Genomic DNA, 109032 nt, shown 5'->3' on the forward strand with positions numbered 1-109032 from the left:
TGGATGTTTCAACACAGGACGTAAATGAAGTTGAAGAAACAGTTGAAGTGAAAAAGAAACCTAGAAAATTAAGTGAAGCGGACTTTGATGATGATGGTTTAATTTCGATTGAAGATTTTGAAGAAATTGAAGCTCAAAAAATGGGCGCTAAATTTAAAGCAGGGCTTGAAAAATCACGTCAAAACTTCCAAGAGCAATTAAATAACTTAATTGCTAGATACCGTAAAGTAGATGAAGACTTTTTTGAAGCATTGGAAGAAATGTTAATCACTGCAGACGTTGGCTTTAATACAGTAATGACATTAACTGAAGAGTTACGTATGGAAGCACAACGTCGAAATATTCAAGATACTGAAGATTTGCGAGAAGTCATTGTTGAAAAAATAGTTGAGATTTACCATCAAGAAGATGATAATTCAGAAGCTATGAACTTAGAAGATGGTCGTTTAAATGTCATTTTAATGGTAGGTGTAAATGGTGTTGGTAAAACAACAACTATCGGAAAATTAGCTTATCGATATAAAATGGAAGGTAAAAAAGTAATGTTAGCTGCTGGTGATACATTTAGAGCAGGTGCTATTGATCAGTTGAAAGTATGGGGCGAACGCGTGGGTGTGGACGTCATTAGTCAAAGTGAAGGTTCAGATCCAGCGGCCGTTATGTACGATGCAATTAATGCAGCTAAAAATAAAAATATTGATATCTTAATATGTGATACAGCTGGTCGTTTGCAAAACAAAACGAATTTAATGCAAGAGTTAGAAAAAGTTAAACGCGTAATCAATCGAGCTGTACCTGATGCACCACATGAAGCATTATTATGTTTAGATGCAACAACAGGTCAAAATGCATTATCTCAAGCTAGAAACTTTAAAGAAGTTACCGATGTAACGGGTATCGTATTAACAAAGTTAGATGGTACTGCAAAAGGTGGTATTGTTTTAGCTATTCGAAATGAATTGCATATTCCTGTGAAATACGTAGGTTTAGGTGAGCAATTAGATGATTTACAACCATTTAACCCAGAAAGCTATGTTTATGGTCTATTTGCGGATATGATTGAGCAAAATGAAGACATTACCACAGTTGAAGACAATAAAGGTGAAACAGACGAAAAGGATGTTCAACATGAGTCGAAATGATTTAGTTAAAACATTGCGCATGAACTATCTGTTTGATTTTTACCAATCATTATTGACGAATAAACAACGCAATTATTTGGAATTATTTTACTTAGAAGATTATTCATTAAGTGAAATTGCCGATACTTTTAATGTGAGTAGACAAGCAGTTTATGATAATATAAGAAGAACTGGCGATTTAGTTGAAGATTATGAAAAGAAACTAGAATTATATCAAAAATTTGAGCAACGCCGTGATATTTATGACCAAATGAAACAACATTTAAATGATCCTGAGCAAATAAAACGTTATATTCAACAATTAGAAGACTTAGAATAATTTAAATATAGGGAGGACAACGATATGGCATTTGAAGGCTTATCAGAACGCCTACAAGCAACGATGCAAAAAATGCGTGGTAAAGGTAAACTTACTGAAACTGACATAAAGACTATGATGCGTGAAGTAAGATTAGCGTTACTTGAGGCTGACGTTAACTTTAAAGTTGTAAAAGAATTTATTAAAACAGTTTCAGAGCGTGCTTTAGGTTCAGACGTCATGCATTCATTAACACCGGGTCAGCAAGTGATAAAGATTGTACAAGACGAATTAACGAAGCTAATGGGTGGAGAAAACACGTCGATTAATATGTCTAATAAACCACCAACCGTTGTTATGATGGTAGGTTTACAAGGTGCAGGTAAAACAACAACTGCTGGTAAATTAGCATTATTAATGCGTAAGAAATACAACAAAAAACCAATGTTAGTAGCAGCAGATATCTACCGTCCAGCAGCTATTAATCAATTACAAACAGTTGGTAAACAAATTGATATCCCTGTTTATAGTGAAGGAGATCAAGTCAAACCACAACAAATTGTAACGAATGCATTACAACATGCTAAAGATGAACATTTAGATTTTGTCATTATTGATACAGCAGGTCGATTACACATTGATGAAGCGTTGATGAATGAATTAAAAGAAGTTAAAGAAATTGCTAAGCCAAATGAAATAATGCTTGTTGTAGATTCAATGACTGGTCAAGATGCTGTCAATGTTGCAGAATCATTTGACAATCAATTGGATGTAACTGGTGTGACTTTGACAAAATTAGACGGAGACACTCGTGGTGGTGCAGCTTTATCTATTCGATCAGTAACTCAAAAACCAATTAAATTTGTAGGTATGAGTGAGAAATTAGATGGTTTAGAACTATTCCATCCTGAACGTATGGCATCTCGAATTTTAGGTATGGGTGATGTATTAAGTTTAATTGAAAAAGCGCAACAAGATGTGGATCAAGAAAAAGCTAAAGATTTAGAGAAAAAAATGAGAGAATCATCATTTACGTTAGATGATTTCTTAGAACAACTGGATCAAGTGAAAAATTTAGGTCCACTAGATGACATTATGAAAATGATTCCAGGTATGAATAAAATGAAAGGACTAGATAAGCTTAATATGAGCGAAAAACAAATTGATCATATTAAGGCTATTATCCAGTCTATGACACCAGCTGAAAGAAACAATCCAGATACGCTGAATGTATCACGTAAAAAACGTATTGCTAAAGGTTCTGGACGTTCATTACAAGAAGTAAATCGTTTAATGAAACAATTTAACGATATGAAGAAAATGATGAAACAATTTACTGGTGGCGGTAAAGGTAAAAAAGGTAAACGAAATCAAATGCAAAATATGTTAAAAGGTATGAACTTACCATTTTAATTTATAATAAAAACACCAATCTTTATTTCAACTTAAGGTTGGTGTTTTTGCATTCATAGTATTGAAATTAAAATTTATAAGTGGTACATGCACGGTTGTAGTAGTACCGTTCATGTGAATATAATGTTTAATTAATATCATTATGTATAACTTGGTAGTAAATGTATTCAGGAAAAGTATTAATCGTTTCATCGAGCTAATTTAGTTTTCAACTAGTTTTTAGGAAGAAATCTTTAATAATTTTCCAGGTAAAGAAAAAACTCTTTACAAACATTCGTACACCTGTTAATATTATTTCTTGTAGAAAATAAAAATTAAAACATGACTTAAAGGAGATTTTATAAATGGCAGTTAAAATTCGTTTAACACGTTTAGGTTCAAAAAGAAATCCATTCTATCGTATCGTAGTAGCAGATGCACGTTCTCCACGTGACGGACGTATCATCGAACAAATCGGTACTTACAACCCAACGAGCGTTAATGCTCCAGAAATTAAAGTTGACGAAGCGTTAGCTTTAAAATGGTTGAATGATGGTGCGAAACCAACTGACACAGTTCACAATATCTTATCAAAAGAAGGTATTATGAAAAAATTCGACGAACAAAAGAAAGCTAAGTAATTTAGCGATTTTGTGTTCTGATATTAAGAATGACTCATTTGAATTAACAGCATCATTTGATGATAAACTGAGTGATGTTAGTTAGTTTTAAAATAAGTTTTGGGGTACCATTATGGTACCCTTTTTCTTTGAATAAATTTCAATTACAATAGAAGAGTTCAAAGTATAGAGTTGGAGGTAATAGTATGAGAGTTGAAGTTGGTCAAATTGTTAATACACATGGCATTAAAGGTGAAATAAAAGTGAAATCCAATTCAGACTTTACAGATATTCGTTTTCAACCAGGGCAAGTGTTGACAGTTGTACACAATAATAAAGATATTGAATACACAGTTAAATCACATAGAGTGCACAAAGGTCTACATATGCTAACATTTGAGGGAATCAATAACATCAATGATATTGAACATTTAAAAGGGAGTTCAATTTATCAAGAACGGGATCATGAAGATATTGAACTTGAAGAGAACGAATTTTATTATTCAGATATAATCGGTTGCACAGTCTTTGATGATGAAGGAACACCAATCGGGCGAGTTATCAACATCTTTGAGACAGGTGCAAATGATGTCTGGGTGATTAAAGGATCGAAAGAATATTTGATACCATACATTGCTGACGTTGTAAAAGAAGTTGATGTTGAAAATAAAAAAATCATCATTACACCGATGGAAGGATTATTAGAATAATGAAAATTGATTATTTAACTTTATTTCCTGAAATGTTTGATGGTGTCTTAAATCACTCTATTATGAAGCGTGCTCAAGAAAATGATAAATTGAAAGTTAATACGGTTAATTTTAGAGATTACGCAGTTAATAAACATAATCAAGTAGATGATTATCCTTATGGTGGTGGACAGGGTATGGTGTTAAAACCGGAACCTGTTTTTAATGCAATGGAAGACTTAGATGTCACAGAAGCAACACGCGTTATTTTAATGTGTCCACAAGGTGAACCATTTTCACATCAAAAAGCACTTGAATTGAGTAAAGCTGATCACATTATATTTATATGTGGACATTATGAAGGTTATGATGAACGTATTCGAACACATCTTGTTACCGATGAAATATCAATGGGCGACTATGTTTTAACAGGCGGCGAGTTACCAGCAATGACCATGACCGATGCTATTGTTAGACTTATTCCAGGCGTTTTAGGAAATGAACAATCACATCAAGACGATTCATTTTCGGATGGGTTATTAGAGTTCCCACAATATACACGTCCACGTGAATTTAAAGGCCTAGCTGTACCAGATGTCTTATTATCTGGAAATCATGCCAATATAGATGCATGGCGACATGAACAAAAGTTAATACGCACGTATAACAAACGACCGGATTTAATTGAAAAATATCCATTGTCTGATGAGGATAAGCAAATTTTAGAAAGATATAAATTAGGATTGAAAAAAAACTAGCATTATGCTAACATAATCTGAGTGTGGAAACACAAAAATCACTATGATCCGCTGCTATATATTTGTCGAGGCAAGAACATAGGTTGAAGAGGAGAATTTATAATGACAAATCACAAATTAATCGAAGCAGTAACTAAATCACAATTACGTACAGACTTACCAAGTTTCCGTCCAGGTGATACTTTACGTGTACACGTACGTATCATTGAGGGTACTCGTGAACGTATCCAAGTATTCGAAGGCGTTGTAATTAAACGTCGTGGCGGTGGCGTTTCTGAAACGTTTACAGTTCGTAAAATTTCATCAGGTGTTGGCGTGGAACGTACATTCCCATTACACACTCCTAAAATTGAAAAAATCGAAGTTAAACGTCGTGGTAAAGTACGTCGTGCTAAATTATATTACTTACGTAGTTTACGTGGTAAAGCTGCTAGAATCCAAGAAATTCGTTAATCAGCATTTAAACAAAGCTATGTATGAGTCAATTAGGACTCAATCGATAAAACCATCTAGGTCACTTTTATGTAGTGATGTAGGTGGTTTTTTATGTTGTTTAGCTAAGGTGTAGCTGATAATGTAATGGTTTTTTTCGAGATTCGTATGATGTCTTGTCAAAATGCTTATAAAAACAAGGGAGTGGGAGAGAAATGATATATTTACAAAATTTATTTCGATTTCCCACCCCAACTTCCACATTATTGTAAGCTGACTTTTCGCCAGCTTCTATGTTGGGGCCCCGCCAACTCGCATTGCCTGTAGAATTTCATTTCGAAATTCTCTGTATTGGGGCCCCTGACTAGAATCGAAAAAAGCTTGTTACAAGCGCATTTTCGTTCAGTCAAATACTGCCAATATAACATTATAGAGCATAGAATTTGATTTATGTCCCAGGCTGTTTGAATTTAATCGTAGCAACATTACTTTCGCCTTATCCATCTTGTAAAAATAATACTACTTAAAATACCGAATAAAGTAATTATTATTAGTAAATTAAAGTGTTGAGGGGTATAACTCAATTGAATCTTTGTTAGATTTTTAGGTGCTTTAATGCCTGTCATAACACCATTTACTTGTTCTACTTTAAGTTTTTGATTTTCTGATTTAGCATACATGCCTTTAGTGTATGCCATTGGTAAAACGATGTAGCCAGATGAATTTTTATTTTTAGTAATAGAGTAACCGTGTTTATTTTTACTAACTTTTACAGCCTCTAATGAACTAGAAGCGTGCTGCAACGTGCTGTAATCTTCGCCATATAATCCTTTTAAGTTCACACGATATGTACCTTTAGGTAAGGATAACCTGATAGAATCAGAAGATTTAATGCGCATCGTAACAGGTGTGACGAAACGACGATATTTATAAGTGAGTTTATTTCTTTCCTGTGTATATTCATTCACTTTAACATCATGAGCTTTATTAGGTGAAAGCAACTCTAAATCCATTTCCAAATACAAATCTTTGTATTGATTTGAAACTGACTTTGGTAACTGTATAGTTAACCCGCCATTTTTTTGTTTTACCTTTAATAAATGTTTCGTTGAGGACTGCCATGTTGCATCATTTAATTTAATTGTTGATTTCGATAATAGATTTTTATTGGCTATAAAATGTGTGTTTGCATCTTTAGCGTTATTTGAAATGATTCCTTGCAACATTGCATGCTCTTTATCTAATGGAGATTTTAATTCTTTATTGGAAAAGACTTTATTTGTGATATGTGCACTCGGATAATGGATGGAATTTTTAGAGTGAATCCAACGAACTTTATTGTCTTTATGTTCAGAGTTAATTTTAAATCCATATGGTAAGTTGTCATCATGATTCACTCTAATTCGATCATTAACATTCCAAAGTGACAGTAAATTTTGACGATTGCCAAGTAGTCTATAAGTGCTATTTTTATCGATTGGCATATTTATTTGAAGTGTCTTGTCATAATATTTTAAAATGTCTCCATTAAAAATACTAGAATATAATGAAATGCCATTATAATGATAAATAAATGGCGAGTTTAATGCATAATCAGACATATAATCGATGCGATTTAGCGTGCCTTTTGCATTTTGATTTATCTTATTAATAAGCTGGTTTACATAGTTACTATGGTAATCATGTTGTTTCAATGTTGATAGTGATTGTTGATAAGGTTTGATTGCCATGTTTTTGTTGTTATCTAAAATGACGATTTGTTGAATCATAACGATTAATACTAATGTTGCAACGGTTAATTTTTTATAATGCCATAAATTAAATTTTAAAATAATGGCAAGCACAATTAGAAGGATAACACCTACTATAAGTGCGAGTGGGTGCGTCGGTGATAGTAATACATAAAGTAATGCGATGGTGCTTACTGGTATTGTTCTGATTAAATAATATTTCATATTTAATGTTGAAACATGTTGAATGAACAATCCACACAGTGCACTTGATGATAGAGCTAAAATATATACCCAACGTCTTTCTGGAAATGAAAACCCATTAAAAGCACTGTCGAAATACTGTGATAATGAACCAATAAATAGTATCCAAGTTAAGATTGCAAAAAGTCTATAAAAGTAATAATGATATAGTTTGAATGACAATAATGCAACGATGGTAAGGATTGAAATCGTAATGAAAAATCCATCGCTAAAGAAAAAATAATGATAATCAAGTGGTGTTAAAAATGGAATATCAACATTGGGGTTTTGCTTTCTGTCATTTTCCAAAAATGCAGAAATGCCAGTGAATAAACCAAATACACTTGATAACACACTCAAAGCTGTAGCAGATATGACACAAATTAATTTTTGTTTTCTAGAGACAATGTCATAATTGTAAGTAAAAATCAGTCGATATAAATAGTAGCAAACTATAATAATAGCTTGATAATAACTGAAATAAAAATTGCTAAATAGTGTTAAAGCTATCGCAATAATAAAAAGGCCGATTTTACGTTGTTGAAAATATCTTTCCAAACCTAAAATCGATAATGGCAATAAATATAGTAAATTTCCATAAAACGACCAAGTAAAATTAAAATAAATAACGACTGTAGACATACCATATAAAATTGTGGCAATCACATTTGTTGAACGTTTAAAGTGTAATATTTTAAATAGGTAGAAGGTCACGACAAATGTAATGATAGCTCGTACCATTGCCATAATAAGTTGATTTGTCGGCCAAAAATGTATTGTTGTCGGATTAAATATACCAAATGTTTCACCTATTTTAATGAATAGGAAATTTAGCCACATTAAAGGTGACAGTGAGTAATAATATGATAGTCCTTTCATATAATCGCCACCTAATCCAAACGATGCATCATATAAACTTGAAAAACTACTTAGATGTTCATATAAATACATTTGAAATGGCATCATTTGTCGGAATCCATCTCCAGATCCACTAAAAACAGTACCATTCTCAATATAATCATAGATATGAGTAGAAAATAAAATAAGCGTCAATATTACGCTCATGAAAGTTATAACCAAGAATTGTTTGACGTTTGAATTTAGCAACTTTTTTAACACAACATTATCCTCAACTTTCAAATTTAAAATTAAGTTTACCTGAGACTAAAGTTAATGTAGTTCATAATATGTGCTGACAATGATGACTTAGAAAGAAATAACTTATCATCGTTCTTTAAACTTCTCAATATTTTTAGTTTATCATTAAACAAATATATTGAATAATAAAAATGTCATACAGTATTAAATGAATATCAACTAATAAGCGGCTTAGATTTAACAAATGATGATTTTTAATTGTAGAAAACTTGGAAGAATAACTTATACCTTAATCTAAAGCATTGTTAAGAAGTGTGACAATGTTAAAATAAATATAGTTGAATTTCAAGAATTGCTTTATAATTAACAGGTTAAAGATTTTAATAATGAGAAAAGAATTGACGAAAGTAAGGTGAATTGAATGGTTATTCAATGGTATCCAGGACACATGGCGAAAGCCAAAAGAGAAGTAAGTGAACAATTAAAAAAAGTAGATGTAGTGTTTGAACTAGTAGATGCAAGAATTCCATATAGTTCAAGAAACCCTATGATAGATGAAGTTATTAACCAAAAACCACGTGTTGTTATATTAAATAAAAAGGATATGTCTAATTTAAATGAGATGTCAAAATGGGAACAATTTTTCATTGATAAAGGATACTATCCTGTAGCAGTAGATGCTAAGCACGGTAAAAATTTAAAAAAAGTGGAAGCTGCGGCAATAAAGGCGACTGCTGAAAGATTTGAACGCGAAAAAGCGAAAGGACTTAAACCTAGAGCGATAAGAGCTATGATTGTTGGAATTCCAAATGTTGGTAAATCCACATTAATAAATAAACTGGCAAAACGTAGTATCGCGCAAACTGGTAATAAACCAGGTGTGACCAAACAACAACAATGGATAAAAGTAGGGAATGCCTTACAATTATTAGACACACCAGGGATTCTTTGGCCTAAATTTGAAGATGAAGAAGTAGGTAAGAAGTTGAGTTTAACTGGTGCGATAAAAGATAGTATTGTGCACTTAGATGAAGTTGCCATCTATGGTTTAAACTTTTTAATTCAAAATGATTTAGCACGATTAAAAGCACATTATAATATTGAAGTTCCTGAAGATGCTGAAATCTTAGCATGGTTTGATGCGATAGGTAAAAAGCGTGGCTTAATTCGTCGCGGTAATGAAATTGATTACGAAGCAGTCATTGAATTGATTATTTATGATATTCGAAATGCTAAAATAGGAAATTACTGTTTTGATATATTTAAAGAAATGACCGAGGAATTAGCAAATGACGCTAACAATTAAAGAAATAACGCAAGTAATTAATACAATCAATACAATAGAAGAATTAGAAAACCATGAATGCTTTTTAGATGAGCGCAAAGGTGTTCAAACGGCAATTACTAGACGTAGAAAAGTACTAGAAAAAGAACGAGCGTTAAGAGAGAAGTATGTTGAAATGTCTCATTTTGAAAATGAAATTTTATCAAAAAATCCTAATGCTATTATTTGTGGTATTGATGAAGTTGGAAGAGGGCCACTAGCAGGTCCAGTTGTTGCATGCGCAACAATTTTAAATTCTAATCACAATTATCTAGGTCTTGATGACTCGAAAAAAGTACCTGTTACGAAACGTCTAGAATTAAATGAAGCACTAAAAAATGAAGTTACTGCTTTTGCATATGGTATCGCGACAGCTGAAGAGATAGATGAATTTAATATTTATAAAGCTACTCAAATCGCTATGCAGCGAGCTATTGATGGATTATCAGTACAGCCAACGCATTTATTAATAGACGCGATGACGCTAGATAATGCACTGCCTCAAATATCTTTAATCAAGGGTGATGCAAGAAGTGTATCCATTGCAGCTGCAAGCATCATGGCAAAGGTATTTCGTGATGATTATATGACACAGTTATCTAAAGATTATCCTGAATATGGTTTTGAAAAAAACGCGGGTTACGGTACCAAACAACATTTACTAGCAATCGATGAAATTGGCATTATGAAAGAGCATAGAAAAAGTTTTGAACCTATAAAATCGTTACTGTAAGGCGTAATATTCAATTAAATTATAAAAAAGTAGCATTTAAGTTTACAATAGCGCTTACATTTTTTATAATTGTAAGGGAACTTAACCTAAGTAACAGGAGGATGGAAGATGAATATCCACGAGTATCAAGGTAAAGAAATATTTCGTTCAATGGGCGTTGCAGTTCCAGAAGGACGAGTAGCATTTACTGCTGAAGAAGCGGTGGAGAAAGCAAAAGAATTGAATTCGGATGTATATGTTGTAAAAGCACAAATACATGCTGGGGGTAGAGGTAAAGCAGGCGGAGTAAAAATTGCTAAATCTTTATCTGAGGTAGAAACATATGCAAATGAATTATTAGGGAAAACTTTGGTGACACATCAAACTGGTCCAGAAGGTAAAGAAATTAAACGTTTATATATCGAAGAAGGTTGTGCTATTCAAAAAGAATATTACGTTGGCTTCGTTATTGATCGTGCGACTGACCAAGTAACATTAATGGCGTCTGAAGAAGGGGGCACTGAGATTGAAGAAGTTGCTGCGAAGACTCCTGAAAAAATCTTCAAAGAAACTATCGATCCAGTAATCGGACTTTCACCATTCCAAGCGAGACGAATTGCTTTTAATATTAATATTCCTAAAGAATCTGTTAACAAAGCTGCTAAATTCTTATTAGCACTTTATAATGTATTCATTGAAAAAGATTGTTCAATCGTAGAAATCAACCCATTAGTTACAACAGCAGATGGTGATGTTTTGGCATTAGATGCTAAAATTAATTTTGATGATAATGCATTATTCAGACACAAAGATGTTGTAGAATTACGTGATTTAGAAGAAGAAGATCCGAAAGAGATTGAGGCGTCTAAGCATGATTTATCATACATTGCATTAGATGGTGACATCGGATGTATGGTTAATGGTGCAGGTTTAGCCATGGCAACAATGGATACGATTAATCATTTTGGTGGGAACCCAGCCAATTTCCTAGATGCAGGCGGAAGCGCTACTAGAGAAAAAGTAACTGAAGCATTTAAAATCATTTTAGGTGATGAAAATGTTAAAGGTATTTTTGTAAACATTTTTGGTGGCATTATGAAATGTGATGTTATCGCAGAAGGTATCGTTGAAGCTGTAAAAGAAGTAGATTTAACTTTACCACTAGTTGTACGCTTAGAAGGTACAAATGTTGAGTTAGGTAAAAAAATCTTAAAAGACTCAGGATTAGCAATTGAACCAGCAGCAACAATGGCTGAAGGTGCACAAAAAATTGTTAAACTAGTTAAAGAAGCATAAGGAAAGGATGGGAGCACTAAGATGAGTGTATTTATAGATAAGAATACTAAAGTAATGGTACAAGGTATTACAGGGTCTACTGCCCTTTTCCATACAAAACAAATGCTTGATTATGGTACGAAAATAGTAGCAGGTGTGACACCTGGTAAAGGTGGTCAAGTTGTTGAAGGCGTTCCTGTTTTCAACACTGTTGAAGAAGCTAAAAATGAAACTGGTGCAACTGTATCAGTCATTTACGTTCCAGCGCCATTTGCTGCAGACTCAATTTTAGAAGCAGCAGATGCAGACTTAGATATGGTTATTTGTATTACAGAACATATTCCTGTATTAGACATGGTTAAAGTTAAACGCTACTTGCAAGGTAGAAAAACGCGTTTAGTAGGTCCAAATTGCCCAGGTGTGATTACAGCAGATGAATGTAAAATTGGTATTATGCCTGGCTATATTCACAAAAAAGGTCATGTAGGTGTAGTATCACGTTCAGGTACATTAACATATGAAGCAGTACACCAATTGACTGAAGAAGGTATTGGCCAAACTACGGCTGTTGGGATTGGTGGAGACCCAGTGAATGGCACAAACTTTATTGATGTTTTAAAAGCATTCAATGAAGATGACGAAACGAAAGCAGTTGTTATGATTGGTGAAATCGGTGGTACAGCAGAAGAAGAAGCAGCTGAATGGATTAAAGCAAATATGACGAAACCAGTTGTAGGCTTTATCGGTGGACAAACAGCACCTCCTGGAAAACGTATGGGACATGCTGGTGCAATCATTTCAGGTGGTAAAGGAACTGCTGAAGAGAAAATTAAAACATTAAATAGTTGTGGTGTGAAAACAGCAGCAACACCTTCAGAAATTGGTTCAACATTAATTGAAGCTGCTAAAGAAGCAGGTATTTATGAATCGTTATTAACTGTTAATAAATAAAGTTAAAAGATGATATAAATGGCTATAGCCCATTCCATACTTTATTAAAGTATTGGAAATGGGCTATTTGTCGTGCGATGAATGTAGAGATACGCTTTGCATATTTTGGAAAGGCAAGTTAATTATTTTACCTTCTTCAATAGCGTTCTAAAACAAAGTAAATTTTTTATTAAAATATATGGTGCACTATGTTATAATATTAATATATTATTGCAAGGGATGTTTCATCATGAATCAACAACAAAGTAAAGTACGCTATTCAATTAGAAAAGCTAGTATTGGAATTTTGTCAATTTCAATAGGTATGTTTTTGGCATTGGGTATTTCGAACAAAGCATATGCAGATGAAATTGATAAATCTAAAGATTTTGCAAGAGGGTATGAGCAAAATGTATTCGAGAAATCAGAGGTAAATGTTAATAATAATACGACAAAAGACAAAATAAAAATTGAAGGTATTGTTAAAACATCGGATACAAGTTTAAAGTTAAACAACAATTCAGCAATTTCAAATGGAAATAAAATTAATCAAGATTTAAAGATTTCAAATACTTCGAAAAACTCAACCCAAGGTAAAAATCTAGTTGTTAAAAACAATGAACCTACCAAAGAAATTAAAACTGCAAACTTGGAAGCTCAAAATTCTAATCAAAAGAAAATAACAAAAGTTACTAATGATTACTTTGGTTACTACAGTTTTAGAGAAGCGCCAAAAACACAAATCTATACTGTAAAAAAAGGAGACACACTTAGTGGTATAGCGTTAAAATATAAAACTACAGTTTCTAATATTCAACATACAAATAATATAGCAAATCCTAATTTAATATTTATTGGTCAAAAATTAAGAGTGCCAATGACGCCATTAGTAGTACCAAAACCAAATACAGTGTCTTCAAGTAATAAAAGTAATAGTAATAGCAGTACATTAAATTATTTGAAAACATTAGAGAATAGAGGATGGGATTTCGACGGTAGTTATGGATGGCAATGTTTCGATTTAGTCAATGTATATTGGAATCATCTTTATGGTCATGGATTAAAAGGATATGGAGCTAAAGATATACCATATGCAAATAATTTTAATAGTGAAGCTAAAATTTATCACAACACACCAACTTTCAAAGCTGAACCTGGGGACTTAGTGGTTTTTAGTGGAAGATTTGGTGGAGGATATGGTCATACAGCTATTGTCTTAAATGGTGATTATGATGGAAAATTAATGAAATTCCAAAGTTTAGACCAAAACTGGAATAATGGTGGATGGCGTAAAGCAGAGGTTGCACATAAAGTTGTTCATAATTATGAAAATGACATGATCTTTATTAGACCATATAAAAAAGCATAATTTAAGTCAAAGGTAGGACATTTAAATATGAAATTTTCAACTTTAAGTGAAGAAGAATTTACCAACTACACCAAAAAGCACTTCAAACATTATACACAGTCTATAGAATTATATAATTATAGAAATAAAATAAATCATGAAGCACATATTGTGGGAGTGAAGAATGATAAAAATGAAGTTATAGCTGCATGTTTATTAACAGAGGCACGTATTTTTAAATTCTACAAATATTTCTACTCTCATAGAGGTCCTTTACTTGATTATTTCGATACTAAATTAGTTTGTTACTTTTTTAAAGAATTATCTAAATACATTTATAAAAATAGAGGAGTATTTATTCTTGTTGATCCATATTTAATAGAAAATTTAAGAGATGCAAATGGTAGGATAATAAAGAATTATAATAATTCAGTGATAGTAAAGATGCTAGGAAAAATTGGGTATATCCATCAAGGTTATACAACAGGATATTCAAATAAAAGTCAAATTAGATGGATTTCTGTATTAGATTTAAAAGATAAAGATGAGAACCAACTTTTAAAAGAGATGGAATACCAAACTAGAAGAAATATAAAAAAGACTATTGAGATAGGTGTTAAGGTTGAAAATTTATCTATTGAAGAAACAAATCGATTTTATAAATTGTTTCAAATGGCAGAAGAAAAACATGGTTTTCATTTCATGAATGAAGGTTATTTTAAACGAATGCAAGAAATATATAAAGATAAGGCAATGTTAAAGATAGCTTGTATAGATCTTAATGAATATCAAGATAAATTAAAAATACAATTATTGAAAATCGAAAATGAAATTATCGCAGTGAACAAAGCATTAAATGAAACTCCTAATTCTAAAAAGAATAAATCTAAATTAAATCAGCTGAATATACAATTATCTAGTATTAATAATAGAATTAGTAAAACCGAAGAATTAATATTAGAGGATGGACCTGTTTTGGATTTAGCTGCTGCTTTATTTATATGTACTGATGATGAAGTTTATTATCTATCAAGTGGATCAAATCCTGAGTATAATCAGTATATGGGAGCATATCATCTACAATGGCATATGATAAAATATGCAAAATCACATAATATTAATAGGTATAATTTTTATGGAATAACAGGCGTCTTTAGTGATGAGGCAGATGATTTTGGTGTACAACAATTTAAAAAAGGTTTTAATACACATGTTGAAGAATTAATTGGCGATTTCATCAAACCAGTAAGACCAATTCTATATAAATTTGCAAAACGTATTTATAAGGTTTGATTATAAAGTATGTTGGAAATTGAAATTTTAAATTCTTTCCAACATACTTTTCATTTTTTACAAGTCGGTATTTTTACTCCTTAAAATAACATTACATCGAGAATGTTTTTGTATTAGAAATGTAAAGCAAAAATAGAATATGATTTTGTATGATTAAAAAAAGGAGTTGATTTATTGATTAGACAATTTTTGCTTAGATTATACTGGGCGCAATTTTCGACTAAACAAATTTATCAATTTTTAATGGCGTATCCTAATGTAATTAAAGAGGATTGCGGAAAAAAAGATAGATATTTATGTGAGTGGGTGAAAAGGGAAGAAAATGTTCATTTATTACGTAAATACTATGCTTTTATAAAACTTGATCATAACGTAATTATTAAAGAACTACAAAAATTAAAAGTGAGTTATATGACCTATATGGATACTGAATACCCAGTGCTATTAAAAGAAATATATCAATTTCCACTTCTTCTTTTCTATAAAGGGAACATAAAATTAATAAATAATAGGTTTCATTTGGCAGTAGTAGGTGCAAGAGATTCTACAAGTTATACTCTACAGGCTTTAGATTTTTTATTATCACATGATAGAAGTAAATGTTTAACAATTGTTTCCGGCCTTGCTCAAGGAGCTGATGCAATGGCACATCAAATAGCTTTAAAATACAATCTCCCTACAATAGCAGTTTTAGCCTTTGGCCATCAAACACATTATCCCAAAAGCACATTAGCATTAAGAAATAAAATAGAAGAAAAAGGTTTAGTTATATCCGAATATCCACCCCATACACCAATTGCTAAATATAGATTTCCTGAACGCAATAGAATTATCAGTGGTTTGTCAAAAGGGGTTTTAATTACTGAGGCTAAGGAACAAAGCGGTAGTCACATCACGATAGATTTTGCATTAGAGCAAAATAGAAATGTATATGTTTTACCAGGGTCAATGTTTAATCCAATGACAAAAGGTAATTTATTACGTATCCAAGAAGGTGCTAAGGTAGTTTTAAACGCAAACGATATATTAGAGGACTACTACATTTAAAAGTAAACATAATGAGTTGCTTCATATTTCATTTGTTGACTTTTACAATTTATTTTTTAATAAAATCTATAAAAATTAGACAGGGAAAATTCATAGTTTAGATATAAAACGTTGACAAAAGCAAAATTAAGCGTTTATCATTTATCTTTAGTAATTAGATTAGCGAGGGGGAAATGACATTGGCAGATAATTTAGTCATTGTTGAATCGCCTGCAAAAGCTAAAACCATTGAAAAGTATTTAGGTAAGAAATATAAAGTTATAGCTTCAATGGGACATGTTAGAGACTTACCAAGAAGTCAAATGGGTGTCGACACTGAAGATAACTACGAACCAAAATATATAACAATACGCGGAAAAGGTCCTGTTGTAAAAGAATTGAAAAAACATGCAAAAAAAGCGAAAAACGTCTTTCTCGCAAGTGACCCCGACCGTGAAGGTGAAGCAATTGCTTGGCATTTATCAAAAATTTTAGAGCTTGAAGATTCTAAAGAAAATCGCGTTGTTTTCAACGAAATAACTAAAGACGCTGTTAAAGAAAGTTTTAAAAATCCTAGAGAAATTGAAATGAACTTAGTCGATGCACAACAAGCGCGTCGAATTTTAGATAGATTAGTTGGCTATAACATTTCACCTGTTCTATGGAAAAAGGTTAAAAAAGGATTGTCAGCGGGTCGAGTTCAATCTGTTGCACTTCGTTTAGTCATTGACCGTGAAAATGAAATTCGAAATTTTAAACCAGAAGAATACTGGACTATCGAAGGTGAATTTAGATACAAAAAATCAAAGTTTAATGCTAAATTTCTTCATTATAAAAACAAACCTTTTAAATTAAAAACAAAAAAAGATGTTGAGAAAATTACAACTGCATTAGATGGAGATCAATTTGAAATTACAAATGTGACTAAAAAAGAAAAAACGCGTAATCCAGCAAACCCATTTACAACTTCTACTTTACAACAAGAGGCGGCACGTAAATTAAACTTTAAAGCAAGAAAAACAATGATGGTTGCACAACAATTATATGAAGGTATCGATTTGAAAAAGCAAGGTACAGTTGGTTTAATCACATATATGCGTACTGACTCAACACGTATATCAGATACTGCCAAAGCAGAAGCAAAACAGTATATAACTGATAAATATGGTGAATCTTACACTTCTAAGCGTAAAGCATCAGGGAAACAAGGTGACCAAGATGCCCATGAGGCTATTAGACCTTCAAGTACTATGCGAACGCCAGATGATATGAAGTCATTTTTGACAAAAGATCAATACAGATTATACAAATTAATTTGGGAACGATTTGTTGCCAGTCAAATGGCTCCAGCAATACTTGATACAGTTTCATTAGACATCACACAAGGCGACATTAAATTTAGAGCTAATGGTCAAACAATCAAGTTTAAAGGATTCATGACGCTTTATGTAGAAACTAAAGATGATACTGAAAGCGAAAAAGAAAATAAACTACCTAAATTAGAGCAAGGTGATAATGTCACAGCAACTCAAATTGAACCAGCTCAACACTATACACAACCACCTCCAAGATATACTGAGGCGAGATTAGTAAAAACACTTGAAGAACTTAAAATTGGGCGCCCATCAACTTATGCACCGACAATAGATACGATTCAAAAGCGTAACTATGTCAAATTAGAAAGTAAGCGTTTTGTTCCTACTGAGTTGGGAGAAATAGTTCATGAACAAGTGAAAGAATACTTCCCAGAGATTATTGATGTGGAATTCACAGTAAATATGGAAACGTTACTTGATAAGATTGCAGAAGGCGATATTACATGGAGAAAAGTAATCGGCGGTTTCTATAGTAGTTTTAAACAAGATGTAGAACGTGCTGAAGAAGAAATGGAAAAGATTGAAATCAAAGACGAGCCAGCTGGTGAAGACTGTGAGGTTTGTGGTTCCCCTATGGTTATTAAAATGGGACGCTATGGTAAGTTTATGGCTTGTTCAAACTTCCCGGATTGTCGTAATACAAAAGCAATCGTTAAGTCTATTGGTGTTAAATGTCCAAAATGTAATGATGGTGACGTCGTAGAAAGAAAATCTAAAAAGAATCGTGTATTTTACGGATGTTCGAAATACCCTGAATGTGATTTTATTTCTTGGGATAAACCAATTGGTAGAGATTGTCCAAAATGCAATCATTATCTTGTTGAAAATAAAAAAGGTAAGACAACACAAGTTGTATGTTCAAACTGTGATTATAAAGAGGCGGCGCAGAAGTAACATATTGATAATCAAAATAAATTTTGCAGTTATAATATTTAAGTTTTAGATTGATATTTAAAAGTTTGAAGTACATTTTCCGAATGTATATTTCTTATTTGAGCAATCATAACAACGAAATTGATAGACATAAATGATAATAAAAGGAGTATAGAAATGACTCAAACTGTAAATGTAATTGGTGCAGGCTTAGCTGGTTCAGAAGCGGCATACCAATTAGCTGAAAGAGGAATTAAAGTAAACTTAATAGAAATGAGACCAGTAAAGCAAACGCCAGCTCACCATACAGATAAATTTGCTGAACTAGTATGTTCAAACTCTTTACGAGGCAATGCATTAACAAATGGCGTTGGTGTTTTAAAAGAAGAAATGAGACGTTTGAATTCATTAATTATTGAAGCTGCTGATAAAGCGCGTGTTCCAGCCGGAGGTGCATTAGCAGTTGATAGACATGACTTTTCTGGATATATTACTGATACCCTTAAAAATCACGAAAATATTACTGTTATTAATGAAGAAATTAATGCTATACCTGATGGTTATACTATTATTGCAACAGGTCCACTTACTACTGAAAACTTAGCACAAGAAATTGTAGATATCACTGGTAAAAATCAGCTTTATTTTTATGATGCAGCTGCTCCAATTATTGAAAAAGATTCAATTGATATGGATAAAGTATATTTGAAATCTCGATATGATAAAGGTGAAGCAGCATATTTAAATTGTCCTATGACTGAAACGGAGTTTAACAAATTCTATGAAGCAGTATTAGAAGCGGAAGTTGCACCTGTGAATTCGTTTGAAAAAGAAAAATATTTCGAAGGTTGTATGCCTTTTGAAGTAATGGCAGAGCGTGGGCGCAAAACTTTACTGTTTGGTCCTATGAAACCAGTTGGTTTAGAAGATCCTAAAACTGGAAAACGTCCATTTGCTGTTGTGCAATTAAGACAAGATGATGCTGCTGGTACACTTTATAATATTGTTGGATTTCAAACACATTTGAAATGGGGCGCACAAAAGGAAGTAATTAAATTAATACCAGGTTTAGAAAATGTTGATATTGTTCGATATGGTGTAATGCATAGAAATACATTCATTAATTCGCCCGATGTATTAAATGAAAAATATGAATTAATTTCACAACCTAACATTCAATTTGCAGGACAAATGACTGGTGTTGAAGGATATGTGGAAAGTGCGGCTAGTGGCTTAGTTGCTGGAATCAATCTTGCGCACAAAGTACTAGGTAAGGGAGAAGTAGTATTCCCGAGAGAAACGATGATTGGTAGTATGGCTTATTATATTTCACATGCAAAAAATAATAAAAACTTCCAACCTATGAATGCTAATTTCGGGTTACTACCTTCTTTAGAAACTAGAATTAAAGATAAGAAAGAACGCTATGAAGCACAAGCTAATAGAGCATTAGATTACTTAGAAGGCTTCAAAAAAACTTTATAAATAGTTAGAAAGACTAGAAAAGCTATTCATTATTAAGTCATGATTGTTTAATTTGTGGCTATAAAATGAAAAATAATTATTCTAGTCTTTTTAATTTTGGAATTGTTACGTATTTCTGACAATTTGGAATTCGCTTCCGGAAAATATATAAATAAATAACACACAATAAGTTGATTGATGTAACATGTAAGAAGAAGTTTTAATTAATCATTATTTAAAAGACACTTAAAGAATAAATCGCGAAGCTATTAATAAAGATAATTAGTAATTAAATTTAAAAAGAAGTATTCTGGTTTATAGGATAACAAGTTACTTATAATTATTTAATTCTCAAAAGATTTAGAATTGATTATCAAATTACTGTAAGCCCTTTGCTGTATGTGCTACAATTCTTATTGATGGAGGGTAAATGTATTGAATCATATTCAAGAAGCATTTTTAAATACATTAAAAGTTGAACGTAATTTTTCGAAACATACATTAAAATCATATCAAGATGATTTAATTCAATTTAATCAATTTTTAGAACAAGAGCATCTACAGTTGAATACTTTTGAATATAGAGATGCTAGAAATTATTTGAGTTACTTATATTCAAATCATTTGAAAAGAACATCGGTTTCTCGTAAAATCTCAACGTTACGTACTTTTTATGAATATTGGATGACGTTAGACGATAATATTGTTAATCCATTTGTTCAATTGGTACATCCAAAGAAGGAAAAATATCTTCCTCAATTCTTTTACGAAGAAGAGATGGAGGCATTATTTAAAACGGTAGAAGAGGATGCTACAAAAGGATTGCGTGATAGATTAATTCTTGAGTTATTATATGCTACTGGTATTCGTGTTTCAGAATTAGTTAATATAAAAAAACAAGATATAGATTTCTATGCTAATGGTGTAACAGTATTAGGAAAAGGTAGCAAAGAGAGATTTGTACCTTTTGGTGCTTATTGTAGGCATAGTATTGAAATTTATTTAGAACAATTTAAACCGATTCAGTCATGTAATCATGATTTTCTAATTGTAAATATGAAAGGTGAAGCTATTACAGAACGTGGTGTACGATATGTTCTGAATGATATTGTTAAAAGGACTGCGGGTGTAAGTGATATACATCCTCATAAACTTAGACATACTTTTGCCACACATTTGTTGAATCAAGGTGCTGACTTGCGTACAGTGCAATCATTATTAGGTCATGTAAATCTATCAACAACTGGTAAATACACTCATGTATCAAACCAACAGTTAAGAAAAGTATATCTAAATGCCCATCCTCGAGCGAAAAAGGAGAATGAATCATGAGTAATACAACATTACATGCAACAACAATTTATGCCGTAAGACATAATGGGAAAGCAGCTATGGCAGGCGATGGCCAAGTTACACTTGGTCAACAAGTCATCATGAAACAAACAGCAAGGAAAGTAAGACGTTTATATGAAGGTAAAGTATTGGCAGGTTTCGCTGGTAGTGTAGCTGATGCATTTACATTATTCGAGAAATTTGAAACTAAATTACAGCAATTCAGCGGTAATTTGGAAAGAGCTGCTGTTGAACTAGCTCAAGAATGGCGTGGAGATAAACAATTACGCCAATTAGAAGCAATGCTAATTGTCATGGACAAAGATGCTATTTTAGTCGTCAGCGGCACTGGTGAGGTTATTGCTCCGGACGACGATTTAATCGCTATTGGATCAGGTGGTAACTATGCATTAAGTGCTGGACGTGCACTGAAACGTCATGCGTCTCAAATGTCTGCAGAAGAAATGGCATATGAAAGCTTAAAAGTAGCCGCGGATATTTGTGTCTTTACAAATGATAATATTGTTGTAGAAACGCTATAATACTTTGGCGACGATACATTGTTACGAGTAATTAATTTTAGTTAAAGACGGAGGAATGAAATTAATGGATACAACTGGAATCAAATTAACTCCAAAAGAAATCGTATCTAAATTAAACGAATACATCGTTGGGCAAAATGATGCTAAACGAAAAGTGGCCATTGCCCTACGTAATCGATATAGAAGAAGTATGTTAGATGAAGAATCAAAACAAGAAATATCACCTAAAAATATTTTGATGATTGGACCAACAGGAGTTGGTAAAACTGAAATTGCGAGAAGGATGGCTAAAGTTGTTGGTGCGCCATTTATAAAAGTTGAAGCAACTAAGTTTACTGAAGTAGGTTATGTTGGTAGAGATGTCGAAAGTATGGTTAGAGATTTAGTTGATGTCTCAGTAAGATTAGTAAAAGCGCAAAAAAAATCATTAGTTCAAGATGAAGCGACTGCTAAAGCGAATGAAAAACTTGTTAAGTTGCTTGTTCCAAGTATGAAAAAGAAAGCTTCACAAAGTAGTAACCCTTTAGAATCATTATTTGGAGGTACAATTCCAAATTTCGGACAAAATAATGAAGATGAAGAAGAACCGCCTACTGATGAGATTAAAACGAAACGTTCTGAAATTAAACGACAACTTGAAGAAGGAAAACTTGAAAAAGAAAAAGTTAGAATTAAAGTTGAACAAGATCCAGGTGCTTTAGGCATGTTAGGAACAAATCAAAATCAGCAAATGCAAGAGATGATGAATCAGTTAATGCCTAAGAAAAAAGTTGAAAGAGAAGTTGCTGTTGAGACAGCAAGAAAAATCTTAGCTGATGGTTTTGCAGATGAATTAATTGATCAAGAGAGTGCGAACCAAGAAGCGCTAGAATTAGCTGAGCAAATGGGTATTATATTTATCGATGAGATTGATAAAGTGGCTACGAATAACCATAATAGTGGTCAAGATGTGTCTAGACAAGGAGTACAGCGAGATATTTTACCTATCCTTGAAGGTAGCGTAATTCAAACTAAATATGGTACTGTGAATACTGAACATATGCTGTTTATCGGAGCTGGTGCGTTCCATGTATCTAAACCAAGTGATTTAATCCCAGAATTACAAGGGCGTTTCCCAATTAGAGTTGAACTTGATAGTTTATCGGTAGAGGATTTTGTAAGAATTTTGACCGAACCGAAATTATCATTAATTAAACAATATGAGGCGTTGCTTCAAACCGAGGAAGTTACCGTTAACTTTACTGATGAAGCAATTACAAGATTAGCTGAGATAGCATACCAAGTGAACCAAGATACTGATAATATTGGAGCACGTAGACTTCATACAATATTAGAAAAAATGTTAGAAGATTTATCATTTGAAGCACCAAGTATGCCAAATGCAGTTGTAGATATTACCCCACAATATGTTGATGATAAATTAAAATCAATTTCAACTAATAAAGATTTAAGTGCATTTATTCTATAAAAATACAAAAAAGGAGAAAAATTCATGAGCTTATTATCTAAAACGAGAGAGTTAAACACGTTACTTCAAAAACATAAAGGTATTGCGGTTGATTTTAAAGATGTGGCGCAAACAATTAGTAGCGTAACTGTAACAAATGTATTTATTGTGTCGCGTAGAGGTAAAATTTTAGGTTCAAGTCTTAACGAATTATTGAAAAGCCAACGAATTATTCAAATGTTGGAAGAAAGACATATTCCAAGTGAATACACTGAACAATTAATGGAAGTTAAACAAACAGAATCAAATATTGATATCGACAATGTATTAACAGTGTTTCCGCCTGAAAATAGAGAATTATTTATTGATAGTCGTACGACAATTTTCCCGATTTTAGGTGGAGGAGAAAGATTGGGTACTTTAGTGCTTGGTCGAGTACACGATGATTTTAATGAAAATGACTTAGTATTAGGTGAATATGCAGCTACAGTTATTGGTATGGAAATCTTACGTGAAAAGCATAGCGAAGTTGAAAAAGAAGCTCGTGATAAAGCTGCAATCACTATGGCAATTAATTCGTTATCGTATTCTGAAAAAGAAGCAATTGAGCATATTTTTGATGAGCTAGGTGGTACTGAAGGACTATTGATTGCTTCAAAAGTTGCTGATAGAGTAGGTATTACAAGATCAGTTATCGTGAATGCGCTACGAAAATTAGAAAGTGCTGGAGTTATTGAATCCCGCTCATTAGGCATGAAAGGTACTTTCATTAAAGTTAAAAAAGAAAAATTCTTAGATGAGTTAGAAAAAAGTAAATAATTTGATGAAATGACTTCGATGATAATATTGAAGTCATTTAATTTTGGTTAATGTTTATTATAATTATAATTTGAAATGGTAATTAGAATATTACAATGAAAAATACGAAAAACACTTGAAAAACATTTGCTTTAGGTACGGCATTATGTTATATTTATTTTCGGCTATAAAGCCAATACACACATATCAAACGTGATTGTGTAAAGGGTGCAATATATTTATATTGTCTTTACAATAGTTTGCTATGGAGGTAACTAACCAATAGGAGGAATTTAAAATGGCAGTAATTTCAATGAAACAATTACTAGAAGCGGGTGTACACTTCGGTCACCAAACACGTCGTTGGAACCCAAAAATGAAAAAATATATCTTCACTGAGAGAAATGGTATTTATATCATCGACTTACAAAAAACAGTGAAAAAAGTAGACGAAGCTTATAACTTCTTAAAACAAGTTTCAGAAGATGGCGGACAAGTCTTATTCGTAGGTACAAAAAAGCAAGCACAAGAATCAGTTAAATCTGAAGCAGAACGTGCTGGTCAATTCTACATTAACCAAAGATGGTTAGGTGGATTATTAACTAACTATAAAACAATCTCTAAACGAATTAAACGTATTTCTGAAATTGAAAAAATGGAAGAAGATGGTTTATTCGAAGTATTACCTAAAAAAGAAGTTGTAGAACTTAAAAAAGAATACGACCGTTTAATCAAATTCTTAGGCGGAATTCGTGATATGAAATCAATGCCTCAAGCATTATTCGTAGTTGATCCACGTAAAGAGCGTAACGCAATTGCTGAAGCTCGTAAATTAAATATTCCTATCGTAGGTATCGTTGACACTAACTGTGATCCAGACGAAATTGACTACGTAATCCCAGCAAACGATGATGCTATCCGTGCAGTTAAATTATTAACTGCTAAAATGGCAGATGCAATCTTAGAAGGTCAACAAGGCGTTTCTAATGAAGAAGTAGCTGCAGAACAAAACATCGATTTAGATGAAAAAGAAAAATCAGAAGAAACAGAAGCAACTGAAGAATAATCAACTGTTGAATCTGACTTAGATATAGTTTAAATGGGTGATAAGATATAAATGCTTATCACCTTTTTTAAAAAGAAATTAAGGCAAATTACAAATATTCAATTAGAGTATTGGCAATATTGCCTATAATAATGCTAAAATCATAATATATAAAATGATAACTTATTGGAGGAATAATGAATGGCAACTATTTCAGCAAAACTTGTTAAAGAATTACGTGAAAAAACTGGCGCAGGTATGATGGATTGTAAAAAAGCGCTAACTGAAACTGAAGGCGATATCGATAAAGCGATTGATTACTTACGTGAAAAAGGTATTGCAAAAGCAGCTAAAAAAGCAGACCGTATTGCGGCTGAAGGTTTAGTACACGTTGAAACTAAAGGTAACGAAGCAGTTATCGTTGAAATCAACTCTGAAACTGACTTTGTTGCTCGTAATGAAGGATTCCAAGAGTTAGTAAAAGAAATTGCTAACCAAGTATTAGATACAAAAGCTGAAACTGTAGAAGCTTTAATGGAAACAACTTTACCAAACGGTAAATCAGTTGATGAAAGAATTAAAGAAGCAATTTCAACAATCGGTGAAAAATTAAGTGTTCGTCGTTTTGCAATCAGAACTAAAACAGATAATGATTCATTCGGTGCATACTTACACATGGGCGGTCGTATTGGTGTATTAACTGTTGTTGAAGGTTCTACTGATGAAGAAGCAGCGAGAGACGTTGCAATGCATATTGCTGCAATCAATCCTAAGTATGTTTCTTCTGAACAAGTAAGCGAAGAAGAAATCAACCATGAAAGAGAAGTATTAAAACAACAAGCATTAAATGAAGGTAAACCAGAAAACATCGTTGAAAAAATGGTGGAAGGACGTTTACGTAAATATTTACAAGAAATTTGTGCTGTAGACCAAGACTTCGTTAAAAACCCAGATGTAACAGTTGAAGCTTTCTTGAAAACAAAAGGTGGAAAACTTGTTGACTTCGTACGTTATGAAGTAGGCGAAGGTATGGAAAAACGTGAAGAAAACTTTGCGGATGAAGTAAAAGGACAAATGAAATAATCTGTCATAAAGTAAAACAAGGAAGAAGACACCTTTAATGTTTCTTTATTAAAATGTAAATCATTCTAATAAAGAAACAACTGTGTCTTCTTTACTTGTATATGTTACATATATTCACGATAGAGAGGATAAGAAAATGGCTCAAATTTCTAAATATAAACGTGTAGTTTTGAAACTAAGTGGTGAAGCATTAGCAGGAGAAAAAGGATTTGGCATAAATCCAGTCATTATTAAAAGTGTTGCTGAACAAGTTGCAGAAGTTGCTAAAATGGATTGTGAAATCGCAGTTATTGTTGGTGGCGGAAACATTTGGAGAGGTAAAACAGGTAGTGACTTAGGTATGGACCGTGGTACTGCAGATTACATGGGTATGCTTGCGACAGTTATGAATGCATTAGCATTACAAGATAGTTTAGAACAATTAGATTGTGATACAAGAGTATTAACATCTATAGAAATGAAACAAGTTGCAGAACCTTACATTCGTCGTCGTGCAATTAGACACTTAGAAAAGAAACGTGTAGTTATTTTTGCTGCAGGTATTGGTAATCCATACTTCTCTACAGATACAACAGCAGCTTTACGTGCTGCAGAAGTTGAAGCTGATGTTATTTTAATGGGTAAAAACAATGTGGATGGCGTTTACTCAGCAGATCCTAAAGTGAACAAAGATGCCGTTAAGTATGAACATTTAACTCATATTCAAATGCTTCAAGAAGGTTTACAAGTTATGGATTCAACAGCATCATCATTCTGTATGGACAATAACATCCCATTAACTGTTTTCTCTATTATGGAAGAAGGAAATATCAAACGTGCTGTGATGGGTGAAAAAATAGGTACGTTAATTACAAAATAAATTTAGAGGTGTAATATAATGAGCGACATTATTAGTGAAACTAAATCAAGAATGCAAAAATCAATCGAAAGTTTATCTCGTGAATTAGCAAATATTAGTGCTGGACGTGCTAATTCTAACTTATTAAATGGCGTAACAGTTGATTACTATGGCGCACCAACGCCTGTTCAACAATTGGCAAGCATAAATGTTCCAGAAGCACGTTTGCTTGTAATTTCTCCATATGATAAAACATCTGTTGCCGATATCGAGAAAGCGATTATTGCAGCAAACTTAGGTGTAAATCCTACAAGTGATGGGGAAGTAATTCGTATCGCAGTCCCTGCTTTAACTGAAGAGCGTAGAAAAGAACGTGTTAAAGATGTTAAGAAAATTGGTGAAGAAGCAAAAGTATCTGTTCGAAACATTCGTCGTGATATGAATGATCAATTGAAAAAAGATGAGAAGAACGGTGACATTACTGAAGATGAACTAAGAACTGGTACTGAAGATGTCCAAAAAGCAACAGACAACTCAATAAAAGAAATTGATAAAATGATTGCTGATAAAGAAAAAGATATTATGTCAGTATAAATCAATATACAGTGACATATTAAAATGCCAATTAGTGATAATGATGTAAAAGTATAATTCTGCAATCACATTGAATGATTGGAATGCTGTGAATGATTATTATTATTTTTCATTAGTTATGATGGTATTTAAACAAGTTAACTTAACATTTTACTTTTGTATGTGGTAAAGTATCACATTAAAGTTATGTATTTTTTATCCTCAGTATGTATGTCACATTCATGGTGTAAACTGTACCGAGTCGGACTTTGGTACAGTTTTTTTATTTGCTTATTCAATGCGTTAAATGAGTATGATAAAATGATAATGATTGTTTAGTAACTAATACTATATAACAGAGATGATCAGGCTCGGAGGAAAGACCATGTTTAAAAAGCTAATAAATAAAAAGAACACTATAAATAATTATAATGAAGAACTGGACACTGCAAATATACCCGAACATATCGCGATTATCATGGATGGTAATGGACGATGGGCTAAGAAACGTAAAATGCCGCGAATTAAAGGCCATTATGAAGGTATGCAAACGATAAAGAAAATAACTAGAGCTGCTAGTGATATCGGTGTTAAGTACTTAACTTTATATGCCTTTTCCACTGAAAATTGGTCAAGACCTGAAAATGAAGTTAATTATATTATGAATTTGCCTGTCAATTTCTTGAAAACATTTTTACCTGAGTTAATAGAAAAAAATGTCAAAGTTGAAACAATAGGTTTTACTGAAAAATTACCTAATTCAACAATTGAAGCGATCAATAACGCAAAGGAAAAGACGGCGAATAATACTGGTTTGAAATTGATTTTCGCAATCAATTATGGTGGTAGAGCAGAAATTGTTCATGGTATTAAAAATATGTTTGAAGAGCTTCAACAACAAGGTGTATCTAGTGACGTTATAGATGAAGCATTTATAGACAATCATTTAATGACAAAGAATTATCCTGATCCTGAATTATTAATTCGTACATCAGGTGAACAAAGAATAAGTAATTTCTTGATTTGGCAAGTTTCTTATAGTGAATTTATCTTTAATCAAAAATTATGGCCTGACTTTGACGAAGATGAATTAATTGAATGTATTAAAATTTATCAGTCGCGTCAAAGACGTTTTGGCGGATTGAGTGAGGAGTAGTATAGTATGAAAGTAAGAACGCTGACAGCTATTATTGCCTTAATCGTATTTTTGCCTATTCTGTTAAAAGGTGGCCTTGTATTAATGGTTTTTGCTAATTTATTAGCATTAATAGCATTAAAAGAATTATTGAACATGAATATGATTAAATTTGTGTCAATTCCTGGTTTAATTAGTGCAGTCGCACTTATCATAATTATGTTGCCACAGCATGCAGGGCCATGGGTACAAGTTATTCAATTAAAAAGCTTAATTGCGATGAGTTTTATTGTATTAAGTTATACTGTCTTATCTAAGAACCGTTTTAGTTTCATGGATGCAGCATTTTGTTTAATGTCTGTTGCGTATGTTGGCATTGGATTTATGTTCTTTTATGAAACAAGATCTGAAGGGTTACATTACATATTATATGCATTTTTAATTGTTTGGCTTACCGATACTGGTGCCTATCTATTTGGTAAGATGATGGGTAAACATAAACTTTGGCCAGTGATTAGTCCGAATAAAACAATCGAAGGATTTATTGGCGGTCTATTTTGCAGTTTATTAGTACCAATAGCAATGTCTTACTTTGTCGATTTTAATATGAATATTTGGATTTTACTTGGAGTAACATTGATTTTAAGTTTATTTGGTCAGCTAGGCGATTTAGTTGAATCGGGCTTTAAACGCCATTTTGGAGTTAAAGATTCGGGAAGAATATTACCGGGACACGGTGGTATTTTAGATAGATTTGATAGTTTTATGTTTGTGTTACCATTATTAAATATTTTATTAATACAGTCATAAAGGTGCTGACAAACCATTAAATGATAATAGGAGTTGCTGAGATATTTTAGTGTTATCTTAGCGCTCCTTTTGAAAATTATGTAGAACATTTATTTAAATTAGCCATTATATTTTGTGAATTTTCCTTACCATATTATAATGACTTATATTACGTATACAGCAATCATTTTTAAAATAAAAGAAATTTATAAACAATCGAGGTGTAGCGAGTGAGCTATTTAGTTACAATAATTGCATTTATTATTGTTTTTGGTGTACTAGTAACTGTTCATGAATATGGGCATATGTTTTTTGCGAAAAGAGCAGGCATTATGTGTCCAGAATTTGCAATCGGTATGGGACCAAAAATTTTTAGTTTTAGAAAAAATGAAACACTTTACACTATTAGGTTATTGCCTGTTGGTGGATATGTTCGTATGGCAGGAGATGGCTTAGAAGAGCCACCAGTCGAGCCCGGTATGAACGTTAAAATTAAACTGAATGAAGATAATGAAATAACACATATCATATTAGATGATCATCATAAGTTTCAACAAATTGAAGCGATTGAAGTTAAAAAATGTGATTTTAAAGACGAGTTATTCATAGAAGGTATCACTGCTTATGATAACGAAAGACATCATTTTAAAATTGCTAGAAAGTCTTTCTTTGTTGAAAATGGCAGCTTAGTTCAAATTGCTCCGAGAGACAGACAATTTGCACATAAAAAGCCATGGCCGAAATTTTTAACATTATTTGCAGGACCGTTATTTAACTTTATATTGGCTTTAGTCCTATTTATTGGTCTTGCATATTATCAAGGTACACCTACGTCTACTGTAGAACAAGTCGCAGATAAGTATCCCGCGCAACAAGCAGGATTACAAAAAGGTGATAAAATTGTCCAAATTGGTAAATACAAAATATCTGAATTTGCAGATGTAGATAAGGCGCTAGACAAAGTTAAAGATAAAAAGACAACTGTTAAATTTGAACGAGATGGTAAAACAAAATCAGTTGAATTAACTCCTAAAAAGACCGAAAGAAAACTGACTAAAGTAAGTTCAGAAACAAAGTATGTACTTGGGTTCCAACCAGCTAGTGAACATACACTCTTTAAACCAATTTTATACGGATTTGAAAGCTTTTTAAAAGGTAGTACACTAATTTTTACAGCTGTAGTCGGTATGATAGCTAGTATTTTCACTGGAGGTTTCTCATTCGACATGTTGAATGGTCCGGTTGGTATTTATCATAACGTAGACTCAGTTGTTAAAGCAGGCATCATAAGCTTAATTGGTTACACTGCGTTATTAAGTGTAAACTTAGGGATTATGAATTTAATTCCTATTCCTGCACTAGACGGTGGTCGTATTTTATTTGTTATATATGAAGCGATTTTTAGAAAACCAGTTAATAAAAAGGCAGAAACAACGATTATCGCTATTGGTGCCATTTTCATGGTCGTTATTATGATATTAGTAACGTGGAATGATATTCGACGATATTTCTTATAATTTAGGAGGATAAATAATTATGAAGCAATCCAAAGTTTTTATACCAACGATGCGTGACGTGCCATCAGAAGCAGAAGCACAAAGTCATCGTTTATTATTGAAATCGGGTTTGATAAAACAAAGTACAAGTGGGATTTATAGTTATTTACCGCTAGCAACACGTGTGTTAAATAATATTACTGCAATTGTGCGACAAGAAATGGAACGTATTGATTCTGTTGAAATTTTAATGCCAGCGTTACAACAAGCTGAATTATGGGAAGAATCAGGACGTTGGGGTGCATATGGCCCAGAATTAATGCGTTTACAAGATAGACATGGAAGACAATTTGCATTAGGTCCAACACATGAAGAATTAGTTACATCATTAGTAAGAAATGAATTAAAGTCATATAAACAATTGCCAATGACGTTATTCCAAATTCAATCAAAATTCCGTGATGAAAAGAGACCACGATTCGGTTTATTGCGTGGACGTGAGTTTATTATGAAAGATGCATATTCATTTCATGCAGATGAAGCATCTTTAGACCAAACGTATCAAGATATGTATCATGCTTATAGTCGTATATTTGAGCGTGTTGGTATAAATGCCAGACCAGTTGTAGCAGATTCAGGTGCTATTGGTGGTAGTCATACTCATGAATTTATGGCATTAAGTGCAATTGGTGAAGACACAATTGTTTACAGTAAAGAAAGCGATTATGCTGCTAACATCGAAAAAGCAGAAGTCGTTTACGAACCAAATCATAAGCATACTACTGTGCAACCTATAGAAAAAATTGAAACACCAAATGTTAAGACTGCGCAAGAATTGGCAGACTTCTTAGGTAGACCAGTAGATGAAATCGTTAAAACGATGATTTTTAAAGTTGATGGCGAATACATTATGGTATTAGTACGTGGACATCATGAAATTAATGACATTAAATTAAAATCATATTTCGGCACAGATAATGTTGAATTAGCAACACAAGACGAAATTGTTAATTTAGTTGGTGCAAATCCTGGTTCACTAGGTCCTGTAATTGATAAAAAAATCAAAATTTATGCAGATAATTTTGTGCAAGATTTAAATAATATAGTTGTCGGTGCTAACGAAGATGGCTATCACTTAATTAATGTAAATGTAGGTAGAGACTTCAACGTTGATGAATATGGCGATTTCCGCTTTATTTTAGAAGGTGAAAAGTTAAGTGATGGTTCAGGCGTTGCACATTTTGCTGAAGGTATTGAAGTTGGTCAAGTATTCAAATTGGGTACTAAGTATTCAGAATCAATGAATGCTACATTTTTAGATAACCAAGGAAAAGCCCAACCTTTAATTATGGGTTGTTATGGTATTGGTATTTCTAGAACACTAAGTGCGATTGTTGAACAAAATCACGATGAAAATGGAATTGTTTGGCCTAAATCAGTTACTCCATTTGATTTACATTTAATTTCTATTAATCCTAAGAAAGATGATCAACGAGAACTAGCGGATGCACTATATGCTGAATTTAATAGTAGATTTGATGTATTGTACGATGATCGTCAGGAACGTGCGGGTGTCAAATTTAATGATGCCGATTTAATTGGTTTACCACTGCGAATTGTTGTTGGTAAACGTGCATCGGAAGGTATTGTAGAAGTTAAAGAACGTTTAACAGGTGATAGCGAAGAAGTCCATATTGATGACTTAATGACTGTCATTTCTAATAAATATGACAATTTAAAATAATGGATAATATTTAACATATAAGAGTAGGATAAGGCTAAAAGAAATTACGTGCTTATGTCCTACTCTTATTATTTTTGATATAATGAATATTCGATGAAAAATGACTAAAGACGTAGTATAATTAATGATAAATTTGTTTTAACAATAATGTGATTTGATAAAGGTGAAAAAGATGAAATTTTAGCGTTTTTCACCATAATTAAACGGTATAAACTAATTATTATTGAAATGCACAAAAGTAATTTCTATTTAAGGTGGTAATTGTCTTGGCAATGACAGAGCAACAAAAATTTAAAGTGCTTGCTGATCAAATTAAAATTTCAAATCAAATAGATAGTGAAATATTAAATTCAGGTGAACTGACACGTATAGATGTTTCTAATAAAAATAGAACATGGGAATTTCATATTACATTACCACAATTCTTAGCTCATGAAGATTATTTATTATTTATACATGCAATAGAGCAAGAGTTTAAAGATATCGCCAACGTTACATGTCGTTTTACGGTAACAAATGGCACGAATCAAGATGAACATGCAATTAAATACTTTGGGCACTGTATTGACCAAACAGCTTTATCTCCAAAAGTTAAAGGTCAATTAAAACAGAAAAAGCTGATTATGTCTGGAAAAGTATTAAAAGTAATGGTATCAAATGACATTGAACGTAATCATTTTGACAAGGCTTGCAATGGAAGTCTTATCAAAGCGTTTAGAAATTGTGGGTTTGACTTAGATAAAATTGTTTTTGAAACAAATGACAATGATCAAGAACAAAATTTAGCATCTTTAGAAGCACATATTCAAGAAGAAGATGAACAAAGTGCACGTCTAGCTACAGAGAAACTTGAAAAAATGAAGGCTGAAAAAGCGAAACAACAAGATAATAACGAAAGTGCTGTTGATAAATGTCAAATAGGAAAACCAATTCAAATTGAAAATATTAAACCTATTGAATCAATTATTGAAGAAGAGTTTAAAGTTGCTATTGAAGGTGTCATTTTTGATATTAATCTAAAAGAACTAAAAAGTGGACGCCATATCGTTGAAATTAAAGTTACTGATTATACTGATTCATTAGTATTAAAAATGTTTACTCGTAAAAATAAAGATGATTTAGAACATTTCAAAGCGTTGAGTGTTGGTAAATGGGTTAGAGCACAAGGTCGAATCGAGGAAGATACATTTATCAGAGATTTAGTAATGATGATGTCTGATATTGAAGAAATTAAAAAAGCTACGAAAAAAGATAAATCTGAAGAAAAACGTGTAGAATTTCATTTGCATACTGCGATGAGTCAAATGGATGGGATACCAAATATTGGAGCGTATGTTAAACAAGCTGCAGATTGGGGACATCCAGCAATTGCTGTAACAGATCATAATGTTGTACAAGCATTTCCAGATGCCCATGCAGCAGCTGAAAAGCACGGTATTAAAATGATATATGGTATGGAAGGTATGTTGGTTGATGACGGTGTTCCGATTGCATATAAACCACAAGATGTCGTATTAAAAGATGCTACATATGTTGTGTTTGACGTTGAGACTACAGGATTGTCTAATCAATATGATAAAATTATCGAGCTCGCAGCTGTAAAAGTTCACAACGGTGAAATCATCGATAAATTTGAAAGTTTTAGTAATCCACATGAACGATTATCGGAAACGATAATCAATTTAACGCATATTACCGATGATATGTTAGTTGATGCGCCCGAAATTGAAGATGTTTTAACAGAATTTAAAGAATGGGTTGGCGATGCGATATTCGTAGCACATAATGCTTCATTTGATATGGGCTTTATTGATACGGGATATGAACGTCTTGGATTTGGATCATCTACAAATGGTGTTATCGATACATTAGAATTATCTCGTACGATTAATACTGAATATGGTAAACATGGTTTAAATTTCTTGGCTAAAAAATATGGCGTAGAATTAACACAACATCACCGTGCCATTTATGACACAGAGGCAACAGCTTACATTTTCATAAAAATGCTTCAACAAATGAAAGAATTGGGTGTATTAAATCATAACGAAATAAACAAAAAACTCAGTAATGAAGATGCATATAAACGTGCGAGACCAAGTCATGTAACGTTAATTGTACAAAACCAACAAGGTCTTAAAAATCTATTTAAAATTGTAAGTGCGTCATTGGTGAAGTATTTCTACCGTACACCTAGAATTCCACGTTCATTATTAGATGAATATCGTGAGGGATTATTGGTAGGCACAGCTTGCGATGAAGGTGAATTATTTACGGCAGTTATGCAAAAAGACCAAAGCCAAGTTGAAAAAATTGCCAAATATTATGATTTTATTGAAATTCAACCACCGGCACTTTATCAAGATTTAATTGATAGAGAGCTAATTAGAGATACTGAAACATTACATGAAATTTACCAACGTTTAATGCATGCAGGTGACACAGCGGGTATACCAGTTATTGCGACAGGAAATGCACATTATCTGTTTGAACATGATGGTATCGCACGTAAAATTTTAATAGCATCACAACCCGGCAATCCACTGAATCGCTCAACTTTACCGGAAGCACATTTTAGAACTACAGATGAAATGTTAAACGAGTTTCATTTTTTAGGTGAAGAAAAAGCGCATGAAATTGTTGTGAAAAATACAAATGAATTAGCAGATCGGATTGAACGTGTTGTTCCTATTAAAGATGAATTATACACACCGCGAATGGAAGGCGCCAATGAGGAAATTAGAGAACTAAGCTATACAAATGCACGTAAATTGTATGGCGAAGACTTACCTCAAATCGTTATTGATAGATTAGAAAAAGAATTAAAGAGTATCATTGGAAATGGTTTCGCAGTTATTTATTTAATTTCACAACGTTTGGTTAAAAAATCATTAGATGATGGATATTTAGTTGGTTCTCGTGGTTCGGTTGGCTCAAGTTTTGTAGCAACAATGACTGAAATTACTGAGGTGAATCCATTACCACCGCATTATATTTGTCCAAATTGTAAAACGAGTGAATTTTTTAATGATGGTTCAGTTGGATCAGGATTCGATTTACCTGATAAAACGTGTGAAACTTGTGGAGCATCACTTATTAAAGAAGGACAAGATATTCCATTTGAAACATTCTTGGGCTTTAAAGGGGATAAGGTTCCTGATATCGATTTAAACTTTAGTGGTGAATATCAACCAAATGCGCATAACTATACAAAAGTATTATTTGGTGAGGATAAAGTTTTCCGTGCAGGTACGATTGGTACTGTTGCCGAAAAAACTGCTTTTGGTTATGTTAAAGGCTATTTAAATGACCAAGGTATTCATAAAAGAGGCGCTGAAATAGATCGGCTTGTAAAAGGGTGTACTGGTGTTAAACGTACAACTGGACAGCATCCAGGGGGTATTATTGTAGTACCTGATTACATGGATATTTATGATTTTACGCCAATACAATATCCTGCAGACGATCAAAATTCAGCATGGATGACGACACACTTTGATTTCCATTCTATTCATGACAATGTGTTGAAACTCGACATACTTGGTCACGATGATCCGACTATGATACGTATGCTTCAGGATTTATCGGGCATTGATCCGAAAACGATACCTGTAGATGACAAAGAAGTCATGCAAATATTTAGTACACCTGAAAGTTTAGGTGTTACTGAAGATGAAATTTTATGTAAAACAGGCACATTTGGCGTGCCGGAATTCGGAACTGGATTCGTTCGACAAATGTTGGAAGACACAAAGCCAACTTCGTTTTCTGAGTTAGTCCAAATTTCTGGATTGTCTCATGGTACAGATGTATGGTTAGGCAATGCGCAGGAATTAATAAAATCAGGTATTTGTGATTTATCAAGTGTAATTGGTTGTCGTGACGATATCATGGTTTATTTAATGTATGCTGGTTTAGAACCATCAATGGCATTTAAAATTATGGAATCAGTACGTAAAGGTAAAGGCTTGACTGAAGAAATGATAGATACGATGAAAGAAAATAATGTGCCTGATTGGTATTTAGATTCATGTCTTAAAATTAAGTACATGTTCCCGAAAGCTCATGCTGCTGCATATGTGTTAATGGCAGTACGTATTGCGTATTTCAAGGTACATCATCCGCTTTATTATTATGCTTCTTATTTTACAATTCGTGCATCAGATTTTGATTTAATTACGATGATTAAAGATAAAACTAGCATTTGCAATACTGTTAAAGACATGTATTCTCGTTATATGGATTTAGGAAAAAAAGAAAAAGATGTTTTAACTGTTTTAGAAATTATGAATGAAATGGCACATCGTGGCTATCGTATGCAACCAATTAGTTTAGAAAAGAGTCAGGCTTTCGAATTTATCATTGAAGGAGATACGCTCATTCCTCCATTTATTTCAGTGCCGGGTCTTGGTGAAAATGTTGCAAAACGTATTGTTGAAGCACGTGATGATGGTCCGTTCTTATCAAAAGAAGACTTGAATAAAAAAGCTGGTCTATCACAAAAAATTATTGAATATCTTGATGAGTTAGGTTCATTGCCAAATTTACCAGATAAAGCTCAGCTTTCAATATTTGATATGTAATTGAAATATTTCACTAAAACATTTAGTAATCTTTGATTAGAAAAAGTTACATCAGATTCGATGAGTTTCTATATAATTGTTCACCTTAACGCTCTGTTTTAGTAGAAAAATAAATTAAAAGAAGACTAATTTATGAAGAATCATTGATAATTAGTGAAGTCATTTGTTTAGTATATAAACTTATGCTATAATTAAAGTGCTTAAAAATTAGTGAACTCAGGCAAAAGAGTGGGAGATTCCCGCTCTTTTCTATTTGCCAAAAAGGGAGGCCTGTATGAGTAAAATTACAGATCAAGTTGAAGCAATTGTTCAACCAATTATGGAAGACTTGAATTTTGAACTTGTAGACGTTGAATATGTCAAAGAAGGTAGAGATCATTTTCTTAGAATCTCTATTGATAAAGAAGGTGGCGTGGATTTAAATGATTGTACGCTTGCTTCTGAAAAAATAAGTGAAGCTATGGACGCTAATGATCCAATTCCTGAAATGTATTATTTAGACGTAGCATCACCTGGCGCGGAACGCCCTATAAAAAAAGAACAAGATTTCCAAAATGCAATAACTAAACCTATTTTTGTTTCGTTGTATGTACCAATTGAAGGTGAAAAAGAATGGTTAGGCATTTTACAGGAAGTCAATAATGAAACAATTGTTGTACAGGTGAAAATTAAAGCAAGAACGAAACATATAGAGATACCGAGAGACAAAATAGCAAAAGCACGTCACGCAGTTATGATTTAACGTGATGAGGAGGAAAAAACGTGTCAAGTAATGAATTATTATTAGCTACTGAATATTTAGAAAAAGAAAAGAAAATTCCTAGAGCAGTGTTAATTGATGCAATAGAAGCAGCATTGATTACCGCATACAAAAAGAATTATGATAGTGCAAGAAATGTCCGTGTTGAATTAAATATGGATCAAGGTACATTCAAAGTAATCGCTCGAAAAGACGTTGTTGAAGAAGTCTTTGATGACAGAGATGAAGTAGACTTAAGTACTGCACTTGTTAAAAACCCAGCATACGAAATTGGAGATATTTATGAAGAAGATGTAACACCAAAAGACTTTGGTCGTGTTGGTGCTCAAGCTGCGAAACAAGCAGTTATGCAACGACTTCGTGATGCTGAACGTGAAATATTATTTGAAGAGTTTATTGATAAAGAAGAAGATATATTAACAGGCGTGATTGATCGTGTAGATCATCGTTATGTATATGTTAACTTAGGACGTATTGAAGCAGTTTTATCTGAAGCTGAAAGAAGTCCTAATGAAAAATATATTCCAAATGAACGTATCAAAGTTTATGTTAACAAGGTAGAACAAACTACAAAAGGACCTCAAATTTATGTTTCTCGAAGCCATCCAGGTTTATTAAAACGTTTATTTGAACAAGAAGTACCAGAAATTTATGATGGATCTGTTATCGTAAAATCAGTTGCTCGTGAGGCGGGAGATCGTTCTAAAATCAGTGTCTTCTCAGAAAATCATGATATCGATGCAGTTGGCGCATGTGTAGGTGCTAAAGGTGCCCGTGTTGAAGCGGTTGTAGAAGAATTAGGTGGCGAAAAAATAGATATCGTTCAATGGAACGAAGATCCAAAAGTATTTGTGAAAAATGCTTTAAGTCCATCACAAGTATTAGAAGTTATTGTGGATGAAGCAAATCAATCAACAATAGTTGTAGTACCAGATTACCAATTATCATTAGCAATTGGTAAAAGAGGACAAAATGCACGATTAGCTGCTAAATTAACTGGCTGGAAAATCGATATTAAATCAGAAACAGATGCACGTGAAGCAGGTATCTATCCAGTAGTAGAAACTGAAAATGTAGCTAACGATGAAGTTGTTACAGAAGATGATGCTATAGCTGAATCAACAGAAGAGGCAACTGAAGTTACAGTTGATACTAACGTAGAGAAAGAATCTGAATAATAGGTTGGAGTGAAGTATCTATGAAAAAGAAAAAAATTCCGATGCGAAAATGTATTCTTTCAAATGAAATGCATCCAAAAAAAGATATGATTCGTGTTGTCATAAATAAAGAAGGCGAAATTTTTGCGGATGTAACAGGAAAGAAACAAGGCCGTGGCGCATATGTTTCTAAAGATGTTGCAATGGTTGAAAAAGCACAACAAAAAGAAGTGCTTGAGAAGTATTTTAAAGCGACAAAAGAACAATTGGAGCCTGTTTATAAAGAAATTATTAGATTGATTTATAGAGAAGAGATTCCAAAATGAGTGTAGAACAAATATTAAACTTTTTAGGATTGGCAATGCGAGCTGGTAAAGTAAAAACAGGTGAATCAGTCATTGTTAATGATATTAAAAAGGGGAATTTGAAACTCGTCATTGTTGCTGCAGATGCATCAAATAATACAACTAAATTAATTACAGATAAATGTAATAGTTACAAAGTTCCACTGAGGAAATTTGGAAGCCGAAATGAATTGGGAATAGCACTTGGAAAAGGTGAGCGTGTTAATGTAGGGATTACTGACCCAGGCTTTGCTAAAAAGTTGCTATCAATGATAGATGAATATCATAAGGAGTGATTATATGAGTAAACAAAGAATTTACGAATATGCGAAAGAATTAAATCTAAAGAGTAAAGAGATTATAGATGAGTTAAAAAGCATGAATATTGAGGTTTCAAATCATATGCAAGCTTTGGAAGATGACCAAATTAAAGCATTAGATAAAAAGTTCAAAAAAGAACAAAAAGATGATTCAAAACAAAGCGCTCAAAATAATCACCAAAAATCAAACAACAACAAAAACCAAAACAATAACAAAGGGCAACAAAAAGATAACAAAAAAAATCAACAATCTAATAATAAAGGTAATAAAAACATTAAAAAGAATAATAAAAATAATAAGAAGAATAATAAAAATAATAAGTCACAAAACCAACCAGTTGAACCGAAAGAAATACCATCAAAGGTAACATACCAAGAAGGTATTACTGTTGGAGAATTTGCTGACAAATTAAACGTTGAGTCTTCTGAAATTATTAAAAAATTATTCCTACTTGGTATCGTTGCTAATATTAACCAATCTTTAAATCAAGAAACAATTGAATTGATTGCTGATGACTACGGTGTAGAAGTTGAAGAAGAAGTTGTTATCAATGAAGAGGATCTTTCAACATATTTCGAAGATGAAAAAGATGATCCAGAAGCAATTGAAAGACCAGCAGTTGTAACAATCATGGGACACGTTGACCATGGTAAAACAACTTTATTAGATTCAATTCGTCATACTAAAGTAACTGCCGGAGAAGCAGGCGGAATTACACAACATATTGGTGCATATCAAATCGATAATGATGGCAAAAAAATTACTTTCCTTGATACACCAGGTCATGCGGCTTTTACAACAATGCGTGCACGTGGTGCTCAAGTAACTGATATTACAATTTTAGTAGTAGCGGCTGATGACGGTGTAATGCCTCAAACTATTGAAGCAATTAACCACGCTAAAGAAGCAGAAGTGCCAATTATCGTTGCAGTGAACAAAATTGATAAACCAACTTCAAATCCAGACCGAGTTATGCAAGAATTAACTGAGTACGGCTTGATTCCTGAAGATTGGGGTGGCGATACAATATTTGTTCCTCTTTCAGCATTAAGTGGTGAGGGTATTGATGATTTATTAGAAATGATTGGCTTAGTTGCGGAAGTGCAAGAACTTAAAGCAAATCCTAAGAATCGAGCTGTTGGTACAGTAATTGAAGCAGAATTAGACAAATCTCGTGGTCCATCTGCGTCATTACTAGTTCAAAATGGAACATTAAATGTTGGTGATGCGATTGTTGTTGGTAATACTTATGGTCGTATCCGTGCAATGGTAAATGATTTAGGTCAAAGAATTAAAACAGCTGGTCCATCAACACCTGTTGAAATTACTGGTATTAATGATGTGCCTCAAGCGGGTGATCGCTTTGTTGTATTTAGTGATGAAAAACAAGCACGTCGTATCGGTGAATCAAGACATGAAGCTAGCATCGTTCAACAACGTCAAGAAAGTAAAAATGTTTCATTAGATAATCTGTTTGAACAAATGAAACAAGGCGAAATGAAAGATTTAAATGTTATCATTAAAGGTGATGTTCAAGGTTCTGTAGAAGCTTTAGCTGCATCATTAATGAAAATAGATGTCGAAGGTGTAAATGTTCGTATTATTCATACAGCAGTTGGTGCAATTAATGAGTCAGACGTAACACTTGCGAATGCATCAAATGGTATCATTATTGGTTTCAATGTACGTCCAGATAGTGGTGCAAAGCGTGCTGCAGAAGCTGAAAATGTTGATATGCGTTTACACAGAGTTATCTATAATGTTATCGAAGAAATTGAATCAGCGATGAAAGGTTTACTTGATCCAGAATTTGAAGAGCAAGTTATTGGTCAAGCAGAAGTTCGTCAAACATTCAAAGTTTCTAAAGTTGGTACTATTGCCGGATGTTATGTTACTGAAGGTAAAATTACGCGTAATGCAGGTGTTCGTATTATTCGTGATGGAATTGTTCAGTACGAAGGCGAATTAGATACACTTAAACGTTTTAAAGATGATGCAAAAGAAGTTGCTAAAGGTTATGAATGTGGTATCACTGTTGAAAACTACAACGACCTTAAAGAAGGCGACGTTATCGAAGCATTTGAAATGGTTGAAATTAAACGTTAATTTTTCATGAAAATAATATGCCAAAAGTATAGTGATGATGCTAACTTTTGGCTTTTTTTATTGTCAGATAAAATTGAACATTGAATTGTTAAAATGTAGTTAATGATAAAGAACAACGAAATTTTTAATATTCATATAGATACTTGGTTTTATTATTCAAAATGCAAGGTATAAACCGATGCGTTTAAACTTTGTAAAGTTTTTTATCCATTCTATGTATTTTTTTAATAAATAATACAAAATGAAAAGGAAACTGAAATATTAACTTTGATTTGAAAATTCATTATAAACACTATTATAAAGGCAAACTTTATTTGATTTTATGAGCTTAATTTATTAAAATAACGTGTGAGCTAAAAAATTGTTTAAGCCTTTTCATTAAATATGATGAGATTGACAATTGAACTTAAAGATAAAGAGGTGACAATAATGAGTAGCATGAGAGCAGAACGTGTTGGTGAACAGATGAAAAAAGAATTAATGGATATCATCAACAATAAAGTTAAAGATCCTCGAGTTGGTTTTATTACAATAACTGATGTCGTTTTAACAAACGATTTATCACAAGCCAAAGTGTTTTTAACAGTTTTAGGAAATGATAAAGAAGTAGAAAATACTTTTAAAGCCCTTGATAAAGCAAAAGGCTTTATTAAGTCGGAATTAGGTTCTAGAATGCGATTACGTATTATGCCGGAATTAATTTATGAGTATGATCAATCAATCGAATATGGTAATAAAATTGAACGAATGATTCAAGATTTACACAAACAAGATAGATAATTTAGTGTTAGGTATCTGGAAAATGTTTGATAATTTCTTAATATCGGTATATTAACATTAAACAGTTAATACAAAGATGTCTAGAAATGTTTAACATTTTCCAGTTTTTTTATGAAGAAGTTTAGACAAGAATTCACTACATAAATAAATGAATAAAAAGAAGGTGACAAGATGTATAATGGAATTTTACCAGTTTATAAAGAACGAGGATTAACAAGTCATGATGTCGTATTCAAATTACGTAAAATTTTAAAAACTAAAAAAATTGGTCACACAGGTACGCTTGATCCGGAAGTTGCTGGCGTGTTACCAGTATGTATTGGCAATGCTACTAGAGTAAGTGATTATGTAATGGATATGGGCAAGGCATATGAAGCTACTGTTTCAATCGGAAGAAGTACTACTACTGAAGATCAAACTGGCGATACATTAGAAGTTAAAGCTATCCATTCAGCGCACATCACTAATGATGACATTGATCGATTATTAGAAGACTTTAAAGGGATTATTGAACAAACGCCTCCAATGTATTCATCAGTAAAAGTTAATGGTAAAAAATTATACGAGTATGCGCGTAACAATGAAACAGTAGTACGTCCTAAGCGAAAAGTGAATATTAATGACATTGGGAGAATTTCTGAACTCGACTTCAAAGGAAATGAATGTCATTTTAAAATACAAGTCGTTTGTGGTAAAGGAACATATATAAGGACGTTAGCAACAGATATTGGTGCGAAATTAGGATTTCCAGCTCATATGTCAAAATTAACGCGAATTGAATCAGGTGGCTTTAAATTACAAGATAGTTTAACTTTAGAACAAATAATTGCGCTTCATGAGCAGGATTCATTGCAAAATAAATTGTTTCCTTTAGAATATGGATTAAAGGGTTTGCCAAGCATTAAAATTAAAAATCCGCACATAAAGAAACGTATTTTAAATGGGCAGAAATTTAATAAAAATGAATTTGATAACAAAATTAAAGACCAAATTGTATTTATTGATGATGATTCAGAAAAAGTATTAGCAATTTATATGGCACATCCTACTAAAGAATCAGAAATCAAGCCTAAAAAAGTCTTTAATTAAAGGAGATAAAATTTATGAAAGTCATAGAAGTGACACATCCTATACAATCTAAACAGTATATTAAAGAGGATGTTGCAATGGCATTCGGATTTTTCGATGGCATGCATAAAGGTCATGATAAAGTCTTTGATATTTTAAATGAAACAGCTGAGGCGCGAAATTTGAAAAAAGCGGTAATGACATTTGATCCTCATCCATCGGTTGTGCTTAATCCTAAAAGAAAACGTACAACATATTTAACGCCGCTTTCAGATAAAATTGAAAAAATTAGTCAACATGATATTGATTACTGCATTGTTGTTAATTTTTCATCTAGGTTTGCAAATGTGAGCGTTGAAGATTTTGTTGAAAATTATATTATTAAAAATCATGTTCAAGAAGTGATTGCGGGATTTGATTTTACCTTCGGAAAGTTTGGGAAAGGTAATATGACCGTGCTACAAGAATATGATGCATTCAATACAACAATAGTTAGTAAACAAGAAATTGAAAATGAAAAAATTTCTACGACTTCTATACGTCAAGATTTAATGAATGGTGAATTACAAACAGCTAATGAAGCGCTGGGTTACATTTATTCAATCAAAGGCACTGTTGTACAAGGTGAAAAAAGAGGTAGAACAATTGGTTTCCCTACTGCTAATATTCAACCAAGTGATGATTATTTATTGCCTAGAAAAGGTGTATACGCTGTTAGTGTAGAGATTGGTACTGAAAATAAATTATACAGAGGTGTAGCAAATATAGGTGTTAAACCTACATTTCATGATCCAAATAAAGCTGAAGTTGTCATAGAAGTAAATATTTTTGACTTTGAAGATAATATTTATGGAGAACGCGTAACAGTTTATTGGCATCATTTCTTACGTCCTGAAATTAAATTTGATGGTATTGATCCACTAGTTAAACAGATGAATGATGATAAAGCACGTGCTAAATATTTATTAGCGGTTGATTTTGGTGATGAAGTAGCATATAATATTTAAAGTTGCGTATAGTTATACAAACAAACTATACCACACCTTTTTCTTAGTAGGTCGAATCTCCAACGCCTAACTCGGATTAAGGAGTATTCAAACATTTTAAGGAGGAAATTGATTATGGCAATTTCACAAGAACGTAAAAACGAAATTATTAAAGAATACCGTGTACACGAAACTGATACAGGTTCACCAGAAGTACAAATCGCTGTACTTACTGCTGAAATCAACGCAGTTAATGATCACTTACGTACACACAAAAAAGACCACCATTCACGTCGTGGATTATTAAAAATGGTAGGTCGTCGTAGACATTTATTAAACTACTTACGTAGTAAAGATATTCAACGTTACCGTGAATTAATTAAATCACTTGGTATCCGTCGTTAATCTTAATATAACGTCTTTGAGGTTGGGGCATATTTATGTTCCAACCTTAATTTATATCAAAAAACTTTTTACAAATATTAACATTTATTATATGTTAAGCTAATATTGAGTGAACAATAAGGTTACAATGAGATAAAGATTACATAAGTACACCTAGAGAAATAATCAAGAAATTAAAAATACAAGTATATTTTGAAAATATCACTTATATTTAAATTGATAAGGGTGGGACGATAAGTCTATTTTATATATAATAGATGATTATCCCGCTCTCTTTTTTTCCAATTCAATATTTTATAACTAATATTAAAATACGATAATAAATGATATGATATAACTATTAGATTCAAGAGAGGAGATTTATAATGTCTCAAGAAAAGAAAGTTTTTAAAACTGAATGGGCAGGGAGATCTTTAACGATTGAAACTGGGCAATTAGCTAAACAGGCTAATGGTGCTGTATTAGTTCGTTATGGTGATACAGTTGTATTATCAACTGCAACTGCTTCCAAAGAACCTCGTGATGGTGATTTCTTCCCGTTGACTGTGAACTATGAAGAAAAAATGTACGCTGCGGGTAAAATACCTGGTGGTTTCAAAAAAAGAGAAGGTCGTCCAGGTGATGATGCAACGTTAACAGCGCGATTAATTGATAGACCGATTAGACCTTTGTTCCCTAAAGGGTATAAACATGATGTTCAAATTATGAATATGGTATTAAGTGCTGATCCAGATTGTTCACCAGAAATGGCTGCAATGATTGGTTCATCTATGGCGCTTAGTGTTTCTGATATTCCATTTCAAGGCCCAATCGCTGGTGTAAATGTTGGGTTTATTGATGGTAAGTATGTCATCAATCCAACAGTTGAAGAAAAAGAAGTGTCTCGTCTAGACCTTGAAGTAGCAGGCCATAAAGACGCAGTGAACATGGTTGAAGCTGGTGCAAGTGAAATAACTGAACAAGAAATGCTAGAAGCTATCTTCTTTGGTCATGAAGAAATCAAACGTTTAGTTGATTTCCAACAACAAATCATTGACCACATTCAACCTGTTAAACAAGAATTCATTCCTGTAGAACGTGATGAAGCTTTAGTAGAACGTGTGAAGTCATTGACTGAAGAAAAAGGCCTTAAAGAAACGGTATTAACATTTGATAAACAACAACGTGATGATAACCTTGACAACTTAAAAGAAGAAATCGTCAGTGAATTTGTTGATGAAGAAGATCCTGAAAATGAATTATTAATTAAAGAAGTATATGCAATTTTAAATGACTTAATTAAAGAAGAAGTTAGACGATTAATTGCAGATGAAAAAATTAGACCAGATGGACGTAAACCAGATGAAATTCGCCCATTAGATTCTGAGGTAGGAATTTTACCAAGAACACATGGTTCAGGTTTATTCACACGTGGTCAGACACAAGCACTTTCAGTATTAACTTTAGGTGCATTAGGAGATTATCAATTAATAGATGGCTTAGGACCTGAAGAAGAAAAACGATTTATGCATCATTATAATTTCCCGAATTTTTCAGTAGGTGAAACTGGTCCAGTACGTGCGCCAGGTCGTCGTGAAATCGGACATGGTGCGTTGGGTGAAAGAGCTTTAAAATATATTATTCCTGATACAGCAGACTTCCCGTATACAGTTCGTATTGTAAGTGAAGTGCTTGAATCAAATGGTTCATCTTCTCAAGCTTCAATTTGTGGTTCAACATTAGCATTAATGGATGCAGGTGTACCGATTAAAGCGCCAGTTGCGGGTATCGCTATGGGGCTTGTTACACGTGAAGATAGCTATACGATTTTAACTGATATCCAAGGTATGGAAGATGCATTAGGTGATATGGACTTTAAAGTTGCTGGTACTAAAGACGGTATTACAGCAATTCAAATGGATATTAAAATTGACGGTTTGACACGTGAAATTATCGAGGAAGCTTTAGAACAAGCAAGACGTGGTCGTTTAGAAATTATGGATCACATGCTTCAAACAATTGACCAACCACGTGGTGAATTAAGTGCTTATGCGCCGAAAGTTGTTACGATGACAATTAAACCAGATAAAATTAGAGACGTTATCGGACCAGGTGGAAAGAAAATTAACGAAATTATCGACGAAACAGGCGTTAAACTTGATATTGAACAAGATGGTACAATCTTTATTGGTGCTGTTGATCAAGCTATGATAAATCGTGCGCGTGAAATTATTGAAGAAATTACACGTGAAGCAGAAGTTGGCCAAACATATCAAGCGACTGTTAAACGTATCGAAAAATATGGTGCTTTTGTAGGTCTATTCCCAGGTAAAGATGCCTTGCTTCACATTTCACAAATTTCTAAAAATCGAATTGAAAAAGTAGAAGACGTTTTAAAAATTGGTGACACAATTGAAGTTAAGATTACAGAAATTGATAAGCAAGGTCGTGTGAACGCTTCACACAGAGCATTAGAAGAATAATTAATAAAAATCAAAGTCATATGACGGTATTTCATCGTCATGTGATTTTTTTATGTCATTTTGAAGTAGGAACTCAATTTATTTTTATTGCATTGAACATTTTGAAACACTTTATCATTTTGTGTGCAACTGTTAATTATCCAGTATGTATAGTGATTAATAGTGTACATCAAGTGTTTTTTAACTTATAATAAATTATGAGTTTATATATGGACGGGTAACAAATTTAGGAGGTAAGATTTTGAGTTTAATAAAGAAAAAGAATAAAGATATTCGCATTATACCACTAGGTGGTGTCGGTGAAATCGCTAAAAATATGTATATCGTTGAAGTAGACGATGAAATGTTTATGTTAGATGCTGGACTTATGTTTCCAGAAGATGAAATGTTAGGTATTGATATTGTTATACCGGATATTTCGTATGTACTAGAAAATAAAGATAAATTAAAAGGTATATTCCTTACACATGGACACGAGCATGCAATTGGTGCAGTGAGTTATGTTCTTGAACAGTTAGATGCACCAGTTTATGGATCTAAATTAACTATAGCGTTGATTAAAGAAAATATGAAAGCCCGTAACATTGATAAAAAAGTACGCTATTACACAGTTAATAACGATTCAATTATGAGATTTAAAAACGTTAATATTAGTTTCTTTAATACAACACATAGTATTCCTGATAGTTTAGGTGTATGCATTCATACTTCATATGGTGCAATTGTTTATACTGGAGAATTTAAGTTCGATCAAAGTTTACATGGACATTATGCTCCAGATATTAAACGTATGGCTGAAATTGGTGAAGAAGGCGTATTTGTATTAATTAGTGATTCTACAGAAGCTGAGAAACCTGGATACAATACACCTGAAAATGTAATCGAACATCATATGTATGATGCTTTTGCTAAAGTACGTGGTCGTTTGGTTGTGTCTTGTTATGCATCCAACTTTATACGCATCCAACAAGTGTTGAATATTGCAAGTAAGTTAAATCGAAAAGTATCATTTTTAGGTAGATCACTTGAAAGTTCATTTAATATTGCCCGTAAAATGGGATACTTTGATATTCCTAAAGATTTACTTATTCCTATAACAGAAGTTGATAATTATCCTAAAAATGAAGTGATTATTATTGCTACAGGTATGCAAGGAGAGCCGGTTGAAGCATTGAGTCAAATGGCGCAACATAAACATAAAATTATGAATATTGAAGAAGGCGATTCTGTATTTTTAGCAATTACAGCATCAGCTAATATGGAAGTAATCATTGCAAATACACTAAATGAACTAGTTCGTGCTGGCGCACATATTATTCCTAACAATAAAAAGATTCATGCTTCAAGTCATGGTTGCATGGAAGAATTGAAAATGATGATTAACATTATGAAACCTGAATATTTCGTTCCTGTACAAGGTGAATTCAAAATGCAAATTGCACACGCAAAGTTAGCAGCAGAAGCAGGTGTTGCACCTGAAAAGATTTTCCTTGTTGAAAAAGGAGATGTCATTAATTACAACGGTAAAGAAATGGTATTAAATGAAAAGGTTAATTCAGGTAATATTTTAATTGATGGTATAGGTATAGGAGATGTAGGAAATATTGTCTTACGAGACCGTCATCTATTAGCGGAAGATGGTATCTTTATTGCGGTCGTAACGTTAGATCCTAAAAATAGACGAATTGCTGCAGGACCTGAGATTCAGTCTCGCGGTTTTGTGTATGTACGTGAAAGTGAAGATTTATTGCAAGAAGCAGAAGATAAAGTTCGTGAGATTGTAGAAGCAGGTTTACAAGAGAAGCGTATTGAATGGTCTGAAATTAAGCAAAATATGCGCGATCAAATTAGTAAACTTTTATTCGAAAGTACGAAACGTCGCCCTATGATTATTCCAGTTATTTCTGAAATTTAATCAAAAGTTATTAACACAAAAGAGGTCAGAACAATTCATTGAAATATAATTATTGTCATTAACAATATAGTTATATTTTAAAATGGTCATTTTAAAGGGGAAGTTATATTCAAATAACCTCTGTAGAGTGATACAAAGATGAAACTGTTCTAACCTCTTTCATCGTCTGTTTGAAAAGTAAACTACTAGTTCTACATTCAAATTTATAACTATAGGGGAATCAGTATTTTTAATTTCGTTATAACATTGACAACATAAGGAGGTGCGTCAATTGGCACAAGCAAAAAAGAAATCGACAGCTAAGAAAAAAACAACATCCAAAAAAAGAACAAATACGAGGAAAAAGAAAAATGATAATCCGATACGTTATGTCATAGCTATATTAATTGTAGTCTTAGTCGTGTTGGGTGTTTTCCAACTAGGAATTATAGGACGTCTAATCGACAGCTTCTTTAATTATTTATTTGGTTATAGTAGATATTTAACATATATTTTAGTTCTCTTAGCAACTGGGTTTATTACATACTCTAAACGTATTCCTAAGACTAGACGCACAGCTGGATCGATTATATTACAAATTGCATTATTATTTGTGTCACAGATAGTGTTTTATTTTAATAGCGGTGTCAAAGCTGAAAGAGAACCTGTACTTTCTTATGTATATCAATCATATCAACACAGTCATTTTCCTAACTTTGGGGGCGGCGTGTTAGGATTTTACTTATTAGAATTAAGCGTACCTTTAATTTCATTATTTGGGGTGTGCATTATTACAGTTCTACTGTTATGTTCAAGTTTTATTTTATTAACTAATCACCAACACCGCGATGTTGCGAAAATTGTTTTAGAAAACATTAAAACGTGGTTTAGTTCATTTAATGAAAAAATGTCTGAAAGAAATCAAGAAAAACAAATCAAACGTGAAGAAAAAGCAAGACTTAAAGAAGAACAACAACAAGCACGTCAAAATGAAAGACCACAAATTAAAGATGTGAGTGACTTTCCTGAAGTACCTCAAGAACGAGATATTCCAATCTATGGGCATAATGAGAATGAGGAGAATAATCAACAGACACATAGTCGTAAAAAGCGAATTTTTGATGCTGACCAAAGTGTGAACAACGATGGAAGTCATAATAAGATTAAACATCAAGAACAACAGGTAGAACAAAGTAATTATAATACTGAAAGTGAGAACTCAATAGAAGAAGCAGGGGAAGTAACAAATATATCTTATGTTATTCCTCCTCTAACTTTACTTAACCAACCAGCTAAACAGAAAACAACATCTAAGACTGAAGTCCAACGAAAGGGACAAATATTAGAAAATACGTTAAAAGATTTTGGAGTTAATGCAAAAGTAACTCAAATTAAAATTGGACCAGCTGTTACACAATATGAAATTCAGCCAGCACAAGGTGTTAAAGTTAGTAAAATTGTGAACTTGCATAATGATATTGCATTAGCCTTAGCTGCAAAAGATGTTAGAATTGAAGCGCCAATACCTGGCCGTTCAGCTGTTGGTATTGAGGTTCCTAACGATAAAATTTCATTAGTTTCGTTAAAAGAAGTATTAGACGAAAAGTTTCCGTCTAATAATAAATTAGAAGTTGGATTAGGAAGAGATATTTCTGGAGATCCAATTACAGTTCAACTAAATGAAATGCCTCATTTATTAGTTGCAGGTTCTACGGGAAGTGGTAAATCTGTATGTATAAATGGTATTATTACGAGTATTTTATTAAATGCTAAACCACATGAAGTTAAATTAATGTTGATTGACCCTAAAATGGTCGAATTAAATGTCTATAATGGTATTCCGCATTTATTAATACCAGTTGTTACAAATCCGCATAAAGCGGCACAGGCATTAGAAAAGATAGTAGCTGAAATGGAACGTCGTTATGACTTATTCCAACATTCCTCAACGCGAAATATTAAAGGATATAATGAGTTAATTCGTAAACAAAATCAAGAATTAGATGAGAAACAGCCAGAACTACCATATATTGTAGTCATTGTAGATGAACTTGCTGATTTAATGATGGTTGCAGGTAAAGAAGTTGAAAATGCGATCCAACGTATTACACAAATGGCTCGTGCAGCTGGTATACATTTAATTGTTGCTACACAAAGACCGTCCGTCGACGTTATTACAGGTATCATTAAAAATAATATACCTTCTAGAATAGCTTTTGCTGTTAGTTCGCAAACGGATTCAAGAACAATTATCGGTACTGGTGGTGCTGAGAAATTACTTGGTAAAGGTGATATGCTCTACGTTGGTAATGGGGATTCATCACAAACTCGAATCCAAGGAGCGTTTTTAAGTGACCAAGAGGTACAAGATGTTGTAAATTATGTAGTAGAGCAACAGCAGGCAAATTACGTTAAAGAAATGGAACCAGATGCGCCTGTAGATAAAGCAGATATGAAAAGTGAAGATTCATTATATGATGAGGCATATTTGTTTGTTATTGAGCAACAAAAAGCCAGTACATCTTTATTGCAACGACAATTTAGAATAGGCTACAATCGTGCTTCTAGATTGATGGATGATTTAGAACGTAATCAAGTGATAGGACCACAAAAGGGTAGTAAACCAAGACAAGTTTTAATAGATCTTAATAATGACGAGGTGTAAATAATGTCAGAAATGAATGCGGTATATAAGGTTAAGCAATACATTTTAAATTTGATTAATCAGAATAAATTAGAACATGGTGATCAACTTCCTAGTAATTTATCTATTGCCAGAGAATTAAATGTAAAAACCGATGACGTTTATGAAGCCATTCAGGCATTGATTACTGAACAAGTCATTAAAGATAATTTTGAAGAGGGCTCAAGTGTTAAGTCACTGCCCCCTTTCTTTTATCCATTAAATGAACTGATTAGTATAGGGCAGATGATTAAAAATGCAGGATTTGAAAGTGGCACGGAATATTTAAATTTCGATGAACAACCTGCCACAATGTTAGATGCAAGTTTGCTAACTGTTGAAGAAGGACATCCAGTTACAATTATTGAACGATTGAGAACTGCTGATGGACAACCTGTTGTTTATTGTTTAGATAAAATTGCTAAAAAAGAATTAACATGTACAGGCTACCAAATGAGCAATGGTTCAATGTTAAGTGCCATTAAAGAACAAAGTAATCATAATATTTGTTACGCCGATACTGAAATTGAAGCGGTTAATTATGAACCAAGAATTTCAGAAGTGTTAAATGCAGCGCCACATGAGGGATTAATTTTACTGAAAATAACTCATTATAATGAGTTAGACGAACCTATCTTGTATTCATTGAATTATATGAAAAATAGTTTAGTGCAGTTTAAGGTTACAAGAAAAATATAGATATAAGTTTTAACTGAGGAGGTTATATATTTGAGTTATCAATCTCAACCAAATATACATATAAATGTTTCACCAACTACTAAATTTAAAACAACTACGATAGTGTTTAAATTTATGGCACCATTAGAATATGACACAATTACAGCAAGATCACTTTTAAGTAAATTATTAGTACGTGCCACAAAGAAATGGCCTACGGACAAAGCATTTAATAATCATTTAGCTGAATTATATGGTGCTTATGTAAACAGTACGATTTCGAAATTTAAAGATCAGCATGTCATTACTTTTTCATTAGAAATTGTAAATGAGCGTTACTTAAGAAATCGTGAATCATTATTCAATCAAGGATTAGATTTATTACAAGAAATGATTTGGAATCCATTAATTAATAATGGGGCTTTTAATGAAAATTATGTTAATCAAGAAAAGACATTACTCGCTAAGAAAATTGAAGCGTTGGTCGATAACAAAGCGCAATATTCATTTTTAAAATTATTAGACCATATGTTTGAAAAGGAAGCGTATAAATATTTATCTACAGGACAACTAGAACAAATCCCACATATTACTGCTGAAACTCTTTATCATACATATCAATCAATGATTAATAATGATCAATGTTCTGTTTATGTTGTCGGAAATGTAGAGCCAGAAACTGTTAAACAACAAATTCGTGAAAAGTTTGCAATAAAACCATTTGATAAGCAGCAGTTCCAACATTCAACTCATCATTTACATGGTGAAGATGTTGATTATATTGTTGAATATGATGATGTAGATCAAGCTAAGTTAAATATGGGATATCGTTTTCCAACTCAATATGGTCAACCTGGCTACGCTGCATTTGTCGTTTTTAATATGATGTTCGGCGGAGATCCTTCATCCGTATTATTCAACGAAGTGCGTGAAAAGCAAAGTTTAGCTTATTCCATCCATTCACAAATTGATGGGAAAAATGGATATTTATTTGTTTTAAGTGGTGTATCAAGTGATAAGTACGAGGTAGCTAAAGATACAATTATCAATGAGTTTGAAAAAATAAAAAATGGAGATTTTACAGATGAAAAATTGGCTTTAGCAAAGAAAGTAATTATTTCTCATCGCTTTGAGTCTGAAGATCGTCCAAAAAGTATCGTTGAAATTATGCACAACCAAACACTTTTAGAACAACCTCAAAGTAAAGAAACATTTATAAATGATATCCAGAAAGTAAGTCGTGAAGATATTAAGTCAGTTGCCAAGCAGTCTTATTTAGATACGATTTATGTATTAACAAAAGGAGGGGATAAATAATGAAAGAACGTTATTATGAATTAATAGATGAAAGAGTTTTTGAAAAAGAATTAGATAATGGCTTACGTCTATTTATTATCCCTAAACATGGTTTTCAAAAAACATTTGTAACTTATACAACTCAGTTTGGTTCTTTAGATAATAAATTTAAACCATTTGGACAAGATGAATTTGTGACGGTCCCTGATGGCGTAGCACATTTTTTAGAACATAAATTATTTGAAAAAGAGGAAGAAGATTTGTTTACCGCATTTGCAGAAGAAAATGCGCAAGCAAATGCATTTACGAGCTTTGATCGTACAAGTTATTTATTCAGTGCAACAGATAATGTTGAAAGTAATATTAAACGTTTATTGACGATGGTTGAAACACCGTATTTTACAAAAGAAACTGTTGATAAAGAAAAAGGAATTATCGCAGAAGAAATCAAAATGTATCAAGAACAGCCTGGATATAAATTAATGTTTAATACTTTGCGTGCTATGTACCAACAACATCCAATACGGGTTGACATTGCCGGAAGTGTTGAAAGTATTTATGAAATAACTAAAGATGATTTATATTTATGTTACGAAACGTTTTATCATCCTTCAAATATGGTTTTATTTGTAGTTGGAGATGTAAATCCTGAATACATATGCCAAATTGTTGAAGATCATGAAAATGCTCGCAATAAAGACAATCAACCTAAAATTGAAAGAGGTATTGTTGATGAGCCTAATGAAGTGAAAGAAGCTTTTGTATCTGAAGAGATGAAAATTCAGTCGCCGCGTTTAATGCTTGGATTTAAAAATAAACCGTTGCAAGAAGAACCTGAAAAATATGTTCAACGTGATTTAGAAATGTCATTGTTCTTTGAATTAATATTTGGAGAAGAAACGGATTTTTATCAACATTTATTGAATGAAGGTCTTATCGATGATACGTTTGGCTATCAATTTGTGTTAGAACCAACGTATAGTTTTTCAATTGTGACTAGTGCTACTGAAGAACCAGATAAATTAAAAGAATTATTGATGAATGAGTTGAGAGATAAAAAAGGTAATTTCCAAGATGCTCAAGCATTTGAACTTTTGAAAAAGCAGTTTATTGGTGAATTTATTTCAAGTCTAAATTCTCCTGAATATATTGCAAATCAATATACTAAGTTGTATTTTGAAGGTGTTAGTGTATTTGACATGCTAGATATTGTTGAAAATATAACATTAGATAGTATTAATGAAACGTCATCGTTGTACTTAAATTTAGAACAACAGGTTGATAGTCGTTTGGAGATTAAAAAATAATGAAAGCATTGGTATTAGGTGGTTCTGGTTCCATAGGTTCTGAGATTGTACAGCGATTATTATCAGATGGCTTTGAAGTGTACATACAATATTATCGTACCGATATAAATGAATTATCAATTAAATTCCAAGGTGACAAAGTACATTTTATAAAAGCAAATTTAACTAACACGATTGATATTGAAAATACATTTGGTGACATTAAAACATTAGATTGTTTAATTTACGCGAGTGGTCAATCATTATATGGCGTTTTGCAAGATATGTCAGATTACGATATTGATGTTTGTTACCAGTTAAATGTCTTGCAATTAATCAGGTTATGTCGTTATTTTGTGGATTTATTGCGTCAAAGTGAAAATGGCAGAATAATAGTTATTTCTTCAATCTGGGGAGAAATGGGTGCCAGCATGGAAACAATTTACTCTACGATGAAAAGTGCGCAATTAGGATTTGTCAAAGCTTTAAGTCAAGAATTGGCGTTGACTTCAGTGACTGTAAATGCAGTAACTCCTGGATTTGTCGCTGGGAACATGGCTAATGAGTGGCGTGAAGATGAACTCCAAGCAATGGTAAATGAATTACCACAGCAACGTCTGATATTACCTAGAGAAATTGCGCATACATGTGCTTATTTATATCATCCAGATGCTAAAAGTGTGACTGGAACCATTCAAAAAGTAAACGGTGCTTGGTATATTTGATATTATAACTATTTTTATTATCAAATATTTTTATGTTTGATGTTATAATATGAATAATACAAAATGTGAATCATAATTAGTTAATTAATCAAGGGGTGGGGTTCACCATGACAGTTGCAGAAAAAAAAGAATGGTACCTAGAATATGAGATTGAAATTAACAGACCTGGTCTATTAGGCGATGTATCTAGTTTATTAGGTATGTTAGGTATAAGTATAGTTACAATTAATGGTGTAGATCAAGGTAAACGAGGCCTTTTAATTAAGACAGATAATCTTGAAAAAGTTGAACGTTTTGAACAAATAGCTCGTAGTATTGACGAAATCGAAATTACAAAATTAAAAAAGCCGGAACTTAGAGATCGGCTTGCTGTTAGACATGGTAGATATATTGAACAAGACGCTAAAGATAAGAAAACGTTTAGATTTGAGCGTGAAGATTTAGGATTACTCGTAGATTTTTTAGCGGAGCTATTTAAAGAAGAAGGCCATAAATTAATTGGAATTAGAGGTATGCCTAGAGTAGGTAAAACAGAATCGATAGTAGCTGGAAGTGTTTGTGCGCATAAAAGATGGTTATTTATAAGTTCTACTTTAATTAAACAAACGGTGCGTAGCTCACTTATTAAGGGAGAGTATGACGCGAACCATGTTTATATTATTGACGGCGCTGTTACTGCAAGAGAGTCAAACCCAAAACACCAAGAATTAGTTAACGAAGTTATGACATTGCCATCAATCAAAGTTGTTGAACATCCTGATTTATTTGTTGAAACAAGTACATGTACTATGGATGATTTTGACTATATTATTGAATTGAGAGAAAATGAAAATCAAGAAATACATTACGAAGAAATGAAAAAGCAAACAGTTCAAAGTAAAAATAATTTAGATTTTGGCGATCCATTTGGTGGTGGATTTGGTTTCTTCGAGTAATTGTTATTGTAAGGAGGCTATGAATTGAAAACAGTCGGTGAAGCACTTAAAGGTAGACGTGAGCGGTTAGGTATGACATTGACAGAATTAGAGCAGCGAACTGGTATAAAACGAGAAATGTTAGTACATATCGAAAATAATGACTTCGATCAACTACCTAATAAAAATTATAGTGAAGGTTTTATAAGGAAATATGCCAGTGTTGTTAATATTGAACCTAACCAATTAGTTCAAGCTCATCAAGATGAGATTCCATCAAACCAAGCCGAATGGGATGAAGTTATAACAGTTTTCAATAGCAATAAAGATTTAGATTATAAAAGTAAATCTAAAGAGCCATTACAATTATTAGTTATCATGGGTATTACAGTTTTAATAACTTTAATGTTATGGATTTTGTTAGTGTTAATTTTTTAAAATATATATTAGTGAGAAATGAGGATGTACAATGAATATTCCAAACCAGATAACGGTTTTTAGAGTTGTGTTAATACCAGTTTTTATCTTATTTGCATTAGTTGATTTTGGATTTGGTGATGTGTCATTTTTAGGTGGCTATGAAATTAGAATCGAATTATTAATTAGTGGTTTTATTTTTATTCTCGCGTCATTAAGTGATTTTGTTGATGGTTATTTAGCGAGAAAATGGAATTTAGTTACCAATATGGGTAAATTTTTAGATCCTTTAGCAGACAAATTACTTGTTGCAAGTGCTTTAATTGTACTTGTTCAACTTGGATTAACGAATTCTGTTGTTGCAATTATTATTATTGCTAGAGAATTTGCAGTAACTGGCTTACGTTTACTTCAAATTGAGCAAGGTTTTGTTAGTGCTGCTGGTCAGTTAGGTAAGATTAAAACTGCAGTTACAATGGTAGCTATCACTTGGTTACTGTTAGGTGATCCTTTTGTAACATGGATTGGTCTGCCATTAGGTCAAATTTTATTATACATTGGTGTTATATTTACTATCTTATCTGGTATTGAATACTTTTATAAAGGTAGAGATGTTTTTAAACAAAAATAAATATATAATAATCTAACTAGGTTTCATTTTAATATGAAATCTAGTTTTTTAAATCTCATTTTTAGAAAATCGCATCTTAGTTGTTTATAATGAGTATATTGTAAATCACCTATAGATAATAAAGAGATGAACTTTTTTAATGAAGATTTTACAATACTCAAATAATTAATTCATTCATAATCTTACTAGCTTTAAAATAGACAAAAAACTTTTATTATTTTATATTCGAGGGGGATAAAAATGTCGATTTCAATTATAGCAGTGGGTTCGGAGTTGCTTTTGGGGCAAATTGCGAATACAAATGGACAATATCTATCAAAAGTATTCAATGAAATAGGACAACACGTATTAGAACATATTGTAATTGGTGATAATGAAGAACGTTTAGAATCCACAGTTCGTCGAGCGATGGAAAAATATGACACTGTGATTTTAACAGGCGGATTAGGTCCTACTAAAGATGATTTAACAAAACATACTGTTGCTAAAGTCTTAGGTAAAGAATTAGTTATTGATGACCCGTCTTTAAAATATATTGAAAGCTATTTTAAAGACCAGGGGCAAGAAATGACAGCAAATAATAGACAACAGGCATTAGTGATTGAAGGATCGACTGTTTTAGCTAATCATCATGGTATGGCACCTGGAATGATGGTTAAGTATGAAAATAAGCACATCATATTGCTTCCGGGGCCACCAAAAGAAATGCAACCTATGGTTAAAAATGAATTATTGCCTCATTTTATTAATGATAGTAGCATTATACATTCAGAGTTACTGAGATTTGCTGGAATTGGTGAATCTAAAGTAGAGACACTGTTAATGGATCTGATTGATAATCAAACTAATCCTACGATTGCGCCTTTAGCAGGCAGTCATGAAGTATATATTAGATTAACTGCGAGTGCAGATTCTAAAGCACAAGCGTTAAAATTAATCGAACCAATTAAGAAAGAAATTTTAAATCGTATAGGAACTTATTATTATGGTTCAGATGATATCTTAATTGAAGAAGCGGTTATGAATGTAATTCAGCAACCTTTTGCGATTTATGATGGTATCACGAATGGTGCTTTATATTCTCGCTTAAAAGAAGCAGACTCAAATGGGGTATTAAAAGGTATGATAAACCATTCTGACTGCTTTATAGAAAGTGAGAAGCCTATACATCAACAATTAGATGACGCATCTCAATTTGTTACGAAACTTTTTAATGTTTCAACAGCGATTATTTTGCTTGAGTATGATAATACTGTATATTTAGCATACTTTGATAAACAGCAATTAATGGTTGATCATTTTAAAATGTCAAAATCTAGAAATTTATTGAAGAACAGAAGTCAAAATTATGCACTTATAAGATTATTAAATTGGCAACGAACACAAAAATAATTTTGTTTTTGTTATATTTATAAGTACGTTTGTTCGATTTTGCGATTTAAAAACAACAAATTACACGAACAAATATTCGCAAAACACTTGTAATTTAGTTTGAATACTTGTATAGTATTGTTAAGATAATTAAAAGATAGCAATTTCAATTAGGAGGTCTCGCTTTGGATAACGAACGTCAAAAAGCTTTAGATACAGTAATTAAAAATATGGAGAAATCTTTCGGTAAAGGTGCCGTGATGAAGTTAGGCGATAATATAGGTCGTCGAGTTTCTACAACATCAACTGGATCAGTTACACTTGATAACGCATTAGGCGTAGGTGGCTATCCAAAAGGGCGAATTATTGAAATATATGGACCTGAAAGTTCTGGTAAGACAACAGTAGCACTTCATGCTATTGCAGAAGTGCAAAGTAATGGAGGAGTTGCTGCATTTATCGATGCCGAACATGCATTAGATCCAGAATATGCACAAGCTTTAGGGGTAGATATTGATAATTTGTACTTATCTCAACCTGACCATGGTGAACAAGGGCTTGAAATCGCAGAAGCATTTGTTAGAAGTGGTGCGGTAGATATCGTAGTTGTAGACTCTGTTGCTGCTTTAACACCTAAAGCTGAAATTGAAGGTGAAATGGGAGATACTCATGTCGGTTTACAAGCACGTTTAATGTCACAAGCATTACGTAAACTATCTGGTGCTATCTCTAAATCAAACACGACTGCTATTTTTATTAACCAAATTCGTGAAAAAGTCGGCGTTATGTTTGGGAATCCAGAGACTACACCTGGTGGACGCGCACTAAAATTCTATAGCTCAGTTAGATTAGAAGTACGCCGTGCAGAACAACTTAAACAAGGTCAAGAAATAGTTGGTAATAGAACAAAGATTAAAGTTGTTAAAAATAAAGTAGCACCTCCATTTAGAGTGGCAGAAGTTGATATTATGTATGGCCAAGGTATTTCTAAAGAAGGTGAACTTATTGATTTAGGTGTTGAAAATGACATCGTTGATAAGTCTGGTGCTTGGTACTCATATAATGGTGAAAGAATGGGCCAAGGTAAAGAAAATGTTAAAATGTACTTGAAAGAAAATCCTCAAATTAAAGAAGAAATTGATCGCAAGTTACGAGAAAAACTTGGAATTTCTGATGGTGATGTTGAAGAGGTTGAAGACGCGCCAAAATCTTTATTTGATGAAGAATAGATTTAACCAATTTTATATGTAAAGCTGTATTAAATCATACCCTTATAGATTTGATTAAAAAAGTGTTATCTAAAAGTAGAATTCCAATACTATTTCTTAACACACAAAATCAAATCTATAAGGTTTTTTTGTAACTTTTTTAAGTCTCTAGCTCATTTATGATAGATAAATAGTTTAAAGATAATGCTAAACCGAAATTGTTAAAAACTTATTTTTAGATTCTTCATCAATATAATTAAGTTTGAAACTGTATGGCATTTATTAAAGATAAATTTAGCAATTAGTACATACGAAGATACTTGATTTGTTAAAATGATTCAAATTTTTAGAAAATAGTAGAAATAGCAATCAATATAGTGCAAAAGTGCAAATTGATAACTTGACACTTATCTCCTATAAACCGTACAATTAATTTGTATGATTTATATATAATTTCATAAAGTCATATTGAATTTCATATACAGAGCAAACCCTAGAAAAAGGAGGTGTTTGTGTGAATTTATTAAGCCTCCTACTCATTTTGCTGGGGATCATTCTAGGAGTTGTTGGAGGGTATGTTGTTGCCCGAAATTTGTTGCTTCAAAAGCAAACACAAGCTAGACAAACTGCCGAAGATATTGTAAATCAAGCACATAAAGAAGCTGACAATATCAAAAAAGAGAAATTACTTGAGGCAAAAGAAGAAAACCAAATCCTAAGAGAACAAACTGAAGCAGAACTTCGTGAAAGACGAAGTGAACTTCAAAGACAAGAAACCCGACTTCTTCAAAAAGAAGAAAACTTAGAGCGTAAATCTGATCTATTAGATAAAAAAGATGAGATTTTAGAGCAAAAAGAATCAAAAATTGAAGAAAAACAACAACAAGTAGATGCAAAAGAGAGTAGTGTTCAAACATTAATAATGAAGCATGAACAAGAATTAGAACGCATCTCCGGTCTCACTCAAGAAGAAGCAATTAATGAGCAACTTCAAAGAGTTGAGGAAGAACTGTCACAAGATATTGCAGTACTTGTTAAAGAAAAAGAAAAAGAAGCTAAAGAAAAAGTTGATAAAACAGCAAAAGAATTATTAGCTACAGCAGTACAAAGATTAGCAGCAGATCACACAAGTGAATCAACGGTATCAGTAGTTAACTTGCCAAATGATGAGATGAAAGGTCGAATCATTGGACGTGAGGGACGAAATATCCGTACGCTTGAAACTTTAACTGGCATAGACTTAATTATTGATGATACACCAGAAGCAGTTATTTTATCTGGTTTTGATCCAATACGAAGAGAAATTGCTAGAACAGCACTTGTTAACTTAGTATCTGATGGACGAATCCATCCAGGTAGAATCGAAGATATGGTTGAAAAAGCGAGAAAAGAAGTAGACGATATCATCAGAGAAGCAGGTGAACAAGCTACATTTGAGGTTAATGCGCATAATATGCATCCTGACTTAGTTAAAATTGTAGGTCGTTTAAACTATCGTACAAGTTACGGTCAAAATGTACTTAAACATTCAATCGAAGTTGCGCATCTTGCTAGTATGTTAGCTGCTGAACTAGGTGAAGATGAAACATTAGCGAAACGAGCTGGACTTTTACATGATGTTGGTAAAGCAATTGATCATGAAGTAGAAGGTAGTCATGTTGAAATTGGTGTAGAATTGGCTAAAAAATATGGTGAAAATGAAACAGTAATTAATGCAATTCACTCTCATCATGGTGATGTTGAGCCTACATCTATCATATCTATCCTTGTTGCTGCAGCAGATGCCTTATCTGCGGCACGTCCAGGCGCAAGAAAAGAAACATTAGAGAATTATATTCGTCGATTAGAACGTTTAGAAACGTTATCAGAAAGTTATGATGGTGTAGAAAAAGCATTTGCAATTCAGGCAGGTAGAGAAATCCGTGTGATTGTATCTCCTGAAGAAATTGATGATTTAAAATCTTATCGTTTGGCTAGAGATATTAAAAATCAAATTGAAGATGAATTACAATATCCTGGTCATATCAAGGTGACAGTTGTTCGAGAGACTAGAGCAATAGAGTATGCAAAATAATTTTTGTCTCCCTCACATATTTAAGTGAGGGGGCTTTTTTAATGCACTTTTATAGAGGATAAATCTTTATTTATTAACTGTATTTATATTATGTAAACCATAGGTGGTTATAAATCTATGCATTAATATAAAAAAGAAGTGAAGATGACATGCATCTTCACTCCTGTATTTTCAGTAAGGACTCTTTGATGGATTATTTTAATTGTAAATCCGTTTTCTTTAGTTCTTTAATTACTTCAGCAGTATCATAGCAGTTTGTTGCGATAGTTGAGTATCTTTCTGCTAAACGATATGCATTAATATATAGCTTTAAACTATCTTTTGCAATATCTTCTGCTTCTTCAGATTTAGATGGATTAGCCATAACGACTAATTCTGCAAATTTTTCTGGATCAATATTAATAGACATGTATTTATTTACAACTCCTATTTATTTTGATGACTTTATACTAACATATTGAGGTTTTTCAACAAAGTAAAGTCCCTTTATAAAAGTTAAAAAATAATTCAAAGAATTTAATATTTACTTTAAATATTAGAACGTATGAATTAAACTAGTACTTATGAGAGGATGAACTGAACATGAGAATAATGTTTATAGGGGATATCGTAGGTAAAATTGGAAGAGATGCAATTGAAACTTATATTCCTCAACTGAAACAAAAATATAGACCGACCGTAACAATTGTTAATGCTGAAAATGCAGCACATGGGAAAGGTTTGACTGAAAAAATTTACAAGCAATTACTAAGAAATGGCGTAGATTTCATGACGATGGGTAATCATACATATGGTCAAAGAGAAATTTATGATTTTATAGATGAAGCGAAGCGCTTAGTAAGACCAGCCAATTTTCCGGAAGAAGCTCCAGGAGTTGGTATGCGATTTATTCAAATTAATGATATAAAATTAGCTGTAATTAATTTGCAAGGGCGTGCATTTATGCCTGATATTGATGATCCATTTAAAAAAGCTAATCAATTGATTAAAGAAGCACAAGCAGTTACACCATATATATTTGTCGATTTTCATGCAGAAACAACTTCAGAAAAGTATGCAATGGGTTGGCATCTAGATGGAAGAGCGAGTGCTGTTGTCGGAACCCATACACATATCCAAACTGCAGATGAACGTATTTTGCCAAATGGAACTGGATATATAACAGATGTAGGAATGACAGGATTTTACGATGGTATTTTAGGAATTAATAAAACAGAAGTTATCGAACGTTTTATAACAAGTTTACCTCAAAGACACGTTGTTCCAAATGAGGGAAGAAGTGTTTTATCAGGTATAATTATTGATTTAGATAAAGAAGGTAAAACAAAACATATTGAACGTATACTAATTAATGAAGATCATCCATTAAAATAAATATATTTTATATTAAGTTTCAAAAATGATTTAAATCTATAAAAATGAGATATATCGTCCATTAGTATGAATTTAATATAGTACCACTGTTTACATAGTAAATCGGTGGTTCTTTTTGTTATCATTTAGTATGAAATATATCCATAGGAGGCATATAACTATGAAACCACAACTATCGTGGAAAGTTGGCGGACAACAAGGTGAAGGTATTGAATCGACAGGTGAAATCTTCGCTACGGCTATGAATAGAAAAGGATATTATTTATATGGATATAGACATTTTTCAAGTCGTATCAAAGGCGGACATACAAATAATAAAATTAGAGTTTCAACAACACCTGTTCATGCAATCAGTGATAATTTAGATATATTGATTGCTTTTGATCAAGAAACAATTGATGTTAATCATCATGAGATGAGAGAAGATAGCATTATTTTGGTTGATGCCAAGGCTAAGCCGGTTAAGCCTGAAGGCTGTCTTGCTCAACTTATTGAGTTACCTTTCACTGCTACTGCTAAAGAATTAGGTACGGCATTAATGAAAAATATGGTTGCAATTGGAGCAACAAGTGCATTGATGAACTTAAATACAGACACTTTTGAATCACTAATTAAAAACATGTTTTCTAAAAAAGGTGATAAAGTAGTTGAAGTAAACATACAAGCATTGAACGAAGGTTATCAGTTAATGCAATCATACCTACCAGAGATTACCGGTGATTTTGAATTGGATTCAACTGATGCAGAACCTCATTTATATATGATTGGAAATGATGCTATTGGGTTAGGTGCCATAGCTGCTGGTTCTCAATTTATGGCTGCATATCCTATCACACCAGCTTCTGAAATAATGGAATATATGATTGCGAATATGCCTAAAGTGAACGGAGCTGTTATTCAAACTGAAGATGAAATAGCTGCTGCAACTATGGCTATTGGGGCTAATTATGGTGGTGTTAGAGCATTTACAGCTAGTGCTGGTCCAGGTCTATCATTGATGATGGAGGCAATAGGATTGTCTGGAATGACTGAAACCCCGTTAGTTATTATTAATACCCAACGTGGGGGGCCTTCTACTGGTTTACCAACTAAACAAGAGCAGTCAGATTTAATGCAAATGATTTATGGAACACATGGAGATATTCCTAAAATTGTAGTCGCACCAACTGATGCTGAAGATGCATTTTACTTAACAATTGAGGCATTTAATTTAGCTGAAGAATATCAATGTCCAGTAATTGTTTTAAGTGACCTACAATTATCTTTAGGTAAACAAACAGTTGAAAAATTAGATTATAATCGTATAGAAATTAAACGCGGGTTATTGATTCAATCTAATATTGAGCGTGATGAAGATGATAAAGGTTATTTCAAGCGTTATGCATTAACTACAAATGGTGTTTCACCAAGACCAATCCCGGGAGTAAAAGGTGGAATTCATCATATTACTGGTGTCGAACACAATAATGAAGGGAAACCGAGTGAGTCGGCATTAAATAGAAAACAACAAATGGATAAACGAATGAAAAAAACAGAACATTTATTAATTGAATCACCAGTTGAGGCAGACATACAACATGATGATGCTGATATTCTATATATTGGCTTCATATCAACAAAAGGTGCAATCCATGAAGGTAGTAAACGTTTAAATCAATTAGGTATAAAAGTTAATACATTGCAAATAAGACAGTTACATCCATTCCCAACCAATGTAATCCAAGAAGCTGCTGACAAAGCTAAAAAAGTTGTTGTTGTGGAACATAATTATCAAGGTCAATTAGCAAGTATTATTAAAATGAATGTCAATATTCATGATAAATTGGAAAATTATACAAAATATGATGGTACACCTTTTTTACCACATGAAATTGAAGAAAAAGGAAAAGAAATTGCTACAGAAATAAAGGAGATGGTATAAATGGCAACATTTAAAGATTTTAGAAATAATGTTAAGCCGAACTGGTGTCCGGGATGTGGTGATTTCTCAGTACAAGCTGCTATTCAAAAAGCAGCGGCAAATATTGGTCTAGAGCCAGAAGAAGTAGCAATTATTACCGGTATTGGTTGCTCAGGACGTTTATCGGGATATATTAATTCGTATGGGGTACATTCTATTCATGGACGTGCATTACCTTTAGCACAAGGTGTGAAAATGGCAAATAAAGATTTAACCGTTATTGCTTCTGGTGGAGATGGAGATGGATATGCGATAGGAATGGGCCATACAATACATGCGTTAAGAAGAAATATGAATATGACTTATATTGTTATGGATAACCAAATTTATGGTTTGACAAAAGGTCAAACTTCCCCTTCATCAGCAATAGGTTTTGTTACAAAGACAACGCCTAAAGGGAATATTGAAAAAAATGTTGCACCACTAGAATTAGCGTTATCATCGGGAGCGACATTTGTAGCACAAGGATTTTCGAGTGATATTAAAGGATTAACAAAACTTATTGAAGATGCAATTAACCATGATGGTTTTTCATTTGTAAATGTCTTTTCACCATGTGTAACTTATAATAAAATTAACACATACGATTGGTTTAAAGAGCATTTAATAAGTGTTGATGACATTGAAAATTACGATTCTGAGGATAAACAACTGGCAATCAAAACAGTTATAGAACATGAATCACTAGTTACTGGAATTGTTTATCAAGATAAGGAAACACCATCATATGAATCGCAAATTAAAGAATTAGATGATATGCCATTAGCAAAAAGAGATATCCAGATAACTGAAGATACTTTCAATACATTAACAGAACAATTTATATAATAATTAAAACTGAGTCGTATAAATGAATTTATTATAGATCCATTTATGCTATTCAGTTTTTTACTATCAAAAAGTTTAAAGGAGTTTTTTTATGAATGATACATTAATGAGTATTCAAATTATTCCTAAGACACCAAACAATGACAATGTTATACCATATGTCGATGAAGCGATTAAAATTATTGATGAGTCAGGATTGCATTATAGAGTCGGACCATTAGAAACAACAGTGCAAGGAAACATGAATGAATGTTTGATTTTAATACAATCCTTAAATGAACGTATGGTAGAACTTGAATGTCCAAGTATTATTAGTCAAGTAAAGTTCTATCATGTACCTGAAGGAATTTCTATCGAAACTTTAACTGAAAAATATGATTGATTAATATGACTAGTTTTGATTTGATTTTTGTGAATGGACGAATATTTTTGACTGCTTTTGCACTTTATAGCTAAATTTAATATAATTATTTAATGATACGGGCAAATAGAGAGGATTTTGAAAAGTGAACGAAGAGCAAAGAAAAGCAAGTTCTTTAGATGTTTTAGCTGAAAGAGATAAGAAAGCTGAAAAAGATTATAGCAAATATTTTGAACATGTTTACCAACCACCGAGTTTAAAAGAAGCAAAAAAGCGTGGTAAACAAGAAGTTCGTTACAATAGAGATTTTCAAATTGATGAGAAATATCGTGGGATGGGGAACGACCGTACATTTTTAATTAAAACGTATGGTTGTCAAATGAACGCGCATGACACAGAAGTCATTGCAGGTATACTTGAAGCACTTGGATATCAAGCTACAAGTGATATAAATACAGCAGATGTGATATTAATTAATACATGTGCAATTAGAGAGAATGCAGAAAATAAAGTGTTTAGTGAGATTGGTAACTTAAAACATTTGAAAAAAGAACGTCCAGACATATTGATTGGCGTTTGTGGATGTATGTCACAAGAAGAATCAGTAGTTAATAAGATTTTAAAATCGTATCAAAATGTCGATATGATTTTTGGTACACACAACATTCATCATTTGCCAGAAATTTTAGAAGAAGCATATTTATCAAAGGCAATGGTTGTAGAAGTATGGTCAAAAGAGGGGGATGTTATTGAAAATCTTCCGAAAGTACGACAAGGTAATATTAAAGCATGGGTAAATATTATGTATGGTTGTGATAAGTTTTGTACATATTGCATTGTACCATTTACAAGAGGTAAAGAGCGTAGCCGTAGACCAGAAGATATTATTGATGAGGTTCGTGAACTTGCTCGTGAAGGATATAAAGAGATTACGTTGTTAGGTCAAAATGTTAATTCATATGGAAAAGATTTACAGGATATGCAATATGATTTAGGAGACCTTTTAGAGGCAATTTCTAAAATAGCTATTCCTAGAGTTCGTTTCACTACGAGTCACCCTTGGGATTTTACTGATCATATGATAGATGTTATTGCTGAAGGTGGAAATATTGTGCCTCATATTCATTTACCAGTTCAATCTGGGAATAATGCAGTGTTAAAAATTATGGGCAGAAAGTATACGCGTGAGAGCTATTTGGACTTAGTGAAACGAATTAAAGAAAGAATTCCTAATGTAGCTTTAACAACTGATATCATTGTAGGTTATCCAAATGAATCAGAAGAACAATTCGAGGAAACATTAACATTATATGATGAAGTTAAGTTTGAACATGCATATACGTATTTATATTCTCAGCGTGATGGTACACCAGCAGCAAAAATGAAAGATAATGTACCTTTAGATGTTAAAAAGGAACGATTACAACGCTTGAATAAAAAAGTTGGTCACTATTCACAAATAGCTATGAGTAGGTACGAAGGTCAAACAGTTACAGTATTGTGTGAAGGTAGTAGTAAAAAAGATGAACAAGTTCTTGCAGGTTATACCGATAAAAATAAACTTGTGAATTTTAAAGCACCTAAAGAAATGATTGGTAAATTAGTTGAAGTGCATATAGACGAGGCGAAACAATATTCATTAAATGGTAGCTTTATTAAAGAAGTGAGTGCAGAAATGGTGATTCAATAAATGTATACTAAAAATGATGTATTACAACAAGCGAATAGTATTTCAAATAAAATTAAAGATTTGGAAACTATCAAAACTTATCAACAAATAGAAGCGCAAATTCATCGTAATCAAAAGATACAGAAAAAAATGGATATATTAAAAAAGCAACAAAAGCAATCTGTAAACTTTCAAAATTATGGAAAGCAAAATGCGTTAGCTCAATCAGAACATACTATCCATAATATTGAAACAGAAATAAATACACTACCAATAGTTGAGCAATTTCAAACTTCTCAATTTGAAGCGAATCAATTACTTCAATTGTTTATATCTACAATGGAAGCGCGTTTAAATGATCATAATAAAGCCAAACATAGTGATTAATAACAAACAAAAAGGAGAACAATCATATGAAATCAAGAAAACTGGCTATAACTGCACTTTTAATTGCGATCAATGTTGCATTAAGCAGTATTATCATCATTCCATTAGGTCCAGTTAAAGCAGCACCAGTACAGCATTTTGTTAATGTATTAAGTGCCGTAATTGTGGGTCCTTGGTATGGATTAGCACAAGCCATTATATCATCAATTCTAAGAGTTCTTTTTGGCACAGGAACAGCATTTGCATTTCCCGGAAGTATGATTGGTGTTTTATTGGCAAGTATGTTTTATATTTATCGGAAGCATATATTTATGGCAGCAGTCGGTGAAGTGCTTGGAACTGGCGTTATTGGCAGTTTGGTGTGTATACCATTAGCATACATAATTGGACTTCAAGACTTCTTTATTAAACCATTAATGATTACATTTATAGTCTCAAGTGCAATTGGTTCAATAGTAAGTTATTTCTTATTAATAACTTTAAAAAAACGTGGAATACTTCAAAAGTTTTTAAAATAATTTTATACTTAATGATTTCGATTCGAATCTTTGTACATATTGATTTTGAACGCCCTTACCTTTATCAAACTTAAAACATGTTAGTACTTTGAATGAATTTTCAATACATGTTTTGCTTAAAATTAAAGGTTCGAGGCGTTTTCTTGTTATATGGTATGAATAGGTTTGTAAAAGTAAGTATGTTAAAATATACAGGTTAAATAATTAATATTTAGAAAGCATATAAATGAAAATTTTTATAGACAAATTTTAAAAAGAGACAAGGGTTGTGAAAAAATAATATGTCTAATGTTACACCAATGATGCAGCAATATTTAAAAATAAAATCAGAATACCAAGATTGTTTATTATTTTTCAGACTTGGAGACTTCTATGAAATGTTTTATGAGGATGCAAAAGAAGCATCACGAGTACTAGAAATAACATTAACTAAAAGAGATGCAAAAAAGGAAAATCCTATTCCAATGTGTGGCGTACCATATCATTCGGCAGACAGTTATATCGACACACTCGTTAATAATGGCTATAAAGTGGCAATTTGTGAGCAAATGGAAGATCCTAAGCAAACAAAGGGTATGGTTAGACGTGAGGTTGTAAGAATTGTGACACCGGGTACTGTTATGGAGCAAGGCGGGGTTGATGATAAACAGAATAACTATATTTTGAGTTTTGTCATAAAACAGCCTGAAATTGCACTTAGTTACTGCGATGTTTCTACCGGTGAACTAAAAGTGACGTACTTTAATGATGAGGCAACTTTATTAAATGAAATTACAACTATAAACCCCAATGAAGTCGTTGTTAATGAAAGTTTGTCAGAGCATTTAAAGAGGCAAATTAATATGGTGACAGAGACAATAACAATTAGAGATACTCTGTCATCAGAGATATACAGTGTGAATCAGTCTGAGCATCAATTGATGTATCAAGCAACACAATTATTGTTAGATTATATTCACCATACACAAAAGCGTGATTTATCACACATAGAAGATGTTGTTCAATATGCAGCAATAGATTATATGAAGATGGATTTTTATGCAAAAAGAAATCTTGAACTTACAGAAAGTATCAGATTAAAATCGAAAAAAGGTACGTTACTATGGTTGATGGATGAAACAAAAACGCCAATGGGCGCGCGCCGTTTAAAACAATGGATTGATAGACCGTTGATAAATAAACAACAAATAGAATCAAGATTAGATATCGTTGATGAGTTTAGTAAACATTTTATAGAGAGAGATACTCTAAGAAATTATCTTAATCAAGTTTATGATATTGAGCGCCTTGTAGGGCGTGTAAGTTATGGTAATGTCAATGCGAGAGATTTAATCCAACTTAAACATTCAATATCAGAAATACCGAATATTAAAGCGTTATTAAATTCTATGAATCAAGATACGTTAGAACAAGTAAATCAACTAGAACCACTAGATGACTTGCTTGAAGTTTTAGAACAAAGTTTAGTAGAAGACCCCCCGATTTCTGTTAAAGATGGTGGATTGTTTAAAGTTGGATTTAATAAGCAATTAGATGAATATCTTGAAGCGTCAAAAAATGGTAAAACTTGGTTAGCAGAGTTACAAGCTAAAGAAAGACAACGTACTGGTATCAAATCATTAAAAATAAGTTTTAATAAAGTATTTGGTTATTTTATAGAAATAACGCGCGCGAATTTACAAAATTTTGAACCAAGTAATTTTGGTTATATGAGGAAACAGACTTTATCAAACGCGGAACGCTTTATTACAGATGAGCTAAAAGAAAAAGAGGACATTATATTAGGCGCAGAAGACAAAGCGATTGAATTAGAATACCAGTTGTTTGTTCAATTACGTGAAGAAGTTAAAAAGTATACAGAACGCTTGCAACAACAAGCCAAAATCATTTCAGAGCTGGATTGTTTACAAAGTTTTGCAGAAATAGCACAAAAATATAATTATACAAGACCAACATTCAGTGATAATAAGACTTTAAATTTAATTGAATCAAGACATCCAGTTGTAGAAAGAGTAATGGATTATAATGACTATGTTCCAAACGATTGTCGTTTAGATAACGAGACATTTATTTATCTTATTACAGGTCCGAATATGTCTGGTAAATCAACGTATATGAGACAAGTCGCAATTATTAGTATCATGGCACAAATGGGCGCATATGTACCGTGTAAAGAAGCGGTTTTACCCCTGTTTGATCAAATTTTCACGAGAATTGGTGCAGCAGATGATTTAGTTTCAGGTAAGAGTACATTTATGGTGGAAATGTTAGAAGCTCAAAAAGCATTGACATATGCAACTGAAGATAGTTTGATTATTTTTGATGAAATTGGGCGAGGTACATCAACTTATGACGGTTTAGCATTAGCACAAGCAATGATTGAATTTGTTGCTGAAACATCTCATGCCAAAACATTATTCTCTACGCATTATCATGAATTAACTACTTTAGATCAAGCATTATCAAGCCTTAAAAATGTTCATGTTGCTGCGAATGAATATAAAGGCGAACTTATATTCTTGCATAAGGTTAAAGATGGAGCAGTTGATGATAGTTATGGAATTCAAGTTGCCAAATTAGCTGATTTACCTGAAAAAGTTATAAGTAGAGCTCAAGTTATTTTGAATGATTTTGAAGAAACTGCTGGAAAAAAACAAATAAATCCCGAAATAACTAAAAATGCAGATGACGTAATACAAGTTGAATCAAAAGCAAATACTAAAAATATATCACAAAAAGACTTTGAACAAGCTTCATTTGATTTGTTTGAAAACGTACAGCAAAGTGAAATTGAATTACAAATTAAAAATTTGAATTTATCAAACATGACGCCAATTGAAGCTTTGCTGAAATTAAGTGAATTACAAAATCAATTAAAATAGAGGTGTTGCAAAATGGGGAAAATTAAGGAACTCCAAACCTCATTAGCAAATAAAATAGCAGCAGGAGAAGTAGTAGAGAGACCTAGTTCAGTTGTTAAAGAACTTTTAGAAAATGCAATCGATGCAGGTGCCACAGAAATAAGTATTGAAGTGGAAGAATCAGGTGTTCAATCTATACGCGTTGTTGATAACGGAAGTGGCATTGAAGCTGAAGATTTAGGCTTAGTCTTTCATCGTCATGCGACAAGTAAGTTAGACCAAGATGACGATTTATTCCATATTAGAACTTTAGGATTTCGTGGAGAAGCATTAGCTAGTATTTCATCAGTTGCAAAAGTAACACTAAAAACATGTACTGATAATGCTAATGGAAATGAAATTTATGTTGAAAATGGTGAAATTTTAAATCATAAGCCTGCCAAAGCAAAAAAAGGCACAGATATACTCGTAGAGTCATTATTTTATAATACGCCTGCACGTTTAAAATATATCAAAAGCTTATATACGGAGTTAGGTAAAATTACTGATATTGTTAATAGAATGGCAATGAGTCATCCTGAAATTCGTATATCGCTTATTTCTGATGGAAAAACAATGTTGAGTACAAATGGGTCAGGGCGCACTAATGAAGTGATGGCAGAAATTTATGGCATGAAAGTAGCTCGAGATTTAGTACATATTTCTGGTGATACAAGTGATTATCATTTAGAAGGTTTTGTCGCTAAACCTGAACATTCAAGAAGTAATAAGCACTATATTTCAATTTTTATTAATGGGCGCTATATTAAAAATTTCATGTTAAATAAAGCGATTTTAGAAGGTTACCATACACTATTAACAATTGGTAGATTCCCGATTTGTTATATTAATATTGAAATGGACCCGATTTTAGTTGATGTCAATGTACATCCTACTAAGTTAGAAGTACGTCTTTCAAAAGAAGAACAACTTTACCAATTGATTGTTAATAAAATACAAGAAGCTTTTAAAGATCGTATTTTAATTCCGAAAAATAATCTAGATAATGCATCGAAAAAGAATAAAGTATTGCAATCATTTGAGCAACAAAAGATTGAATTTGAACAAAGACAAAAAGTAAATGAGGCTCAAGATAAGTCTAATCCGCTTGAAAAAGATAATAGTAAGCAAGTTAAACAGGAAAATCAATATCACGTTTCAAATTCAAGTGACGATTACAATCCATTTGTAACTAAAATAACTGAAAGTTTAATAGAAGAAGATGAAGTAACCGCTTATAATAATACACGTGAAAAAGATGAAGACTACTTCAAAAAACAACAAGAAATTTTACAGCAAATGGATCAAAATACTGGGTTAGACGAAGAAAGTTCTGATCAAAATTTTGATAACCATTCACCTGAGGACTATTATGATGCAAGCGACATTAAAGGAACGAAAAGCAAAGACCCCAAACGCCGTATACCTTATATGGAAATTGTTGGTCAAGTACATGGAACTTATATTATTGCTCAAAATGAATTTGGTATGTATATGATTGATCAACATGCGGCTCAAGAAAGAATTAAATATGAGTATTTTCGAGATAAAATTGGTGAAGTTACAAATGAAGTTCAGGACCTATTGATTCCATTGACGTTCCATTTTTCCAAAGATGAGCAGTTAATTATTGATCAATATAAAAATGAACTCCAACGTGTAGGTATTGTATTGGAACATTTTGGAGGTCATGATTATATTGTAAGCAGTTATCCTGTTTGGTTTCCTAAAGATGAAGTTGAAGAAATTATTAAAGATATGATTGAATTAATTTTAGAAGAGAAAAAAGTTGATATAAAAAAATTGCGCGAAGAAGTTGCAATTATGATGTCTTGTAAAAAATCGATTAAAGCAAATCATTATTTGCAAAAACATGAAATGTCAGATTTAATAGATCAATTGAGAGAAGCGGAAGATCCATTTACATGTCCGCATGGTCGTCCAATTATTATTAATTTTTCAAAATATGAATTAGAAAAATTATTTAAGCGTGTAATGTAGAGAGGATGAATCTAGTGAATAACAGCATACTACCTGCTATTAGAAATATTAAAGATTTAGAGAAATTAATTAAAACAGAACATAAAGTGTGTGTGCTGCTTGATATGCATATCGGACACATTAAAAGCATAATGGAATTGCTTAAACAAAATGAAATTGAGTGTTTTATTCACATTGATTTAATTAAAGGTTTAAGCCATGATGAATACGCAAGTGAATTTATTATTCAGCAATATAAGCCTAAAGGCATTGTCTCAACTAAATCGAAAGTTATCAAAAAGGCTAAGTCATTAAACACGTTAACTATTTTCAGAGTGTTTATAATCGATAGTCAAGCATTAAAACGAAGTATTGAGTTAATTAAAAAAGTTGAGCCTGATTTCGTAGAAGTACTTCCTGGTGTTGCTAGTAAGGCAATACATCATATTCAAAAGGAAACTAGTACTCAAGTTATTGCAGGTGGTTTAATTGATACGATTGATGAAGTTGAAGAAGCTGTAAATAATGGTGCGAAATATGTAACGACTAGTTATGAAAAACTTTGGTAAGACATAATCAATTGAATCAGTTTGTTGACTATATTATTCGCAAATTCGAATGGTTAAATTATGATTGTGATAGTTGTAATTGATATTAAACAAAGTGGCTCCATCAAACTGGACTGTGGAGTTCAATGACGGAAGTTAATTCACGCAAACATTGAGGAATTTTAAAATACATCTCTAATTCGTTTTATATCGAAAGCGTCTTAGAGATGTTTATTTATATACATTAAAATACGGTACACATAGTTACAAGTTGATTTGTCAATTTAAATGCAACAGTTCATCACATAAAAATTCATAAGGGAATTTTCAATCTAAACACTTGTAGTACGTTTTTTAATATCTTAGGACGTTACGAAATAGTACGACCAATATTAAACTTGTCTATAGTTTCTTTAAATCTCTGTCTTTTGCCTTTTTGACGGAGTCATGAAATAAGTTCCAAACTAAATATAATAGAGTTAATCCAACAATAGATGGTTTTAAAAGAGCTTTGGTTTTGAAATAAACGAGCCATGATTTATTAGGAAATCAGTGGCATTTTAATTACTGTTTAATGATATTGCTAATTTTTGGAGCAAAGCGAGTAGGGCTACCACAAAGTTTTCTTTTGGCTTCATAATTCTTTTGAGCTGTTTCAGCTTGATATGACTGATTTACATTATACCTACTAATTTCACGTGAGGTAGTAGATACAGATTGTTTTAATTTACGTGTAACATATATATTAAAGAATAATTTTCTTGACGTAAAACCTCTATACGTGCGCGTTCAGATAGTGTAAGACGCTTATAGCTCATAATGGCACCCCTTTTTATTTGATTTTGTGGTTACCTAACACCTTACAACAAAGTTCCTATTATAGGCATTTTTATGAAATTTTATAAATGTTTGCACTTAATATTACAATCCGTCACAATAACTGGTCGATGAAAAAATTCACAATGCACAAAATTAATTTAAGACATGTTATTTTTACACTTTTATAATTAAACTACTTTTATAAAGGCTTGAAAGATTAAATTTGACAAAATTTTTACGAAAATTATTGACAACGCTTTCATAACGATAGTATCATAGCAAATATAATACAAGTTAATACATAGAATAGAGACGGGAGATTTCTACGAGCCAAACTGCTAGTGTAGGAGTCTCTTTGTCTTTTGGGAGGACATTTAATATGAATGTATATTTAGCAGAATTCCTTGGAACTGCAATCTTAATTCTTTTTGGTGGTGGTGTTTGTGCCAATGTCAATTTAAAGCGAAGTGCAGCGAATGGTGCTGATTGGATCGTTATCACTGCTGGATGGGGATTAGCGGTTACAATGGGTGTATTTGCAGTCGGTCAATTCTCTGGTGCACATTTAAATCCAGCTGTAACATTAGCACTTGCATTAGATGGAAGTTTCGACTGGGCTTTAGTTCCTGGTTATATTGTTGCTCAAATGTTAGGTGCAATTGTCGGTGCAACGATTGTATGGTTGATGTACTTGCCACATTGGAAAGCAACTGAAGAAGTAGACGCAAAATTAGGTGTGTTCTCAACAGCACCAGCAATTAAGAACTATTTTGCAAACTTTTTGAGCGAGATTATTGGTACAATGGCGTTAACTTTAGGTATTTTATTTATCGGTGTAAACAAAATTGCTGACGGCTTAAATCCTCTAATCGTCGGTGCATTAATTGTAGCGATTGGTCTAAGTTTAGGTGGAGCAACAGGATATGCGATTAATCCTGCTCGTGATTTAGGCCCAAGAATTGCACATGCCATTTTACCTATTGCAGGCAAAGGTGGATCAAACTGGTCTTACGCAATCGTTCCAATTTTAGGGCCAATTGCGGGTGGTTTATTAGGTGCAGTCATTTATGCTGTATTTTATAAACACACATTTAATATTGGTTGTGCAATTGCAATCGTTGTAGTCATTATTACTTTGATTTTAGGTTACATCTTAAATAAATCATCTAAAAAAGGTGATATTGAATCGATTTACTAAAATAAAAAGAAATGTAAATAGCATAATTTAACATGTTTGATTCATGAATTATGCTATTTTTTCGCCAAAAATTAACAGATTTTGTACAATGGGTTAGCGATTATTTTAAATTATAAAGGAGACACTACTAATGGAAAAATACATTTTATCGATAGACCAAGGAACAACAAGTTCAAGAGCAATTTTATTCAATCAAAAAGGGGAAATTTCAGGGGTAGCACAACGTGAATTTAAACAATATTTTCCACAATCAGGTTGGGTTGAACATGATGCGAATGAAATTTGGACATCTGTTTTAGCAGTAATGACTGAAGTTATTAATGAAAACGATGTTAGAGCTGACCAAATTGCAGGTATTGGTATTACAAACCAACGTGAAACTACAGTAGTTTGGGATAAACATACTGGACGTCCAATTTATCATGCAATTGTATGGCAATCTCGTCAAACACAATCGATTTGTTCAGAATTGAAACAACAAGGTTATGAGCAAACGTTTAGAGATAAAACAGGATTGCTGTTAGATCCATATTTTGCAGGAACTAAAGTTAAATGGATTTTAGATAATGTAGATGGCGCTCGTGAAAAAGCAGAAAACGGAGATTTATTGTTTGGAACGATTGATACTTGGTTAGTTTGGAAATTATCAGGTAAAGCTGCACATATTACAGATTATTCAAATGCAAGCCGTACATTAATGTTTAATATTCATGATTTAAAATGGGACGACGAATTATTAGAATTATTAACAGTTCCTAAAAATATGTTGCCAGAAGTTAAACCTTCAAGTGAAATTTATGGTAAAACTATTGATTATCATTTCTATGGTCAAGAAGTACCAATTGCAGGGGTAGCTGGAGACCAACAAGCAGCATTGTTCGGACAAGCATGCTTTGAGCGTGGAGATGTGAAAAACACATATGGCACTGGTGGATTTATGTTGATGAATACTGGTGAAAAAGCAGTTAAGTCTGACAGTGGATTATTAACAACAATTGCATATGGTATTGATGGTAAAGTAAACTATGCCCTGGAAGGATCGATTTTTGTATCTGGTTCAGCAATTCAATGGTTACGTGATGGTTTAAGAATGATTAATTCTGCACCTCAATCAGAAAGTTATGCGACAAGAGTAGACTCTACTGAAGGTGTCTATGTTGTGCCAGCCTTTGTAGGCTTAGGTACGCCATATTGGGATTCAGAAGCAAGAGGTGCTATTTTTGGATTAACACGTGGTACTGAAAAAGAACATTTCATTCGAGCTACTTTAGAATCATTATGTTATCAAACACGTGACGTTATGGAAGCAATGTCTAAAGACTCAGGTATAGATGTTCAAAGTTTGCGAGTTGATGGTGGTGCAGTTAAAAATAACTTTATAATGCAATTCCAAGCTGATATTGTAAATACGTCAGTTGAAAGACCTGAAATTCAAGAAACAACAGCTTTAGGTGCAGCTTATCTTGCGGGACTAGCTGTAGGATTCTGGGACAGTAAAGATGATATTGCTAAGAATTGGAAGTTAGAAGAAAAATTCGATCCAAAAATGTATGAAGATGAAAGAGAAAAATTATACAGAGGTTGGAAAAAAGCTGTAGAAGCAACACAAGTTTTTAAAACAGAGTAATTTTATAGATTAGACTTTTGGTTAAACATTGTGATACAATAAATTTAAGTTAATATTTGAATCGAGAAACGAGAGATTTGTTCGTACATGTACAATTAAAAGATTGTTTGTGTGGGACAAATCTCTCGTTTTTACATTTTTTAGGAGGCGTTTTGGAATGGCATTGTCTACTTTTAAGAGAGAACATATTAAAAAGAATTTGAGAAATGAAGAATATGATTTAGTAATTATCGGTGGCGGTATTACAGGGGCAGGTATTGCATTGGACGCAAGTGAACGTGGTATGAAAGTTGCACTAGTTGAAATGCAAGACTTTGCACAAGGTACTAGTTCTAGATCTACGAAATTAGTTCATGGTGGTTTACGTTATTTAAAACAATTTCAAATTGGTGTAGTAGCTGAAACAGGTAAAGAACGTGCCATTGTTTATGAAAATGGTCCACATGTTACAACGCCTGAGTGGATGCTTTTACCAATGCATAAAGGTGGCACATTTGGTAAGTTTTCAACTTCAATCGGCTTAGGTATGTATGATCGCTTAGCTGGAGTTAAAAAATCCGAACGTAAAAAAATGTTATCTAAAAAAGAGACTTTAGCAAAAGAACCATTAGTTAAAAAAGATGGACTAAAAGGTGGCGGTTATTATGTTGAATACCGTACAGATGACGCACGATTAACAATTGAAGTTATGAAACGTGCAGCTGAAAAAGGTGCTGAAATTATAAACTATACTAAATCTGAACATTTTACTTATGATCAAAATCAACAAGTAAATGGTGTTAAAGTTATAGATAAGTTAACTAATGAAAATTACACAATTAAAGCTAAAAAAGTCGTTAATGCAGCCGGACCTTGGGTTGATGATGTCAGAAGTGGCGACTATGCTCGAAATAATAAAAAATTACGTTTAACTAAAGGTGTACACGTTGTTATTGATCAATCAAAATTCCCATTAGGGCAAGCAGTGTACTTTGATACTGAAAAAGATGGACGTATGATTTTCGCAATTCCACGTGAAGGTAAAGCGTATGTGGGTACGACAGATACGATTTATGACAATATCAAATCTTCACCGTTAACAACACAAGAAGACAGAGATTATTTAATTGATGCGATTAACTATATGTTCCCTAGCGTAAATGTTACGGATGAAGACATTGAATCAACATGGGCTGGAATTCGTCCGTTAATTTATGAAGAAGGTAAAGATCCTTCTGAAATTTCTCGTAAAGATGAAATTTGGGAAGGTAAATCAGGTTTATTAACAATTGCAGGTGGTAAATTAACAGGCTATCGTCACATGGCTCAAGACATTGTTGATTTAGTGTCTAAACGCTTGAAAAAAGACTACGATTTAACATTTAGTCCATGTAATACAAAAGGTCTGGCAATTTCTGGTGGCGATGTTGGTGGCAGCAAGAACTTTGATGCATTTGTAGAGCAAAAAGTAGATGCTGCTAAAGGATTCGGCATCGATGCAGATGTTGCAAGACGTTTAGCATCTAAATATGGTTCAAATGTTGATGAATTATTCAACATTGCGCAAACTTCTCAATACCATGATAGCAAGCTACCGTTAGAAATTTATGTAGAACTTGTTTATAGTATTCAACAAGAAATGGTATACAAACCTAACGATTTCCTAGTTCGTCGTTCTGGTAAAATGTATTTCAATATTAAAGATGTATTAGATTATAAAGATGCTGTCATCGATATTATGGCAGATATGCTTGATTACTCTCCAGCTCAAATTGAAGCTTATACAGAAGAAGTTGAACAAGCAATTAAAGAAGCACAACATGGAAATAATCAACCTGCTGTAAAAGAATAATTTGATTTTAACATTATAAACTGGTGTCCTTTTTCTCGGGCATCAGTTTTTTGCGTTGATTCCAAACGACAATTGAAAGTATCTAATTCTATATGTATGATAATAATAAAAAGTGATTTTAAAAAATTGTTATTAAAGGTGTGATACGATGGCTGAGAAACAATTTAAACTAACAGTTCAAGATAATACGAATATCGAAGTAAAAGTAAATTTCACAGATGTTGAATCTAAAGGGATAGTACATATTTTTCATGGTATGGCTGAGCATATGGAACGATATGATAAATTAGCCTCTGCAATTTCAGCGTATGGATTTGATGTCATTCGTCATAACCATCGTGGTCATGGCATAAATATAGATGAGTCTACGAGAGGTCATTATGATGATATGAAACAGGTTATCAGTGATGCCATTGAAGTGGCGCAAACTGTGAGAGGAAATGTTGATAAGCCATATATTATAATTGGGCACTCAATGGGGTCTATTATTGCAAGATTTTTTGTAGAAACATATCCTAAATATGTCGATGGTCTCGTTTTAAGTGGAACAGGAATGTACCCATTGTGGAAAGGTTTACCAACTGTTAAAACTTTAAAAATAATTACAAAAATTTATGGTGCTGAGAAACGTGTTGAATGGGTTAATAAATTAGTGTCGAGTACTTTCAATAAAAAAATCCGACCATTGAGAACTAAAAGTGATTGGATTTCAAGTAACCCAGTAGAAGTAGATAAGTTTGTTAAAGATCCCTATAGTGGATTTAATGTGTCGAATCAATTATTATACGAAACTGCATATTATATGTTGCATACTTCGCAATTAAAGCATATGAAAGTATTAAAAAAGTCAATGCCAATATTATTTGTCTCAGGTTATAATGATCCATTAGGAGATTATGGAAAAGGTATCTTAAAATTAGCGAATATTTATAGAAAAGCGGGACTAAAAAATGTTAAAGTTAATCTTTATCATAATAAACGACATGAAATTTTATTTGAAAAAGATTATGAAAATATATGGGAAGATTTATTTAAATGGTTGAATCAATTTAAGAATAAATAAAGAAAGTGGAATTAAATATGAATAGAGAGAAGCCCTTTATTGTGGTTATAGTAGGTCCGACTGCTTCTGGAAAAACTGAACTTAGCATTGAACTTGCTAAAAGAATCGATGGAGAAATAATAAGTGGAGATTCAATGCAAGTATATAAGCATATGGATATCGGAACAGCAAAGGTAACGCCTGAAGAAATGGATGGTGTACCACATCATTTAATTGATATTTTAAATCCTGATGATGCATTTTCCGCATTCGCATTTAAAAATTTAGCTGAAGCGTTAATCAATGATATTACGAGCAGAGGTAAAATTCCCATTATTGCTGGTGGTACGGGATTATATATTCAGTCATTAATTTATAATTATGAATTAGAAGATGAAACAATAACACCCGATGAAGAAAAAATTGTAAAGAAAAAAATGAAAGAAATTGAACAATTAGATAATCAACAATTGCATGATTATTTAGCACAATTTGATGCAATGTCTGCTGAAAATATTCATAAAAACAATCGACAAAGAGTGTTGCGTGCTATTGAATATTATTTTAAAACAAAAAAACTTTTAAGTAATCGTAAGAAAGTGCAACAATTTACTGAAAATTATGATACATTATTAATAGGGATTGAAATGTCGCGTAAAACATTATATTCAAGAATAAATAAACGTGTTGATATTATGTTGGATCACGGATTATTTAAAGAAGTGCAACAACTTGTTGAACAAGGCTATGAATCTTGCCAAAGTATGCAAGCTATTGGATATAAAGAATTAATACCTGTGATTAACGGACAAATGATTTATGAAGATGCTGTCAATGAATTAAAGCAACATTCACGCCAATATGCAAAACGACAAATGACATGGTTCAAGAATAAAATGAGTGTTCATTGGTTAAATAAAGAAAATATGTCACTTCAAATGATGTTAGATGAGATTACAACCCAGATTAAGTAAAAGGAGTCCGACAGATGATTGCAAATGAAAACATCCAAGACAAAGCACTAGAGAATTTTAAAGTAAACCAAACTGAAGTAACGGTATTCTTTCTAAACGGTTTCCAAATGAAAGGTGTAATTGAAGAATTCGACAAGTATGTCGTAAGCTTAAATTCTCAAGGCAAACAACACTTGATTTACAAACATGCGATCAGCACTTACACAGTAGAATCTGAAGCTCAAGCGTCTACTAATAGTGAAGAATAAGTTGTAATCATATGTGTATGAAATTATAGTTTATGCACATAAAACTTGATGTATGACAAATAGATATAGAATTGAAGTCATATGAGTCATCAATGATTTGATGTTTAAATGACATGATACAATAAAGGAATGTTTGTAATAAAAACGCTTCATTTAAAATAGAGTCAACATGAGACACGATATTAAATGAAGCGTTTTATTATTGAAAAGTTTAATAAATTATAATAACTTTTCGATTTCTTTTTCAATTTGAATAGGTTTTTTCTGGGGTGCAAATCGTTTAACAACGTTCCCTTCACGGTCAACTAAAAACTTAGTGAAGTTCCATTTAATCTTTTCATTAAAGAAACCGTGCTGTGCAGCAGTTAAGTATTTGAATAAAGGAAATTGATGCTCGCCTTTTACGTCAATTTTTTGATGCATAGGGAAAGTGACACCATAGTTTAATTTACAGTTTTGAGCAGCTTCTTCACCTGAACCAGGTTCTTGATTACCAAATTGATTACAAGGGAAACCTAAAACGACAAATCCTTTTTCTTTATATTTCTCATAAAGTGCTTGTAAACCTTCAAATTGTGAAGTGAAAGCACACTCGCTTGCTGTATTGACAATCAGCATAACGTCGCCTCTATACTCTTCTAATTTGTATGTAACACCTTTATTTGTTTCTACTACAAAATCATATATCGTCTCCATTGAATCATCCTTTCAACATACTTAAAATGTACCACAAAATCGCACAATAGTCTTTAGTAAAACTCTGTGATAGAATACTTTGAGTAGGAATTTATTAAGGAGATGTATAACATGGCTCAGCAACAAATTCATGATACTAAAAATAAACTAGAAAAAGCTGTTTTAGTCGGTGTACATGCTCAAGATGATAAGCAATTTAATTTTGAGTCAACGATGGAAGAATTATCATCATTATCAGAAACTTGCCAACTTGAAGTATTAGGACAAATAACTCAAAATCGTGATCATGTAGATCGTAAATACTATGTTGGTAAAGGTAAAATTGAAGAAATTCAAGCATTTATTGAATTTAAAGATATAGATGTAGTTATTACAAATGATGAATTAACGACTGCACAATCTAAATCATTAAATGAAGCTTTAGGTGTAAAAATTATTGATAGAACTCAGTTGATCCTTGAAATATTCGCATTAAGAGCACGAAGCAAAGAAGGTAAGTTACAAGTAGAACTAGCACAACTTGATTATTTACTACCTAGATTACAAGGACATGGTAAAAGTTTATCGCGGTTAGGTGGTGGCATTGGTACTAGAGGTCCTGGTGAAACGAAGTTAGAGATGGATCGAAGACATATTCGGACTCGTATGAATGAAATTAAACATCAATTACAAACAGTTGAAGATCATCGTGAAAGATATCGCAATAAAAGAAATCAAAATCAAGTGTTTCAAGTAGCTTTAGTAGGCTATACCAATGCTGGCAAATCATCATGGTTTAATGTTTTAGCAAATGAAGAAACATATGAAAAAGATCAATTGTTTGCGACTCTAGATCCAAAAACACGACAAATACAAATCAATGATGGATTTAATTTAATTATTTCAGATACTGTCGGTTTTATACAAAAACTGCCTACAACGCTAATTGCAGCCTTTAAATCAACTTTAGAAGAAGCGAAAGGCGCAGATTTATTAGTACACGTGGTTGATAGTAGTCATCCCGAATATCGTTCGCAATATGATACAGTTAATGATTTAATTGAGCGATTAGATATGAAAAATATACCTCAAATTGTGATTTTTAATAAAAAGGATTTATGTAAACAAGCATTAAATAGACCTGCTAGTGATTTGCCCAATGTTTTTGTTTCTTCTAAAAATGATTTAGATAAACGACTAGTTAAGGAATTATTTATCGAAGAAATAAAAAGACAATTAACATATTATGATGAAACTGTTACTGCAAATAATGCAGATAGATTATACTTTTTAAAGCAACATACTTTAGTGACAGATCTTAAATTTGATGAGATTGAAGATGTTTATCGTATACAAGGTTTTAAAAAACAATAAAAGGACGAATTTTAAATGAAAGATATAAGTAAGTTAGTCGCTGACGTCGAATCATCGTTAGCACCGTATTTTAAAGAAATTGAAGAAACAGCATATATTAACCAAGAAAAAGTGTTAGATGCATTTCATTATGTCAAAGCTAGTGAAAGTGATTTGCAAGGGTCAACAGGATACGGGTATGATGACTTTGGACGTGATCATTTAGAAGAAATATATGCACAGACATTTAAAGCGGAAGATGCCATTGTGCGTCCGCAAATCATTTCAGGTACACATGCGATTACTATTGCATTACAAAGTTTATTAAAACATGGTGATGAACTGATTTATATCACAGGTAGCCCGTATGACACATTACTTGAAGTCATTGGTGTAAACGGAAACGGGATTGAAAGTTTAAAGGAACACGGGGTAGCGTATAAAGATATTGCGCTTAAAGAAGGTAAGATTGATATTGAAAAAGTGTTGGAAGGTATTACGGAACGAACTAAAGTCATTGCGATTCAACGTTCGAAAGGGTATGATCAAAGACCATCCATTCCTCTTGTTGAAATTGAACATGCAATTAAGATGGTGAAAGAAGCGCATCCTAATGTTTTAATATTTGTGGATAACTGTTATGGAGAATTTGTTGAAAGACGTGAACCTATTGAATGTGGCGCAGATTTAATGGCAGGGTCGTTGATTAAGAATCCTGGCGGTGGTTTAGCTAAAATCGGTGGTTATATTGCTGGTAGAAAAGATTTAATTGAACGATGTGGTTATAGATTGACAGCACCAGGTATTGGTAAAGAAGCGGGTGCATCTCTAAATGTATTACTGGAAATGTATCAAGGCTTCTTTTTAGCACCACATGTTGTCAGTCAAAGTCTTAAAGGTGCATTGTTTACTAGTCTATTATTAGAAAAAATGAATATGAACACGACGCCTAAATACTACGAAAAACGAACTGATTTAATTCAAACAGTTAAATTTGACACAAAGGAACAAATGATTTCATTTTGTCAGAGTATTCAACATGCATCTCCAATCAATGCGCATTTTAGTCCGGAACCTAGTTATATGCCGGGATATGAAGATGATGTTATTATGGCAGCAGGTACATTTATTCAAGGCTCATCAATTGAATTGTCTGCTGATGGTCCAATACGACCACCATACGAAGCATATGTCCAAGGCGGATTAACATATGAACACGTTAAAATTGCTGTGACAAGAGCTGTTAAACAATTAAAAGAAAAAGGGCTAATATAATTGATTAAATTTCACCTAAATGATTTTGTATTATGGGTGGAATTTTTTTGTGAAAATTTATCAGATTATTTTTAAAAATAGAAAAATATTCCTGGTGTAGGTTTCTTTATGGAATATAAGAAGTGTCAATCACAGTGATATCAATGTTTTGAGGTATATGTTAGAAAACCTAACATATTTTTGAAATCCCTAAAAAATTATGATAAGTTATTAACAAGTTCAAAAGTAGAGGAGAGGAACAATGATATCGAATGATGCAATCAGACGAAATATGGCTGTCTTCTCTATGAGTGTAGTAAGTAAGTTAACGGATTTAACGCCAAGGCAAATTCGTTATTATGAAACACATGAACTCATCAAACCTGAAAGAACAGAAGGTCAAAAACGTCTGTTCTCACTCAATGATTTGGAAAGATTACTAGAAATTAAATCACTTTTAGAAAAAGGATTTAATATCAAAGGGATTAAACAAATCATTTATGACTCACAAGAGCATTTAACAACTGATGAACAAGAGATAAGAAAAAAGATGATTGTAGATGCCACGCAAAAGCCTATTGGAGAAACTTTGCCAATAAATCGTGGTGATTTATCCCGATTTATTAAATAAAATTTGGAGGATTTTAAAATGCCAAAACGTACTTTCACTAAAGACGATATTCGTAAATTTGCAGAAGAGGAAAATGTAAGATATTTAAGATTACAATTCACTGATATTTTAGGAACAATTAAAAACGTTGAAGTACCAGTAAGCCAATTAGAAAAAGTACTTGATAACGAAATGATGTTTGACGGTTCATCTATCGAAGGTTTCGTACGTATCGAAGAATCTGACATGTATTTACATCCAGATTTAGATACTTGGGTAATCTTCCCATGGACTGCTGGTCAAGGTAAAGTAGCACGTTTAATTTGTGATGTATATAAAACAGATGGTACGCCATTTGAAGGGGATCCACGTGCAAACTTAAAACGTGTATTAAAAGAAATGGAAGATTTGGGCTTCACAGACTTTAACTTAGGACCAGAACCAGAATTCTTCTTGTTCAAGTTGGATGAAAAAGGGGAACCAACTTTAGAACTTAACGATGATGGTGGATATTTCGATTTAGCACCTACTGATTTAGGTGAAAACTGCCGTCGTGATATCGTTCTAGAATTAGAGGATATGGGCTTCGATATCGAAGCAAGTCATCATGAAGTTGCACCTGGTCAACATGAAATTGACTTTAAATATGCGGATGCAGTTACAGCATGTGATAACATCCAAACCTTTAAATTGGTTGTTAAAACAATTGCGCGTAAGCATAATTTACATGCAACTTTCATGCCTAAACCATTATTTGGTGTGAACGGTAGCGGTATGCACTTTAACGTTTCATTATTCAAAGGTAAAGAAAATGCCTTCTTTGATCCGAATACTGAAATGGGCTTAACAGAAACAGCTTACCAATTTACAGCTGGTGTACTTAAAAACGCACGTGGATTTACAGCGGTATGTAATCCATTAGTAAACTCATACAAACGTTTAGTACCTGGTTATGAAGCACCATGTTATATTGCATGGAGCGGTAAAAACCGTTCACCATTAATCCGTGTACCATCTTCAAGAGGATTATCAACTCGTATTGAAGTGCGTTCAGTTGACCCAGCCGCGAACCCATACATGGCATTAGCTGCAATTTTAGAAGCTGGTTTAGACGGAATTAAAAATAAATTAAAAGTTCCAGAACCTGTTAACCAAAATATTTACGAAATGAACCGTGAAGAACGTGAAGCAGTAGGCATTCAAGACTTACCTTCAACACTTTACACAGCATTAAAAGCAATGCGTGAAAATGAAGTTATTAAAAAAGCATTAGGAAATCACATCTATAATCAATTTATTAATTCTAAATCTATTGAATGGGATTATTACAGAACTCAAGTATCTGAATGGGAAAGAGATCAGTACATGAAGCAATATTAATACGCTAAACAATGATGGGAAATCAGTAATATCAAGGGCTAGAGCAATTTGCTTTAGCTCTTTTTTGATTAAACTGGGCAACTTTTTAAGGTGTAAAATGTTCCTTTCGTTACTACTGGGCAACTTTTGGGAACCTTAATCAAAAAACATCACGTATATATTTCTCGAAATTTTCTTTTGCCGTATGATTCATTTTCTCAGTGACATGACTATAAATGTTGCTTGTTATGAATTCACTTTTGTGACCTAATCGCTCCTGAATTACTTTCATAGGCACATTACTTTCAAGTAACAATGTTGCATGTGTATGTCGTAATTTATGTATGCTTAGTTCATTGCCTTTCCCTAATATTTTACTTGTTACATATTTCATTGTATTGTGGGTAGTAGAACGTGGAAGTGGATCGCCAAATTCATTACAAAACATAAAATCATAATCAGTGTAATATAATTCGCTATTTGCTATTTTGTTTGCATTTTGAAGCGTTCTCAATTTGAATAATTCCTTTGCTAATTTGTCACTTATAAATATGATTCTATTTTCCTTATTTTTGGTAGGACCAAATATTTTTCTTTTTTGATCATACGACTTTGTAATTGATAATGTTTTATACTTTCTGTCATAATCATTCCAATTAAGTGCGTTTGCCTCACCGATTCGCATACCTGTTTCTATAAGTGTTCTAAATAAAAAGTACTGATAAATATCCCGCTTTTTAACCATTTCTAAAAAAGGTTTAATTTTATCGCTAGGTAAATATTTAGCTTTTTCCTTTTCTTTTAAATTTTTATGATGTAATGAAATACCATCACATGGATTAAAATAAATGATTCTATCATATTTAGCACGTTCCATTGCACGTTTCATCAAATGATGTGTTTTTGATAGCGTTGATTTACTGTAACCACGTTGAATTAACGTATTTATGAATTTTTGGTGCATCGAAGGTGTAATGTTTTTAATGTTTATGTTAGGGTCATAGATGTCTAATAATCGTTTCTTTGAATATAATTCAATATTATAGGTGCTATCGTTAATCTTATCTTTTCGCCAAGTCTCTAAGTAATAGTCGAGCCATTTTTCAAGTGTATAATTCATGTTTTCTTTATAACCATTTTTAATATTTAACTCAACTTCTAAAGCTGCTTTTTTTGCTTCCGCTTTTGTTCTAAATCCAGATTTGCTTATAACTTTTTTTGTTCCCAATGAATCTTTATATTGAACTTTATACCGCCATTTATTACCTCTTTTTTCAAATGATGCCATATTGGTTACCTCCCTAAAATGAATAAAAGGGCAGGAATTCTGCCCAATTAAATTATTTGTCTAAGTGGTCGATTGCATATTGTGCTTCTGATGGTGTAAATCGTCCTCCGTATTCCGAAATTAATTGATCATAAATTTCTCTGGTAGACATATTTAAACTTTTGGCATATGTTTTAGCACTTTCTAATGCGTTTTTATTATAGTCAGCTTTTAAATGATCTATTGCGTATTGCGCATCATCTTCAGAAAATTTGTTTCCATATTCTGATGTTAATTGATGAAATATGTCTTGTTTTGATAAATGTAAGTGTTCTGAATAAAACTCTGCTTGTTTTAAAGCTGCTTTTTGGTCACGAGTCGTACTGTCATCTGTGCTAGAACTAGAGCTTGTACTTGAACTATCAGATGTTCCTTTTGTACTCGTGTCAAACCATTCTTGATATTTACCATTTGTTTGTTCTTTTGCTTTTTCGTGATTCTCTTCATCTTTATCAGTGATACTGTCAGATTTATTGCTTTCACTACTTGAATCTGAATTCGTTATATAAGTTCTAGGCATTTGATTTTGTGCTATATAATTTATACTAGCTAGAGTAATAACAGCTATAAATACAGTAATTATTGTCCTAACTAAAGACGGCCATTTGCTGAATTTCCACATTAAAAATAAGCCTAAAGGAAATAGGAATAAAAGTGATAAAACAATAAACCACTCTTGTTTGTACCATGATGTTGATTCTTGTTGCATTTAAACGCCTCCTAAATAATTTCTTGATGAATACTTAATAAATCGGTTTTGAACATATTGAGAAAATGTAAATCTGAGTACTTAACTTTATAGAAGTATATTGTTAGTAAGATGTCTGTTACAGGCACTTTAAAATAAGCGCTTAACTGAGGTATAGTTTTGCAGTCATGTAAGTATATTGCTTGTTTAATTTGATTTAAGGGGATTAATAATTCAAAATCATGACAGTGGTAGTGATATAAAGACATTGGTTCTTTAATTTCACTCGTTGATGTAGATGATGATAAATGCTTATTAATATATAAATCATTACCTATAATCAGACATTCTAATTTATCCGGCATCTCAATATATTTAATTTTTATATCATCCATCAACTCCTTGTATTGATGCATAATTTCACTCCTTTATTAAATTTTGATTTATATTTCGGTAGTTATCATCTCCAATTAACAGAAGTTTAATTATGCATAATTTGATATATAAAAAAAGAAAGACGTAGTAATACTAATACAATGATTAGTAAAATGAGCGTCTTTCTTTATTTATCGCTATTTGAATTTGTATTTCTTTTACTTTTAATATATTCGATGAAGTTCACGATTTCTTTCATCTCAGAGTCACTAACATCTTCGCTTACATGTGCGGTTATTTTATCTTTGTTTGAAAGATTGTTTTTAACTCCCGAACTATTACTATTATAAAGTTCATCTAATGATATTTTGAAGTATTCTGCTATTAATTTAGCAGAACTAAGTCTAGGTTCCTCTTTTTCATTCTCCCACTTAGATATTTTACTTTTAGTAAAATTCGATTGTTTGGGGAATGTAGTATTAAGATTGTTTGCTAATTGATCCATTGTCAATTTGTGTTGCTTACGCATTTTCCTTATGCCTTCACCAATTCCCACAAAATCACTCCAAGTTCTATTTGATATTTAAAGTATATAGAATTCGTTTCGAAAAAACAACATTTATTTTCAAAAAGTAATTGACTTCGAAACAGATGTAGTATAAATTATATTTAAGTTATCGTTTTCGAAACAAAAAGGAGGCTTGATAATGAATAAAGAAAAAACACATCCATACTATAAAGTGAAAGCAATAATTATAGGCAGAGGTTTAAAACAGAAAGACATTGCTAATAAGATTGGTATGAATGCATCTTTGTTTAATATTAAATTAAATAGGATTAATGGTAGAGATTTTAAAACAGGAGAAGCCAAGAGATTAGCTGAAGTTTTAAATATTAAAATTGATGATTTTTTTTAGCACTAAAGTTTCGAAAACAATAACTCGGGAAGGAGTGCACAACATGCTAAATATTCAACTGAATGAAGCAATAATTAACGAATTAGTACAAAAGAAAGTTGATGAAATCTTAAGTACCTACAAGAGGCAAGTTGCAACCGTAGATATTAAAGATTTAGTGGAGATTACAGGTTTAAGTAAAGCAACGCTAATACAAAAGATAGTCTATGAACCTGAAATTGTAGCAGTGACAAGACGAGTAGGCACTAGAGTGTTATACCTTTATCCGCAAGTATTAGATGCTTATCAAACGCTAATCAATCGAATTGGAGGACATTAACCACATGAATAATAGTCAATTATTCAAAAACGAAACAGAACGAGCTGATTGTATGAAAAAAATTCTATACGATCAACTGAAAATAAAACTAGAGAACGAGAAAGTTATACAAATTAAGGATTTAAAAAGAATTTTAAAAACACACAATCGACGACTGAGGGAGGATGCGAATGTCTAACACATATAAAAGTTACATCATAGCAGTAATGTGTATAACAATTTTAGCAATTTGTTTAATGCCATTTCTGTACTTCACGACAGCATGGGTAATTGCTGCGAGTACTGGCATTGCAATATTCATTTTCTATGATGAGTATTTTTTTAGAGAATAAAAAAACTGACTGCTAACGGCAATTAGCAATCAGAAATTAAAAAACAATTAACAAATAAAGTATATCAATTTTGGGGGAAGACAACAATGAAAAATGAATTTAAGAACATGAGCAGACAAGAATTAAGAGATTTATTGGCTGAAAAGAATGGAGAATTGTTTGAATTAGTGAATGAAATCAATAAAGAAACTGAATTTGCCGTTTTACTTTTTTCAACTGTAGGGGTTAGTAATGGACATACTACATCATCGTCACATTGTGCGCTTGGGGATATTGTAGATCTTGCTGATTTATTGAATAACGAAAATGATTACCACGATATCGCTAATGTTATCGAAATGTATAAATTAAAAAAATTTTTAGGTATAGATGACGACAAGGATGATGACAGCAATGAAGAATGATGCTAATGAAAAGATGTTTGTTCTATATCAACAACTATTTGATGAGTTTAAGAAAACAAATGAAAACTGCTTGTTGGAAATCGAACAGACACCAACCTCACAGATTATTATTAATTTTTTACATTATCACGATAGTTATAAAACAAATAATAAGTTATTACAGATATTAGAAGTATATCCAGAGTCACATGAACGGATGAAGAACTATATTATATCGGTAATGCGTGGGCAGATATTAGTTAAGAAAGGTGTTTAGTTTTATGAATGAATTACAAGCACGAGAACTAGAAACATTTGAACAAGATGACTGGTTTCAAGTCACAGATTTAAATAGCGCTAACTGGGTTTTTAAAAAATTAGACGCAATTACAATAAAAGAGAATGAAATTAATGAACTGGCAAACAGTGAAATCGAACGTATAAATTTATGGCGCGATAAAGAAATTGAGAAATTACAAAGTAATAAGGAATACCTTCAAAGTCTTGTGATTGAGTATTTCAGAATTGAAAAAGAGAAAGATAAAAAATTTAAGTTAAATACGCCATATGGCAAAGTAACCTCTCGAAAAGGGGCAAAAGTGATACAAGTTAGTAACGAAAACAAAGTTATTGAACAGCTTGAACAACGTGGACTGAATGACTATGTAAAATTGACAAAAAAACTTAGTCAATCAGAGATTAAGAAAGATTTCAATGTAACTGAAAATGGCACGTTGATTGATGTGAATGGCGAGATTTTAGAGGGCGTTAGAATTATCGAAAAACCAACATCTTACACAGTTAAGGTGGGAGAATAGATGGCTGGAAAAACTATTCAAGGCGTCGATATTTTAAAGCAACTAGGTGTGAAAGATATCAGCAAACAAAATGCTAATAAGTTTTATAAATTCGCTATTTACGGAAGATTCGGGACTGGTAAAACTACATTTTTAACCAAAGATAATAATGCTTTAGTACTAGATATAAACGAAGATGGGACAACGGTAACTGAAGATGGTGCAGTTGTACAAATCAAAAATTATGAGCATTTTAGGACAGTAATTCAATTGTTACCAAAAGTTATAGAACAGCTTAGGGAAAATGGCAAACAAATCGATGTTGTAGTAATAGAGACTATTCAGAAGTTGAGAGATATTACGATTGAGAATGTCATGAAAGGTAAGATTAAAAAACCGACATTTAATGATTGGGGCGAGTGTGCTTCACGAATTGTAAGTATTTATCGATATATTTCTAAATTACAAGAGCAGTACCAATTTCATCTTGCTATAAGCGGGCATGAGGGCATCAATAAAGATAAAGATGATGAGGGTAGTACTATCAATCCAACAATCACGATAGAGGCACAAGACCAAATTAGAAAAGCAATTATTAGCCAATCTGACGTGTTAGCAAGAATGACAATTGAAGAGAATGAACAAGACGGCGAAAAATCTTATCAATATGTACTTAACGCAGAACCATCAGATTTATTTGAGACTAAGATAAGACATGCTAGCAATATAACAATTTCAAGTAAAAAATTCGTTAATCCTAGTATTAATGATGTAGTCCAAGCAATCAGAAATGGAAACTAGAAATTAACTAAAGGCGGTAAAAAATCATGAAAATTAGAGGTAGAGCACTATACATTCAAGAAACTAATCAAGAGGCATTCATGAAAGGCGGAGACTTTTTAGGAGCTGGAGAATTTACAGTGAAAGTTGCAAATGTCGAGTTTAACGACAGAGAAAACAGATACTTCACAATTATTTTTGAAAACAACGAAGGTAAACAATACAAACACAACCAATTTGTTCCACCATTCCAACAAGATTTTCAAGAAAAACAATATATCGAGTTACTTAGTAGATTAGGAATTAAATTGAACTTACCTGATTTAACTTTTGACACTAATCAATTAATTAACAAAATCGGAACTATTGTGTTGAAAAATAAGTTTAATGAGGAACAAGGTAAATACTTTGTAAGACTTTCATATGTAAAAGTTTGGAATAAGGGCGATGAAGTAGTTAATAAACCAGAACCTAAAACTGATGAGATGAAACAAATAGAACAGCAAGCAAATGGGAAACAGACGCCAATGAGCCAGCAAAGTAACTTGTTTGCTAATGCACCTATAGTTATAAATGACGATGATTTACCGTTCTAATGAGGTGATTTAAATGGCTGGCTGGATAAAAATACATCGTAAAATTATAGACCATTGGATTTGGACGGATTCTAAGAGACTAAAATGGTGGCTGGATTTATTACTGTTAACCAATCATTCAGACAAAAAGGTAATGTTAGGGGGCAAAATAGTTGTTTTAAAGCGTGGTTCTTTTCATACATCAGAATTAAAATTATCTGAACGATGGAGCGTATCTAGAAATACAGTTAGAAATTATTTGAACGCGTTAGAAAAAGACAACATGATAACCACTAAAAAGACAAAAAACGGAACAACTATAATAGTGCATAACTACGGTATTTATCAAGATAATGATGATTATAAAAAACAACAGACTGAACAACTAAGTGAACAACAAAATGAACAACAGAGTGAACAAAAGAATGAACAACAAACTATACAACAAACTGAACAAAAGAATGAACAACGTACTGAACAAAAGAAAGACAATAGACTGAACAAATCACTGAACAAGACTAAAGAATTAAAGAATATAAAGAATGATAAGAAGGTAAAGAATGATAAGAAGGAGAAGAAGGAGAAGAAGGAGAAGAATAATTATAAAGCCTTCGACTTCTTCCAAGATAACGGATTTGGGTTTATCACTCAATATATTGTTGAAGACATAAATTATTATCTAGATGCTTTTTGTCAAGACTCGGATGAGATTTTGATTGCTGCTCTAAAGATAGCCAAGGACAGAAATAAAGTTAATTGGGGATACGCTAAAAGTATTTTAAACTCTTGGTTACAAATGAATCTAAACAACTACGATCAAATTAAAGCTTATGAAGCTCAATATAAAGCCACGAAAAAAATGCAGAATAAGCAAAAAGAAAATTATAAGTCTAAAGAAAAGACGCCAAGTTGGTTAACCAATCAAAATCAAAATACAGTTGTCGAAGTTGATGAAGAATTTGAAAAAGACAGGGCTGAATTTTTTAAAAAATTGAATGCTCATTGGGGTGATTAGTTGTTAAGTCTAAATAATACTTGTGGCGATACAACAACAAATCGACAATATATGCTTAGAAAAAATCAAAATTTGATTAAACAATTTTTCGACAGTAAACAATATTTATACCAAGCAGATAGAAAAGTTGCTCATGTTCATGTAGTAAATGACATATATTTTCTTCACGGTCATCACAAAACGATGTTTAAAGGCGTGAAAAAGACATTTAATAACAAATTTGAATTAGCTAGCTACATTGAATGCAACGAATTGTATTTCGAAAAAGCAAAACAACTTAGTTTGTTTTAGAAGACAGAGGTATCAATGAAAAAATTTAATGGTCAAATCACATACACTGGCATGATTGAAGAGGCTATCGAGGCTGAAAGTTTAGAAGAAGCAGAAATTGAAGCGCATGATATTGCGAGAATGGAAGTACCATTTGATTGTGATGAATATGAAATTAATGTAGAGGAGGAATAGGAATAATGAAAACATATCCAGCATTAGCATTTGAACATAAAGACGAATCAGGCGTATACATTGGTGAATTTGATGTGTGGTGCCAAGATTTAGATGAGGCAATACTATTTGCAAATAAAGACGGAAGTAAACCGGATAAAAAGAAAGCTAAAGAAATCTTTTTGAGGGAAGAAAAAAATTTGAGTGATATCTTAAAGGAACGTTACGGAGATGATGCAATTCAAAATTACAGACCAAGTGAATGGTTTAAAACATGTAATTTAGTAGATGTTGAAATTAGTGAAGAAAAATTTAAGGAGTTGCTTAATAATGACTAATTCATTAACTATTGATGAATTAATTGGAAAAGTAGAACAATGGAGTGTTGACCGTAATATAAATCATGCAAGCCCCTTAAAGCAGTTTGATAAGTTGGTCGAAGAACATGGAGAACTAGTACGAGGATTAAATAAACAAGATATGCAATTAATTAAAGATAGTATAGGTGACATGTTTGTTGTATTAATAATCATGATGCAACAAATTAAAGGCAATATTAAATTAGCGTTAAGCCTATCTGATTTCGGTGAAGGAGAGGTTAATACTTTAAATTATATTAAATCACTATTTTACTTAGGTGAAAAACTAGATGATTTTATGTCTGATAATAATAATGGCAATTTGTTTAGTGAAATTCAAACTTTGATTACAAACATTACCTATTTACTTAAAGAAACGGCATACAAAAATAGCTCCGATTTAAGAACATGTTTAGCACATGCCTATGATGAAATCAAAAACAGGAAAGGCAAAATGATTGATGGTAAATTCGTAAAAGACTCAGATTTAAAATGCGATTAAAATGCTACAAAGATTTAATGAGGTGTTTCAAAAATGAAGTCAATAGAGTTTGCAAGTAACGTGCAAGTGATATAACCCCGAAATAAAAGCGGAATTTAAGTAAAATGCAAGTAACGTGCAAATGAAAGAGGTGTCGAGTAAGTGGCACAATACTTAGTCACAACATTCAAAGAGTCAACAGGACGTAAATATACACACATAACTAGAGCTAAGAGCAATCAAAGATTTAATGAGGTGTCGCAAAAATGAAGTCTATAGCAACCTTAGAAGCGGAACAATATTTATATGATTCACTGATCATAGACAAAATGGGAATGTGTGGATGTCACGAGGTAGTTATTGGGCGTAAGCCTCTTACACATGGGCGTGAAATCGTGGACTTTTTAACCTATGATACTAGAAATATTTTTAGAGCATATGAAATTAAAGTATCAAAAGCAGATTTAAAGAGTTCAGCTAAATTGTCTTTTGTAGCTCATTATAATTACTTAGTTTTACCGAGAAACCTATATGAAGAAGTAAAGCACACGGATTTGAGTTCAATTCTAAAACAAGAAAATGTAGGCATTGTCATTATAGGTGAGGGCATTATACGTAAATCTGGTAGAAAAACATTAACAATGGGAGATAACGTTATGCTCATGGATAGTTTGAACTGCGCGTTAAATAGAGAGAATGTAAAGATTAGAAGAGGAAAGAGGTTATCATGAATGATTTTATTGAACTTAACATTTATGATTTTGACAATAATTTTATTTTATACATGCAAATATATCGTTAATAAATATATCAGAATGATTGCAATTTTATTATTTACTGTTTGTTTAAGTCTCGCAATCACATTAGGATTTGGATTTAACTTTATCGAGTATATATTAACAATATTTTTAATGATTATCTTTATTGAATTAATAGAACTCGATATTTATTTAAAACGTAATTAGCCATTAGACTTTTTATTAATGCTTACATCGAGGAGATACATCATGAAAGACTTGCTAATTGAATATAGGAAAACGAGACTTTGCGTACTCAATAAAATAAAATCACTTGAAAATAAAGTAGATGAAGAGGATAAATTAAGTATTTACAAAGATATATTAAAAGACATTGATTATACAATTGAATGGTTAACATGTGGACACGAACCAGGCAATTATAACGCAATAGATAGAAGTCAATGCTACTTAGTAGATAATGATGTGATCAATAAGGCTTTTAGCGAATCAATGTATAAAAAGAATTCAGATATTGAATACAAAGATATAATTAAGGATGTTAATAATAAAGTGAGCTACGCACTGATGAAGTTAACACCTAAAGAACTAGAGTGTTTTATTATGGTCAAATGTGAGGGGCTTACTTATAAAGCATCTGCTTGTTTATTAAATTTGAAAATAGGCAGTGTACAAAACTATATTAAAAGAGCTGAAATTAAAATAAAAAATGAACTTGAAACAAATTTATTTTTATAGTGATTTTTTGTCTTATGTTTGATACATATGTAGAAGATTAAATAATCTTTGTTTTGGTCTCCTCCAATTTTTATTGCCTATCTGAGCTACGACTTAGATAGGCTTATTGATTTTAATTATTAAAGCAATTAGCGTAAGGGTAGTGTATAAATAATTTAGATAAAAATATACCGACAAATTTCGGCATATGTTAAAATATATGTAGGAGGTAAATCACAATGAGCTCGTCGAAAGAAATTATTAAAAGAATTGAGCAGAGTGGCTGGTACTTAGTTAGAGTGGTTGGAAGTCACCATCACTTTAAACATCCAATAATTACTGGTTTAGTAACTGTTCCACATCCTAAAAAAGATTTGCCTCGCGGAACAGAGCGTTCAATTCTTAAGCAAGCGGGACTCATATAGTCCCCTTGTTTTCTTCTAAAAATGGAGGGATATATATGAAATATCATTTTTATGCGGTTTTAGAGAAAGAAGATAAATACTATAACGTTTATTATCCAGATTTACCGGGCGCTATAACATTTGGTAATAATTTAGAAGATGCAATTCACATGGCAAAAGATGCACTTGAAGGACATTTACTTGTTTTAGAAGATTCCGGAGAGATTATTCCAAAAGCATCTGATTATAAAACACTATCTAATAAATTAGCTGAAAATGAACAGCTTCAATTGGTAACAGCAGATACACATCTTATCAGAATAAAAGAAGAAAATAAAACTGTAAATAAAATGGTTACCTTACCAAAGTACATGGTAATTTTGGGTAAAGAAAAAGGGATAAACTTTAGTCAAACTTTGCAAAGAGCTTTAAAAGATGAATTGAATATATAGTGTGAACTTACGACGTGTCATTTCTATTGATGCGTCTTTTTTATAAGGTGTGTGATAATAGTTGGTTAGAATTGGACTTTATGAAAAGCTGGATATAGTAAATAAATTAGGATTAGTAGAAGGTTGGAAACGCGATGGTTTAACAGATGAACAAATTGCTAGAAATTTAGGCGTTTCCAAACATACTTTAATTAAATGGAAAAAGAATATACCAGACTTTCTAGACGCCATAAAAAAGGGCAAAGAGGTATCAGATTATGAATTAGAGAACGCACTACATAAAAGAGCGGTTGGCTATTATTATGAAGAAGAAACCGTTACTAATAAAGGTGATGTGGTAAAAATCAAGAAATATGAACATGCTAATCCTACATCACTAATATTCGCTCTCAAGAATAGATTACCTCATAAATATAGAGATAAAGTGGAACAAGAAATCACTCAGAAAAATATTGAAATCAATATTGGTGAATATAATGACGACGATTAAATTAAATATTAAATATCCTAATAAGGTGTTTAATAAAAATATATTCGAAATTATTAACGATTATTCACACGTTACAGAAGTACATTATGGTGGTGGATCAAGTGGTAAATCACATGGCGTTGTTCAAAAAGTAGTATTAAAAGCATTGAAAAAATGGAAATATCCTAGGAAAGTATTATGGCTTAGAAAAGTACAAGCAACTATTACTGATAGCTTATTTGAAGATGTGAGAAGTTGTTTAATTTCCTTCAAAATATGGGACTTATGCAAATGGAATAAAACTGATAACAAAGTAGTGCTTCCAAATGGCGCTATTTTTTTATTTAAAGGATTAGATAATCCAGAAAAAATTAAATCTATTAAAGCAGTTTCAGATATTGTGATGGAAGAAGCGTCTGAGTTTACTTTAGATGATTACACACAATTGACACTTCGTTTAAGAGAAAGAAAACACTTGAACAAACAAATTTTTTTAATGTTTAACCCAGTATCAAAATTAAATTGGGTTTATAAAGCATTTTTTGGAACTAGTAATCCATTAAAAGATGTATTGATTAGGCAATCAAGTTATAAGGATAATAAATTTTTAGATGATATGACTAAAGATACGCTAGAACAACTTGCTAATAGAAATCCAGCCTATTACAAAATATATGCGTTAGGAGAGTTCGCTACATTAGATAAATTAGTTTTTCCAAAATATGAAAAACGAATCATTAATACTGATGAAATTAGGCACTTACCATCTTATTTTGGATTAGATTTTGGATATATCAACGATCCAAGTGCATTTATTCATGTGAAAGTAGATGTTGAAAATAAGAAACTCTATGTTATTTCAGAGTATGTCAAAAAAGGAATGTTGAACGATGAAATAGCTAAACTTATTAAAAATTTAGGCTTTAGTAAAGAAGTTATAAGTGCAGATTCAGCTGAACAAAAAAGTATAGCTGAGATTAGAAAGCATGGTATAGGAAGAATTAAACCTGCAATCAAAGGTAAAGATAGCATTATGGCCGGAATTCAATTTATTAGTCAATTTGAAATTATAGTTGATGAACGATGTTTTAAAACTATTGAAGAATTAGATAACTATACATGGAAAAAAGATAAAAATACCGGCGAATACTATAACGAACCTGTAGATACATATAATCATTGCATAGATGCACTTCGCTATTCTGTATGTAATTTAATTTTTAAAGATAAGAAAACTGAAAATAAAATAGATGATTTAACAAGGATTAGAAACATGTTCTAAGGAAGTGAACTGATGACGATTTACACCCAAGAAATTAACAACACAAAGTTCTCTAAAACAGCAAATAATGATTTTTTAATCAGTAATGTAGAACAGTTATTAAAAGAAGAAGTATTACTTAGTTTGATAAGTAAGCATAAAACTGAACAAGTACCAAGGTTAGAAATGTTAGAAGATTATTATTTGAACAGAAATACTGATATTTTAACCGATAACCGAAGAATAAATGATTATAGTGATAAAGCTGACCACAGAGCAGTACATAATTATGCTAAGTATGTCACACGCTTTATAGTCGGTTATTTAACTGGTAATCCTATAACAATTACACATAAAGACGAAAATACAAATGAAAAATTAGTTGACCTTAATAAAGTAAATGATGCTGATGCTACAAATAGTGATTTAGCTTTAAATTTATCTATTTATGGTCGAGCGTATGAAATTGTTTATAGAGATACTGATGATAAAGATACATTCAAATTATTAGATAGTAAAAGTACATTTGTTGTATATGACACTTCACTAGATAAAAAGATGATAGCAGGTGTTAGATACTTTAATGTTAAAGATTTTGACAATACACCAATACAGAAAATTGAAATATATACAACAAATAAAATCTATTACATCGAAGTAAAAGGCGGTTCTTTCAATTCTATCGATGAAATACCTCATTACTATAATGATGTGCCAATCATTGAATATTTAAACGATCAATTTAAACAAGGTGACTTTGAAAATGTCATTTCTTTAATTGATTTGTATGATCAAGCACAATCAGATACCGCTAATTATATGACCGATTTAAATGATGCCATGTTAGCTATCGTTGGAAGTATTGAAATAGATGGTGATGAAGCTAAGAAGTTTCGACAAGCTAATATGGTTCATGTCAAACCAAGTATCAATGTCAATGGTTCAGAAGGTAATGCAGATGTTAAGTACATTTATAAACAATATGATGTTAATGGCTCAGAAGCTTATAAAACGAGATTACAAAAAGATATTCACAAATATACGAATACGCCTGATTTAAGCGATGAGAATTTCAGTGGAGTTCAATCTGGTGAATCAATGAAATATAAATTGTTTGGTTTAGAACAAGTTAGAGCTATTAAAGAACGTTTGTTTAAGAAAGGTTTAATGAAAAGATACAAACTATTATTCAATATTCTTAATTTAACTGGTGTACATAAGTATGATTATTCAACAATCGATATTACTTTTACTCCTAATTTACCTAAGTCTTTAAATGAATCAATTGAAGCTTTTAATTCATTAAATGGTGGAGTATCTGAACAAACCAGATTGAAATTGCTACCAATTATTGATAATCCACTTGAAGAAATCAAGAAAATGGAAGATGAACAAAATAAGGTAAAAAAAATTAGTGATAATTCATCATTTAAGGCACCATTTAGCCACGAAAATGAAATGACTGATATAAATGTCAGATAATTTAAAATATTGGCTAGAACGTGCTAAAAACGTCATGGACGCTGAATCTTTAGTTGATGCACAAGCAATAATTGAAATTGAACGTATCATTTTATTGATGTATGCCGAAATTACAAAAGAATTATTAGCCTTTTATGCAAAATATGCCAAAGATACTGGACTGAGTATTCAAGAAGTTAAGAAAATGGCTGATTCATTTGATGTACAAGCATTTAGTAACAAAGCGAAACAATTTGTTGAGCGTAAAGATTTCAGTGAAGAGGCGAATCAATCGCTCAAACAATACAACTTAACGATGAAAATCTCTAGAGAAAAACTGTTAAAGCAGCAGCTAGATTTGATTGTGAAAGATTCTAGTTTAAATCTTCAAAATAAAATTGAGGATAAGCTAAGTGACGCAGTTAATAGAGAAGTAAAGAGACAAGCACATATTCTAGGTGAACATGTTCAAATTGATGACACTGAAGTGAAAGCAGTCGTTAATAGTAATTTCAAAGGTGCTATATGGTCTACTAGATTATGGAATGATATGGAACTTGTTCAAAAGGAAGTTGAAAGGGTAACAAGTCATATCGTAATTCGAGGTCGACACCCTAATGAATTTGTTTCTGAGTTTAAAAAGCAAACCAATTCTACTACTTATAACGCCAGTAGATTGTTAGTAACTGAATCAGCACGTGTACAAACAGAATCACAAAAGATAGCTTATCTTAAAGATTTAGGTGAAGATGGCGAATATAAATATGTTGCCAAAATAGATAGTAAAACATCTAAATTATGTCATTCACTCAATGGTAAAACATTTAAAGTTAAAGATATGGTTCCAGGTGTGAATGCGCCACCTATGCATCCATGGTGTAGAAGCACCACAGTGCCACATGTCGGCAGTTGGCGAGACAAGTTCTTTAAAGAGCGTGAAGGTAAGTATCAAGTAGAGAATAAAGAGTCTGGAAAAGAAAAATTACAAGAAAAAGCTAAAAAAGAAATGCTTGAAATGATAAGTAATGGTAAAATAAAGATGCAATTGAATAATGAAAAACAACAGCGTCATATTTTAAACACAAATGAATATAATAACAAGAAAAATAATTCATCTTTCTTACCCAGTTATATTACAATAGATTCTAATGAAATTGAAAAGATGACTAAAAAAGAATTTATTGATTTTCCAGTTTTGTTTGATGATGAAGGGAATTTCAGAAAAAAACAAGTTATAGATTACAAAAAGATAATAGGTAAGTCTTATGTGAATGGTAAATATATTGAAACGAAATTAGGTAAAGTTCATTATTCTAAAACTGGTTTTCATGTAGTTCCGTATATTAAAAAGGAGTGATTAAATATGAATTTACAGTCATACATAGGCAAATTAGTCAAATTAACGCTTACTAATAATAAAATATTAATTGGAAAAGTGATAGACTTTGATGATAATGTTGATAATTTTGATGGTTATAATTCGATAGAAATTGATACAGGTAACATTACATATGATATATCAGAAAATAAAATTAAAACTATTGTTTTACAATAATAGCATCCTTTCTACATAAATATATAGAAAGTGGTGCTATTTTTTATACTCTTTTTAACCTTCCAATGTGAAGGTTATTTTTTATTGTCCAAAACGTGCTGATGACATTTTAAAAGCAAGTATGGAATACAAAGTCGACAGACTATAAATGGAGGTATGTCTCATGGAGAAAAATGAAAGTAATATTACTGACGTAACTCAGAACGAAGAGCAACTAGACAACAGCGATGAACAATCACAACAGAATGAGAAAACATTTTCTCAAGAAGAAGTATCACAATTGATTAAAGAGCGTATAGCTAGAGAACGAAAAAAATCAGATGAACGTATTAAAGATGCAGTTCAAGAAGCTGAGAAGTTAGCTAAAATGAATCGTGATCAGAAAAATCAATATGAATTAGAAAAATTGATTAAGGAAAATGAAGAATTAAAGGCAGAAAAGGCTTTGTCACAAATGAAAAGTGAGACACGTTCAATGCTTAAAGAAGCTGGTTTAGAAAAATTTGATGATCAAATAGTCAATTTATTAGTTGATTCGGATGCTGGAGAAACGAAGAAAAATGTAGAGGCATTTACTGGATTGTTAAATGAAATGGTTCAAGCGAACGTTGAAAGTGTACTTAGACAAAAATCGCCAGTCAATTCACAAAGAACAGGTTTGAATAAAAATGAAATTTTGGCTATCAAAGATGATATTGAGCGTCAAAAAGCTATTGCTAGTAATTTAAATTTATTTACTTAATTATAGGAGGTATTTTAAATGACATCTGAATATAACTTAACTAATGCGTCTGATTTAGGACAAGTAAAATCAATCGATTTTGCTAATAAACTTGGAAATAATATCAATAAATTATTAGAAGTATTAGGTGTAACAAACAAGATTCCAATGAATGTTGGGACAAACATTAAAATGTACAAATTTAATGTTCAAGAAGCGAGCACTTCTAATGTTGATGAAGGTGATGAAATTCCGTTAACTAAAGTTACACGAGAATTAGTTAATACAATCGAATTAACATTTAGTAAATACCGTAAATCAACAACAGCTGAAGCTATTCAATCACATGGTTTTGATATAGCTGTAAACAAAACTGATAATGAATTATTACGTCACGTTCAAAAGGATATTAGAAATGACTTTGCGCAAATTTTAGGTAATGCAGCAGGTACTGATTATGATACTAGAAAAAAAGCATTGAACGCGAAAAATTTACAAGGAGCCTTAGCAAAAGGTCGTGCGAAGTTATCTACAGTATTGGAAGAAGACTTTACGCCAATCGCATTTGTGAATCCTGATGATTCTGCTGAACATGTCGCAAATGGATTAATTGTTTCTAATGGTTCATTATTCGGAATGGGATTATTAACTAATTATGTAGGTGTAAAGGTGATTGAACTTTCAGATGTGCCAAAAGGGGAAATTTGGATGACAGTATCTGAAAACTTAAATGTTGGTTATGCTAATCCAAAAGGTGAACTAAGTCGCGCATTTAATTTTGCGGTTGATGAAACTGGTTTTGTCGGTGTTTTACATGATATTCAATCAAATCGTTTAACATCCGAAACTACATTGATGTCAGCAGTTAAATTATTCCCTGAAAATATAGATGCAGTGGTAAAAGTTAAAATTAAAGCAGAAAGTCAAACACCCAGCTAAGCCCCAATTTGTTAGAATGTTTCCATTTTATGATGGTGTAGACCTAGTATTAGGATAACTAATAAAAAGGTGGGGTTTTTGTGGAAAAGGATAGATACTTGAAAATTTATAATGGATCTGACCTAATAGCTAAAACTAGAGGATGGAGGACAAGTTATGAAGGCGATAATGAGGATACATTGATAAAAGTTAAAGGCTTAAATCCTGATACAGTCTATCAAGAAGGTGCACTTCAAGCTGTATGGGAAATCGATGGAGTAGAATCTGAAAAAGTTGATATACCGGAGTTTCAGACAGTTTATGTCAAAGCTAAATATTTTTCTTTTAGACGTGAAAAAATGCATGTTCGAGTTAATGAAAGTGAAACCCTATTTCCAGTTGTTGGACCAATAAATGCAACAAATAGTACAAAAACGATGACTTCTAAAAATCCTGATATCGCAACTATTGATGAAAATGGTATTGTTTATGGTATTAGTCCTGGAATTGCTGAAATTGAAGGTTATGCAAATGAAATTCCTGATGAAAAGAAAATTCTTATTGTTAAAGTATTAGCAGAAAATGAGGTATTAGATATTGAAGGATTTTATAAAGACGCTTAAGAAAAGAATTGGTATTGATGATACTAATCAAGATGAACAATTAGAAGTAATTATTGATAATGTTAAACAGGAATTGTTGGCCATGTTACCAACGATTGAAGAAACAGTACCAGAAGAAATTGAATTTATTGTGGTTGAAGTTGCGACTAAGCGCTTTAATAGAATTGGTGCAGAAGGTATGTCATCTGAGGCTCAAGATGGACGTTCCAGTAGTTATGAATCAAATGATTTTGAGGAGTATAAGGGTATTCTAAATAATTTATATTTCAAAGATGAAAAGAAAGGTTTTGTGAATTTTTATTAATGAATTATAAAGATAGAATAACCTTATACTATTATTCAGAATCAAGATATAACCCTGAAACGAAACGTAAAGAAATTAACAAAGATAATTTAGGTACTTTTGCTTGTAACATTAATTCACTAACAGCTGAAAATGTAAGGTTAGAGTTTGGAGAAATTACAAAAGACATCAATGTAGTGCGTATTCCAAAAGTAATTGGCGTAAATCCAACGCATGCATTAATTAACTCCAAACAATATAAAATCGTTAAAGTTAAACATTATCAACGTACGACATCCCTATTCATTAAAGAGGTAACTTAAATGAAAGTTGAATGTACAAAAAAGTTAATCAATAAACTACAAAATATGGTCAATGAAATTGATGATGATGTAGATTTCATATTAAAACGAAATGCACAAGAAGGTGTTGATTTAGCGATTAAAAATGCACAAAAAGCATTTGTAAAAGGATATTGGACTGGTAATTTAGCTCGTATGGTAAAAGTTAAGAAAATTGCACCTAAGCATTATGAAATTGTTTCTAATGCGCATTATAGTGGATATTTAGAGTATGGAACTCGTTATATGTATAAAGAACCATTCATGTTTCCAACTTATTTAGAAATTAAACAGCAAGTGAATGAAGATCTAAACAGATTATTAAATGATTAGGAGTAATGTATGACAATTAAATATACACCCGCTCAATTACTGTATGATGAAATTTTTACATTATTACAAGGATTTGGTATTGACGTTATTGATTTTAAAGATATAACGGAAGTATTACCATATCCTTTTTTTGTGGTAAAAAAATTTAATATCACAAAAACAGATTACACTTTACAATCGTTTCATGGAAAATTGAACGGCATGATTCACGTATGGAGTAAAGCAGATGATTTTGGACAACACAATCAATGTGTTTATTTTGTAGAACAGACTTTATCGCAACCTATAGAAATAGAACATTATCAAATAAAATTAAGAGAATTAACGATTAATACGATTGATGATAATTCTACGGATACATTGCTTCTTCATACAATTATTAATATAGAATTTGAAATATTATAGGAGGTAATGACATGTATAAAGACAGTAAAGATAGAATATATTTATTTAGAAAATGTGGTCAAAAAGTAGATGCTACCAAAATGATGTTTATGACTGAATTTGAAAATGAACTTGAAAATGACTTTGATATCGAAGATACAATGGATGGTAGTTATACAAGTGAAGGATCATTAGAAAATACGCTATCTGCGACGGCCAAGGCTAATTATAGTGACCCTTTATGTGATGAATTTGAAGATGCAGTCCGTGACAAGATTGCTTATGAAGTATGGGAAATTGAAAGTAAAGTGGAAGGTAAAAATGAAAATAGTGGTAAATATAAAGCAAAGTATCATCAAGGCCGCTTCAAAAAGTTTAAACGTAAAGGTGAAAATGGCTCTATTGAAGAGTACGAAGTGGAATTTGCGGTACATGATAAGTATCAAAGAGGTTTTGCCACAATCCCTAGAGAAGTTAGTGATAAATTAGCTCAAGTAGGATATAGATTCCATAATACGACAAAAGATGATTTTGCTGATGATGGATTGGCAACGAAATCAATTCCACAACCGGTTTCAGATGATGTTCCATCGGCAAGTTCAATGAGTAACATAGCAGTTGAATCACATTAATATTAATAAATCCAAATAAGCAGGCAGCTTGCCTGTTTATTTTTTATAGGAAGGTGTAAAAATGGTAACAATTAAAAACGGTAAATATGATTTAGAATTGAAATTTGGATTAGGGGAATTAAATGCAATTGATAGGGCTTTAGGTTATGAAGTACGTGAGATTAACTTAGGTGAAGGATTAGAAACATTATTACCAAAGTTACAATCTGGAAATGTGTTAGCAATTGCAAAAATTATTAAAGCTTGTACAAAGGGACAAAAAGGATATCCGAGAAAAGAAGAAGAATTAGAACATATATTAACAGAGATTGTTGAAACATACGGTTCATTTAAAGCGTTTGGGAAAGTTTTAATTGAAGAATTGGGAAACAAACCTTTAACCCAAGACCTTGTAAAGGTGAAGTGATTAGAAATTCAGA

Annotated in this window: 109 protein-coding genes and 4 pseudogenes; 105 read left to right on the top strand and 8 right to left on the bottom strand. The window is 32.1% G+C overall.

The window, feature by feature from the left end:
* From ftsY to rplS, 7 genes are all read left to right on the top strand, one after another.
* Nucleotides 1-1142: signal recognition particle-docking protein FtsY (gene ftsY / locus CD116_RS12965; RefSeq protein WP_240625141.1), on the top strand; the 1142-nt coding region annotated here is incomplete at its 5' end.
* The gene (locus CD116_RS12970; protein WP_047425125.1) at nucleotides 1129-1461 is read left to right on the top strand and encodes a putative DNA-binding protein; all 333 of its coding nucleotides are present in this window, start codon (nucleotides 1129-1131) and stop codon (nucleotides 1459-1461) included. The genes ftsY and CD116_RS12970, both read left to right, overlap by 14 nt.
* Nucleotides 1462-1485: 24 nt before the next feature.
* The gene (gene ffh / locus CD116_RS12975; RefSeq protein WP_047528957.1) at nucleotides 1486-2853 is read left to right on the top strand and encodes a signal recognition particle protein; all 1368 of its coding nucleotides are present in this window, start codon (nucleotides 1486-1488) and stop codon (nucleotides 2851-2853) included.
* A gap of 344 nt (nucleotides 2854-3197) precedes the next feature.
* On the top strand, nucleotides 3198-3473 hold the full coding sequence (rpsP, locus tag CD116_RS12980) for a 30S ribosomal protein S16 (RefSeq protein ID WP_047528955.1): 276 nt from the start codon (nucleotides 3198-3200) through the stop codon (nucleotides 3471-3473).
* 185 nt (nucleotides 3474-3658) lie between these two features.
* The gene (gene rimM / locus CD116_RS12985; protein WP_047425128.1) at nucleotides 3659-4162 is read left to right on the top strand and encodes a ribosome maturation factor RimM; all 504 of its coding nucleotides are present in this window, start codon (nucleotides 3659-3661) and stop codon (nucleotides 4160-4162) included.
* Complete coding sequence (trmD, locus tag CD116_RS12990) at nucleotides 4162-4899, top strand: tRNA (guanosine(37)-N1)-methyltransferase TrmD (protein WP_047447441.1); 738 nt, start codon at nucleotides 4162-4164, stop codon at nucleotides 4897-4899. Before rimM ends, trmD begins: the two co-directional genes overlap by 1 nt.
* 102 nt (nucleotides 4900-5001) lie before the next feature.
* The gene (rplS, locus tag CD116_RS12995) at nucleotides 5002-5352 is read left to right on the top strand and encodes a 50S ribosomal protein L19 (protein WP_000181404.1); all 351 of its coding nucleotides are present in this window, start codon (nucleotides 5002-5004) and stop codon (nucleotides 5350-5352) included.
* Between the two features lie 464 nt (nucleotides 5353-5816).
* On the opposite strand, the gene CD116_RS13005 is transcribed toward rplS, so the two are convergent.
* Complete coding sequence (locus CD116_RS13005; protein ID WP_047549529.1) at nucleotides 5817-8423, bottom strand: YfhO family protein; 2607 nt, start codon at nucleotides 8421-8423, stop codon at nucleotides 5817-5819.
* Nucleotides 8424-8823: 400 nt separating this feature from the next.
* On the opposite strand from CD116_RS13005, the gene ylqF reads away from it, so the two are divergent.
* The 45 genes and pseudogenes from ylqF (at nucleotide 8824) to rny (ending at nucleotide 62994) form a co-directional block, all read left to right on the top strand.
* Complete coding sequence (gene ylqF / locus CD116_RS13010) at nucleotides 8824-9708, top strand: ribosome biogenesis GTPase YlqF (protein ID WP_047425137.1); 885 nt, start codon at nucleotides 8824-8826, stop codon at nucleotides 9706-9708.
* Entirely contained in the window at nucleotides 9692-10459 is a 768-nt protein-coding gene (locus CD116_RS13015; RefSeq protein WP_047549526.1) for a ribonuclease HII, read from the top strand. Before ylqF ends, CD116_RS13015 begins: the two co-directional genes overlap by 17 nt.
* Nucleotides 10460-10567: 108 nt before the next feature.
* Nucleotides 10568-11734 (top strand): ADP-forming succinate--CoA ligase subunit beta, encoded by a 1167-nt coding sequence (gene sucC, locus CD116_RS13020; RefSeq protein WP_001020805.1) that lies wholly within the window; start codon nucleotides 10568-10570, stop codon nucleotides 11732-11734.
* 21 nt (nucleotides 11735-11755) lie between these two features.
* Nucleotides 11756-12664, top strand: coding sequence for a succinate--CoA ligase subunit alpha (sucD, locus tag CD116_RS13025; protein WP_000110253.1), 909 nt, complete (start codon nucleotides 11756-11758; stop codon nucleotides 12662-12664).
* Between the two features lie 229 nt (nucleotides 12665-12893).
* Nucleotides 12894-14012, top strand: a complete 1119-nt coding sequence (locus CD116_RS13030) for a LysM peptidoglycan-binding domain-containing protein (RefSeq protein ID WP_047549523.1) — start codon at nucleotides 12894-12896, stop codon at nucleotides 14010-14012.
* Nucleotides 14013-14039: 27 nt separating this feature from the next.
* A complete protein-coding gene (gene fmhC / locus CD116_RS13035) occupies nucleotides 14040-15284 on the top strand; it encodes a FemA/FemB family glycyltransferase FmhC (protein WP_047549520.1) in 1245 nt (414 codons plus the stop codon).
* A 174-nt stretch (nucleotides 15285-15458) separates the two neighbouring features.
* Nucleotides 15459-16331, top strand: a complete 873-nt coding sequence (gene dprA, locus CD116_RS13040; protein ID WP_047549517.1) for a DNA-processing protein DprA — start codon at nucleotides 15459-15461, stop codon at nucleotides 16329-16331.
* A 173-nt stretch (nucleotides 16332-16504) separates the two neighbouring features.
* Nucleotides 16505-18580, top strand: coding sequence for a type I DNA topoisomerase (topA, locus tag CD116_RS13045; protein ID WP_078101703.1), 2076 nt, complete (start codon nucleotides 16505-16507; stop codon nucleotides 18578-18580).
* Nucleotides 18581-18736: 156 nt separating this feature from the next.
* Entirely contained in the window at nucleotides 18737-20044 is a 1308-nt protein-coding gene (trmFO, locus tag CD116_RS13050) for an FADH(2)-oxidizing methylenetetrahydrofolate--tRNA-(uracil(54)-C(5))-methyltransferase TrmFO (protein ID WP_047549514.1), read from the top strand.
* Nucleotides 20045-20458: 414 nt separating this feature from the next.
* Nucleotides 20459-21355: a tyrosine recombinase XerC gene (gene xerC, locus CD116_RS13055; RefSeq protein ID WP_047425148.1), complete on the top strand. Its 897-nt coding sequence runs from the start codon at nucleotides 20459-20461 to the stop codon at nucleotides 21353-21355.
* A complete protein-coding gene (gene hslV / locus CD116_RS13060; protein WP_047425150.1) occupies nucleotides 21352-21897 on the top strand; it encodes an ATP-dependent protease subunit HslV in 546 nt (181 codons plus the stop codon). Before xerC ends, hslV begins: the two co-directional genes overlap by 4 nt.
* 64 nt (nucleotides 21898-21961) lie before the next feature.
* Nucleotides 21962-23365 carry an ATP-dependent protease ATPase subunit HslU gene (gene hslU, locus CD116_RS13065; RefSeq protein WP_047425152.1) on the top strand — a complete coding sequence of 468 codons (1404 nt, stop codon included), beginning with the start codon at nucleotides 21962-21964 and terminating at the stop codon, nucleotides 23363-23365.
* A 24-nt stretch (nucleotides 23366-23389) separates the two neighbouring features.
* The gene (codY, locus tag CD116_RS13070; RefSeq protein WP_000055333.1) at nucleotides 23390-24163 is read left to right on the top strand and encodes a GTP-sensing pleiotropic transcriptional regulator CodY; all 774 of its coding nucleotides are present in this window, start codon (nucleotides 23390-23392) and stop codon (nucleotides 24161-24163) included.
* A 277-nt stretch (nucleotides 24164-24440) separates the two neighbouring features.
* Nucleotides 24441-25208, top strand: coding sequence for a 30S ribosomal protein S2 (gene rpsB, locus CD116_RS13075; protein WP_000268484.1), 768 nt, complete (start codon nucleotides 24441-24443; stop codon nucleotides 25206-25208).
* 51 nt (nucleotides 25209-25259) lie between these two features.
* Nucleotides 25260-25354, top strand: a pseudogene (locus CD116_RS13080) (hypothetical protein).
* Between the two features lie 34 nt (nucleotides 25355-25388).
* On the top strand, nucleotides 25389-26270 hold the full coding sequence (gene tsf, locus CD116_RS13085) for a translation elongation factor Ts (protein WP_047425156.1): 882 nt from the start codon (nucleotides 25389-25391) through the stop codon (nucleotides 26268-26270).
* Nucleotides 26271-26406: 136 nt separating this feature from the next.
* Nucleotides 26407-27129 carry a UMP kinase gene (gene pyrH / locus CD116_RS13090; protein WP_000057330.1) on the top strand — a complete coding sequence of 241 codons (723 nt, stop codon included), beginning with the start codon at nucleotides 26407-26409 and terminating at the stop codon, nucleotides 27127-27129.
* Between the two features lie 18 nt (nucleotides 27130-27147).
* Nucleotides 27148-27702, top strand: a complete 555-nt coding sequence (gene frr, locus CD116_RS13095) for a ribosome recycling factor (RefSeq protein WP_001280034.1) — start codon at nucleotides 27148-27150, stop codon at nucleotides 27700-27702.
* Nucleotides 27703-28066: 364 nt separating this feature from the next.
* Entirely contained in the window at nucleotides 28067-28837 is a 771-nt protein-coding gene (locus CD116_RS13100) for an isoprenyl transferase (protein ID WP_047528938.1), read from the top strand.
* A 6-nt stretch (nucleotides 28838-28843) separates the two neighbouring features.
* Entirely contained in the window at nucleotides 28844-29626 is a 783-nt protein-coding gene (locus tag CD116_RS13105) for a phosphatidate cytidylyltransferase (protein WP_047528936.1), read from the top strand.
* A gap of 209 nt (nucleotides 29627-29835) precedes the next feature.
* Nucleotides 29836-31122 carry an RIP metalloprotease RseP gene (rseP, locus tag CD116_RS13110; RefSeq protein ID WP_047447409.1) on the top strand — a complete coding sequence of 429 codons (1287 nt, stop codon included), beginning with the start codon at nucleotides 29836-29838 and terminating at the stop codon, nucleotides 31120-31122.
* Nucleotides 31123-31141: 19 nt separating this feature from the next.
* The gene (locus CD116_RS13115) at nucleotides 31142-32845 is read left to right on the top strand and encodes a proline--tRNA ligase (protein WP_047549511.1); all 1704 of its coding nucleotides are present in this window, start codon (nucleotides 31142-31144) and stop codon (nucleotides 32843-32845) included.
* Nucleotides 32846-33117: 272 nt separating this feature from the next.
* Nucleotides 33118-37428 carry a PolC-type DNA polymerase III gene (locus CD116_RS13120; protein ID WP_078101710.1) on the top strand — a complete coding sequence of 1437 codons (4311 nt, stop codon included), beginning with the start codon at nucleotides 33118-33120 and terminating at the stop codon, nucleotides 37426-37428.
* 274 nt (nucleotides 37429-37702) lie between these two features.
* On the top strand, nucleotides 37703-38170 hold the full coding sequence (gene rimP, locus CD116_RS13125) for a ribosome maturation factor RimP (protein WP_047528928.1): 468 nt from the start codon (nucleotides 37703-37705) through the stop codon (nucleotides 38168-38170).
* A gap of 20 nt (nucleotides 38171-38190) precedes the next feature.
* Nucleotides 38191-39366: a transcription termination factor NusA gene (nusA, locus tag CD116_RS13130; RefSeq protein ID WP_047528926.1), complete on the top strand. Its 1176-nt coding sequence runs from the start codon at nucleotides 38191-38193 to the stop codon at nucleotides 39364-39366.
* A 20-nt stretch (nucleotides 39367-39386) separates the two neighbouring features.
* Nucleotides 39387-39671 (top strand): RNase P modulator RnpM, encoded by a 285-nt coding sequence (rnpM, locus tag CD116_RS13135; RefSeq protein WP_047528924.1) that lies wholly within the window; start codon nucleotides 39387-39389, stop codon nucleotides 39669-39671.
* Nucleotides 39668-39985 carry a YlxQ family RNA-binding protein gene (locus tag CD116_RS13140; RefSeq protein ID WP_047447401.1) on the top strand — a complete coding sequence of 106 codons (318 nt, stop codon included), beginning with the start codon at nucleotides 39668-39670 and terminating at the stop codon, nucleotides 39983-39985. Before rnpM ends, CD116_RS13140 begins: the two co-directional genes overlap by 4 nt.
* 4 nt (nucleotides 39986-39989) lie before the next feature.
* Nucleotides 39990-42116, top strand: a complete 2127-nt coding sequence (gene infB, locus CD116_RS13145) for a translation initiation factor IF-2 (protein WP_047425174.1) — start codon at nucleotides 39990-39992, stop codon at nucleotides 42114-42116.
* A 429-nt stretch (nucleotides 42117-42545) separates the two neighbouring features.
* Nucleotides 42546-42896: a 30S ribosome-binding factor RbfA gene (gene rbfA / locus CD116_RS13150; RefSeq protein ID WP_000097321.1), complete on the top strand. Its 351-nt coding sequence runs from the start codon at nucleotides 42546-42548 to the stop codon at nucleotides 42894-42896.
* 171 nt (nucleotides 42897-43067) lie between these two features.
* Nucleotides 43068-43985, top strand: coding sequence for a tRNA pseudouridine(55) synthase TruB (gene truB, locus CD116_RS13155; protein WP_047549505.1), 918 nt, complete (start codon nucleotides 43068-43070; stop codon nucleotides 43983-43985).
* 14 nt (nucleotides 43986-43999) lie between these two features.
* Nucleotides 44000-44971, top strand: coding sequence for a riboflavin biosynthesis protein RibF (ribF, locus tag CD116_RS13160; protein WP_047425179.1), 972 nt, complete (start codon nucleotides 44000-44002; stop codon nucleotides 44969-44971).
* Between the two features lie 114 nt (nucleotides 44972-45085).
* Nucleotides 45086-45355: a 30S ribosomal protein S15 gene (gene rpsO, locus CD116_RS13165; RefSeq protein WP_001018327.1), complete on the top strand. Its 270-nt coding sequence runs from the start codon at nucleotides 45086-45088 to the stop codon at nucleotides 45353-45355.
* Between the two features lie 365 nt (nucleotides 45356-45720).
* Nucleotides 45721-47817: a polyribonucleotide nucleotidyltransferase gene (pnp, locus tag CD116_RS13170; protein WP_047425181.1), complete on the top strand. Its 2097-nt coding sequence runs from the start codon at nucleotides 45721-45723 to the stop codon at nucleotides 47815-47817.
* A 241-nt stretch (nucleotides 47818-48058) separates the two neighbouring features.
* Entirely contained in the window at nucleotides 48059-49732 is a 1674-nt protein-coding gene (rnjB, locus tag CD116_RS13180; protein WP_047528909.1) for a ribonuclease J2, read from the top strand.
* Nucleotides 49733-50003: 271 nt separating this feature from the next.
* The gene (locus tag CD116_RS13185) at nucleotides 50004-52376 is read left to right on the top strand and encodes an FtsK/SpoIIIE family DNA translocase (protein WP_047549503.1); all 2373 of its coding nucleotides are present in this window, start codon (nucleotides 50004-50006) and stop codon (nucleotides 52374-52376) included.
* Nucleotides 52377-52379: 3 nt separating this feature from the next.
* Nucleotides 52380-53093: a GntR family transcriptional regulator gene (locus CD116_RS13190; RefSeq protein ID WP_047528905.1), complete on the top strand. Its 714-nt coding sequence runs from the start codon at nucleotides 52380-52382 to the stop codon at nucleotides 53091-53093.
* 30 nt (nucleotides 53094-53123) lie between these two features.
* Entirely contained in the window at nucleotides 53124-54389 is a 1266-nt protein-coding gene (gene yfmF, locus CD116_RS13195) for an EF-P 5-aminopentanol modification-associated protein YfmF (protein WP_047528903.1), read from the top strand.
* The gene (gene yfmH / locus CD116_RS13200; RefSeq protein WP_047549499.1) at nucleotides 54389-55675 is read left to right on the top strand and encodes an EF-P 5-aminopentanol modification-associated protein YfmH; all 1287 of its coding nucleotides are present in this window, start codon (nucleotides 54389-54391) and stop codon (nucleotides 55673-55675) included. The genes yfmF and yfmH overlap by 1 nt, the downstream gene beginning before the upstream one ends.
* On the top strand, nucleotides 55675-56379 hold the full coding sequence (ymfI, locus tag CD116_RS13205; protein WP_047549496.1) for an elongation factor P 5-aminopentanone reductase: 705 nt from the start codon (nucleotides 55675-55677) through the stop codon (nucleotides 56377-56379). The genes yfmH and ymfI overlap by 1 nt, the downstream gene beginning before the upstream one ends.
* A gap of 107 nt (nucleotides 56380-56486) precedes the next feature.
* Nucleotides 56487-57314, top strand: coding sequence for a DUF3388 domain-containing protein (locus CD116_RS13210; RefSeq protein WP_031786956.1), 828 nt, complete (start codon nucleotides 56487-56489; stop codon nucleotides 57312-57314).
* A 24-nt stretch (nucleotides 57315-57338) separates the two neighbouring features.
* Nucleotides 57339-57731 carry a helix-turn-helix domain-containing protein gene (locus CD116_RS13215; protein ID WP_047425202.1) on the top strand — a complete coding sequence of 131 codons (393 nt, stop codon included), beginning with the start codon at nucleotides 57339-57341 and terminating at the stop codon, nucleotides 57729-57731.
* A 31-nt stretch (nucleotides 57732-57762) separates the two neighbouring features.
* On the top strand, nucleotides 57763-58341 hold the full coding sequence (gene pgsA / locus CD116_RS13220) for a CDP-diacylglycerol--glycerol-3-phosphate 3-phosphatidyltransferase (protein ID WP_047425205.1): 579 nt from the start codon (nucleotides 57763-57765) through the stop codon (nucleotides 58339-58341).
* Between the two features lie 240 nt (nucleotides 58342-58581).
* A complete protein-coding gene (locus CD116_RS13225; protein ID WP_047549493.1) occupies nucleotides 58582-59733 on the top strand; it encodes a CinA family nicotinamide mononucleotide deamidase-related protein in 1152 nt (383 codons plus the stop codon).
* A 164-nt stretch (nucleotides 59734-59897) separates the two neighbouring features.
* Complete coding sequence (gene recA / locus CD116_RS13230; RefSeq protein WP_047528892.1) at nucleotides 59898-60941, top strand: recombinase RecA; 1044 nt, start codon at nucleotides 59898-59900, stop codon at nucleotides 60939-60941.
* A gap of 493 nt (nucleotides 60942-61434) precedes the next feature.
* Nucleotides 61435-62994, top strand: a complete 1560-nt coding sequence (gene rny, locus CD116_RS13235; protein ID WP_047425215.1) for a ribonuclease Y — start codon at nucleotides 61435-61437, stop codon at nucleotides 62992-62994.
* Between the two features lie 193 nt (nucleotides 62995-63187).
* On the opposite strand, the gene CD116_RS13240 is transcribed toward rny, so the two are convergent.
* Nucleotides 63188-63403: a hypothetical protein gene (locus CD116_RS13240; protein WP_000026306.1), complete on the bottom strand. Its 216-nt coding sequence runs from the start codon at nucleotides 63401-63403 to the stop codon at nucleotides 63188-63190.
* A gap of 173 nt (nucleotides 63404-63576) precedes the next feature.
* Here CD116_RS13240 and CD116_RS13245 point away from each other — a divergent pair, with 173 nt between their 5' ends.
* The 10 genes from CD116_RS13245 (at nucleotide 63577) to CD116_RS13290 (ending at nucleotide 75540) form a co-directional block, all read left to right on the top strand.
* A complete protein-coding gene (locus CD116_RS13245; RefSeq protein WP_047549490.1) occupies nucleotides 63577-64368 on the top strand; it encodes a TIGR00282 family metallophosphoesterase in 792 nt (263 codons plus the stop codon).
* Nucleotides 64369-64528: 160 nt separating this feature from the next.
* Complete coding sequence (locus tag CD116_RS13250; protein ID WP_047549487.1) at nucleotides 64529-66289, top strand: 2-oxoacid:acceptor oxidoreductase subunit alpha; 1761 nt, start codon at nucleotides 64529-64531, stop codon at nucleotides 66287-66289.
* Nucleotides 66290-67156, top strand: coding sequence for a 2-oxoacid:ferredoxin oxidoreductase subunit beta (locus CD116_RS13255; protein WP_047549484.1), 867 nt, complete (start codon nucleotides 66290-66292; stop codon nucleotides 67154-67156).
* Between the two features lie 91 nt (nucleotides 67157-67247).
* Nucleotides 67248-67538: a thiamine-binding protein gene (locus CD116_RS13260; protein WP_047425229.1), complete on the top strand. Its 291-nt coding sequence runs from the start codon at nucleotides 67248-67250 to the stop codon at nucleotides 67536-67538.
* A 124-nt stretch (nucleotides 67539-67662) separates the two neighbouring features.
* Nucleotides 67663-69207 carry a tRNA (N6-isopentenyl adenosine(37)-C2)-methylthiotransferase MiaB gene (miaB, locus tag CD116_RS13265; RefSeq protein WP_047447384.1) on the top strand — a complete coding sequence of 515 codons (1545 nt, stop codon included), beginning with the start codon at nucleotides 67663-67665 and terminating at the stop codon, nucleotides 69205-69207.
* Nucleotides 69208-69573, top strand: coding sequence for a YlbF/YmcA family competence regulator (locus tag CD116_RS13270; protein ID WP_047549482.1), 366 nt, complete (start codon nucleotides 69208-69210; stop codon nucleotides 69571-69573).
* A gap of 26 nt (nucleotides 69574-69599) precedes the next feature.
* Nucleotides 69600-70091, top strand: a complete 492-nt coding sequence (gene thiW, locus CD116_RS13275; protein ID WP_047425236.1) for an energy coupling factor transporter S component ThiW — start codon at nucleotides 69600-69602, stop codon at nucleotides 70089-70091.
* A gap of 281 nt (nucleotides 70092-70372) precedes the next feature.
* Nucleotides 70373-72973, top strand: a complete 2601-nt coding sequence (mutS, locus tag CD116_RS13280; RefSeq protein ID WP_047528878.1) for a DNA mismatch repair protein MutS — start codon at nucleotides 70373-70375, stop codon at nucleotides 72971-72973.
* A gap of 12 nt (nucleotides 72974-72985) precedes the next feature.
* Nucleotides 72986-74992, top strand: coding sequence for a DNA mismatch repair endonuclease MutL (gene mutL / locus CD116_RS13285; RefSeq protein WP_047549479.1), 2007 nt, complete (start codon nucleotides 72986-72988; stop codon nucleotides 74990-74992).
* A 5-nt stretch (nucleotides 74993-74997) separates the two neighbouring features.
* The gene (locus CD116_RS13290; protein ID WP_047425241.1) at nucleotides 74998-75540 is read left to right on the top strand and encodes a glycerol-3-phosphate responsive antiterminator; all 543 of its coding nucleotides are present in this window, start codon (nucleotides 74998-75000) and stop codon (nucleotides 75538-75540) included.
* A gap of 352 nt (nucleotides 75541-75892) precedes the next feature.
* On the opposite strand, the pseudogene CD116_RS13295 reads toward CD116_RS13290, so the two are convergent.
* A pseudogene (locus CD116_RS13295) lies at nucleotides 75893-76337 on the bottom strand (transposase); the annotation flags it as partial.
* A gap of 380 nt (nucleotides 76338-76717) precedes the next feature.
* On the opposite strand from CD116_RS13295, the gene CD116_RS13300 reads away from it, so the two are divergent.
* From CD116_RS13300 to hfq, 6 genes are all read left to right on the top strand, one after another.
* Nucleotides 76718-77536 (top strand): MIP/aquaporin family protein, encoded by an 819-nt coding sequence (locus CD116_RS13300; protein ID WP_047425244.1) that lies wholly within the window; start codon nucleotides 76718-76720, stop codon nucleotides 77534-77536.
* Between the two features lie 130 nt (nucleotides 77537-77666).
* A complete protein-coding gene (glpK, locus tag CD116_RS13305; protein WP_047549475.1) occupies nucleotides 77667-79163 on the top strand; it encodes a glycerol kinase GlpK in 1497 nt (498 codons plus the stop codon).
* 157 nt (nucleotides 79164-79320) lie between these two features.
* On the top strand, nucleotides 79321-80994 hold the full coding sequence (locus CD116_RS13310; protein WP_047549472.1) for a glycerol-3-phosphate dehydrogenase/oxidase: 1674 nt from the start codon (nucleotides 79321-79323) through the stop codon (nucleotides 80992-80994).
* Between the two features lie 148 nt (nucleotides 80995-81142).
* A complete protein-coding gene (locus CD116_RS13315) occupies nucleotides 81143-82057 on the top strand; it encodes an alpha/beta fold hydrolase (RefSeq protein ID WP_047528871.1) in 915 nt (304 codons plus the stop codon).
* A 17-nt stretch (nucleotides 82058-82074) separates the two neighbouring features.
* Nucleotides 82075-83010 (top strand): tRNA (adenosine(37)-N6)-dimethylallyltransferase MiaA, encoded by a 936-nt coding sequence (gene miaA / locus CD116_RS13320; protein WP_078101701.1) that lies wholly within the window; start codon nucleotides 82075-82077, stop codon nucleotides 83008-83010.
* Between the two features lie 14 nt (nucleotides 83011-83024).
* The gene (gene hfq / locus CD116_RS13325) at nucleotides 83025-83258 is read left to right on the top strand and encodes an RNA chaperone Hfq (RefSeq protein WP_047528869.1); all 234 of its coding nucleotides are present in this window, start codon (nucleotides 83025-83027) and stop codon (nucleotides 83256-83258) included.
* Between the two features lie 219 nt (nucleotides 83259-83477).
* On the opposite strand, the gene CD116_RS13330 is transcribed toward hfq, so the two are convergent.
* A complete protein-coding gene (locus CD116_RS13330) occupies nucleotides 83478-83954 on the bottom strand; it encodes a glutathione peroxidase (protein WP_047528867.1) in 477 nt (158 codons plus the stop codon).
* Between the two features lie 111 nt (nucleotides 83955-84065).
* Between CD116_RS13330 and hflX the strand changes: the two genes are divergently transcribed.
* The 4 genes from hflX to glnA all read left to right on the top strand — a co-directional run bounded on the left by hflX (nucleotide 84066) and on the right by glnA (nucleotide 88530).
* Complete coding sequence (hflX, locus tag CD116_RS13335) at nucleotides 84066-85307, top strand: GTPase HflX (protein WP_047528865.1); 1242 nt, start codon at nucleotides 84066-84068, stop codon at nucleotides 85305-85307.
* A 15-nt stretch (nucleotides 85308-85322) separates the two neighbouring features.
* Nucleotides 85323-86561, top strand: a complete 1239-nt coding sequence (locus CD116_RS13340; RefSeq protein ID WP_047549468.1) for a methionine gamma-lyase family protein — start codon at nucleotides 85323-85325, stop codon at nucleotides 86559-86561.
* Between the two features lie 241 nt (nucleotides 86562-86802).
* Nucleotides 86803-87171: a MerR family transcriptional regulator gene (locus tag CD116_RS13345; protein WP_000624945.1), complete on the top strand. Its 369-nt coding sequence runs from the start codon at nucleotides 86803-86805 to the stop codon at nucleotides 87169-87171.
* Between the two features lie 18 nt (nucleotides 87172-87189).
* The gene (glnA, locus tag CD116_RS13350; protein ID WP_001126603.1) at nucleotides 87190-88530 is read left to right on the top strand and encodes a type I glutamate--ammonia ligase; all 1341 of its coding nucleotides are present in this window, start codon (nucleotides 87190-87192) and stop codon (nucleotides 88528-88530) included.
* A gap of 139 nt (nucleotides 88531-88669) precedes the next feature.
* Here the strand turns inward: glnA and CD116_RS13355 are convergent, their stop codons facing one another.
* The 4 genes from CD116_RS13355 to CD116_RS13370 all read right to left on the bottom strand — a co-directional run bounded on the left by CD116_RS13355 (nucleotide 88670) and on the right by CD116_RS13370 (nucleotide 91455).
* Complete coding sequence (locus CD116_RS13355) at nucleotides 88670-89797, bottom strand: site-specific integrase (RefSeq protein WP_047549465.1); 1128 nt, start codon at nucleotides 89795-89797, stop codon at nucleotides 88670-88672.
* A 52-nt stretch (nucleotides 89798-89849) separates the two neighbouring features.
* Nucleotides 89850-90545 carry an Ltp family lipoprotein gene (locus CD116_RS13360; RefSeq protein WP_047549462.1) on the bottom strand — a complete coding sequence of 232 codons (696 nt, stop codon included), beginning with the start codon at nucleotides 90543-90545 and terminating at the stop codon, nucleotides 89850-89852.
* Nucleotides 90546-90556: 11 nt separating this feature from the next.
* A complete protein-coding gene (locus CD116_RS13365) occupies nucleotides 90557-90940 on the bottom strand; it encodes a hypothetical protein (RefSeq protein ID WP_047549458.1) in 384 nt (127 codons plus the stop codon).
* A 146-nt stretch (nucleotides 90941-91086) separates the two neighbouring features.
* The gene (locus tag CD116_RS13370) at nucleotides 91087-91455 is read right to left on the bottom strand and encodes a helix-turn-helix domain-containing protein (RefSeq protein WP_047549455.1); all 369 of its coding nucleotides are present in this window, start codon (nucleotides 91453-91455) and stop codon (nucleotides 91087-91089) included.
* Nucleotides 91456-91606: 151 nt separating this feature from the next.
* On the opposite strand from CD116_RS13370, the gene CD116_RS13375 reads away from it, so the two are divergent.
* From CD116_RS13375 to CD116_RS13535, 33 genes and pseudogenes are all read left to right on the top strand, one after another.
* Entirely contained in the window at nucleotides 91607-91816 is a 210-nt protein-coding gene (locus tag CD116_RS13375) for a helix-turn-helix domain-containing protein (protein ID WP_047549452.1), read from the top strand.
* Between the two features lie 43 nt (nucleotides 91817-91859).
* Entirely contained in the window at nucleotides 91860-92135 is a 276-nt protein-coding gene (locus CD116_RS13380) for a hypothetical protein (protein WP_000932237.1), read from the top strand.
* Nucleotides 92136-92305: 170 nt separating this feature from the next.
* Entirely contained in the window at nucleotides 92306-92467 is a 162-nt protein-coding gene (locus CD116_RS13385; RefSeq protein WP_000072840.1) for a DUF1270 family protein, read from the top strand.
* Between the two features lie 86 nt (nucleotides 92468-92553).
* Nucleotides 92554-92871, top strand: a complete 318-nt coding sequence (locus CD116_RS13390) for a DUF2482 family protein (RefSeq protein ID WP_047549448.1) — start codon at nucleotides 92554-92556, stop codon at nucleotides 92869-92871.
* Complete coding sequence (locus tag CD116_RS13395; RefSeq protein WP_000786634.1) at nucleotides 92861-93127, top strand: hypothetical protein; 267 nt, start codon at nucleotides 92861-92863, stop codon at nucleotides 93125-93127. Before CD116_RS13390 ends, CD116_RS13395 begins: the two co-directional genes overlap by 11 nt.
* Nucleotides 93128-93131: 4 nt before the next feature.
* Entirely contained in the window at nucleotides 93132-93668 is a 537-nt protein-coding gene (locus CD116_RS13400) for a host-nuclease inhibitor Gam family protein (RefSeq protein ID WP_047549445.1), read from the top strand.
* Nucleotides 93669-94448, top strand: coding sequence for an ATP-binding protein (locus CD116_RS13405; protein WP_047549443.1), 780 nt, complete (start codon nucleotides 93669-93671; stop codon nucleotides 94446-94448). It begins immediately after the preceding gene.
* 26 nt (nucleotides 94449-94474) lie between these two features.
* Nucleotides 94475-95023: a hypothetical protein gene (locus CD116_RS13410; protein ID WP_047549440.1), complete on the top strand. Its 549-nt coding sequence runs from the start codon at nucleotides 94475-94477 to the stop codon at nucleotides 95021-95023.
* A 13-nt stretch (nucleotides 95024-95036) separates the two neighbouring features.
* The gene (locus CD116_RS13415) at nucleotides 95037-96017 is read left to right on the top strand and encodes a DnaD domain protein (RefSeq protein ID WP_047549438.1); all 981 of its coding nucleotides are present in this window, start codon (nucleotides 95037-95039) and stop codon (nucleotides 96015-96017) included.
* Between the two features lie 51 nt (nucleotides 96018-96068).
* Nucleotides 96069-96308 (top strand): SAV1978 family virulence-associated passenger protein, encoded by a 240-nt coding sequence (locus tag CD116_RS13420; RefSeq protein WP_047549672.1) that lies wholly within the window; start codon nucleotides 96069-96071, stop codon nucleotides 96306-96308.
* 15 nt (nucleotides 96309-96323) lie between these two features.
* Nucleotides 96324-96482, top strand: coding sequence for a hypothetical protein (locus tag CD116_RS13425; protein WP_047528840.1), 159 nt, complete (start codon nucleotides 96324-96326; stop codon nucleotides 96480-96482).
* Between the two features lie 5 nt (nucleotides 96483-96487).
* The gene (locus CD116_RS13430) at nucleotides 96488-96799 is read left to right on the top strand and encodes a hypothetical protein (RefSeq protein ID WP_047528838.1); all 312 of its coding nucleotides are present in this window, start codon (nucleotides 96488-96490) and stop codon (nucleotides 96797-96799) included.
* The gene (locus CD116_RS13435; protein ID WP_047549434.1) at nucleotides 96792-97322 is read left to right on the top strand and encodes a MazG-like family protein; all 531 of its coding nucleotides are present in this window, start codon (nucleotides 96792-96794) and stop codon (nucleotides 97320-97322) included. Before CD116_RS13430 ends, CD116_RS13435 begins: the two co-directional genes overlap by 8 nt.
* 141 nt (nucleotides 97323-97463) lie before the next feature.
* Nucleotides 97464-97559, top strand: a pseudogene (locus CD116_RS13680) (DUF1381 domain-containing protein); the annotation flags it as partial.
* 8 nt (nucleotides 97560-97567) lie between these two features.
* The gene (locus CD116_RS13440) at nucleotides 97568-98032 is read left to right on the top strand and encodes a hypothetical protein (protein WP_047549431.1); all 465 of its coding nucleotides are present in this window, start codon (nucleotides 97568-97570) and stop codon (nucleotides 98030-98032) included.
* 276 nt (nucleotides 98033-98308) lie between these two features.
* Nucleotides 98309-98797: a sigma factor-like helix-turn-helix DNA-binding protein gene (locus CD116_RS13450; protein WP_047549429.1), complete on the top strand. Its 489-nt coding sequence runs from the start codon at nucleotides 98309-98311 to the stop codon at nucleotides 98795-98797.
* A 218-nt stretch (nucleotides 98798-99015) separates the two neighbouring features.
* A complete protein-coding gene (locus CD116_RS13455) occupies nucleotides 99016-99201 on the top strand; it encodes a type II toxin-antitoxin system HicA family toxin (RefSeq protein ID WP_047549427.1) in 186 nt (61 codons plus the stop codon).
* Between the two features lie 35 nt (nucleotides 99202-99236).
* Nucleotides 99237-99632 (top strand): type II toxin-antitoxin system HicB family antitoxin, encoded by a 396-nt coding sequence (locus CD116_RS13460; protein ID WP_047447319.1) that lies wholly within the window; start codon nucleotides 99237-99239, stop codon nucleotides 99630-99632.
* A gap of 61 nt (nucleotides 99633-99693) precedes the next feature.
* Nucleotides 99694-100122, top strand: coding sequence for a helix-turn-helix domain-containing protein (locus tag CD116_RS13465; RefSeq protein WP_047549423.1), 429 nt, complete (start codon nucleotides 99694-99696; stop codon nucleotides 100120-100122).
* On the top strand, nucleotides 100109-101383 hold the full coding sequence (locus tag CD116_RS13470) for a PBSX family phage terminase large subunit (RefSeq protein ID WP_047549420.1): 1275 nt from the start codon (nucleotides 100109-100111) through the stop codon (nucleotides 101381-101383). Before CD116_RS13465 ends, CD116_RS13470 begins: the two co-directional genes overlap by 14 nt.
* Before the next feature lie 12 nt (nucleotides 101384-101395).
* Entirely contained in the window at nucleotides 101396-102844 is a 1449-nt protein-coding gene (locus tag CD116_RS13475; RefSeq protein WP_047549417.1) for a phage portal protein, read from the top strand.
* Nucleotides 102834-104180 (top strand): polymorphic toxin type 50 domain-containing protein, encoded by a 1347-nt coding sequence (locus tag CD116_RS13480; RefSeq protein WP_047549414.1) that lies wholly within the window; start codon nucleotides 102834-102836, stop codon nucleotides 104178-104180. Before CD116_RS13475 ends, CD116_RS13480 begins: the two co-directional genes overlap by 11 nt.
* 6 nt (nucleotides 104181-104186) lie before the next feature.
* On the top strand, nucleotides 104187-104378 hold the full coding sequence (locus CD116_RS13485) for a hypothetical protein (RefSeq protein ID WP_047528819.1): 192 nt from the start codon (nucleotides 104187-104189) through the stop codon (nucleotides 104376-104378).
* A gap of 67 nt (nucleotides 104379-104445) precedes the next feature.
* Nucleotides 104446-104575, top strand: a pseudogene (locus CD116_RS13490) (hypothetical protein).
* Nucleotides 104542-105120 (top strand): DUF4355 domain-containing protein, encoded by a 579-nt coding sequence (locus CD116_RS13495; RefSeq protein WP_047549411.1) that lies wholly within the window; start codon nucleotides 104542-104544, stop codon nucleotides 105118-105120. Before CD116_RS13490 ends, CD116_RS13495 begins: the two are co-directional and overlap by 34 nt.
* A gap of 18 nt (nucleotides 105121-105138) precedes the next feature.
* Nucleotides 105139-106038, top strand: coding sequence for a hypothetical protein (locus tag CD116_RS13500; protein ID WP_047549408.1), 900 nt, complete (start codon nucleotides 105139-105141; stop codon nucleotides 106036-106038).
* 80 nt (nucleotides 106039-106118) lie between these two features.
* A complete protein-coding gene (locus CD116_RS13505) occupies nucleotides 106119-106640 on the top strand; it encodes an Ig-like domain-containing protein (protein WP_051981574.1) in 522 nt (173 codons plus the stop codon).
* On the top strand, nucleotides 106615-106944 hold the full coding sequence (locus CD116_RS13510) for a phage head-tail connector protein (RefSeq protein ID WP_047549405.1): 330 nt from the start codon (nucleotides 106615-106617) through the stop codon (nucleotides 106942-106944). Before CD116_RS13505 ends, CD116_RS13510 begins: the two co-directional genes overlap by 26 nt.
* The gene (locus CD116_RS13515) at nucleotides 106944-107246 is read left to right on the top strand and encodes a hypothetical protein (protein ID WP_047447293.1); all 303 of its coding nucleotides are present in this window, start codon (nucleotides 106944-106946) and stop codon (nucleotides 107244-107246) included. Before CD116_RS13510 ends, CD116_RS13515 begins: the two co-directional genes overlap by 1 nt.
* Entirely contained in the window at nucleotides 107247-107597 is a 351-nt protein-coding gene (locus CD116_RS13520; RefSeq protein ID WP_047528807.1) for an HK97-gp10 family putative phage morphogenesis protein, read from the top strand. It abuts the gene before it with no gap.
* 9 nt (nucleotides 107598-107606) lie between these two features.
* On the top strand, nucleotides 107607-108002 hold the full coding sequence (locus CD116_RS13525; RefSeq protein WP_047528805.1) for a hypothetical protein: 396 nt from the start codon (nucleotides 107607-107609) through the stop codon (nucleotides 108000-108002).
* An 11-nt stretch (nucleotides 108003-108013) separates the two neighbouring features.
* Nucleotides 108014-108613, top strand: coding sequence for a phage major tail protein, TP901-1 family (locus CD116_RS13530; RefSeq protein WP_047447284.1), 600 nt, complete (start codon nucleotides 108014-108016; stop codon nucleotides 108611-108613).
* Nucleotides 108614-108674: 61 nt separating this feature from the next.
* On the top strand, nucleotides 108675-109019 hold the full coding sequence (locus CD116_RS13535; RefSeq protein WP_047447276.1) for a tail assembly chaperone: 345 nt from the start codon (nucleotides 108675-108677) through the stop codon (nucleotides 109017-109019).
* Nucleotides 109020-109032: the final 13 nt, after the last annotated feature.

The organism is Staphylococcus schweitzeri, assembly GCF_002902405.1.
Classification (GTDB): domain Bacteria; phylum Bacillota; class Bacilli; order Staphylococcales; family Staphylococcaceae; genus Staphylococcus; species Staphylococcus schweitzeri.

What these genes read in the sequence shown, in the direction of transcription:
- CD116_RS13470 (WP_047549420.1), top strand. Translation starts at nt 100,109, where the DNA reads ATGACGACGATTAAATTAAATATTAAATATCCTAATAAGGTGTTTAAT.
- CD116_RS13515 (WP_047447293.1), top strand. Translation starts at nt 106,944, where the DNA reads ATGAATTATAAAGATAGAATAACCTTATACTATTATTCAGAATCAAGA.
- CD116_RS13015 (WP_047549526.1), top strand. Translation starts at nt 9,692, where the DNA reads ATGACGCTAACAATTAAAGAAATAACGCAAGTAATTAATACAATCAAT.
- CD116_RS13525 (WP_047528805.1), top strand. Translation starts at nt 107,607, where the DNA reads ATGACAATTAAATATACACCCGCTCAATTACTGTATGATGAAATTTTT.
- trmFO (WP_047549514.1), top strand. Translation starts at nt 18,737, where the DNA reads ATGACTCAAACTGTAAATGTAATTGGTGCAGGCTTAGCTGGTTCAGAA.
- infB (WP_047425174.1), top strand. Translation starts at nt 39,990, where the DNA reads ATGAGTAAACAAAGAATTTACGAATATGCGAAAGAATTAAATCTAAAG.
- fmhC (WP_047549520.1), top strand. Translation starts at nt 14,040, where the DNA reads ATGAAATTTTCAACTTTAAGTGAAGAAGAATTTACCAACTACACCAAA.
- CD116_RS13270 (WP_047549482.1), top strand. Translation starts at nt 69,208, where the DNA reads ATGTATACTAAAAATGATGTATTACAACAAGCGAATAGTATTTCAAAT.
- CD116_RS13120 (WP_078101710.1), top strand. Translation starts at nt 33,118, where the DNA reads ATGACAGAGCAACAAAAATTTAAAGTGCTTGCTGATCAAATTAAAATT.
- ribF (WP_047425179.1), top strand. Translation starts at nt 44,000, where the DNA reads ATGAAAGTCATAGAAGTGACACATCCTATACAATCTAAACAGTATATT.
- CD116_RS13500 (WP_047549408.1), top strand. Translation starts at nt 105,139, where the DNA reads ATGACATCTGAATATAACTTAACTAATGCGTCTGATTTAGGACAAGTA.
- CD116_RS13480 (WP_047549414.1), top strand. Translation starts at nt 102,834, where the DNA reads ATGTCAGATAATTTAAAATATTGGCTAGAACGTGCTAAAAACGTCATG.
- truB (WP_047549505.1), top strand. Translation starts at nt 43,068, where the DNA reads ATGTATAATGGAATTTTACCAGTTTATAAAGAACGAGGATTAACAAGT.
- mutL (WP_047549479.1), top strand. Translation starts at nt 72,986, where the DNA reads ATGGGGAAAATTAAGGAACTCCAAACCTCATTAGCAAATAAAATAGCA.
- pgsA (WP_047425205.1), top strand. Translation starts at nt 57,763, where the DNA reads ATGAATATTCCAAACCAGATAACGGTTTTTAGAGTTGTGTTAATACCA.
- CD116_RS13395 (WP_000786634.1), top strand. Translation starts at nt 92,861, where the DNA reads ATGAAGAATGATGCTAATGAAAAGATGTTTGTTCTATATCAACAACTA.
- CD116_RS13100 (WP_047528938.1), top strand. Translation starts at nt 28,067, where the DNA reads ATGTTTAAAAAGCTAATAAATAAAAAGAACACTATAAATAATTATAAT.
- CD116_RS13415 (WP_047549438.1), top strand. Translation starts at nt 95,037, where the DNA reads ATGGCTGGCTGGATAAAAATACATCGTAAAATTATAGACCATTGGATT.
- CD116_RS13240 (WP_000026306.1), bottom strand. Translation starts at nt 63,403, where the DNA reads ATGTCTATTAATATTGATCCAGAAAAATTTGCAGAATTAGTCGTTATG.
- hflX (WP_047528865.1), top strand. Translation starts at nt 84,066, where the DNA reads ATGGCTCAGCAACAAATTCATGATACTAAAAATAAACTAGAAAAAGCT.
- CD116_RS13140 (WP_047447401.1), top strand. Translation starts at nt 39,668, where the DNA reads ATGAGTGTAGAACAAATATTAAACTTTTTAGGATTGGCAATGCGAGCT.
- glpK (WP_047549475.1), top strand. Translation starts at nt 77,667, where the DNA reads ATGGAAAAATACATTTTATCGATAGACCAAGGAACAACAAGTTCAAGA.
- rimM (WP_047425128.1), top strand. Translation starts at nt 3,659, where the DNA reads ATGAGAGTTGAAGTTGGTCAAATTGTTAATACACATGGCATTAAAGGT.
- rbfA (WP_000097321.1), top strand. Translation starts at nt 42,546, where the DNA reads ATGAGTAGCATGAGAGCAGAACGTGTTGGTGAACAGATGAAAAAAGAA.
- ymfI (WP_047549496.1), top strand. Translation starts at nt 55,675, where the DNA reads ATGAAAGCATTGGTATTAGGTGGTTCTGGTTCCATAGGTTCTGAGATT.
- CD116_RS13225 (WP_047549493.1), top strand. Translation starts at nt 58,582, where the DNA reads ATGTCGATTTCAATTATAGCAGTGGGTTCGGAGTTGCTTTTGGGGCAA.
- CD116_RS13310 (WP_047549472.1), top strand. Translation starts at nt 79,321, where the DNA reads ATGGCATTGTCTACTTTTAAGAGAGAACATATTAAAAAGAATTTGAGA.
- sucC (WP_001020805.1), top strand. Translation starts at nt 10,568, where the DNA reads ATGAATATCCACGAGTATCAAGGTAAAGAAATATTTCGTTCAATGGGC.
- CD116_RS13330 (WP_047528867.1), bottom strand. Translation starts at nt 83,954, where the DNA reads ATGGAGACGATATATGATTTTGTAGTAGAAACAAATAAAGGTGTTACA.
- CD116_RS13400 (WP_047549445.1), top strand. Translation starts at nt 93,132, where the DNA reads ATGAATGAATTACAAGCACGAGAACTAGAAACATTTGAACAAGATGAC.
- CD116_RS13405 (WP_047549443.1), top strand. Translation starts at nt 93,669, where the DNA reads ATGGCTGGAAAAACTATTCAAGGCGTCGATATTTTAAAGCAACTAGGT.
- CD116_RS13315 (WP_047528871.1), top strand. Translation starts at nt 81,143, where the DNA reads ATGGCTGAGAAACAATTTAAACTAACAGTTCAAGATAATACGAATATC.
- mutS (WP_047528878.1), top strand. Translation starts at nt 70,373, where the DNA reads ATGTCTAATGTTACACCAATGATGCAGCAATATTTAAAAATAAAATCA.
- CD116_RS13495 (WP_047549411.1), top strand. Translation starts at nt 104,542, where the DNA reads ATGGAGAAAAATGAAAGTAATATTACTGACGTAACTCAGAACGAAGAG.
- CD116_RS13250 (WP_047549487.1), top strand. Translation starts at nt 64,529, where the DNA reads ATGAAACCACAACTATCGTGGAAAGTTGGCGGACAACAAGGTGAAGGT.
- CD116_RS13475 (WP_047549417.1), top strand. Translation starts at nt 101,396, where the DNA reads ATGACGATTTACACCCAAGAAATTAACAACACAAAGTTCTCTAAAACA.
- CD116_RS13355 (WP_047549465.1), bottom strand. Translation starts at nt 89,797, where the DNA reads ATGGCATCATTTGAAAAAAGAGGTAATAAATGGCGGTATAAAGTTCAA.
- CD116_RS12970 (WP_047425125.1), top strand. Translation starts at nt 1,129, where the DNA reads ATGAGTCGAAATGATTTAGTTAAAACATTGCGCATGAACTATCTGTTT.
- rpsB (WP_000268484.1), top strand. Translation starts at nt 24,441, where the DNA reads ATGGCAGTAATTTCAATGAAACAATTACTAGAAGCGGGTGTACACTTC.
- thiW (WP_047425236.1), top strand. Translation starts at nt 69,600, where the DNA reads ATGAAATCAAGAAAACTGGCTATAACTGCACTTTTAATTGCGATCAAT.
- pyrH (WP_000057330.1), top strand. Translation starts at nt 26,407, where the DNA reads ATGGCTCAAATTTCTAAATATAAACGTGTAGTTTTGAAACTAAGTGGT.
- CD116_RS13450 (WP_047549429.1), top strand. Translation starts at nt 98,309, where the DNA reads ATGAAAGACTTGCTAATTGAATATAGGAAAACGAGACTTTGCGTACTC.
- yfmH (WP_047549499.1), top strand. Translation starts at nt 54,389, where the DNA reads ATGAAAGAACGTTATTATGAATTAATAGATGAAAGAGTTTTTGAAAAA.
- CD116_RS13420 (WP_047549672.1), top strand. Translation starts at nt 96,069, where the DNA reads ATGCTTAGAAAAAATCAAAATTTGATTAAACAATTTTTCGACAGTAAA.
- CD116_RS13345 (WP_000624945.1), top strand. Translation starts at nt 86,803, where the DNA reads ATGATATCGAATGATGCAATCAGACGAAATATGGCTGTCTTCTCTATG.
- CD116_RS13290 (WP_047425241.1), top strand. Translation starts at nt 74,998, where the DNA reads ATGAATCTAGTGAATAACAGCATACTACCTGCTATTAGAAATATTAAA.
- CD116_RS13030 (WP_047549523.1), top strand. Translation starts at nt 12,894, where the DNA reads ATGAATCAACAACAAAGTAAAGTACGCTATTCAATTAGAAAAGCTAGT.
- rpsP (WP_047528955.1), top strand. Translation starts at nt 3,198, where the DNA reads ATGGCAGTTAAAATTCGTTTAACACGTTTAGGTTCAAAAAGAAATCCA.
- CD116_RS13425 (WP_047528840.1), top strand. Translation starts at nt 96,324, where the DNA reads ATGAAAAAATTTAATGGTCAAATCACATACACTGGCATGATTGAAGAG.
- codY (WP_000055333.1), top strand. Translation starts at nt 23,390, where the DNA reads ATGAGCTTATTATCTAAAACGAGAGAGTTAAACACGTTACTTCAAAAA.
- CD116_RS13375 (WP_047549452.1), top strand. Translation starts at nt 91,607, where the DNA reads ATGAATAAAGAAAAAACACATCCATACTATAAAGTGAAAGCAATAATT.
- CD116_RS13530 (WP_047447284.1), top strand. Translation starts at nt 108,014, where the DNA reads ATGTATAAAGACAGTAAAGATAGAATATATTTATTTAGAAAATGTGGT.
- CD116_RS13340 (WP_047549468.1), top strand. Translation starts at nt 85,323, where the DNA reads ATGAAAGATATAAGTAAGTTAGTCGCTGACGTCGAATCATCGTTAGCA.
- CD116_RS13455 (WP_047549427.1), top strand. Translation starts at nt 99,016, where the DNA reads ATGAGCTCGTCGAAAGAAATTATTAAAAGAATTGAGCAGAGTGGCTGG.
- glnA (WP_001126603.1), top strand. Translation starts at nt 87,190, where the DNA reads ATGCCAAAACGTACTTTCACTAAAGACGATATTCGTAAATTTGCAGAA.
- CD116_RS13115 (WP_047549511.1), top strand. Translation starts at nt 31,142, where the DNA reads ATGAAGCAATCCAAAGTTTTTATACCAACGATGCGTGACGTGCCATCA.
- CD116_RS13535 (WP_047447276.1), top strand. Translation starts at nt 108,675, where the DNA reads ATGGTAACAATTAAAAACGGTAAATATGATTTAGAATTGAAATTTGGA.
- CD116_RS13105 (WP_047528936.1), top strand. Translation starts at nt 28,844, where the DNA reads ATGAAAGTAAGAACGCTGACAGCTATTATTGCCTTAATCGTATTTTTG.
- CD116_RS13210 (WP_031786956.1), top strand. Translation starts at nt 56,487, where the DNA reads ATGACAGTTGCAGAAAAAAAAGAATGGTACCTAGAATATGAGATTGAA.
- sucD (WP_000110253.1), top strand. Translation starts at nt 11,756, where the DNA reads ATGAGTGTATTTATAGATAAGAATACTAAAGTAATGGTACAAGGTATT.
- CD116_RS13380 (WP_000932237.1), top strand. Translation starts at nt 91,860, where the DNA reads ATGCTAAATATTCAACTGAATGAAGCAATAATTAACGAATTAGTACAA.
- CD116_RS13360 (WP_047549462.1), bottom strand. Translation starts at nt 90,545, where the DNA reads ATGCAACAAGAATCAACATCATGGTACAAACAAGAGTGGTTTATTGTT.
- CD116_RS13440 (WP_047549431.1), top strand. Translation starts at nt 97,568, where the DNA reads ATGAAGTCTATAGCAACCTTAGAAGCGGAACAATATTTATATGATTCA.
- CD116_RS13365 (WP_047549458.1), bottom strand. Translation starts at nt 90,940, where the DNA reads ATGCATCAATACAAGGAGTTGATGGATGATATAAAAATTAAATATATT.
- CD116_RS13190 (WP_047528905.1), top strand. Translation starts at nt 52,380, where the DNA reads ATGTCAGAAATGAATGCGGTATATAAGGTTAAGCAATACATTTTAAAT.
- CD116_RS13245 (WP_047549490.1), top strand. Translation starts at nt 63,577, where the DNA reads ATGAGAATAATGTTTATAGGGGATATCGTAGGTAAAATTGGAAGAGAT.
- CD116_RS13430 (WP_047528838.1), top strand. Translation starts at nt 96,488, where the DNA reads ATGAAAACATATCCAGCATTAGCATTTGAACATAAAGACGAATCAGGC.
- CD116_RS13435 (WP_047549434.1), top strand. Translation starts at nt 96,792, where the DNA reads ATGACTAATTCATTAACTATTGATGAATTAATTGGAAAAGTAGAACAA.
- hslU (WP_047425152.1), top strand. Translation starts at nt 21,962, where the DNA reads ATGGATACAACTGGAATCAAATTAACTCCAAAAGAAATCGTATCTAAA.
- CD116_RS13385 (WP_000072840.1), top strand. Translation starts at nt 92,306, where the DNA reads ATGTCTAACACATATAAAAGTTACATCATAGCAGTAATGTGTATAACA.
- ylqF (WP_047425137.1), top strand. Translation starts at nt 8,824, where the DNA reads ATGGTTATTCAATGGTATCCAGGACACATGGCGAAAGCCAAAAGAGAA.
- rimP (WP_047528928.1), top strand. Translation starts at nt 37,703, where the DNA reads ATGAGTAAAATTACAGATCAAGTTGAAGCAATTGTTCAACCAATTATG.
- hfq (WP_047528869.1), top strand. Translation starts at nt 83,025, where the DNA reads ATGATTGCAAATGAAAACATCCAAGACAAAGCACTAGAGAATTTTAAA.
- ffh (WP_047528957.1), top strand. Translation starts at nt 1,486, where the DNA reads ATGGCATTTGAAGGCTTATCAGAACGCCTACAAGCAACGATGCAAAAA.
- rpsO (WP_001018327.1), top strand. Translation starts at nt 45,086, where the DNA reads ATGGCAATTTCACAAGAACGTAAAAACGAAATTATTAAAGAATACCGT.
- rplS (WP_000181404.1), top strand. Translation starts at nt 5,002, where the DNA reads ATGACAAATCACAAATTAATCGAAGCAGTAACTAAATCACAATTACGT.
- miaA (WP_078101701.1), top strand. Translation starts at nt 82,075, where the DNA reads ATGAATAGAGAGAAGCCCTTTATTGTGGTTATAGTAGGTCCGACTGCT.
- CD116_RS13390 (WP_047549448.1), top strand. Translation starts at nt 92,554, where the DNA reads ATGAAAAATGAATTTAAGAACATGAGCAGACAAGAATTAAGAGATTTA.
- hslV (WP_047425150.1), top strand. Translation starts at nt 21,352, where the DNA reads ATGAGTAATACAACATTACATGCAACAACAATTTATGCCGTAAGACAT.
- rnpM (WP_047528924.1), top strand. Translation starts at nt 39,387, where the DNA reads ATGAAAAAGAAAAAAATTCCGATGCGAAAATGTATTCTTTCAAATGAA.
- frr (WP_001280034.1), top strand. Translation starts at nt 27,148, where the DNA reads ATGAGCGACATTATTAGTGAAACTAAATCAAGAATGCAAAAATCAATC.
- CD116_RS13255 (WP_047549484.1), top strand. Translation starts at nt 66,290, where the DNA reads ATGGCAACATTTAAAGATTTTAGAAATAATGTTAAGCCGAACTGGTGT.
- CD116_RS13300 (WP_047425244.1), top strand. Translation starts at nt 76,718, where the DNA reads ATGAATGTATATTTAGCAGAATTCCTTGGAACTGCAATCTTAATTCTT.
- trmD (WP_047447441.1), top strand. Translation starts at nt 4,162, where the DNA reads ATGAAAATTGATTATTTAACTTTATTTCCTGAAATGTTTGATGGTGTC.
- CD116_RS13485 (WP_047528819.1), top strand. Translation starts at nt 104,187, where the DNA reads ATGAATTTACAGTCATACATAGGCAAATTAGTCAAATTAACGCTTACT.
- CD116_RS13520 (WP_047528807.1), top strand. Translation starts at nt 107,247, where the DNA reads ATGAAAGTTGAATGTACAAAAAAGTTAATCAATAAACTACAAAATATG.
- pnp (WP_047425181.1), top strand. Translation starts at nt 45,721, where the DNA reads ATGTCTCAAGAAAAGAAAGTTTTTAAAACTGAATGGGCAGGGAGATCT.
- tsf (WP_047425156.1), top strand. Translation starts at nt 25,389, where the DNA reads ATGGCAACTATTTCAGCAAAACTTGTTAAAGAATTACGTGAAAAAACT.
- CD116_RS13410 (WP_047549440.1), top strand. Translation starts at nt 94,475, where the DNA reads ATGAAAATTAGAGGTAGAGCACTATACATTCAAGAAACTAATCAAGAG.
- CD116_RS13460 (WP_047447319.1), top strand. Translation starts at nt 99,237, where the DNA reads ATGAAATATCATTTTTATGCGGTTTTAGAGAAAGAAGATAAATACTAT.
- topA (WP_078101703.1), top strand. Translation starts at nt 16,505, where the DNA reads ATGACATTGGCAGATAATTTAGTCATTGTTGAATCGCCTGCAAAAGCT.
- CD116_RS13260 (WP_047425229.1), top strand. Translation starts at nt 67,248, where the DNA reads ATGAATGATACATTAATGAGTATTCAAATTATTCCTAAGACACCAAAC.